The following is a 115,343-nucleotide window of genomic DNA, read 5'->3' as shown; positions in this document are numbered from 1 at the left end:
GTAAAGCTCATCAAATTGTTCGTTAAGCTTTAGTGCTTTCGACTGCATTTTGGTTAACAGTCGTTTAGGGCTATCACTGCCACCGCGCTCTTGGCTGATTAGGATTCTGCGCTTCACGTCCGCAAAGCGTACTTTGTAAAATTCATCTAAATTGTTGGAAAAGATCCCAAGAAAGCGAATACGTTCGATCAAAGGGACGGTTTTATCGGCAGCTTCTTGTAATACTCGTTCGTTGAAAGACAACCAACTCAGCTCTTTTTCTATATATAGTTTTTCTGCGCTCATAACCTTACCTAGCCAAAAGTGAAGTAATACGTACTCATCTTGGAAAAATGGATGAGTGAGAACATTATGAGATTTTCATTACAGATTTATTTCATACCACGCATTGCATAAGAGTTGTATTCTTTTCAGGTGTTTAATGTGATCTGTAATATAATTGTCATCTTAACGACATATTCTAGTACTAAGTCAAAAAAGGTAGAGATTTAAATGGCACAAGCCGAGTTTTCATTGCAGGAAAAAGATAAGAAACGACTGATAAAAGATCGTTTAGTTCGACTTGCAGTGACATCCGGTGGTGTCGGCGTACTCGCGGCGCTTATTTTGATCTTTGTCTACCTCGCTATGGTGATCATTCCGCTTTTTTCTGATGCGGAGATCAAAACCAACCAAGCCATTCGAGCCACTCATATTGAAACACCACTTGCGATTTCAGTGGATGATTACGCTCAGCTTGCGTTCGTCCTAACCCAAAGTGGTGAGATTCAATATTTGTCGATGGACGAGCCTACGAAACCTGCGGTGTATACACAGCAAATCGTCCAGAAACCCGTCGCTTTCTCTCAATCTGCTCCTGGGCTAGGTTGGTATGGATTTGTTGATGGGCAGGGTAAAGCGAACCTTTTCAAGCCAGAATTTAATGCCACGTTGAGAGAAAATACACGTCCTCCGGAAGTGATTGAGCTAGACACCAGCATGGATCTGACACTAAGTACGCCTCAAGATCCTGTGACTCAGTTTGTATTCGCAGCTTCGACGCCCTTACCAACGGTTGTTTGGCAGACACAAAGCGGTGAAGTGAAAGCTCGCTGGCAAGTGGCTTCGTCTTTGGGTACGCCTCCTACAACGATTGATTTTACGTTCTCTTCAGGTTTTGATACGCCTCAGCAAGTGTTATTGACACCTGACGGTGAAACGCTTTATTTGCGCGATGGCTCTGAGTTGATCGTGTTAAAGAAAACCGCACGTAAATTTGCTGTGCGAGAGGTGGTCGATCTCACTCAAGGTGATAAGAAGCATTCCGTTCGTACGATAGACTTATTGGCTGGTGCTTACTCGCTTTTGGTGACGCACAACGATGGTCGGGTGTCGCAATGGTTTGATACGCTGCAAGAAGAAAAACGCACGTTAACGCATATTCGTGATTTTAAATTGGCGTCAGAGCTTAAGTATTTGTTGCCGGATTCTCATCGAAAAGGATTTTATAGCTTTTACACCAACGGCACGTTGCAAAGCCATTATACAACCAGTGAAAAACTGGTGTTGTTTAAGCGTGCGTACAATCAAGCGCCCGCAATCGCAGCAATGTCTAACAATGAACGCTACTTAATCACTTGGCAAAATAATGCGTTAAATGTTGCGGAAGTGGACAGTGCCTATCCGGAAATTTCATTGTCTTCATTATGGCAAGAAGTGTGGTACGAAGGGTATCCTGAGCCTGAATTTGTGTGGCAATCGACTTCGGCGAGCGATAACTTTGAGGCTAAGTTCAGCCTAGTACCTATTGCGTTTGGAACGATAAAAGCGGCGATGTTTGCGATGCTGTTTTCAGTACCGCTCGCAGTGCTAGGTGCTATTTATACGGCTTACTTTATGTCGCCACGCATGCGTCGTGTAGTAAAACCGTCGATTGAGCTAATGGAAGCACTGCCGACGGTGATCATAGGTTTCCTCGCGGGATTGTGGTTCGCGCCTATTGTCGAAGATCATTTGATTACGATCGTCGTTATGCTGTTTGTTTTGCCCTTGAGCACCATGATTATGGGCGGGCTATGGGCATTAATACCGCAACCTTTGCGGAATCGTCTGCCTAATGGTTGGCATGCTTTAGTGCTCATGCCTGTCATATTGGTACTGATTGGGCTTGGAGTGTGGATTTCGCCTACGATTGAGCAGACGTTCTTTGGTGGCGATATGCGCTTATTCTTAACCGAGCATGGTATTGGTTACGATCAACGCAATGCATTGGTGGTGGGGTTAGCGATGGGGTTTGCTGTTATCCCGACGATTTTTACCATTGCCGAAGATGCCATTTTCTCTGTACCGAAGCATTTATCGGATGGCTCTTTGGCATTAGGGGCCACGCCTTGGCAAACTTTAATCTATGTTGTCTTGCTTACTGCAAGTCCAGGTATTTTTTCTGCCATTATGATGGGCCTGGGACGCGCTGTTGGCGAAACCATGATTGTGTTAATGGCAACGGGCAATACGCCATTAATGGATTGGAATGTTTTGGAAGGATTGCGCAGCTTATCGGCAACCATCGCCGTTGAGTTGCCAGAGTCGGAAGTTGGAAGTTCGCATTATCGCCTGCTGTTCCTAGCTGCATTGATTTTGTTTGTGTTTACGTTTGCAGTAAACGCGCTTGCGGAGTGGGTTCGTCAGAGACTGAGAGATAAGTACCGTGCGTTGTAATAATGGTTTGAATAAAGAGCGAGTAATAACGTGTTAAATTGGATTCGTTCTGGCGCACCGTGGATATGGCTAACAGGCGGTGCAGTCAGCATCAGTTTGTTGTCGGTATTAGGGTTGTTACTCCTTATCGGCTGGAAAGGCCTGACTTACTTTTGGCCAGCGCCCTTGTATCAGTGGAATGTTGCAGCGCTGACTCCTGTACAAGGCGAAGTGCTACATGAAAATACTATTCTGATTGGTCAAGTGTATGAGCGCAGCTTTGTACCGAAGAGTTATTTGCCTGAAAGCGCAGCACAACAGTTAGAAGACGATGAAGATTTTGCCACGCGACTCAACATCAAAATCGCTAACCGAGAGTTGTATCCCGCCGATTTTATCTCCGTATTGCAAATGCAGTTGGATGAGCCCACGACGCCAAAAGAGTGGGCGGTGATAGAGCGCAGTAGTGGTGGTTACTTCTTTGGTAAGCTGGTGGCGTTTCAAGATGGCGATAATATATACACCAGTGATATTCAATCGGTACTAAATAAAAAGCTTGATGATGCAGAAACTCTGCGCCATGAGATTGATTCTTTGGTGGTCGATCAGCTTAAAGAGCTTGGTTGGAAGCTAGAGCAGTTGCGATTAGAAAAGCGCAAGCATGAATTGAATGACACGCTGACAGAAAGCTTCTTAAAGGAAAATCAGACGAAAAAAGAGCAGATAGAAAAAGCGCTTGCGACGTTAGATTTGCAACTTGATGGTTTACGACTTCAGCTCTCTGACTATGCCTTGATTGCCGAGGATATGACGGGGTCACAAGTATCGATTCCGCTCGAAGATATTTTGGACTACTGGTATCCAAACCAAATGTCACTGCCTGATAAAGTCATGCATTGGGGAAAACAGGTTTGGAAGTTTTTATCTGAAGATCCAAGAGAGTCTAACTCCGAAGGAGGCGTGTTCCCTGCGATATTTGGTACGGTTTTCTTAGTACTCATCATGTCGATCATTGTGATGCCACTCGGGGTGATCGCCGCTATCTATCTACATGAATATGCTAAGAATAACGCTCTAACCAGAGTTATTCGTATTGCGGTTATAAACCTAGCGGGTGTTCCATCGATTGTTTATGGCGTGTTTGGTTTAGGTTTCTTCGTTTATACGATTGGTGCCTCTATCGACAACGTATTCTATGCGGAGAAGCTACCGGCACCAACCTTTGGTACGCCGGGTTTGTTATGGTCAGCACTAACTCTTGCTGTGCTGACGCTTCCAGTTGTGATTGTGACGACAGAAGAAGGTTTAACTCGAATTCCGAGCTCCGTACGACATGGCTCTCTGGCACTTGGTGCAACTCAGTTCGAAACGCTATGGCGCGTGGTTTTGCCTATGGCGACGCCAGCTATTATCACAGGTTTGATCCTTGCGATTGCGCGTGCAGCTGGCGAAGTAGCGCCACTGATGCTGGTGGGGGTCGTGAAATTGGCATCCAGTTTACCGGTTGACGGACAATTCCCTTATGTGCATTTGGATAGAAAGTTCATGCATTTAGGTTTTCACATTTACGATGTTGGCTTTCAAACCTCCAACATCGAAGCGGCGCGACCATTAGTTTATGCTACCTCTTTCTTACTCGTGACAGTGATTGTCGGGCTAAACTTAACAGCAATCAGTATTCGCAATAATTTACGAGAAAAATACAGAACGTTAGGACAAGATTAAGTATGTTTAATTTTGATAGTACATTAGGTTATGAGCCACCATTGGATGTTCATAATTTAACGGATGAACAAACAGCCATCTCAATCGAGAACCTTAATCTGTTCTATGGTCAAACTCAGGCGCTGCATGATATTTCGATGCGAATTCCCAAAGGGCGAGTCACCGCTTTTATCGGTCCTTCAGGGTGTGGAAAGTCGACGTTATTACGTTGCATCAATCGCATGAACGACTTAGTGGAAGGGTGTCGAGTCACAGGTAAAGTGCGTCTCCATGGCAAGAATGTTTATCATCCTAATGTCGATGTTGCGACACTTCGACGCCGAGTGGGGATGGTGTTTCAAAGACCCAATCCATTTCCTAAGTCTATTTATGAAAACGTAGTTTATGGCTTACGCTTACAAGGTGTAAAAAACAGCCGCAGTTTAGATGACGCAGTGGAGCGATCCTTGCGCTCGGCGGCGTTGTGGGATGAGGTAAAAGACCGCTTGCATGAGAACGCATTTGGCTTATCTGGTGGTCAGCAACAGCGCTTGGTCATTGCGCGGGCGGTGGCGATTGAGCCGGAAGTCCTGTTATTGGACGAGCCAACATCAGCGTTGGATCCAATCTCAACTTTAACCATTGAAGAGCTTATCAATGAGCTGAAGACTCAATATACTGTTGTTATCGTTACCCATAACATGCAACAAGCGGCGCGAGTGAGTGATCATACTGCATTCATTCATATGGGTAAGTTAATTGAATACTCTGACGCGGACTCGATCTTCACCTCGCCAATGAAGAAGCAGACCGAAGATTACATTACGGGTCGCTACGGTTAAGTCGCGACTCTATACGGAATAAGGAACATCATGCACTTTGGACGTCATATTTCAGGACAATTTAACGTAGAGCTAGAATCGATTCGTACTCATGTATTAACCATGGGGGGCTTGGTAGAACAGCAGCTTTCGTATGCTATTCAAGCCTTGCATAAAGAAGACATCGAACTGGCGCGTAAGGTTGTGCGTGACGATCATAAAGTGAATGCGATGGAAGTCTCGATCGATGACGCCTGTACACGCATTATTGCTAAGCGTCAGCCAACGGCAAAAGACTTGCGCTTAATCATGGCTATCATCAAAACGATCACTGATTTAGAACGCATCGGTGATGTGGCGACACGCATTGCTTACGTTGCCATCGAAAGCCCATCATCAAAAGAACGACAATTCCAAGTGTCGTTAGAGCCTCTCTGCCGTCAGGCAATTAATATGCTGCATCAGGTTTTAGATGCGTTTGCCCGCATGGATGTAGAAGCGGCAGCAGAGGTGCATAAACAAGATGACAAACTAGACGCCGAGTATGAAGCGGTGATTCGTCAGTTGATGACTTACATGATGGAAGATCCAAAAAATATCCCTAACATTCTGCAAGTGATGTGGTCGGCACGCGCGATTGAACGCGTGGGGGACCGCTGCCAGAACATCTGTGAATACATTATTTACTTCGTGAAAGGGAAAGATGTACGCCATCTAGGTGATCAAAGTATTGATGACGTACTGAAGTAACTGACTTCAATAAATAGACCAGCTTTTAGGCTGGTCTATTTATTAGAGAGAAGGAAAGCACATCAATATTTATCAGGAACGAAGGTCTGATCATCAATGGGCGCTCTGACGTAACCTTCTTTATTGAGTTCAGGTAATTCGATGGGTGAGTACTCAAGTGCTTTGTAATCAATCTGGCTTAGTAAATGACTGATACAGTTCAAGCGCGCTTTCTTTTTGTCATCAGAAGGGACGACCCACCAAGGGCAGTTTTTCGTGTCTGTATAGGCAAACATCTTATCTTTTGCTTCCGAATACTCCGCCCAGCGATGACGTGACTCTAAATCCATTGGGCTGAATTTCCAACGTTTGATCGGCGTATTAATTCGACCTAGAAAACGTTTTTCCTGCTCTTCGTCTGAAACCGAAAACCAATACTTAATCAGAATAATCCCAGAGCGTTGCAACATTCTCTCGAATTCAGGGCAAGAGCGTAAAAACTCCTCGTATTCGTCTGGAGTACAGAACCCCATGACTTTTTCGACACCTGCTCGGTTATACCAACTTCGGTCAAATAAAACGATTTCACCAGCAGATGGTAAATGAGCGACGTAACGTTGGAAGTACCATTGCGTTTTTTCTTTTTCTGTCGGTGCAGGCAGAGCCACTACGCGACAAACACGCGGGTTTAGCTTTTCTGTAATTCGCTTTATCACCCCGCCTTTGCCCGCAGCATCACGGCCTTCAAACAGAACCACCACTTTTAACCCTTTGTGTTTGACCCACTCTTGAAGTTTTACGAGCTCAACTTGAAGGTTTTTGAGCTCCTTTTCGTATTCCTTTTTCTTCAATTTAGACATACACCTTTCCTCACTCCTTGATAAACAATATGTTAGCACTCAAAAGCTATGCGCGTGAGGTTACGGTGGTCTATTTGAGAGCTGCTACGACATCGGTAATGGCTTGTGTACTTGTGATGGGGATTAAAAAATCATCGACATCGGATGCGCCCATTTTGCTTTGTTCGGCAACAAAGGTCATTTGGCTAGGGCGTGTGGTTTTGCCTGACAGATGGATTTCAGGAACTTGAGTGTCTTCTACTAACGCACGTACGTTACTCGCATTAACGCCAGCCCCCGCCATGATTGCTATGCGCCCTTGGGCTTGATTAACCAAAGCTCTAAGCACATCGATCCCTTGTGGTGCTGAAGGCGCAAGACCGGAGGTTAAAATACGTTCACAACCTAAGCTGATCACTTCTTCCAAAGTTTTTTCAGCGTCACGACACTGGTCAAAGGCACGATGGAAGGTTACGCCTAAGCCAATCGCTTGAGCAAATTCACACAGCGCAGCCGAGTAAGGCATGTGGATATCCCCCTCTTGGGTGAGTACACCGAGAACCACACCATCCAAGCCCGATTGGTGAGCCGCTTCAATATCCCAACGCATCATTTCGATCTCTTCTTCACTGTAGAAGAAGTCACCTTGGCGTGGGCGGATCATGGCATAAACAGGAATGGTCGAAAGCTTAGCGGCTTGGTGCATAAAGCCATAACTGGGTGTTAGTCCGCCTAAAGCCAAAGAGGAGCAAAGCTCAATCCGAGTGGCGCCGCCAGCAATGGCGTAGTGCAGAGATTCAATATTATCGATACAGACTTCTAGATGAGTAACCACGTTCATTCATCCTGCTAACGTTACAAATAGGTGTTGTGGCTAAGATATTAACAGGGCAAGTAAGCAGAATCTGTATGGAGGGGATGATAAATAGAGGTAAAGTTTACGCTGAAGCGTTACCTCATTTTTGCGGTTTATCTGAAGGAAAAAGAAAGCCCAGAGCAGAGGCTCTGGGCTTTGATAGGACTTTACTTAGACTGATTGGCGTTTGCGGTTTTCCGCATTAGCTTTTTGCTTTATATACATCCAACCATCACACCCGTTGAGCTAGGGTGAAGGTCTATTATTTTTTGCCTAGGTCAGCTGCGTGCTCAGATAGGAACGCTGCAACACCTTTTGGAGATGCGTCCATACCTGCTTTACCTTCTTCCCATTGTGCAGGACATACTTCGCCGTGCTTCTGGTGGAAGTTAAGAGCGTCAACCATGCGTAGCATTTCGTCGATGTTACGGCCTAGTGGTAGGTCGTTAACTACTTGGTGACGTACAACGCCTTCTTCGTCGATTAGGAAAGAACCACGGAAAGCAACGCCTGCTTCTGGGTGCTCAACGTCGTAAGCTTTACAGATTTCGTGCTTAACGTCAGCAACTAGTGGGTACTTAACTTGACCGATACCGCCATCTTCGATAGCAGTGTTACGCCATGCGTTGTGAGAGAACTGAGAATCGATAGAAACACCGATTACTTCAACACCTTTAGCTTGGAAGTCAGCTAGACGGTTGTCGAATGCGATTAGCTCAGATGGGCAAACGAAAGTGAAATCTAGTGGGTAGAAGAATACTACTGCTTTCTTACCTTTAGTGAACTCTGCAAAGTTGAAGTTTTCAACGATTTCACCGTTACCTAGAACAGCTGCTGCAGTAAAATCAGGGGCTTGACGACCTACTAGTACCATTTTTTTGCTCCTAAAAAGTATGGTTAGCTCCAAACCGAATTCAGTTGTGTCGGTTTGGTTCGTGTTTGTACGAGACAAACTATAGTACAGATTGTAGTATTGAAAAAAGCGAAATAAATAGATTGAGTTAATCGAAAAAAACGATAATAACAAAACTCTTAACTCGATCACTGGAACGGCGGTAGATACAAATACAATTATGAATAAATGGCCCAGTTTGAAGCAGTTACACTATTTAGTCACACTGCATGAAACAAGACATTTTAGTGACGCTGCAGAGCGTTGTTTTGTCAGTCAGTCGACTTTAAGTAAGGGTATTCAAAACTTAGAGGAATTGATTGGTTGTCCCTTATATGAAAAGAAAGATAAGAAAAGTCCACTGGTTTTTACCCAAACAGGAGAAATGGTAGTAAAGCAGGGGCGAGAGCTGTTAGCAAAAGGGCAAGATTTGGTCGAGCTTGGACGTATGTGCCAAGGCGACGATATGCAAGGCCAGCTAAAAGTAGGATGCATACCAACAATTGCTCCGTTTTTACTGTGTGATTTGGTACAAGAGGTGAACTACCGTTTCCCACAACTGACCCTTTTATTAAGAGAAGACACGACGACAAACTTACTCCAAGCGCTCAGACATGGTGAGCTGGATGTGCTTATTTTAGCGTTACCAGTCGAAATTGATGGGATGGAAAGCCGAGTAGTGGGTAAGGATCCGTTTCGAATGGTTATAAGCGCTAATCAAGCCCAATCGGTCCCTGTGCCGATTCGTTACGCGGATTTACCTGACGAATCCGTCTTTCTACTAGAGAAAGAACATTGCTTAACGGAACATGCGGTATCAGCGTGTAAATTAACAGACAAAGAAAAAATCAATCCGTTTACGGCAACCAGCCTCCATACACTGGTGCAAATGGTTGCGAATGGTTTGGGAACAACGTTCATTCCTCAAATGGCTATCGACCATGGCTTGCTGCATAACCAGAATTTAGTCGTGATCGATCCTCCTGGTAAACAAGCTTATCGCGAAATCGGCTTAGTTTGGCGTCCGAGCTCGTCAAGAACGAAAACATTTAATCAACTTGCAGAAGTCGTTTCAGAGCTGCTTTAGCTATTAGTATTAGCCCTTACTTCTCCATTATTTATCTAAAAGCGCACTGGAAACAGTGCGCTTTCTAGTATTTTATTCTGTTGGTAAACTTTGACTTGTAAAATTTTACAGCTCTTCTTTGATGAAGCTTTCATAAAATAGTGAAATTTCACAATGTTAATTTTACACAAAGCCCTGCATACCTTGTTTGACCCCTGTTTAAATCCATCTCTTCAGCCCTTGTGAATACAAGGTGTTTGTTTACCAGTCTATATTCATACGCTTGTTTGAAATGATAAAACGACTTTAAATTTAATGTAATTTTATTACGTAATAACTTACAAAATAAGGCGCTTGATAGATGGTTTTTACCTTGCGGAATAAAACTTTGAATTTTCTGTTTTGTTTATATTGGGGGTTTCACTAAACCCTTTGTTGATATAGCTTATTTAAAGGCCGATACGACTTATGTCTAGATTGAAAATACACGTAGCATTACGCAATCTATCGGCATGGCTAGACGAGTTGAACACAAAGTTAAAGGATGTAATTTGTTGTTCATAACTTACAAATGTAGCTTTACGCTGACTGCCCAAGATTGATAAAGCACGTTAAGGATGAATGATTATGCTTGCTCAGACAGAACAAAAAACACAACAACTAAAGCAAACCCAAGGCATGCTTGAGGTGAATGGAGTCGTTGCTCCAGAACATCAAGCAATTTTCCCTGTTGAAGCCCAAACCTTTTTATCTCTACTGTGTGAAAAATTTGCCGGACGTGTTGAACAGTTGCTGGAAGCAAGAGAAGAGAAGCAAGCACGTATTGATGCTGGTGAGCTACCAGATTTTCTACCAGAGACACAAGACATCCGTGAAGGAAGTTGGAAGATCCTAGGAATCCCACAAGATCTGCAAGATCGCCGTGTGGAGATTACCGGACCAACTGACCGCAAGATGGTGATTAACGCACTGAATGCGAATGTAAAAGTGTTCATGGCAGACTTCGAAGATTCAATGTCTCCTGCATGGAGTAAAGTGCTGGATGGTCAAATTAACTTGCGCGATGCTGTTAATGGCACCATCAGTTACACCAATCCTGGCAATGGCAAACATTATCAGCTGGAAGATGACCCAGCGGTGTTGATCTGCCGTGTTCGCGGCCTTCATTTAAAAGAAAAACACGTTACGTGGCACGGTCAGATCATTCCAGGTGCGCTATTCGATTTCGCTCTGTATTTCTATAACAACTACAAAGCGTTACTTCAAAAAGGCAGTGGCCCTTATTTCTACCTTCCAAAACTGCAATCGCATCACGAAGCGAAGTGGTGGAGCGAAGTGTTCCATTTCACGGAAGACTACTTCGGTTTGGATACAGGCACCATCAAAGCGACTGTGCTGATTGAAACCTTACCAGCGGTATTCGAAATGGACGAGATTCTGTTCTCGCTTAAAGAACACATCGTTGGTTTGAACTGTGGTCGCTGGGATTACATCTTTAGCTATATCAAAACATTGAAAAAACACTCAGACCGAGTACTGCCAGATCGCCAAGTGGTAACGATGGACAAGCCATTCTTAAACGCTTACTCGCGATTATTGGTACGTACTTGCCATAAACGAGGTGCTTTCGCGATGGGAGGAATGGCCGCATTTATCCCAGCTAAAGACCCGAAAGAGAATCAAAAAGTATTAGACAAGATCCAGACTGACAAATCGTTAGAAGCTAACAACGGCCACGACGGTACTTGGGTGGCTCATCCAGGTTTGGCTGACACTGCTATGGAAGTCTTTAGTGCTGTGCTGGGTGAACGCACCAACCAGTTGGATGTGAGCCGTGCAGAGGATGCGCCTATTACAGCAGCTGAACTGCTTGAGCCTTGTGAAGGCGAGCGCACTGAAGGCGGAATGCGCCACAATATTCGCGTTGCGCTGCAATACATCGAAGCTTGGATTTCTGGCAATGGTTGTGTGCCGATTTACGGACTGATGGAAGACGCAGCAACGGCAGAAATCTCACGCGCCTCTATCTGGCAATGGATTCAACACGGCAAGTCGCTAGACAACGGATTAAAGGTCACTAAAGAGCTGTTCGAGCTCTATCTCAAAGAGGAGATTGAAGTCGTGAAGCAAGAAATTGGCGAACAGCGCTACCATGCGGGTCGATTTGAAGAAGCAGCAGACTTAATGGCAAGGCTCACGACGAGCGATGAACTGACCAACTTTTTGACAGTTCCTGGTTATGACTACCTGGATTAATAAAGAATAACTGTAACACCAATAACGTGAAGGATTTTCAAGGCAGATAGGGAAGTACTGCCTGAGAACGGAAACTCAACGCACACGCATAAAGTGCAAATTATAAAGAGGGATAGACCAATGACTAACTTAACTCGCCGCCAACAAATTGAAGCTCTGGAAAAAGACTGGGCAACTAATCCACGCTGGAAAAATGTGAAGCGTACTTACACTGCCGAGGAAGTGGTGGAACTGCGTGGCTCTATGGTGCCTGCAAACACAATTGCACAACGTGGTGCAGACAAACTTTGGTCACTGGTCAACGGTAGTGCAAAAAAAGGTTACGTAAACTGTCTTGGTGCGCTAACGGGTGGTCAAGCGGTTCAACAAGCTAAAGCAGGTATTGAAGCGATTTACTTGTCAGGCTGGCAGGTAGCGGCGGATAACAACACCGCCTCGACGATGTATCCAGACCAATCTCTTTACCCAGTAGATTCTGTACCGTCAGTAGTAAAGCGTATCAACAACTCATTCCGTCGTGCAGACCAAATTCAGTGGGCTGCTGGTAAGACGCCTGAAGATGAAGGTGGTATTGATTACTTCCTACCTATCGTAGCGGATGCTGAAGCGGGCTTTGGTGGTGTGCTTAACGCTTACGAACTAATGAAATCGATGATCGAAGCCGGTGCCGCGGGCGTTCACTTTGAAGACCAGTTAGCATCGGTGAAAAAGTGTGGTCATATGGGTGGTAAGGTATTAGTTCCTACGCAAGAAGCGGTACAAAAGCTCGTTGCAGCTCGTTTGGCTGCTGACGTAGCGGGAACAACAACATTAGTTATTGCTCGTACTGATGCGAATGCGGCGGATCTCATTACTTCAGATTGCGACCCATATGATAAAGACTTTATTGAAGGTGAGCGCACTCAAGAAGGTTTCTACCGCGTTCGCGCTGGTATCGACCAAGCGATTTCTCGCGGCCTGGCTTACGCACCATATGCAGACTTGATTTGGTGTGAAACGGCTACGCCATGTTTGGAAGAAGCACGTAAGTTTGCAGAAGCAATTCACGCTGAATACCCAGATCAATTGTTGGCGTACAACTGCTCGCCTTCATTCAACTGGGAGAAAAACCTAGATGCAGAAACCATTGCTAAGTTCCAACAAGAGCTGGCTAACATGGGCTACAAGTACCAATTCATCACGCTAGCAGGCATTCACAACATGTGGTTCAACATGTTTGAACTGGCGCACGCTTACGCTCAAGGTGAAGGTATGCGTCATTATGTTGAGAAAGTTCAGCGTCCTGAATTCCAAGCAGCTGAAAAAGGCTATACGTTTGTTGCGCACCAACAAGAAGTAGGTACAGGTTACTTCGATAGAATGACCAATACTATCCAAGGTGGTAACTCTTCAGTGACAGCATTGACAGGTTCGACCGAAGAAGACCAATTCTAATTGGCAGAGAAACACTTCCTTAATCAGCGTCAGTAATGGCATTTTGAGCGGCAACCCTGCCGCTCTTTTTTCGTTTAACCGGTGTAAAAACGAAACTTACAACAAAGAGAATACGCTTGCGTACTACTCTTCCTGCACGATTTCTTCAGGTTCCACTTCTTCTTGCAGTTCCAATAAGTTAATCGCAATGGTCACAAAGTCACTGTCAGTAATGATGCCGACCAATCGACCTTTGGTGACAACAGGTAGACAGCCAACTTTATGCTTTTGCATATAGATAGCGCTCTCTTTGAGCCCCGCGATAGGCTCTGCCGTCATGATATTGGTGTGCATCATTTCGTAGAGCGGTGTGTCTAAAGTAAAAGATTGTTCAGCCTCATCTGGGTGCAAGCTCGATTCTTGAGCAGCAAGAATGTCGCGTTGAGTCACCAAGCCTTGTAAGTGGTTATTGGCATCAACAACCGGAATGTGTCGAATATCAAGCGCATCCATCATGCTTTTTGCATCACGCAAGGTGTGCGTGCGCAGTAAGGTATGAGGATTACGAGTCATCATGTCTTCAACCTTGATCATAGAGACCTCCAGCGGCATTGTCCTTCTCTTAAATATAGAGAATATTTTTCTGTATATCTGGGAGCTAACTCGTTTTTCATCAATTAAATAGCACAATGCTGATGGGCTGCGTAATCTGTGTTTTATTGGTGTTTTTATTAATTTGAATAAGTCGGTTTGTGTGCGAGTCAGTTGGCATTTTTAGTTGATATTGAATGTGTTCCCAAGGTAATCCAATGAATTGAATCGCACATTTTTATTCGCTGGATTTTCCAAGATTCTTCTCTCGAAGAAGATACGTCCAGGCTTACCAAATTGAAGACAGCAACCTAGATGAAACGAACAACGTGTAACAAACTTATTGCGCTGGCAGTGGCGGCATTCAGTGTGCCATCAACACAGGCGATTGTGTTAGGAGATGAACAAACCGATCCTGTTGACCGCGTTACTTTGCGAGCAAGTAATATGGCAGAGTTTCCGCTGTGTGGTGGAACGATGCTGACAGAGCAATGGGTACTGACTGCGGCGCACTGTGTGGTGATGGGACAAGGAACCAATGAAGCAACCTACTATGTGACCCCGCCGGGTGAGCTGTCGGTGAATGCGAATGTGTATGAACTTAATTCTGCAGGGCTTGATAACTTCTATCCGGTGTCTCACGTTGTGGTTCATCCGGATTACACTCGGATTTCAAAAGCTGAGACCGACAGTAATGGCAACGTGAAACCTATCCAAACCGGTTTAGATTCAGACATCGCGTTGCTGTATCTCACGCGCCCAGTGGCAAACGCGAGCTTTGCTGACCTAGCGAGTAAAGTTGACATGGAGAGTATCGAAGCACGTTTGGTGGCGGATTGGAACGATAATTACCTGACCAATCAACGTGTCGAAAATGTGCAAGTTTTTGGATGGGGGGCTACTCAGCCGGATGCTTCTGAACCTTCTAATACGCTCAAAACCACCATTAGCACATTTTTACCCATCGACAAATGTTATGAGCGTTTAGAAATTGGCAGCAGTTTTCCGGGGATCATTGATTCAAGAGACAACCAAACCAAAATTTGTACGCTACCAACACAAAACCATGTATTGGAGCCGGATAGCCATACCCAATATGGCAACTCAGCATGTAAAGGTGACAGTGGTGGCCCGTTGGTCGATGTGGCGACCGGTAAACAAATTGGTATTGTTAGTGGCGGCCCTCTTATTCTACCAACGTGTGGCTCTTTGACGCTCCCAAGTTTCTATACCAAGGTGAGCCACTATTACGACTGGGTACAGTCTTACATCACTGCCGATGCGCCACCAAGTCGTTACATCATTGCGCCGAATTTTATCAAAAGTGCTAACAATGAAAGTGGTGACAATAAAGAGTGTCACGATGGCATTGCGACCAATAACTGTGATTTCAAAGGCTCAGATGATGAAGGTGGCAGTCTAGGGTTTTGGTTATTGGGTTTATTCGTGCCGTTATTCTTGTGGCGAAAGCGTGAGGTTTGATAGGGCGATTGGAATGCCAAACTAATAAGCAGCGGTATACGCTGCTTTGCTTTTTTCATGTTCTCTCTTTTGGGCTCAAATTAAAAATAGTGCCAAGTAATCGAGGCTTTTCACGTTTTATTACACTCTTCACCATGGCTTTTACTGCTATATTCTGGTGATTTGCTTGCTATTGCAGCATGTAAACATATACTAGTCTGCTGCGAAAAACTCGTCGCAATTTTATCGTCGCCTAGACGTGATTTGACCAATAGATAAGACAAGTAACATGCAAGTATCAGATTTCCATTTCGACCTTCCAGATGAACTCATCGCTCGCTACCCTCAACCAGAGCGTACCGCTAGCCGACTGCTGCAAATGGACGGCAATACCGGAGAGCTCATTGATGGCACATTTACTGATGTATTGGGCCAAGTTCAACCCGGTGACTTAGTGGTGTTTAATAATACTCGTGTTATTCCTGCTCGTCTTTTTGGCCGCAAGGAATCGGGTGGTAAATTAGAAGTGCTGGTGGAGCGCATGTTGGATGAGAAAAGCATCCTCGCGCACGTTCGTTGCTCTAAATCACCAAAACCAGGTACAACCATTATTGTTGGCGAGAATGATGAATATTCAGCAGAAATGGTGGCACGCCATGATGCTTTATTTGAACTGAAATTTAGTTCTGATAAGACGGTACTAGAAATTCTGGAAGAAATCGGCCATATGCCGCTTCCTCCTTACATCGACCGTCCAGACGAAGATGCAGATAAAGAGCGTTACCAAACGGTATATAATCAAAAGCCAGGTGCGGTTGCGGCACCGACAGCGGGCCTTCACTTTGATGATGTTCTCTTGGAGAAAATCAAAGCGAAAGGTGCAGAGTTTGCTTACGTTACTTTGCACGTTGGGGCGGGTACATTCCAGCCGGTAAAAGTGGAAAATATCAACGATCACCACATGCATGCCGAGTACGTAGAAGTACCACAAGAAGTCGTCGAAGCAATTAAAGCGACGAAAGCGCGCGGCGGACGAATTATTGCTGTTGGTACCACATCTGTGCGTTCACTTGAAAGTGCAGCGCAAGACGCATTGCAAAAAGGAACTGAGCTGGCCCCATTCTTTGGCGATACTGAAATATTTATTTTCCCTGGTTACGAATATCAGCTGGTGGATTGCTTGATCACCAACTTCCACTTGCCTGAATCAACACTGATCATGTTGGTGAGTGCATTTGCTGGATACGAGAACACCATGAATGCTTACAAACATGCGGTGGAAAACAAATACCGTTTCTTCTCGTATGGCGATTCAATGTTCATCAAGAAGAAAACGGCGTAGTTAAAAGTAGATTTACGAGTGCTAGCAGTAAGCTAGGAAATAAAGCATCCATTGCTTTGTCTCTCGCAAGGAAAAGCGACCGCTCCTTAAAGTAGGGTAGAGCCCTAAACACTCAGTCAGACTGTTTCTCTGACACCCGGAGGCATCGTGAAATTAAAATTCGATCTTAAGAAGAAAAACGGCAATGCACGTCGTGGTCAACTGACTTTCGAACGCGGCACTGTTCAAACTCCTGCGTTCATGCCAGTAGGTACTTACGGTACCGTTAAAGGTATGACACCAGAAGAAGTAAAAGATACTGGTGCAGAAATTCTGCTAGGTAATACGTTCCACCTGTGGCTACGTCCTGGTCAAGAAGTGATGAAAATGCACGGTGACCTGCACGATTTTATGAACTGGCACGGTCCTATTCTTACTGATTCAGGCGGCTTCCAAGTATTCAGCCTTGGTAAGATGCGTACGATCACTGAAGAGGGTGTTCACTTTCGTAACCCAGTAAACGGTGACAAGATTTTCATGGACGCAGAAAAGTCGATGGAAATTCAAAAAGACCTGGGCTCTGACATCGTTATGATTTTTGACGAGTGTACGCCTTACCCAGCGACACGCGATGAAGCGAAGAAATCGATGGAAATGTCATTACGCTGGGCACAGCGTTCACGTGACCATTTCGAGAAGCTAGAAAACCCGAACAACCTATTTGGTATTGTTCAAGGTGGTGTTTACGAAGATTTACGTGATGTGTCGGTAAAAGGTCTAACGGAAATCGGTTTTGACGGTTACGCGGTTGGTGGTTTGGCAGTAGGTGAGCCTAAAGAAGACATGCACCGTATTCTTGAGCATACTTGTCCTCAACTTCCTGAAGACAAACCTCGCTACTTGATGGGCGTAGGTAAGCCAGAAGACTTGGTTGAAGGTGTTCGTCGTGGTATCGACATGTTTGACTGTGTAATGCCAACGCGTAACGCACGTAATGGTCACTTATTTGTGACTGGTGGTGTGATCAAGATCCGTAATGCGAAACATAAAACGGATACAACACCATTGGATCCGCATTGTGACTGTTACACTTGTCAAAACTACAGCAAGTCGTACCTTCACCATTTAGAGCGTTGTAATGAAATCTTAGGCGCTCGCTTGAATACAATCCATAACCTGCGTTACTACCAGCGTCTGATGGAAAGCATTCGTAAAGCAATTGATGAAGATCGCTTCGATGAATTTGTTACTGAGTTCTATGAGCGTCGTGGCCGTGAAGTGCCACCACTAGCAAAAGAGCAGTAATTGAAAGACTAAAAGAATTAAAGCCTTTGGCATGTCGCCAGAGGCTTTTGCTAATAAAGTAGGCTAACGCACGTTATTTTTGAGAGAGCGATCTCTATTAGTTACTCTCAGACTTGAATCTAAAATGCGAAAGCCCAATTTGTTTGATTATCAATAAAATATAATGAGGATGTTTTAATGTTTATTTCTCAGGCTCACGCAGCAGCAGAAGGCGCGCCAGCAGGCGGTGGTTTTGAAATGCTAATCATGCTTGGCATGTTCGCAGTGATCTTTTACTTCATGATTTACCGCCCACAAGCGAAACGCGTAAAAGAACACAAAAACCTAATGGCTTCTATGGGCAAAGGCGACGAAGTTTTAACTAGCGGTGGCCTAGTGGGTAAAATCACTAAGATTGCTGAAGACAATGACTACATTTCAATTGAGCTTAACGCGAACAATGAAGTAGTAATCAAGAAAGACTTCATCACTGCAGTGCTACCAAAAGGTACGCTTAAGTCTCTATAAAACAGCTAAAGGATCCTCGCTGTGCTAAACCGTTATCCATTATGGAAGTACTTGATGGTGCTTTTTGCCATCATCACCGCTGCGTTATACGCACTTCCAAATATCTACGGTGAAGATCCGGCTATTCAAGTTACAGGGGCGCGTGGCGCCTCTGTAGATATGTCAACGCTGGATGCTGTCACTACTGCTCTTAACAAAGAGCAACTTTCTCATAAATCCATTGCTCTCGAAGATGGATCAATTCTTGTTCGTTTTAACGACACTGACACACAAATTAGTGCTCGTGATGTCATCAGCGAAGCGCTAGGCAAAGACACAATTGTTGCACTTAACCTTGCACCTTCTACACCCGATTGGCTAGAAGCGATTGGCGCGTCACCATTGAAGCTAGGTCTTGACCTTCGCGGTGGTGTTCACTTCTTAATGGAAGTGGATATGGATGCAGCGATGGAAAAGCTTGTTGGTCAACAAGAAGAAGCTTTCCGTAGCGAACTTCGTGACGCCAAGATTCGTTACCGTGCAATCCGCCCTTCTGGAAAAGAAGCGGTAGAAGTGTTGTTGCGTAACGAAGAGCAATTAGCAGAAGCGAAAGCAACGCTAGAAAAGAATCACCCGGACATGATTTTTGTCGATTCTGATTCAAATGGCCGTTACGCTCTTACTGCAACCTTTACTGAGCAACGTTTACAAGAGATCCGTAACTATGCTGTTGAGCAAAACATTACGATTTTACGTAATCGTGTCAACGAACTAGGTGTTGCGGAACCATTGGTTCAACGTCAAGGTGCTAGTCGCATTGTAGTTGAACTGCCTGGTGTTCAAGACACTGCTCGTGCAAAAGAAATTCTCGGAGCTACGGCAACGCTTGAATTCCGTGAAGTTGATGATAAAGCTGACCTATCGGCAGCGGCAAATGGTCGTGCGCCAGCAGGTAGTGAAATCAAGATGGACCGTGATGGTCGCCCAGTTGTGCTTAAGAAGCGCGTTATTCTTGGCGGTCAAAGCATCACAGATGCAAGCTCAAGTGTTGATGAATATGGTCGTCCACAAGTTAACATCTCGCTAGACAGCGAAGGTGGTAATAAGATGTCTGCGTTCTCTAAGAAGAACATTGGTAAGCTAATGGCTACCGTGTTTGCAGAATACAAAGACAGTGGCCGTCGTACGCCTGAAGGCAAAGTTATTCTGGATAAGCATGAAGAAGTCATCAACCAAGCAACGATTCAATCGGCTCTTGGTCGTAACTTCCGTATTACAGGTATCGACTCTGCTGCAGAAGCACACAACCTAGCACTTCTACTACGTGCTGGTGCACTGATTGCACCTATCTCTATCGTTGAAGAACGTACCATTGGTCCATCAATGGGCCAGCAAAACATCGATATGGGTATCCAAGCATGTATCTGGGGTATGGTTGCCGTAATGCTATTTACGCTGCTTTACTACCGCGGCTTTGGTTTGATTGCAAACATCGCTCTAATGGCAAACTTGGTGCTTATCATTGGTGTTATGTCGATGATTCCAGGCGCTACCATGACGCTTCCGGGGATAGCCGGTATCGTGTTAACAGTCGGTATGGCGGTTGATGCGAACGTACTGATCTTCGAGCGTATCCGTGAAGAAATTCGTGATGGACGTAGTCCACAACAAGCGATTCACCAAGGTTACGCGAATGCATTCAGCACGATTGCTGATGCGAACATCACAACACTAATTACTGCAATCATTCTATTTGCGGTCGGTACAGGTGCGGTGAAAGGTTTCGCAGTTACTCTATCTATCGGTATCTTAACTTCAATGTTCACCGCCATTATTGGTACACGTTGTATCGTGAACCTGATCTACGGTGGCAAACGCGTTGATAAATTGTCGATCTAAGGCTGGGAATTAATATGTTTCAAATTCTAAAAGCAGAGAAGACGATCGGCTTTATGCGTTGGTCGAAAGTAGCATTCGTTTTTTCAATTATAATGATTGCTGCTTCTATCTTCACTTTGTCAACCAAGTGGCTTAATTGGGGTCTAGATTTCACTGGCGGTACGCTTATCGAGGTAGGTTTTGAACAGCCAGCAAACCTTGAAGAGATTCGTGCAGCACTAGATTCAAAAGGCTTTGGCGATGCGACAGTACAAAACTTCGGTAGTGCTCGTGAAGTCATGGTCCGTCTTCGTCCACGTGATGACGTTTCTGGTGAAACGCTAGGTAACCAAATCATTGGTGCTATCAAAGATGGTACTGGCGAAAGCGTAGAAATGCGTCGTATTGAGTTCGTAGGTCCCAACGTTGGTGATGAGCTAACAGAAGCTGGTGGTCTAGCGATCTTGGTATCGCTGATCTGTATCCTGCTTTATGTATCGATGCGATTTGAATGGCGTCTAGCGGCTGGTGCGGTAATGGCATTGGCTCACGATATAATTATCACGCTAGGTGTCTTCTCGTTTCTACAAATTGAAGTTGACCTGACCATCGTAGCTGCGCTACTGACAGTTGTGGGCTACTCACTCAACGATACCATCGTTGTATTTGACCGGATTCGTGAAAACTTCCGTAAGATGCGTAAGGGTGAACCTTCAGACATTATGGACGCCTCAATCACTCAAACGTTGAGCCGTACATTGATTACATCTGGTACGACGTTGTTCGTGGTAATTGCACTGTTCATGCAGGGTGGTGCTATGATTCACGGCTTTGCAACCGCACTTTTACTCGGTATCACTGTAGGTACTTACTCTTCTATCTACGTAGCATCAGCACTGGCTCTAAAGCTGGGTATCCAGAAAGAGCACTTGATGCCACCTCAAGTAGAAAAAGAAGGTGCAGAGTTCGACGAGATGCCATAAGGCAGGTTGAGAATCGAAAACAAAAACCGCTGAGCAATCAGCGGTTTTTTTATGCCTGATAGATTTGAAAGTTTCATTTTTTTTTGAGGTACTTCCAGCTTGAATTGTAGTTTTTTGCTTGAGTTGAATATCGGAAGTATGTTCAACAATTTCGGGAGGAAATAATGTCAAGGCAAGCTGAAATAAAAGTACAGTTACTGAAGTTTGTAGAGATTTCTTACAAGCACAATAAAGGCGTTACCACCAAGCTAGTTACTGGAGGGAAAAGGTTCAAGTTAGCAGTTGATGAGTCAGGTAAAGTAACTTTATCTGGTGAGCTTGGATTTACTAAGTTTGAAGTTTCAAAAGAAATGGTTGAAGAGCTGGGCATAAAATTAAAAGCCGTTTCTGTTACTTTTAAAACTACTCGTGATGGTGTTTTGACATACAGTGGGAGTGTTTCTCTTTTTGGTGTTGTTTCCTTTGGTGTTACTGGGCAGGTAAATGTCCGAGAGCTTTTAGAGCAGTGCGAGTGGGGGCTTTGTAAGTACAGATTTAAGCCGAGTAAAATTGATCAAGCGCTCCGTGAAGCTGGGGTTTAGTTGGTTATGCTAAATAGAATTCTACCTATTCCGGTTTTACTAAGTGTTTCAACGCCCTGCATCGCGAGTCCACTCCACGATACTTACCTTGATATACGTAATAATTTATACAAGATGCAGTATATAGAGGTGGTAGAAGCTATGGCAGGACCAAATCTATCGATTGAAGAGCTGAACAGTATTAAGTCTCACCCAATAAAATTTGGTCATCAATTTCCATTTTTATCATCTATCCCATCAAGTTTGGTTACAGAGCTGTCTTACTTTGAAGAGTACAGTGAGGATGGAGGAGTTGGATGTCTTTCTGTAAACGGCTTTGGTGATGTATACCAGCCAGTCACGGTTTCGCTGCAGTTTTTAATGAAGGAACAAATATGGAAGGTTAAGCACGTAAAAATAGACCACTTATCTGACTACGACCGTTTCTACAAACAGGCTGATTGTTCGAAATAAAAAAGCCCCGCTCAATGAGCGGGGCTTTCTAAAGTCATCAGCGTGACGGGCTATATATGACTTTCAAATCTTACTTAAGGATCGCGCTGTTACCGTTTTCGCGGATGTGCTTAAGGATAGATTTTACGCCACGAGCGCTTGAAGCAACGATGTTACCAGACTTCATGTAGTCAGTGCCGCCAGCAAAGTCTGTTAGGATTGCGCCAGCTTCACGAGCAATAAGCTCACCTGCTGCCATATCCCAAGGTTTTAGGCCTAGCTCGAAGTAACCATCAACACGGCCAGCAGCCACGTAACAAAGGTCAAGAGCAGCAGAGCCGCTACGACGGAAATCAGCACATTCAGTGAATAGCGCACCAACGATCTTGATGTAAGACTCAGCGTGTTGTTTCTGCTTGAATGGGAAGCCTGTTGCTAGAACAGTACCTTGAAGGTCTTTTAGTTGAGCAACACGAATACGTGCACTGTTTAGTTGAGCGCCGGCACCGCGTTGTGCAGTGAATAGCTCGTTTTGCATTGGATCGTAAACACAAGCAACTTCAGTTTTGCCCTTAATACGAACAGCGATAGAAACCGCGAAAGTTGGGTAACCTTTTACAAAGTTAGTGGTGCCATCCAGTGGGTCGATGATCCATTGTACGTCTTTATCTTTACCTTCGATAAGACCTTGTTCTTCAGCAACGATACAGTGCTCAGGGTAAGACTGCTTGATAGTATCGATGATGATGTATTCTGCTTCTTTGTCTACGTTAGTGACAAAGTCATTAGTGCCTTTAAGAGTAGATTCTACTTTATCAGTGTTTTCTAATGATTTAGCAATATGATTGCCTGCCTTTCGCGCAGCGCGAATAGCAATGTTTAGCATTGGATGCATACGAATTTCCCAACGGATGTTAAAGAACAAATGAAAGCGGCGGCGAGTATACCAGAGATAATCAAAAAGGGAAGTGGTTATTTTTTACTCTAATTGCGGACGACTGAGTGTACAGATCATACTGCGGACGAGAACAATAACCAAGAATGAGAAGAGAGGTCTGCTTGCCTCTAGGGTGTCTTAAAAAACTATGATAACATTCTGCGGTTTTAATTTAGGTAGCAAACACAGATGTTGGATCAAGTAAAAATTGTACTCGTAGGTACCTCTCATTCAGGCAATATTGGCTCAGCAGCTCGAGCAATGAAAGTGATGGGTTTAAACCAACTAGTATTAGTCGATCCACAATGTGAAGTGGATGAACAAACTCTTGCTTTAGCTGCGGGTGCTGGTGATATTGCTCAAAATGCAAAGATTGTCGGCACATTAGAAGAAGCGGTTGAAGATTGTGGCCTTGTTGTGGGTTCTAGCGCCCGCTCTCGTACATTAGAATGGCCAATGCTCGAGCCACGTGAATGCGGTGAGAAATTTGCAGTTGAAGGCCGAAAGCATCCGGTTGCGCTCGTGTTTGGCCGAGAAAGAACTGGTTTGACAAACGAAGAGTTACAAAAGTGCCACTACCATGTTTGTATTCCCGCTAATCCTGAGTACAGCTCGCTTAACCTAGCGATGGCTGTACAAACTCTCAGTTACGAAGTGCGAGTTGCACACTTGAACTTAGAGCAAAGCCAGTTTTCCCCAAATGAATCGGAAGAATACCCGCGTCATCGAGAACTCGAAATGTTCTTCGAGCATCTTGAAAAGGTGATGGTTGAGACCCAGTTTATTAACAAAGAGCAACCTGGACAGGTGATGAATAAGTTGCGCCGTTTGTTCTCTCGTGCTCGACCAGAAACCCAAGAACTTAATATTCTACGAGGCGTTTTGACTTCGATAGAAAAGAAGTTCTGAGTGAATAATAACCACTTTAGGTGTGAGGATGAATACCTGAGTAAAATGGTCAAATAAATACTTGACCAAATTACTCAGGTATGGAAAAATCTTAACCATTACAAACCATGTGGATACGGTGTGGTATGAAACTTACATCTAAAGGAAGATATGCGGTGACAGCCATGCTGGATGTGGCACTGCATTCGCAACAAAACCCTGTACCTCTGGCTGATATTTCAGAGCGTCAAGGGATCTCGCTCTCTTACTTAGAGCAGCTATTTTCAAAATTGCGTAAAGCAGGTCTCGTTGCCAGCGTTCGTGGTCCTGGTGGTGGTTACCGGCTTGGTGCCGACGCTCACAGTATCGCTATTGGTACCGTGATTGCTGCCGTTGATGAGTCAGTAGATGCAACCAAATGCCAAGGTAAAGGAGATTGCCAAGGTGGAACACGTTGCCTTACTCACACGCTGTGGCGTGACCTAAGCTCTCGCATTAGTGACTTTTTGAATAACATCACTCTTGGTGAGTTGATGACAGACAATGAAGTACTCGAAATTTCTGATCGTCAGGACATTGATCTGGCGGTAACCCATGGGCTATCAAACAAAAATACAACCGCCGCGCCCATCGGTGTAAACGTCCGCTCTTAGCGGTCAGCTTTTTACATTGGAGTAGAGAATGAAACTGCCGATTTATCTTGATTATTCCGCTACATGTCCAGTTGATCCACGTGTTGCTGAAAAAATGGTTCAGTACATGACAATGGATGGCACATTTGGCAACCCAGCGTCACGTTCGCACCGTTACGGCTGGCAGGCAGAAGAAGCGGTCGATACTGCTCGTGAGCAAATTGCTGACCTTCTAAATGCAGATCCTCGCGAAATCGTATTTACATCTGGTGCGACAGAATCAGACAACCTTGCGATTAAAGGTGCAGCGCACTTTTACTCGAAGAAAGGCAAGCACGTAATCACTTGTAAAACAGAGCACAAAGCCGTTCTTGACCCATGTCGTCAACTTGAGCGTGAAGGCTTTGAAGTGACTTACCTTGAGCCAGAATCAAATGGCTTGATCGATCTAGAGAAGCTTAGAGCAGCCATGCGTGATGACACCGTGCTTGTGTCTATTATGCATGTAAACAACGAGATTGGTGTGGTTCAAGACATTACAGCGATCGGCGAACTGTGCCGTGAGCGTAAAATTGTTTTCCACGTGGACGCTGCGCAATCTGCAGGTAAATTACCAATCGACGTTCAAGAGATGAAAGTTGATCTAATTTCACTTTCTGCTCACAAAGTATACGGCCCTAAAGGTATCGGTGCACTTTACGTACGTCGTAAGCCTCGTATTCGTCTTGAAGCGCAAATGCACGGTGGCGGTCATGAGCGTGGTTTCCGCTCTGGTACACTACCTACTCACCAAATCGTAGGTATGGGTGAAGCATTCCGCATTGCAAAAGAAGACATGCAAAAAGATTACGATCATGCTTTAGCGCTTCGTAACCGTCTTTTTGATGGCGTGAAAGACTTAGAAGCAGTGACGGTAAACGGTGACTTTGAGCAGCGTGTACCACACAACCTAAACATCAGTTTCGCATTCGTAGAAGGTGAATCACTATTAATGTCGCTTAAAGATCTAGCGGTATCTTCTGGTAGTGCTTGTACGTCTGCAAGCCTTGAGCCTTCTTACGTTCTTCGTGCCCTAGGCATGGATGACGAATTGGCTCACAGCTCGGTTCGTTTCTCGTTTGGTCGTTTCACGACTGAAGAAGAAATTGATTACGCAATTGAACAAATCCGCGTTGCAGTGACTAAGCTACGCGACATGTCTCCTCTATGGGATATGTACAAAGAAGGGATTGATTTGAGCACTGTTGAATGGGCTCACCATTAATCTCAGGGATTGAAATAGAGGATTCGAGGTAATTTATCATGGCATACAGCGAAAAAGTAATTGATCACTACGAGAACCCACGTAACGTTGGTTCATTCGATAAAGAAGATCCATCAGTAGGTAGCGGCATGGTTGGCGCTCCTGCGTGTGGTGACGTAATGAAGCTTCAAATCAAAGTGACACCTGAAGGTATCATCGAAGATGCGAAGTTCAAAACATACGGTTGTGGTAGTGCAATCGCATCAAGCTCACTAGTAACTGAGTGGGTAAAAGGTAAGTCAGTTGATGAAGCGGCAGCAATTAAAAACTCTGAGATTGCTGAAGAGCTAGAGCTTCCACCAGTGAAAGTTCACTGTTCTATTCTTGCTGAAGATGCAATCAAAGCAGCGGTTGCTGACTACAAGAAAAAACACCAAGAATAATTATTCCGTAATATAATGGGAGCTTTGACGCTCCCATTCCAATCGAAATTTAGACAGACTAAGGTGCAGTATGGCCATCACAATGACAGAATCAGCGGCAAGTCGCGTAAGAGCATTCCTAGATAACCGAGGCAAAGGTATCGGTTTACGTCTTGGAGTGAAGACGACTGGTTGTTCCGGCATGGCATACGTACTTGAGTTTGTTGATGAACTCAATGAAGAAGACGAAGTATTTGAACTCTCTGGAGTGAAAATTATCATCGATCAAAAGAGCTTAGTGTACCTAGATGGTACTGAATTGGATTACGTGAAAGAAGGGTTGAATGAAGGTTTTGAATTCAACAACCCTAACGCGAAAAGTGAATGTGGTTGTGGTGAAAGCTTCAACGTCTAATTGATTGTCCTTCTGGGCAAACGAGTCCGGAAGGCTTTACTAGGACCCGAACTTAATGAATCACTTTGAATTATTTGGGCTACCAAGTCAGTTTAAGCTGGATGGTAGCCTTCTTTCTTCTCAGTTCCGAGAACTACAAAAACGCTTCCACCCGGATAACTTTGCAACGGGCTCAGAACGTGACCGTTTGATGGCGGTGCAAAAGGCGGCGCAAATCAACGATGCCTATCAAGTTCTGAAAAATCCTATTTCTCGCGCCGAGTATATCCTCGCAGAGCAAGGTGTTGAGATCCTAGGTGAACAGCAAACAATGCAAGATCCGATGTTCTTAATGGAGCAAATGGAACTGCGCGAAGAACTGGAAGAGATTGCTGACAAGTCCGATCCTGAATCGGCGCTTTTTGACTTCGACTCTAAGGTCAGCAAAATGTACAAACAGCATCTGGCAAGCGTCGAGCAAGAGCTTGATGATGGTCTATGGGCTGAAGCCGCAGACCGAGTTCGTAAGCTAAAATTCATTGCCAAACTAAAGAACGAAATTGAGCTAGTCGAAGACAAACTCCTCGGCTAGTAAGCGTGACAAGGACCTATCATGGCACTACTTCAAATCGCAGAACCGGGCCAAAGCTCGGCACCTCATGAGCATAAGTTAGCAGCGGGTATCGACTTAGGTACTACCAACTCTTTGGTTGCTTCTGTACGTAGCGGCGATGCAACTCCACTTGCGGACGAGCACGGCCGTACTATTTTACCTTCAGTCGTTAATTACGCTGAGGAAACGTTAACGGTCGGCCACGAAGCCAAAGCCAAAGCAGAGTTTGAACCAGAGAACACGATTATCTCTGTAAAACGTTTGATCGGTCGTTCATTAAAGGACATTCAGTCCCGTTACTCTTCACTTCCTTATCGTTTTAAAGAGAGTGAAAACGGCCTGCCAATTCTGCAAACACCTCAAGGTGACAAAAACCCGATTGAAGTATCTGCGGACATCCTAAAAGTATTGGGTAAGCGAGCTGAAGATACGTTAGGTGGTGAGTTAGCTGGTGTAGTTATTACCGTTCCTGCTTACTTTGATGACGCGCAACGTGCAGGTACAAAAGATGCGGCGAAATTAGCTGGTCTTCATGTTCTCCGTCTACTTAACGAACCAACCGCTGCGGCAATTGCTTATGGCCTAGACTCTGGTCAAGAAGGTGTGATTGCGGTTTACGATCTAGGTGGCGGTACTTTTGATATCTCTATCCTACGTTTATCGAAAGGCGTATTTGAAGTATTAGCAACAGGTGGCGATTCTGCATTAGGCGGTGACGACTTCGACCATCTATTTGCCGATTATTTAATGGAGCAAGCGGGTCTAGAAGCGCCGCTTTCTGCAGAAAAGAACCGTACACTGTTGAACATTGCTACTGAAGCTAAGATTGCTTTCTCTGAGCAAGACAGTGTTGACGTTGACGTTTTTGGTTGGAAAGGCACCGTGACTCGCGAGCAGTTCGAAGATCTGATTCGTCCGCTAGTGAAGAAAACCCTGATGTCTTGTCGTCGCGCATTAAAAGATGCGGATGTCGACGCAGATGAAGTACTCGAGGTCGTCATGGTTGGCGGCTCAACCCGTACATTGTTGGTTCGTGAAATGGTAGGCGAGTTTTTTGGTCGCACACCTCTGACAAGCATTAACCCAGATGAAGTTGTTGCAATCGGTGCGGGTATTCAAGCTGATATCCTAGCGGGTAACAAACCTGACTCTGAAATGTTGCTTCTTGATGTGATTCCACTGTCGCTCGGTATTGAAACCATGGGTGGTTTGGCCGAGAAGATCATCCCCCGCAACACTACGATTCCCGTTGCGCGTGCGCAAGAATTTACCACATTCAAAGATGGCCAAACGGCGATGAGTGTTCATGTGGTACAAGGTGAACGTGAAATGGTTGATGACTGTCGTTCACTTGCTCGCTTCTCGTTAAAAGGTATTCCTCCGATGGCAGCGGGTGCGGCACATATTCGCGTGACTTACCAAGTTGACGCTGATGGCCTTCTTTCTGTTACGGCAATGGAGAAGAGCACTGGTGTTCAATCAGAGATTCAAGTAAAACCTTCTTACGGCTTAAGTGACAATGAAGTGGCGGATATGTTGCGTGATTCAATGACGCACGCAAAAGAAGACATGCAAGCTCGTGCCTTAGCTGAGCAGCGTGTTGAAGCCGACCGAGTGATAGAAGGTTTGATTGCAGCGATGCAAGCTGATGGTGATGACTTACTATCAGAACAAGAGAAACAAAACTTGATTAAAGCCATCGAAGCCTTGATTGAGCTGCGTAATGGTGATGATGCAGATGCGATAGAGCAGGGCATTAAAGATACCGATAAAGCGAGCCAAGATTTCGCATCACGCCGTATGGATAAATCGATTCGAGCTGCGTTGTCAGGTCAATCAGTAGACGATATATAAGAGATAAGTAGTTATGCCTAAGATTATTGTATTACCACACGACGATTTGTGCCCAGAAGGTGCAGTGTTGGAAGCAAACTCTGGTGACACCGTTCTAGACGTAGCGCTAAAAAACGGTATCGGTATTGAACATGCGTGTGAGAAGTCATGTGCGTGTACTACCTGCCACGTAATCATCCGTGAAGGTTTTGATTCACTAGAAGAAAGTGAAGAACTAGAAGACGACATGCTAGATAAAGCGTGGGGTCTAGAGCCTGAGTCACGCCTAGGGTGTCAGGCGAAAATTGCTGATGAAGACTTGGTGGTAGAAATTCCTAAATACACACTAAACCACGCTTCAGAAGATCACTAAAACTATCTTCCCAATATAGGGAAGAAGCAAAAGGAAGATGAGCAATGAAATGGACAGATTCTCGCGATATCGCGATTGAACTTTGTGACAAGTTTCCAGATGTCGATCCAAAAACAGTGCGTTTTACCGATCTTCATCAATGGATCATGGAGTTAGATGAGTTTGACGATGAGCCAAACCGTTCTAATGAAAAGATTCTAGAAGCCGTTATCATGTGCTGGATGGACGAAGCGGACTAAGTCTGTAAAACACAGCCTAGTTAACAATTCTTACTAAAAAAAGCGGACCTTTAGGTCCGTTTTTTTATCCAATTGACATTTTTGCCCTACATAATGCTAACATCCGTGAGTTATTAAAAAGAAGCAGCGTAGGCAACGCTGCTATAAGACAAGGAGAAACCATGTCTACACAGATGTCTGTATTTTTAAGTCAAGAGTCGGCAGCACCACATTGGGGTGAAAAAGCACTGCTTTCATTCGCTGAAAACGGCGCAACTATTCACTTAGGTGAAGGTCATGATCTCGGCGCAATTCAACGTGCAGCTCGTCAGCTAGATGGCCAAGGAATTCGTTCTATTTTTCTTTCTGGTGATAACTGGGATCTAGAGAGCGTATGGGCTTTCCACCAAGGGTTCCGTAACCCTAAAAAACATGGCTCAGTTGAGTGGGCAGCATTGTCTGATGAAGATCAAGCAGAGCTTCAAGCTCGTATTACTTCGACTGATTTTACCCGCGATATTATCAACAAAACGGCAGAAGAAGTTGCTCCTCGTCAGCTAGCGACAATGGCTGCTGAATTCATCAAATCTGTTGCGCCGAAAGGCACTGTGACAGCACGTATCGTCAAAGACAAAGACTTGTTGGCAGAAGGTTGGGAAGGTATTTACGCAGTAGGCCGTGGTTCTGAGCGTACTTCTGCGATGCTTCAGTTAGACTACAACCCAACTGGTGACGAAAACGCACCTGTATTCGCATGTCTTGTGGGTAAAGGCATCACCTTTGATTCCGGTGGTTACAGCTTGAAGCCTTCTAACTTCATGAGTGCAATGAAAGCAGATATGGGTGGCTCGGGTACTATCACTGGTGGCCTAGGGTTAGCTATCTTACGCGGTTTGAACAAGCGCGTAAAACTGATCTTGTGTTGTGCTGAGAACATGGTTTCTGGCCGTGCCCTTAAGCTTGGCGACATCATCACTTACAAAAACGGCAAAACCGTTGAGATTATGAATACCGACGCGGAAGGTCGCTTGGTGCTTGCAGACGGTCTTATCTACGCTAGTGAGCAAAAGCCTGAGTTAATTATTGACTGCGCGACGCTAACAGGCGCAGCGAAGAATGCGTTAGGTAACGATTACCATGCGCTAATGAGCTTTGATGATGAGCTATCGCATCAAGCGCTTACGGCGGCAAACCAGGAAAAAGAAGGCTTGTGGCCGCTACCACTTGCTGATTTCCATCGAGAAATGCTGCCATCTAATTTTGCCGATTTATCGAATATCAGCTCTGGTGATTATTCTCCGGGTGCAAGTACTGCAGCTGCATTCTTGTCTTACTTCGTTGAGGACTACAAAAAAGGCTGGTTACATTTCGACTGTGCGGGTACGTATCGTAAAGCCGCTTCTGATAAATGGGCTGCGGGAGCAACGGGTATGGGTGTTCGTACACTTGCTCGTTTCCTCAATGAGCAAGCTGGAAAATAAGATTGATTGCAGCACTCTCTTGTTTGAGTGCTGCTCTTACCCAGTAAGTTACTTTAAAAGCACAACTATTATTACAAGTACAGAAAGGAAATTTTATGGCTCTAGAAAGAACATTTTCAATCATTAAGCCTGATGCTGTAGAGCGAAACCTAATTGGTGAAATCTACAATCGTATTGAAAAGGCTGGCCTACGTATCATCGCTGCCAAAATGGTTCACCTGACAGAAGATCAGGCAAGCGGCTTTTATGCAGAGCATGAAGGTAAAGAGTTTTTCCCTCCTCTAAAAGAGTTCATGACATCTGGTCCTATTATGGTTCAGGTATTGGAAGGCGAAAATGCGATTGCACGTTACCGCGAGCTAATGGGTAAAACCAACCCAAAGGACGCGGCATGTGGCACTTTGCGTGCTGATTACGCACTCAGCATGCGTCACAATTCAGTTCATGGTTCAGATAGCCCTGAGTCTGCCGCTCGTGAAATTGAGTTTTTCTTCCCTGAATCAGAAGTTTTCTCTCGCTAACTCGTTCATGCATCACTTTTGCGTGATGATCTAGTTCGTAATAACCTCGGAATTGTCCGAGGTTTTTTATTCCGCATTCTCCATTTCACCGGCGAGTTCATTCGTAATTATTCGCGAAGATGTTGGCTAATCTGAGCATCTTACAGGGGTGAAAGCTTAGTTACGTGTGTTTGTTCTCACTGTTTTCTCTGTACCACTTCTACGCTTTTGTTGTCGGTTGTCTAATCATTATTCTCACCGTAAAGTCTGATTAAAATTTAATCGTTTTTATTTTAATGCCTTAGCAAACTCAGGGTCTTACACCCCTTGTTGTAGCTGCATAAAGGCTGTACAATTCGCGCCCTTATTCTTGTTTCAGTCATTGAGAGGCAACATGACCACTGAAAAAATCAATCTACTCGACTTTGATCGCAAAGGCATGCGTCAGTTTTTCGCGGAAGAACTTGGCGAGAAAGCGTTTCGTGCCGATCAGGTTATGAAGTGGATCTACCATTTCGGTGTAGATGACTTCGAAAAAATGACAAACATCAACAAGAAGCTGCGCGAAAAGCTTTTACACAAGTGTGAAATTAAAGCACCAACTGTAGCAGAAGCTCAGCATTCTTCAGACGGCACGATCAAGTGGGCAATGAAGGTTGGTGATCAGGATGTAGAAACGGTTTACATTCCAGAAGATGATCGCGCAACGCTTTGTGTATCTTCTCAAGTAGGTTGTGCATTGGAATGTAAGTTCTGCTCAACAGCACAGCAGGGTTTTAACCGTAACTTGAAAGTTTCAGAGATCATCGGTCAGGTTTGGCGTGCTGCACGTGAAATTGGTCTTGAGAAAGAAACAGGCCGTCGCCCAATTACGAACGTCGTGATGATGGGTATGGGTGAGCCGCTTCTTAATATGAAGAACTTGATTCCAGCACTGGAGTTAATGTTGGATGACCTTGGCTTTGGTTTGTCGAAGCGTCGCGTAACCGTATCAACATCAGGTGTGGTTTCTGGTCTTGATCAGATGACGGGCAAAATCGACGTTGCGTTGGCGATCTCTCTTCATGCGCCAAACGATAAGCTGCGTAGTGAAATCATGCCAATTAACGATCGTTGGGATATTCAAGATTTCCTAGCATCCGTTCGTCGTTACATTGCTTCATCTAATGCAAACCGTGGCAAAGTAACAGTCGAGTACGTGTTGCTTGATCATGTGAACGATGACATGGACCATGCACGCGAGCTGGCTGAATTGATGAAAGACACACCATGTAAGATTAACTTGATTCCGTTTAACCCGTACCCAGGTTCACCTTACAAGAAACCAAGTAACTCACGTATTGATCGCTTCCAAAAAACATTGATGCAATACGAGCACACAGTTACGGTTCGTAAAACGCGCGGTGATGACATTGATGCCGCATGTGGTCAGTTGGTCGGTGATGTAATTGACCGAACTAAACGTACGGCAATGCTGAAAGCGTCACGCGGTGCCGATACCATTGAAGTGAAAGCTGTATAAACGACCGGAATTCAAAAATAGCCAGAGCCATTCGCTCTGGCTATTTTGTTTATTGTTTAGGACATTTTCGCCAAGATTTGGGACTATCACTCTTCAACTTAAGGTTATTTGGGTATAATTTCGAATTCCTTTGTCAAAGTTTGGACAAAAGCTTGAGCTATCTGTTAGTTTGAGTGTAAAGAGTTTTTGTCTTCGTTGCGCATTCGCTTATCATGATATGTAACACTAACGATGACACCGATAATTCTCAGCACTTTCTCACATACGTTTTGCTGATTTTTGCAAAACGGGTATTCGCACTCAGATCGCTGAGAGTTTCTTAAAATTATTATTTTTGGTTAACGCGTTTAGGCTAGCTATCTTTAAAGAGGCTTAAGAACAATAACGAAAATACATGACCACGTTAGCCACTAAAACAGATTAAATACCGCCATTATGACAGAACACGAAAATACGAATGAAGTGCCACTCTCTATTGAAGCTGGCACATTACTGAAAAACAAACGTGAATCCTTGGGAATGAGCCAAAAGCAAGTTGCCGATCGCCTGAGGCTTCGCATTTCTGTGATTGAAGATATTGAAAATAACCGATTTGAATCTCAACAAGTCGCGACATTTACGCGTGGTTACTTACGCTCTTACGCTAAATTCGTAGGTCTTGATGAGAAGGTGGTTTTGACGGCGTTAGAGCAGACTGCAGATGCTCAGCCTCAAGAGCAAGAAATTGAAATGCAAAGCTTCTCTCGTAAAACAAAAGACGAGAAGCACAATAGCCGTATTATGCTCCTTACTTGGGTTATCGGGCTGGTCATTATTGGCATTTCAGCGGCATGGTGGTGGCAAAACCAACAAGAGAATAGCCTAACTAAGGAAGTAACGGATTCGAGTGTTGAAGCGCCGCAGCCCACTGCTCAAGAATTAGCTGATATCGATTTGATGACGGCTGAAGAGTTAATCGCAAGCACTCCTGAAGAAGTTGCTTCAACTAATGAAGGTGTTGCTGAATTGACTGAAGCACCCGTTGAGCAAGGGGCGGATCCTTTGCTGACTGAAACTGAAAATACAACAAGCGTAGATTCTGAAGAACCTGTTGCCGTGATTGAAGCGGCGGAAGAGGAACAGCCTGCGCCAGTAGTACCTGAAGGCATGACACTTCTTACTATGAAGTTTAAAGCGGACTGTTGGATTCAAGTAAAAGACACCAATGGTAAAACGCTGGTAAGTGGTACTCATAAGCCAGGACAAGATGTAGAACTTACCGGAAAAGCGCCATTTAAAGTGATATTGGGCGCACCGGAAGGGGTTACAATGACATTTGCAAGTGAACCTGTCGACCTTTCTGGGTATACTTCAGGCAAAGTAGCTAGATTCACTCTACCGTTATAAAAAATTATGCAACACGAATCTCCAATTATTCGTCGTAAATCGACGCGTATTTATGTGGGTGATGTGCCAATTGGTGATGGTGCGCCAATTGCAGTACAGTCAATGACTAACACTCGCACGACTGACGTAGAAGCGACAGTCGCTCAAATCCGAGCACTAGAAAAAGTCGGCGCAGATATCGTTCGAGTTTCTGTACCTACGATGGACGCAGCAGAAGCTTTCAAACTGATTAAACAGCAAGTTTCTGTACCATTAGTGGCTGATATTCATTTCGACTATCGTATCGCGCTGAAAGTTGCGGAGTACGGAGTTGACTGTTTACGTATCAACCCAGGTAACATCGGCAATGAAGAGCGTATTCGCGCTGTTGTTGATTGCGCTCGCGATAAAAACATCCCGATCCGTATTGGCGTCAATGGTGGATCTTTGGAAAAAGATTTACAGATGAAATACGGTGAACCAACGCCAGAAGCCTTGGTTGAATCGGCGATGCGTCACGTAGATCATCTCGATCGTCTTAACTTTGACCAATTTAAAGTTAGCGTGAAAGCTTCAGACGTTTTTCTTGCTGTGGATTCATATCGTCTGCTGGCGAAGAAAATCGATCAGCCTCTTCATTTAGGTATCACAGAGGCGGGTGGTGCTCGAGCTGGCGCTGTTAAGTCATCTGTTGGCTTAGGTATGCTGTTATCTGAAGGGATAGGCGATACGCTGCGTATCTCTTTGGCGGCCGATCCAGTTGAAGAAATCAAAGTCGGTTTCGACATCCTTAAATCTCTGCGCATTCGCTCTCGAGGCATCAACTTTATTGCGTGCCCCAGCTGCTCACGCCAAGAATTCGATGTGATTGGTACGGTGAATGCACTGGAGCAACGTTTAGAAGACATCATCACGCCAATGGATGTGTCTATCATCGGTTGTGTGGTAAACGGCCCTGGTGAAGCAGAAGTTTCTCACTTAGGTCTAGCAGGTAGTAACAAGAAGAGCGCATTCTACGAAGATGGTAAACGCCAGAAAGAGCGCTTTGATAACGATGACCTTGTGAATAAGCTAGAAGCTAAGATCCGTGCGAAAGCAGCTATGATGAATGGCGAAAACCGCATCGAAGTTAAAGTACAAGATTAATCTCAACGAGAATTACGGTAAGTATTGTGGCAAAAACAATTCAAGCAATTCGAGGCATGAACGATTGCCTCCCAACTCAGTCGCCACTGTGGCAAAAACTAGAAAACACAGTGAAAAATGTAATTAGCGCATACGGTTATAACGAAGTGCGCATGCCAATCGTTGAAGAAACAAACCTATTCAGCCGCGCTGTTGGTGAAGAAACAGACGTCGTTTCAAAAGAAATGTACACCTTTGATGACCGTAACGGCGACAGCCTAACACTTCGCCCTGAAGGTACGGCGGGTTGTGTACGTTCATGTATCCAAAACAGCCTGATCAACCGTGATGAACAGCGTCTGTGGTACATGGGACCTATGTTCCGCCATGAACGTCCGCAGAAAGGTCGTTACCGTCAATTCCACCAGTGTGGTGTTGAAGTGTTTGGTCTAAATGGTCCAGATGTTGATGCAGAGCTTATCATGATGACGGCGCGTTTATGGCGTGAGCTAGGTATCAATGAACATGTCCGTCTTGAACTGAACTCTATCGGTTCTCAAGAAGACCGCGCAGACTACCGTACTGCACTGGTTGCATTCCTTGAGCAACATATTGATGTGCTAGATGAAGATTGTAAGCGTCGCATGCACACGAACCCACTGCGTGTTCTGGATACGAAGAACCCAGACGTTCAAGCTATTTTAGGTGATGCGCCTCGCCTTTCAGATTACTTGGGTGAAGAATCTAAAGCACACTTCGCAGGTCTATGTGAACTTTTAGACGCCGCAGGTATCAAATACACAGTTAACGAACGTCTAGTTCGTGGTCTGGATTACTACAATCGCACGGTATTTGAGTGGATCACTGAGAGCCTAGGTGCTCAAGGCACTGTATGTGGCGGTGGTCGTTACGATGGCCTTGTAGAGCAATTAGGTGGTAAACCAACACCAGCGGTTGGCTTTGCAATGGGCCTAGAGCGTCTAGTACTGATGCTAGAAACGTTGGAACTGACAGACGTTCGTCGCAGTGTTGACGTGTACGTAGTCACAGCGGGTGAAGGCACCATGATGGCAGGAATGAAGCTAGCAGAACAGCTTCGCGAGTCTGTTCCAGGCGTTCGTGTGATGAATCACTTCGGTGGCGGTAACTTCAAGAAACAGTTTAAACGCGCAGACAAAGTTGGTGCTGTTGTAGCATTGGTTCTGGGCGAAAACGAAGTTGCGGATAATACCGTAGTACTGAAAGACTTAGCTGGTGGTGAGCAAGAGACTTACAACCAAGCAGAAGTTGCAGAAAAGATCGCAGCACTGATTTAAGTCTTTTAGTAATCTAACAAAATTACATCCTAGTTCGTAAGCTAAGGCTCCCAAATGTGGAGCCTTTAAACGAAATAGGAACAATGGCAGCTAAGCTGCCATTTACATGTTTTAAGAGGACAGGAAGTGGAACTTTACGATACTGAAGAACAACAAGTTGAAGCCATTAAAGACTGGTGGAAGGAAAACGGCAAAGCCGTCATCATCGGTGCGGTTGTTGGTTTAGGTGGTCTATTTGGCTGGCGTTACTACCAGGATTCTGTGATTCAGGCGAGTGAAGCAGCTTCTCAAAGCTACACGACAGCAATGAATGCTTTGCAAGACAAAGGCACTGATGCTCAAGCTGACGTGAAAGCTTTCATTGAGTCAAATGAAGTAAAAGAATATTCAGTATTGGCTGCACTACAACTTGCTAAAGCACAAGTTGAAGCTCAAGACCTTTCTGCTGCATTGGAGCAACTGAAGTGGGCGCAAAGCAGCACTCAAGATGCTGCGTTGTTACCATTGATTAGTTACCGCATTGCGCGTATTGAGACGGAAATGGGTAACTTCGACGCTGCAACGGCAGAGCTAAGTAACGTCACTGATACAGCATGGACAGGTCGTATTGCTGAACTTCGTGGCGATATTGCGATTCGCCAAGGTGACAAAGATGCTGCGTACGCTGCGTATACTGAAGCTCAGCAAGCGGCAGATGCAAGCCCGACACTACAAATGAAATTGGACGATCTGGCGAAATAAGGACCGCATTGGATGAAAAGAGTCTTTAAGAAAGCCTTGCTAGGGGCGTTAACAATGGGAGTACTTGCCGGTTGTGCAGGTGAGAAAGACACCATTGTAATGGCGCCACTACCTCAGGTAGACAGTCAGTTTACAACCAGTAGTGAGTGGAGCACATCGGTTGGCGATGGTGTTGGTCATTACTTTTCAAAACTATCCCCTGTATTTGCGAATGATACATTGTTCGTGGCAAGTCGTGATGGCTTAGTAAAAGCGCTGGATCCTGACAACGGTAAACAACGTTGGCAAACGGACCTAGAAGAAGATGTCATTGCTCGTCTCTCTGGTGGTATCACAGCGGCATACGGAAACCTTTACATTGGCTCTGAGAATGGTGAAGTCATCTCTCTTGACCAAGAAACAGGTGAAATTGTTTGGCGTGTAAAAGTTGGTGGTGAGGTACTGGCGAAGCCAGTTGCAGATTCAGGCCTTATTATCATCAATACTAGCCGAGGCATGTTGATTGCCCTTAATGAGAGTACAGGTGAGCAACGCTGGGCATTGAGTACAGAAGTGCCGAACTTAACTTTACGTGGCGACAGTACTCCGACTGCAATTGGCGGCGGTGTATTTTGGGGAACGGCAAATGGCCGACTCGCAGCTGCTATCGTTGAGCGTGGTCAGTTGATTTGGCAACAGCCTGTTGGTACGCCAAAAGGCGCGACAGAAATTGATCGTTTGGTTGACGTTGATTCATCGCCAATTGTGCTAGGCGGTACTCTTTTCACCATTGGATACAATGGTCAACTTATCGCCATTGACTTGCGTTCAGCGAACCCGATTTGGAAGCGTAATTACTCATCTGCGACAGACATTTCTACAGATGGTAGTCGCATCTTTGTGATAACGGAAAAAGATCATGTTGTTGCCGTTGATTCACGAAGCGGGACTGAGTTGTGGGAAAACAGCTTGCTTGAGCACCGACAACTTACAGCGCCAGTTATTGTTGGCAATTATCTCGTTGTCGGTGACACGCTTGGTTACCTTCACTGGATGGATCGTTCAACGGGCGAATTTGTTGCGCAGCAGTTTGTCGATGATAGTGGCTTGGCTGTTGGCCCGACGTTATTGTCGGATGGTTATGTGATTACAACTCGCAACGGCGATGTAAAGAAACTAACCATTAACGAATAATATCGTGATATAATTCACATTCGGCTCCTGGCTGGTGACAGCTAGGAGCCGTTTTGTTGTTTGAATTTATTAACCCTGACGTGGTTATAGGTAAAAAGCTGGTTTGATTTGGCATCGAGCAAGTCGTTACCTATAACTACAGAAGAAAGATTATTGTAGAGGTTGTTATGGTACCTGTTGTAGCTCTAGTAGGGCGTCCGAACGTAGGTAAATCTACACTATTTAACCGATTGACTCGCACTCGTGACGCGTTGGTTGCGGACTTTCCAGGCCTAACGCGAGACCGTAAATATGGCCAGGCGAGACTTGGTGAAGAGCACGAATTCATTGTGATTGATACTGGTGGTATCGATGGCACAGAAGAAGGCGTGGAAACAAAGATGGCAGAACAGTCATTAGCCGCGATTGATGAGGCTGATGTTGTATTGTTCCTTGTTGACGGTCGTGCTGGTCTGACACCTTCAGATGAAGCAATTGCTGCGCATCTGCGTAAAATTGAAAAGCCAGCGATGCTGGTAGTAAACAAAATCGATGGTATTGATGCCGATGCGGCGTGTGCTGATTTTTGGCAGCTCGGCGTGGATGATATGTACCAGATTGCGGCTGCTCATGGCCGTGGTGTGACCGCTTTGCTTGAGCGTGCTTTATCTCCATTCTTTGATGATCTATTAACAAGTGAATCTGAAGAAGGTGAGATTGAAGACCTGACTGGATTCGAAGACGAAGAGCCTCTTGTTGAAGATTACACTGAAGAAGACGCAGAAGCTGAATTCAAGCGCCTTCAAGAGCAGCCGATTAAGTTGGCGATCATCGGTCGTCCGAATGTAGGTAAATCGACACTGACTAACCGTATTCTGGGTGAAGAACGTGTAGTTGTATACGATATGCCAGGTACAACGCGCGACTCTATCTACATCCCGATGGAACGTGATGGACGCGAATACGTACTGATTGACACTGCAGGTGTTCGTCGTCGTGGTCGTATCAATGAAACGGTTGAAAAGTTCTCTGTTGTTAAGACGCTGAAAGCGGTAGAAGATGCAAACGTCGTTCTACTGGTGATTGATGCTCGTGAAAATATTTCAGACCAAGACCTAAGCTTGCTTGGTTTTGCACTGAATGCTGGCCGCTCAATTGTCATCGCCGTTAACAAGTGGGATGGTCTAGACAGTGACGTGAAAGAAAGCGTGAAGAAAGAACTGGACCGCCGTCTAGGATTCGTCGACTTCGCGCGTATCCACTTTATCTCTGCGCTGCACGGTACTGGCGTTGGTCACTTGTTTGAATCTATCCAAGAAGCATATAACTCGGCGACAACGCGTGTGGGTACGTCAGTACTGACGCGTATCATGAAGATGGCTGTGGATGATCACCAACCGCCAATGGTTCGTGGTCGTCGTATCAAACTCAAATACGCACACGCAGGTGGTTACAACCCACCGATCGTTGTTATCCACGGTAACATGGTTCGTGAATTGCCAGATTCGTATAAACGTTATCTGATGAACTACTTCCGTAAGTCTCTGGAAATTATGGGAACACCGATTCGCATTAACTTCCACAACAGTGATAACCCATACGAGAACCGTACGAATAAGCTTACGCTATCACAAGAGCGTAAACGTAAACGTATGATGTCGATGGTGAAAAACCGCAATAAATAATGAAATTCGAATACCCAAGTTTCTACTTGGGTATTTTTTTATCAAAAGTAATCGTAAAAATGACTATCACAGCAACAAAGACTCGTTTTTGTCATCAAACATGGCAATTAGAAGCACAAATACAGCTCGTTCAATCTACGGAAGAAGTGACTTACGTTATTACAGATGTCACGCCGTTCCATCCCGTTAGTCACATATGGCCGGATCACCCTGCAGATAAAGGAACGTTGAAGGTGAATGGGTCTGAGCATGACGTAGTAGATTGCCAAGTTGGAGCAGTGGAGCAGGAAAGTGGTGCACTGTATGTGGGTAGTGACATCCCTGTAAAGCGTGATGCTGAAGGTTGGGTGTTTGTCGTCGTGCATGTTTTATCACGTACGGAATCACTTGTTACTGATGATTTGGTGACATTGGCGGTAGATAAGGATTACCAACGCGCTTTGAGTCGAGGCCACACTGCAGGACACTTAGCGTATTTGGCGTTGAATAAAGTACTAGCGGAAGACTATTGGCGAAAAGACGCAGACCGCAAAGACCCACATGGTTATTATGACTTTAATAGCTATGCACAAGTTACGAGTTATGTTACTCCAGACAAGTGCCTCGATACGTACCGTTTAGGCAAAACACTCCGTAAAAGAGGATTAAACAGTGCAGATATGCTGAATGACCTCCAGGCGATTGCAAAAAAAGTGAATAGCCAACTTGTGGAATGGCTTCGACGAGATGCGATGATCACCATGGAATGCCACGGTGACAGATTAACGGATTCTCGCTATTGGAAGTGCGATTTAGGGGAAGGTCAATTAGCGGTAATCCCTTGTGGTGGAACGCATGCGAGCCATTTAAATGAGTTTGCTTTTATCCAAGTTAAACTCGTTGAGCTCGACGCTCAAACTATCGAAATGCACACCAATGTAAACACTGCTTTCTGAATAAGATCTTTTTATTAAATTCTAATTTTACGTTTAATTAAATTGCTATAAGGTTTTTTATTCTGCCTTAAATTGGAATGCAGAATATGTAACTTATGCTTTCGGTGTGTGGTTATATAAATATTCTTTTAAGGGGTGATCGCTGATCAAGGAGTAAATATCAGACGATCAGTATAAGATCCTACGTATCAAGTATGGTTAACGCCTCGTGAAACTTGTTGGGGCGGTGATGAAGATCAACACACTTGTTCGTTATTTTGAGTAGCATGCGTTACTCGAAATTGCTTAGTTTAGAGAGAGGAACGGGATATGCAGCAGAACATTTGCCCGACTTGCAATGTCGAACTGGAATGGACAGGACAATACCATTGTGCACAGTGTGAATCGGATTTTAAAAAGGTAGGTTTTTGCCCTGATTGTGAGGCGGAGCTGGAGAAGCTGCAAGCATGCGGTGCTGCGAGTTACTTTTGTAATGTGTGTAATGAACTCAAATCAAAATCACGTGTCCGATTTGAGTTCCAGAAAGTCAGTTAACCAGAGTTTGTATTCAGTTAACGGTAGAACGAACGTCACCTTCGGCTAACCGGGTAATCAATACATCTCCCGACTTTACATCTGAAGATTGCGTAATTACTTTACCTTGCTCAGTTTGAGTAATTGAGTAACCTCGTTTCAATGTCGCTAGTGGGCTGACGGTGTCCAACTTTTCTGCAGCAATCGCGAGTTGATGGCGCATAGTCAGTAATTTGCGATCCATTGCATCCATGAGCTTTTGCTCAACACGTTCTAGCTTCGACTTCTGCTCGGCAAGGCGTGTTACAGGAGAATTTAATTGCAGCCGATAATGTTGACGCTCGATTCGCTGTTGACGCAAGGCAATAAAACGACTCATCGCTCGCTGTAAGCGCATGTCCAACTCATCTAACTGTTGCGTCTGACGTTGCAAGCGATAGCTTGGGTGCTGTCTCTCTAGACGGTGCACTAATTGAGCAGATTGCTGCTTTTGTTGTGCTAGGTAGTAACGCATCGCGCTCGCTAACTTATGCTGGCGGGTAACTAAAGCTTGATCTTTGTGGCTGTTATCACGGCTTACTAGCTCAGCGGCTGCTGATGGAGTAGGCGCGCGTACGTCGGCGACAAAATCAGCTATTGTCACGTCAACTTCATGTCCAACGGCGCTAATAATAGGAATTTGGCTTGCTGCAATCGTGCGAGCTAATATCTCGTTGTTAAAGCACCATAAGTCTTCTAATGAACCACCACCTCGGCCCACAATTAGTACATCACATTCATCACGGCTGTTAGCGCGACCAATGGCTTGTGCAATTTGAATGGCTGCGTCCTCACCTTGTACCACTGTCGGATAAATCACAACAGGTAGGGAAGGATCACGACGTTTCAATACGTCTAAGATATCGTAAAGCGCGGCACCAGTTTTCGATGTGATGACGCCAACACGTTTAGGGTGCTCAGGCAAAGATTGCTTATTGATTTGCGCGAACAACCCTTCTGCTGCAAGCTTCATTTTCAGCTCTTCAAACTCTTGTTGAAGACGGCCATCACCTTCCGGTTGCATGCTTTCGATGATCAATTGGTAGTCACCGCGAGGCTCATAAAGAGACAGACGAGCTTTTACTAGGACTTGATTACCGTTAGCGGGTTTGAAAGTAACGCGGCGATTGTTACCACGAAACATGGCACATTTAACTTGAGCGCGAGAGTCTTTAAGAGTGAGGTACCAGTGACCAGAGACAGGAGCTGAAAAGTTGGATATCTCTCCGACGAGCCAAACGATCCCCATTTCGTTTTCAAGGAGTAAACGAACTTCTGCGTTGAGACGAGAAACAGTAAAGATGTTTTGATTGGTCTTGGAGAGCACAGCTAATCTCTTAGACGTGAGTATGGAAATTAGCGGCAATATAATACATAGCAAGGGGGTAATTGCAAGAAAAAAATTAAAAAATTTGTGGTCAAGCGATTGCGTTAACCGTATAATCCCTCCGCAATATCTAATCCAAATGTAGCTAGTTGCTAACGCAGGTTACCCTCATTATGCGAAACGATGAGATTGGATTGTTCTTTTTACTCCTCTAATTGTGAGATATTGCAAATGCTAAGAATTGCCAAAGAAGCGCTGACATTCGATGACGTACTACTTGTGCCAGCACACTCCACCGTTCTCCCAAACACAGCTGATCTTCGCACTCAGCTAACTAAGAACATCACCCTAAACATCCCAATGATTTCAGCGTCTATGGACACTGTTACTGAAGCTCGTCTAGCAATTGCGCTAGCGCAAGAGGGTGGCATTGGCTTTATCCACAAGAACATGTCTATTGAGCAGCAGGCAGCCGAAGTTCGTAAAGTTAAGAAGTTCGAAGCTGGTATGGTAACTGACGCGGTTACTGTAAACCCTGACGCGACCATCGCTGATGTTGTTGCACTCACTGAAAAGCATGGTTTTGCAGGTTTCCCTGTTGTCACTGAGAGCAATGAGCTTGTTGGTATTATCACTGGTCGTGACGTTCGTTTTGTGACGGACCTTTCTAAGAAAGTATCTTCAGTAATGACGCCAAAAGAGAAGTTGGCAGCAGTTAAAGAAGGTGCAACACGAGAAGAAGTGCAAGAGAAAATGCACGAAGCTCGTGTAGAGAAAGTATTGGTTGTGAATGATGAGTTCCAACTAACCGGTATGATTACTGCGAAAGACTTCCACAAAGCAGAACGTAAACCAAACGCATGTAAAGATGAGCGTGGTCGCCTACGTGTTGGCGCAGCCGTTGGTGCTGGCGCTGGTAACGAAGAGCGTGTTGCTGCTCTAGTTGAAGCAGGCGTTGACATTCTACTTATCGACTCTTCACACGGACATTCTGAAGGTGTACTAAACCGCATCCGCGAAACTCGCGCTGCTTACCCAGATCTAGACATCATCGGTGGTAACGTAGCAACAGGTGCTGGTGCTAAAGCACTAATCGAAGCTGGCGTAAGCGCAGTGAAAGTGGGTATCGGCCCTGGTTCTATCTGTACAACTCGTATTGTAACGGGTGTGGGAGTTCCACAAATCACTGCAATCGCAGATGCGGCAGAAGTGGCTAATGATTATGGTATTCCGGTTATTGCTGACGGTGGTATCCGTTTCTCAGGTGATATCTGTAAAGCAATCGTAGCTGGCGCATCATGTGTGATGGTTGGTTCTATGTTTGCAGGTACTGAAGAAGCGCCGGGTGAAGTGATTCTATACAACGGCCGTTCTTACAAGTCTTACCGTGGCATGGGTTCTCTTGGTGCTATGTCTCAAGGTTCTTCTGACCGTTACTTCCAGTCTGACAACGCAGCGGACAAGCTAGTACCAGAAGGTATCGAAGGTCGTATCGCATACAAAGGCCGTCTAAAAGAGATCGTACACCAACAAATGGGTGGTCTACGTTCAAGCATGGGTCTAACTGGTTCTGCAACTATCGAAGATATGCGTACGAAAGCTGAATTTGTACGTATCTCTGGTGCTGGTATGCAAGAGTCTCATGTACACGATGTTCAAATTACTAAGGAAGCACCGAACTACCGTCTAGGGAACTAATTACCTAACGGAAACGTTTGCTTTTTCCTTGAAGCATTAAGAAGAGGCGAGTACACTCGCCTCGGTTTTAATCACTTAGCCTTAAAAAGACTGCTCAAAATGACTAAAAATATCCATGACCAACGTATTCTGATCTTGGACTTCGGTTCTCAGTACACTCAATTAGTAGCACGCCGCGTACGTGAAATCGGCGTTTACTGTGAACTATGGAGCTGGGATGTAGAAGAAGCGGATATTCGCGAATTCAACCCAGATGGCATTATCCTATCTGGCGGTCCAGAAAGCGTAACGGAAGAGAACTCTCCACGCGCGCCTCAATATGTGTTTGATTCTGGTGTTCCTTTGCTTGGCGTATGTTACGGCATGCAAACCATGGCGGAACAGCTAGGAGGCAAAGTGGCGGGCTCTAACGAACGTGAGTTTGGCTACGCTCAGGTTAAAGTTTCTGGTGAATGTGCTCTATTTAAAGACCTTGAAGCAACTCAAGACGTTTGGATGAGCCATGGCGACAAAGTAGTAGAGATCCCAGCCGATTTCGTAAAAGTTGGTGAGACAGACACTTGTCCTTACGCTGCGATGGCGAATGAAGAGAAGAAATACTACGGCGTTCAGTTCCACCCAGAAGTGACACACACAAAAGGTGGCCTACAAATGCTTGAGAACTTTGTTCTTGGCGTATGTGGCTGTGAACGTCTATGGACTTCTGAATCTATCATCGAAGACGCGGTTGCTCGTATTAAAGAGCAAGTGGGTGACGACGAAGTTATCCTAGGTCTATCTGGTGGTGTTGATTCATCGGTAGTCGCGATGCTAGTTCACCGTGCAATCGGCGACAAGCTAACGTGTGTATTTGTTGATAACGGTTTACTTCGTCTAAACGAAGGTCAACAAGTAATGGATATGTTCGGCGACCAATTTGGTTTGAACATCATCAAAGTTGACGCTGAAGAACGCTTCCTAAAAGCACTTGAAGGCAAGTCTGACCCAGAAGAGAAGCGTAAGACTATCGGTCACGTATTCGTAGATGTATTTGATGAAGAGTCTAAGAAGCTGAAAAACGCGAAATGGCTAGCTCAAGGTACGATTTACCCTGATGTAATCGAGTCAGCTGCATCTAAGACTGGTAAAGCGCACGTGATCAAATCGCACCACAACGTGGGCGGTCTTCCAGATGACATGGAAATGGGTCTTGTTGAGCCACTACGTGAGCTGTTCAAAGATGAAGTTCGTAAGATTGGTCTAGAATTAGGCCTGCCTTACAACATGCTTTACCGCCACCCATTCCCGGGTCCAGGTCTAGGTGTTCGTGTTCTTGGTGAAATCAAGAAAGAGTACTGTGACTTGCTACGCCGTGCTGATGCTATCTTTATTGAAGAGCTTCACGCAGCTGATCTATACAACAAAGTATCTCAAGCGTTCACGGTATTCCTACCAGTACGTTCTGTTGGTGTAATGGGCGATGGCCGTAAGTACGATTGGGTTGTGTCTCTACGTGCGGTAGAAACTATCGACTTCATGACTGCTCATTGGGCACACCTACCATACGACTTCCTAGGTAAGGTTTCTAACCGTATTATCAACGAAGTTGATGGCATTTCTCGTGTTGTTTACGACATTTCAGGTAAGCCACCAGCGACTATCGAGTGGGAATAATTTTCCTCTAGACAGTTGAGTTTATAAGAACCAGCCTTCGGGCTGGTTTTTTTGTACTTCAAGTTTGTGAAGAGGTGGCTCAACTTTTTTGTGAGAGATATATACATGCGGTTAAATTAAATATATATTCATTTTAATTGTTTAATTATCATAAATGGTATTGCTATGGAACAGGCTGACGTTACCTCTCTCATTCCCATCCTTATAACTCTTTTCCTCGCGCTGACCACAAGAAATGTCGTTGTTGGTTTATTCGCGGGTGTGGTGAGTGGTGTCGCTATGCTCGAAGGGACATTTGTCGAAAAAGGGCCACTAGACTCGTTTAGTGCATTGATGAAAAGCTATCTACTGCCGCAATTAACTGACAGCTACAATGCGGGCGTCATTTTGCTCTTGGTCTTTATTGGTGGCTTTGTTGCCTTGATGGAGAAATCTGGCGGTGGTGTGGCGTTTGCTAAAAAGCTTACTCAATGGGTTGCGAGTAAATGCCAAGCTCAACTGTCCGCATGGTTCGGTGGTGTGGTTATTTTCTTCTCAGACCTTGGTACACCACTGATTGTTGGCCCTGTTTTTCGCCCTTTATTTGATAAGTTAAAAGTATCACGCCAAAAATTAGCTTTTATTATCGACTCTACTTCCTCTCCCGTCGCAATCTTGATCCCTTTTATCGGATGGGGCGTTTACATCATGGGATTGATTCAAAAAGAGTTTACTGCCCTGAATGTCAGTATGAGTGATTGGGATGCTTTCATTGGTGCGATCCCGTATCAGTTTTACGCCTTTCTTGCGATCGCGATTGTGCCGATTGTCTCTTTCTTCAAATTAGATTTCGGACCGATGGCGAAGGCTGAACAACTAGCAGAGCAGGGCTCCGACTTTGGGAAAGTGCAGGAGTCCATGAATGTGTTTACGCATAAAAATGCAAAATCTAGTTTTGTATGGGCACCTTTGCTCGTTATGCTGGTGGTTCTATGTACCATCCTCGTGCCACACGGTTTTCCATTTCAAAAAGTAGCAGGCTCAACGTTCAGGGCTGCACTTTCTTCGGCATATTTCTTCGCAGCCTTTACTTTGATTGCGCTGATGGCGTTTTATGGCGTAAGAAAACTCTCTGATGGCATTCAGGTTTACCTAAAAGGGATGTCGAACATGATGTCTGTAGCCGTGATTTTGGTATTGGCTTGGGCACTTAGCTCGGTTGGGAAAGAATTAGGTGCAGCTGCATACATTGCTGAACAAGCTCAAGCCGGTTTCCCGTACTGGCTATTGCCAGCAGTCGCCTTTTTGCTTGCTGGTGTTATCTCATTCGCTACGGGATCATCTTGGGGGACGTTCGCCATCATGATGCCATTAGTGATCCCAACTGCCGTTGCGATTGATGCACCACTGTTGGTTTGTATTGGTGCGGTATTATCTGGTGGCTTGTTTGGCGATCACTGTTCTCCCATCTCTGAAACTACGATTTTGTCGTCGACAGGAGCGGGGTGTGAACAGTATGAGCACTTCCGTACACAATTGCCTTACGCATTACTCAATGGAATGATCGCATTGGGGTGTTTTCTTTTAGCTGGAATCAACGCCTCACCAGTGATTGTGCTTGCCGCAATTATTTCTCAGTGTGTGGTTTATTTTGTGCTGTCTAAACAAAAGTCAATCGCGAAGCTAGAGGTGGTTTCGGCAGAACAATAAAGAGAGAAACATCACAAAGCGGAGGCTCACAGGGTCTCCGCTTTTCTTTTGAGTCAAGGTAACATTTTTCTTGTGACAAAATGTGTGTGAGGACCTATTTATTCATTTTGTCTCGCAGAATCAACGTACTTGGCTCGGTGTTTCGTATATATGATCCACTATATGTCTAGTTATTCCTCGTATATTGTATTGTTGAAATCCGGAGACTAGACATGTTTGCACTCAAACATCTTCCTCTTGCATTGAGTTGTGTCTTAGCAGCACAAGTGAATGCGAGTATGAATATTCAGCCCGATCCGCAAAATCCGAATGGTTATGTTATTGCTCGTGGTGACGTTCAAGCCGTAGAGCAAAGCAAAACTTCTGATCCTATGTATGCCATTTGGTCACAAGCATTAGAGACACGCCCGAACTCAGTGGTTGAAGCGATTGTTCCAGGGGCGACAACCAACCCAGAAAACGTGAAGCGTGTAGAGCGTGTATTCCCCGAAAGTGAGTGGGACTTCCTGACTCAAATGGCGGCACCTGAATACACTTACACGCGTTTCCTACGTGCAATTGGCAAGTTCCCAGCATTCTGTGGTGAGTACACAGACGGTCGTGATTCGGATGCGATTTGTAAAAAATCGATCGTGACAGCGTTTGCTCACTTTGCACAGGAAACCGGTGGCCATATTTCGATCGATAACGTATCGGATAATCCGCTAGGGTTGGAAGAGTGGCAGCAAGCTTTGGTTCATGTGCGAGAAATGGGATGGTCTGAAGGGCAAGAAGGTTACACAACAGGTTGTGGTCAAAATGACTGGCAAAACAAACGCTGGCCATGTGAACCTGGACAAGGTTACTTTGGACGTGGTGCAAAACAGCTTTCTTACCATTTTAACTATGGCGCGTTCTCTGAAGTGATGTTTGATGGCGATGCATCTGTATTGTTGAAAAATCCAGGCTTGGTTGCGGATTCGTGGCTGAACTTAGCATCGGCTATCTGGTTCTTCCTAACCCCACAAGCACCGAAACCAGCAATGCTACATGTGATTGACCGTACTTGGGTGCCTTCACAGCGTGAGCTTGATGCTGGCATTGGTTACGGCTTTGGTACGACCATCAACGTGATCAATGGTGGTATTGAGTGTGGGGAGCAAAACAAAGATAAAGGTCAACCTGTTAACCGTATTCGCTATTGGGAAGGACTTGCCGCTCATTATCAAATTCCAATTGAAGCCGATGAGACCAATACCTGTTGGCAGCAGACGCCTTACGGCAGCTTAAATCTAAATGGTGCGACAGACGTGCTTTACACCAACTGGGATGGTAACTGGAAATACTACTCAGATCGTCCTGGAGGTCACTCATTTGAATGTGAGCTTGTTGGTTTCCAAACGGCTTACTCTGCGCTAGTTGCGGGTGATTATGAGAAATGTGTAACTAACTTCTACCAATCTCATGCGGGTTGGCCAGAAGTTCGTGTAGTTGACAAGTTAGACCCAGTGGATCCGGTCGATCCGCCTGTAGGTGGTGTGGCAGCTTGGGATTCTGGCAAAGTATATAACACGGGTGATCAAGTTTCTTACCAAGGTGCTGTTTACGAAGCGAAATGGTGGTCACAAGGTAATGAGCCAACGAAAGGAGACCCTTGGAAGCTGGTTTCAGGCACTCCTACGGAGCCGCCTACAACGGAACCTGAACCACCGGTGATTGAGCCAGAGCCGCCAGTAACCGAGCCAGAACCACCAGTGACAGGCAATTTTATTCAGTGGGAGCCGGGTGTAACGCAAGTCGCTAACGGCGATAAAGTGACGTACCAAAACAAATGTTTTGTCGCAAAAAATGGCCCTGGAGTATGGGAAAGCCCAACGCAAAGCAACTGGTTCTGGGACGAGATTTCTTGTCAGTGATCGAGTAAAAAACAACCTAACCATCTATAAAGACTCTGCTTTTTTGCAGGGTCTTTTTTTATATATGTAGTGGTTTATTTATGGAATCTAAGTTTTCAATAACAGCTTTTCTCTTTTGTTCTGCAGCCCATTAAAATTCGCGCGCATTTTTTATCAACATTTTTGAAAAAAGGTATTTGTACATGTCGACAAAACTGGCTAACCCAGCACCGCTAGGTCTAATGGGTTTCGGTATGACCACTATTCTGCTCAATATTCATAATGCAGGATTTTTCCCAATTGACTCTATGATCCTAGCGATGGGCATCTTTTACGGTGGCCTTAGCCAAGTAATCGTTGGCATCATGTGCTTTAAACGCGGTGATACGTTCGGCACAACTGCGTTTACTTCTTACGGTCTATTTTGGCTAACATTGGTTGGTCTAATCGTAATGCCTCACATGGGTCTTCCTGCAAGCCCTGCAAGCTTTATGGGTTGGTACCTAGCGCTTTGGGGCATCTTCACTGGTTTCATGTTCATTGGTTCTCTATGTTACCCAACAGCGAAGCAAGTGGTATTTGGCTCTCTAACTATCCTATTCTTCTTGCTTGCTGCTCGTGATTTCACTGGTAGCGAAGTGATCGGTGCTATCGCTGGCTTCGAGGGTATCTTCTGTGGCGCAAGTGCAATTTACTTCGCAATGGCACAAGTACTGAACAACGAATTTGGTCGTGAAGTGTTACCTGTAGGTAAAGCAAAAATCGCTCGTAAAGTTGAAGCGGTTATCGCCTAAGCTGTTACTCATAATGAAGAAAGGAGGATTAACCATTGGTTAATCCCCCTTTTTTATGTCCTCAATCGGACCACTGCTTTTTCTTATTTATGTGATAACGCTATGTTGATGGTTGCTCAACAGTTTCTGCGCTATTGCTGTCTGCCGTTGGTGCTTTACCCGTTTTACGTCGGTACTTATCTTCCCAGTAATCTGCGCCTTTAATGCCCAGTGCAACAGGGTTAAATGTAAAATCGGTCACACCACGTTTTTGTTGCTCTTCGTAGTCGTTCAGTGCTTTGAGTGCAGGCTTCGACATAAAGAAGATGATCAAAATACCGATGATGTTTAGCCACGCCATCAGTCCTACGCCTACATCACCCATCGCCCATGCTAAGTTGGCGGTTTTCACGGTTCCGTAGAACACGGATGAAATAATGATGACTTTCAGAATAAACATCAGTCCATTTACTTTGAACGTACGACGAATGTAAGCAATGTTCGTTTCTGCAATGTAGTAGTAAGCCAGAATGGTCGTAAACGCGAAGAAGAATAGAGCGATCGCGATGAATGGTTTACCCACGCCAGGTAGTGCGCTTTCGATCGCCATCTGTGTAAACACAGGACCATTTGCACCAATATCCGCTGGTAGGTTTTGAACCAGGAATGTACCTTCAATCGCACCATTTACGTTGTACGCGCCAGTGATAAGAATCATGAACGCGGTTGCTGAACACACAAGTAGTGTATCGATGTAAATAGAGAAAGATTGAACAAGACCTTGCTGAGCTGGGTGATCAACACTCGCTGCTGCTGCTGCGTGAGGACCAGTACCTTGACCTGCTTCGTTGGAGTAGACACCACGTTTTACACCCCAGCCGATTGCTGCACCAACGCCTGCCATTGGTGTGAACGCGTCACCAATAATCATGCCGAAAATGCGCGGAACCTCACCAATGTTTAGAAGGATGATGACAAACGCAGTAATGATGTAAGCTAACGCCATAAATGGTACAACGACTTGGGTAAAGTTCGCGATACGCTTTACGCCACCAAAAATGATGAAAGCCAAAATGACACAAACAACCGTACCAGTGAAAATTTTAGCAAAACTGAAGGTACCAATAGCGGTTTCAATCATGTCACCTGAGCCAAATGCGGCTTCTACTGCGTTACCGATACTGTTCGATTGAACGCCAGGAAGTAGAACACCACAAGCAAAGATGGTCGCGATAGCAAAGATCCAAGCGTACCATTTTTGTCCCATTGCTTTCTCAATATAGTAAGCAGGGCCACCACGGAACTCGCCTTCGTCTTCTTCTTTATAAATTTGTGCAAGTGTTGATTCTGCGTATGCGGTTGCAGCGCCAAAGAAGGCAACGACCCACATCCAGAATACGGCGCCTGGGCCACCGAAACCGATAGCAGCGGCAACACCAGCAATGTTACCTGTACCTACACGGCCAGATAGTGAAACGGCAAGTGCCTGAAATGATGATATCCCTTTTGTTGAACTCTTCCCTGAAAGTAATAAGCGCCACATCTCAAAGAAGTGACGAATTTGTACAAAACGCGTCATGATTGAATAGAACAAACCTGCGCCAAGGCACAAATAGATCAGTACCGGGCTCCAAATAATTCCATTCAGAAAATCAACTAATGACTGCATGAGTATTTTCCCTGTTAGTTGTGTTTGTGGTTGTTTTTCACACAATACATTACCCTTTATGTAATGCAATTGTTAACTTTTTTAGCTACAAATCCTTTGTAGCGTGATGATGAACACAGAATGGAGAGTAGTTGTTAAAATTTGGTTCTTGTTGCTTATTTGCTCCTTTTAGGTAGAAGATTTGCCTGATGATTAATTATGCAGCACATTGTCATTTAAATGTGCTGCGATTTTGATGAGTTAAAAATGCCAGTGGTTATGCATTTTGTGGAGTAAGTGTCTGCCTGTTTTTTGTTCAGTCATGTCCTCAGGCGTAACGACAAAGGTTAAGCTCCGCATTATCCATCACTTTTGTTTTTTCACCTTTCATTACGCTTGCTAGCAATTGACCTGAACCACAAGCCATCGTCCAGCCCAGAGTTCCGTGTCCGGTGTTAGTAAAAAGGTTATCGTATTTAGTCGCGCCGATAATTGGTGTGCCATCAGGCGTCATTGGCCTAAAGCCGCTCCAAAACTCAGCTTGGCTGAAGTCACCACAACGAGGAAAAAGATCACGGATGACCATTTCGATGGTGTTTTTGCGCTTTTGTGGAAGGGAAGCATCAAACCCTGCTAATTCTGCGGTGCCAGCTACGCGAATTCGGTCATCAAATCGAGTCATAGCGACTTTATAGGTTTCATCCATCACAGTAGATCGAGGAGAGAAGTGTTCATCTTCCATCGGGATGGTGAGTGAATAGCCTTTGACAGGGTAGACCGGAATATCAATATCGAGTTGCTTGAGTAGCGCTGTAGAGTAGCTGCCAGAGGCCACCACATATTGGTCTGCTTTAAATTGTCCTCGGTTCGTTTGGACACCTATGATCTTTTTGCCTACTGTAACCCAATTGCTTACTTCAGTATCGAACTCAAATCGGACACCGTGTGCCTTAGCAAGCTCCGTTAGTTGTTGGCAAAATTGATGGCAATCGCCCGTTTCGTCATCAGGTAGATGCAAGCCACCAATCAGTTTGTCTTTCACAAGTGCAAGCCCTGGCTCTTGTTCAATACATTGTTCGACGTCCATTAGCTTAAATCGGGTTCCGCTTTGTTCAAGGAGCTGCATGTCCTTTTCAATGGCTTGCAGCTGTTGATGTGTTCGGAATACTTGCAAGGTCCCAAACTGACGTCCTTGATACTCAATGGCGTGTTCTTGGCGTAACTGTTCTAAGCAAATACGGCTGTGGTTGGCGATCGAAAGCATGCGAGCCTTGTTAACTTGATAGCGAGGTAGGGTGCAGTTCGCGACCATTTTACTTGCCCAGCGGATCATGTCGGCATTCAGAGTGGGTTTGATTTTAAGTGGAGCATGCTCCTCCATTAACCACTTAATGGCTTTAACAGGAACACCAGGCGCAGCCCAAGGCGAAGAATAGCCATATGAGATCTGCCCGGCATTGGCGAAGCTCGTTTCCATGGCACTGCTTGCTTGGCGGTCAATGACGGTAACTTGATAGCCTGCTTGAGATAAATACCAAGCAGAGGTTAAGCCGATAACGCCGCTGCCTAATACGATGACTTCCATTGATGCACTCCACACATTTATCAGAGTGCTCAGTTTCTTTTCTTTACCTTTTGTTAACAATCGATATAAATTACACACAGCGTTTAGAAAAACTATAGGCTCAAGGATGAAAAGTAATCTGATAAGTGGCTTGTGTCTATTTAGCCAAGTCGCGGAGTACAACAGCTTTACTGGTGCTGCAAGACATTTACACCTCACCACTGGTGCCATAAGCCAACAAATTATTCATTTGGAAGCGTTATTAGGTTTTACTTTATTTGAACGCCACTCTCGCGGTATTCGTTTAACCGTAAAAGGCACTCAGTTACACCAAGCGACGCAGTTTCACTTTTCGGAACTGAGCAAATTGCTTGATGAGCTCAAAGTAGAAAAGCAAACCAATGAAATTCGTTTGAAGTTGACGCCTTCTTTTGCTTTCAAATGGTTAGTCCCAAAGCTCGAAAGCTTCCATCATGATAATCCGGATATCCAAGTACAAATCTTTGCGGAAGGTGCGCTGGTAAATAGTGAGATAAAAGACTATGACGTCGCAATTGACTATGGTCTTCATCCTTATAGAAATGCTAACGCGGAGCTGATTTTGGATGAGCATCTGCTACCGGTGATGAGTCCAAAATACCTTGAGGATCATGGCTGGCTAAAAACGTTGTTTGGTGAGCAAAAAAACTCAATGCCAGTGAAGCAATGGCAAGAGGCGACGCTACTACACGATGCGATGCCATGGGAAAACGCGACGCGTGACTATGAGTGGCTATATTGGGCGTCAGCGATGGGGTTGGATTTTAAAACCGATATCGGACACTTTTTTAATCGAACGGATATGGCGATGTCTGCAGCCGAAGCAGGCGTTGGGATTGCGATGGCACGAATGGCACTGATTGAGGATGAATTGACGACAGAGCGTTTGGTTTCTCCATTCAAACCGATTCCTGCCAATGCAGGGTATTACTTGATCATGAACACACGTACGAATGCGACAGAAACGTTTCGTCACTGGTTACTTGGACAGTTGAATTAGCGTTTTATCTCTGTGATTCATCCCTACGTTATTTGTTGAAAAATTGGGCAAGATAAGTTTTAAGCAAGGTAAGTGCTTTGCTTGCCGCTATTTGAGTGATGAAAGACAGGGAAGAACATGAAAGACGAAACGCTATCCATCCATTTTGGTTACGAAACTGACCCTACCACTAAATCTGTCGCGACGCCGATTTATCAAACAGTCGCGTACGAGTTTGACAACGCGCAGCACGGCGCTGATCTGTTTAACTTGGAAGTGCCGGGGAATATCTACACTCGCATCATGAATCCGACTAACGATGTTCTGGAAAAACGCATGGCGGCGTTAGAAGGCGGCATTGCTGGATTGGTCGTGAGTGCGGGGAGTGCAGCGATTAACTATGCAATTCTGACCTTAGCGCAAGCGGGCGATAACATCGTTTCTACGCCGCAACTTTATGGCGGTACTTATACCTTGTTTGCGCACATGCTCCCAAATCAAGGTATTCAGGTGAAGTTTGCTAAAGATGACAAGCCAGAAAGTTTGGCCGAATTAATTGATGAAAATACCAAAGCGGTGTACTGCGAGAGCATTGGTAACCCTGCGGGTAATATCATCGATTTAGAACGTGTGGCGGAGCTTGCTCATGCACAAGGCGTACCTGTGATTGTGGATAACACCGTTGCGACGCCAGTGCTTTGCAAACCCATCGAATTTGGTGCGGATATCGTAGTTCACTCTCTCACTAAATACGTTGGTGGGCATGGCACCACATTAGGTGGCGTGATTGTGGATTCAGGTAAATTCCCTTGGGCGCAGCACAAAGACCGCTTTCCTGTTTTCAACCAACCAGAACCTTCTTACCACGGCGTGGTGTATACCGAAGCGTTTGGTGAAGCGGCATTTATCGGGCGTGCGCGTACCGTACCACTGCGTAATACCGGAGCCGCATTATCACCGATGAATGCATTTATGCTTATGCAAGGGCTAGAAACGTTACCGCTGCGCATGGAGCGCCATACCGAGAACACACTCAAAGTGGCTGAATTCTTGGAACAGAATGACAAAGTCAGTTGGGTAAGTTATGCCGGATTGCCAAGTTCTGAACACTTCCATCTCGCCGAAAAATACATGAAAGGTAAGCCTTCTGCGATTTTGTCGTTTGGTTTAAAAGATGGTTATGACGCTGGTGTGCGTTTTTATGATGCTTTGAAAATCTTTAAGCGTTTGGTGAACATTGGCGATGCAAAATCATTGGCTTGCCATCCTGCATCGACGACTCATCGTCAATTGAGCGAAGCAGAACAAAAACAAGCTGGTGTGTCTCCAGAGATGATTCGTTTATCGGTGGGTATTGAACATATTGACGATATTCTAGCCGATTTAGAACAGGCACTAAACGCGTAAAACGATTCTGTTTTTAGCTTTGGGTTACCCATAGGCCAGCCTTTAAAAAAGCTGGCCTATTTTTATTTTATTGTTTAAATATCAAGGGTTTTAGTGTTTTTGGGTTGTGGTATTCCAAAAGCTCATGGTGGGTGAAATTTATTCCCTTGTCGCATTTGGGGTTGTTCCTGATGATGTGTGCAAATCTTACACATTGGAAGGGACTCAAATGTCTTACGTATTTCACCGTCATTGCCATGCCACGTTGCCAATCATCGATAAAGGTGAAGGTGTTTATCTATTCGATAAACAAGGGAAACAGTATCTCGATGCTTGTGGCGGCGCTGCGGTATCAAACCTTGGCCACAGTCATCAAGCCGTTAAAAAAGCTATGTTGGAACAGCTCGAGCGAGTGCCGTTTGCTCATACTGGATTTTTTACTAGTGACAGCAGTGAGCGACTAGCGGAATTGATTTGTCAGCATATGCCTGAGCAGTTCAACCATGTGTATTTAGTCAGTGGCGGATCAGAAGCGGTGGAGTCGGCACTAAAAATGGCGCGGCAGTATTTTGTGGAATCAGGTAAGCCAGAGAAGAAGCAATTCATTGCGCGTCAGCAAAGTTATCACGGCAATACGTTGGGAGCTCTGGCGGTCGGTGGTAATGAATGGCGACGTGAACCGTTCAAACCTATCTTGCATCCGAGTCATCACATTGCCCCTTGCTATGCTTATCGTTGTCAGCAGAGTCATGAGTCGGAATTGGATTACTCATTGCGAGCGGCGAATGAACTAGAGGCAAAAATTCTTGAGTTGGGGGCTGAGAATGTCATGGCTTTTGTCGCTGAGCCCATTGTGGGAGCCACCGCTGGAGCTGTGCCTGCGACTCAAGGTTACTTCAAACGTATTCGCGAAATATGCGACCAATACGATGTGTTATTGATCTTGGATGAAGTCATGTGTGGCGTTGGGCGAAGTGGCAGTTTTTTTGCGTTTGAGCAAGAAGAGGCAGAGCCCGATCTGGTTTGTATGGCTAAAGGGCTTGGTGCGGGTTATCAACCTATTGGCGCGGTGGTTGCGAATGATCGAGTCTATCAAGCTATTGCTGATGGAAGCGGTTTTTTCCAACATGGTCATACCTTTATGGCGCACCCTGTAGCGTGCGCTGCTGCCGTGGCGACCATTCAAACCATCTTCCAAGATGATTTATTAACGGCGGTGAATCGGCAAAGTGCTTTGCTGCGTAATGAGCTTACTTCTGCATTGGCACATTTACCGTACATTGGCGACATTCGTGGTAAAGGCTTGTTTGTTGGCATTGAGCTGGTGGCGGATAAAGAAAGCAAGGCGCCTCTGAGTAAAGCCACATTGGCAGACAAACGCATCAAACAGCGAGCAATGGAAAATGGCTTAATGTGCTATCCAATGGGCGGAACGATTGATGGCGTTAATGGGCACCATATCTTGCTTGCGCCGCCATTCATTATTCAGCCTCACCATATTGATGAGCTAGTTGGCAAACTCTCATTAACGCTAAAAGAGGTAGCGAAGGAATGGAATTAGAAAATCGATGTATACGAGAGCCTATCGCTATTATCGTGGCCCCAAACGGTGCAAGAAAAACTAAGCACGATCACGCCAGCTTACCCATGACAACAGACGAACTGGTTGCAGAGGCTATCGCTTGTCAAACGGCAGGGGCTGCCATGATCCATTTGCATGCTAGAGACGCCAACGGACGTCATTCATTAGACATCGACGACAACATGGCAATTTACCATGCCGTGAAAGAAGCGGTGGGAGAAACCATGATGGTTCAGCTCACCACAGAAGCGGTGGGTTTATATTCTCCGCCACAACAGAGGGCGTTAGTCAAAGCTGTGAAACCTGAAGCGGCTTCTTTCGCATTAAGGGAGTTAATACCCGATCGCGCAAGTGAGAAAGAAGGGCATGCCTTTTTCCATTGGGTGGCAGAACACAACATCGTGAGCCAAATTATTCTCTACGATGCAACCGACATTGAACGTTATTTCCAACTGCGTGATGCGGGCGTGTTACCTAAAACGCATCAGCATGCATTAGTGGTGTTAGGGCGTTATCACCAAGCTCAACAGTCTTCGCCATGGGATTTACGAGGTTTGAATTTGGCGCGTTTTGTCGAGGAAGAAATTCGATGTGCCATTTGTGCTTTTGGCGCGCGAGAGCAAGACTGTTTAGCGAGTGCGATGTTACTTGGATTCGATGTGAGAGTGGGGTTTGAGAATAACCACGTCGATGTGGCAGGCGAATTAGCAATCAGTAACGCGGCTCAGGTGGAAGCTCTACGCGATGTGGCGCATCGTTTTGCTATTCCTTTACACAGTGCGCAAAGTTTGCGTTCAGCTTTGAAGTAAATCTGCTCGCGGAAAAGAAAAAAAGAAGAAAGGAAAGTAAAAAGGCTCCATCGGAGCCTTTTCGGTATTTGTCGTTAGTTCTCAGTTTGCGCTACAGGTTGACGAGCGGGATGTTTGATAAACACCGCGACAACAGCCGCTATCGCTAATGCAAAACAGTAGTAAGAATTGGCAACTACTTCAAGTGGCGATAGGTTGAATACGGAACCTAGCAGCAGTACTTGAGCACCGTAAGGCAACACGCCTTGCACCACGCATGAGAAAATGTCTAACAAGCTTGCTGAGCGGCGAGGAGATACATTATTCTCTTCCGCCAGTTGGCGAGCAACGCTGCCCGATACAATGATGGCTACGGTGTTGTTTGCCGTACAGCCATTGACCATTGATACCAAACCTGCAATACCCAGCTCGCTTGCACGACTGTTCGCATGCTTAGAGTGACTAGAGCCAAACGCGTGGATAAGGCTACTAACGAAATTTGTTAGAAAAGCAAGACCACCTTGGCGACGCATCAGTTCACTCAAACCACCAATCAGCATGGATAACAAGAAGATCTCTTGCATGTTACCAAAGCCTTTGTATACGTCTTGGGCTAGATTAGTTAGTCCGTAATTGTCAATCGATGCCAAGCTCACGCCGCCAGCCAAAAGAATGCCAATCGACAGAACCACAAACACATTCACACCAGATACCGCTAGGATCAAAATAGTGATGTACGGCAAGACTTTTAGCCACTCAATATCGCCAGTTTCAGGCACTTGAGTCGCGGTACTGTTGAAAGCGAACACTGCAATCGCGATCAACGCCGCAGGTAAAGCAATACGAATGTTCTCTTTAAACTTGTCTTTCATCTCACAACCTTGAGAGCGTGTCGCCGCGATGGTGGTGTCAGAGATGATAGAAAGGTTATCACCAAACATAGCGCCGCTCAGCACAACGCCTGCGGTTAACGGTAAGCTCATTCCTGCTGATTCAGCAATCCCCAACGCTACGGGGGCAACGGCTGCGATGGTACCCATCGAAGTCCCCATTGCTGTTGCGATAAAAGCAGAAATCAGAAAAATGCCCGGTAAAATCATGCTGGTTGGAATAGCGGATAAACCAAGGTTCACTGTTGCATCAACACCACCAGAGGCTTTTGCTACCGCAGCAAAGGCACCTGCAAGCAGATAGATCATACACATTGCGATGATGTCTGGGTGGCCAACACCACGCATGAAGTGTTCGATTGAGCGGTTAAGTTTCTCTTTACTTAAAAGAAACGCAATGATGATGGCTGGTAATACCGCGATGGGTGCAGGCAGCTGGTAGAAGGCAAATTCCACGCCTTGCAAAGATAAGTAAGTGCCTACGCCAATAAATAGCGCAAGGAATACAATTAATGGGATCAGTGCGACCGCAGACGGTGCAACTGTTTTAGTAGTTTGTTGGGAACCGGACATGTAAACGACAATGTTAATGATAAGAGAGAAGAGCAGACTAATATCACATTTCTACATTGTCAACGTCTAGACGTCTAAATGGCTGTTTAAATTTTACACGTAAAGAAAAAGATAAAAGCTCGTGTTGCGTATCTCACTGATACCACGAGCTTTAGTTATGCGCTAATGAAGAGACTGTTGTTATTGCATTGATTTGGCTTTTTTGCGTTTAACAATACCTAAAACCATCCACGTAAATAAGACAGCAGCAAATGCCCATACCAGATATTTGTATTCGGTGTACAGGTTGCTCAACACGCTTAAATGTTCAAATGCAAAGTGAGTTAACAAGCTGAATACCAATACCCAAACCGTCGCCGCGAGGGCGTTACCGAGCAAAAACTCTCTACGTGGCATTTTCGCGATACCGCATGCAAGAGGCATAAATTGCTTCATTCCTTCAATAAAGCGGCTGACCACCAAGCACGTAGGGCCGTATTTCTGGATAGTCAATTGAAGCGTTTGCATCTTCGGGCCGGAAATGTAGCCTTTTTTATCTAACCACCCCTCAAAGTAATAACCGATTAAGTAGCCACAGGTATTACCAAAAAAGCAGCTCAGCCACGATACCATCATTACCATACTTAGGTTCATGACTTGTTCTGACGAGAGCAAAGATGCCGCGATCATCAGTGATTGACCAGGCATCGGGATACCTATCCCTTCTAGAAATATACTGACAATCAGCGCAACGTAGCCGTATTGCTCAAGCAAAGGCTTCATTGACATGAGAAGTTCGTTAATATGTTCCAAAAGCTTTCCCCTAATAAAAGCGGAACGAAGTTGGAGTGATACTCCGAATGTCCTATTGGGTCAATTCTTGTTTCTCACCGTTGAGAAAAACTGACATGCCTCTGATAATTGCGCAGAATCAACCTGCAGCTGGCTTTACTCGCCGCCACGCTCTTTGGTAGCGGCGAACTAGGGAGATCCTTATGACTCTTTGGCTTTGGTGAATGCGCCATACAAATCAAGGCGGCGATGACGTAAGTTGGTGACAGAGCCTTCGGTATTAAGCTGTTTCAACTTAGTCAAATCAACATCAGCGAAGATTATCATTTCGGTGTTGGCGCTTGCTTCTGTCAAGGTCGCATCGTGTGGGAAATAGATATCCGACGGTGAGAATACGGCAGATTGTGCGTACTGGATATCGACATTATCAACACGAGGTAAGTTGCCGACACTGCCCCCAATTGCAACGTAGCATTCGTTTTCGATGGCTCGTGATTGGGAACAGATTCGTACTCGTTGGTAGCCATTTTTTGTGTCTGTCCAGAAAGGAACGAACACAATTTGTGCGCCTTGCTCGGCGAGCATTCTTCCCAACTCTGGGAACTCGCTGTCATAACAAATCAGTATGCCGACTTTGCCTGCATCGGTTTCGAACACCTGAACATTGTCACCACCGTCGATCACCCAGTCTTTTTGCTCATGGGGCGTGATGTGAATCTTATATTGAGCGTTTATTTCACCATCTCGTTGCAGTAAGTAGGCCACATTATACAACTTGCCATCTTCGATGACGGGCATACTGCCAGCAATAATGTTGATGTTGTAGGTGACTGCCATCTGCGAGAAGCGGTTTTTGATCTCTTCTGTAAAACTAGCCAAAAAGCGAATTGCTTCGACGGAATTTTGGTCGTTTTGCAAGCCCATCAGCGGCGCGTTAAAGAATTCAGGGAATAGGGCGAAATCGGCTTTGTAGTTCGCAAGAGAAGAAATGAAGAACTCAGCCTGATCGAGCAAGTCCTCTAAGTCATTCATGGCGCGCATTTGCCACTGCACAACACCAATACGAATCAGCGTTTTTTCTACATCATGTACGGATTGAATATCCTCTTCGTAGAAGAAGTTATCCCACTCCAGCAGAGTTGCGTAGCCTTTAGAAGCACTATCCTCTGGCAAGTAACCACGCATAATACGTTTGACATCGAAGTCGTTTGCAAGCTGAAAAGACAAAATAGGATCGTGAAGCTCACGGCGTTTTATCTTGTCGATGTATTCAGCCACGCTCAGTTCGTCAGCATATTTGTGGTAATTCGGGATGCGACCACCGGCTAAAATTGCTTTGAAATTCTTACTCCGGCAAAGTTCTTTACGCGCATCATACAGACGGCGACCTAAACGCAGCCCACGGTAGTCCGGGTGAACAAATACATCGAGACCATACATGGCGTCACCGGTCACTTGGTTTTGGATGACGTTGTTCTCGGTGATGATGTCGGTGTATAGGTGAGGAAGTGAAAATCGGTTGTAGTCCACTTTGATTGTTAGCGCTGCGCCGACAATTTTTCCGTTATCCTCAATACAGATTTGTCCATCAGGAAACTGATGAATGAGATCCATGATGGTCAGCCGTGGCCATGAGCCACCAACATCAGGAAAAACAAGGTCCATTAATTCCGCGAGCTCTGGGTAATCGGTCGGCTCAATGGTGCGTAAAGAGAGTCTTGGCGTGTTGCTGTCCATATCCTACTATCCATTTATCCTTTTTAAATAGTATGGATGAGAATGCCATAAATTTGAGCAGACAGATACCGAAGTCTTTGAGTTGTTTGGTTTACCTAAACGAGTTTAAAGAAACAACATTAACTTAGCTTGCTCTTCAGCCATTCGTGAAATGCCACTACTTTTTTAGCTGAAAGTCGATAATTTGGAATCATCACGTAATAACCATAACCGCTCTGTAAAGAGAGGTTGAGAACATGCTGAATGTCCCCTCTTAAAATCGAATACTGCGCCATAAAATCAGGAAGCAAGGCGAGCCCTTTTCCCATTCTGACAGCTTCGCAAGCTAGGTAAAAATGTTCGACGCCTACAGGTTGATAGGTAACGGGAGATTCTACAGTGTAGACAGTTTTAAATTGCTCCCATAGCTGAGGGCGAGTGATTTGAGGTATAAACGGATAATTACTAACAGCGTGCACACTCTCAATTGCAGGAGCATTTGTGCAACCGACTAATAACAATGTTTCTTCGCACAGTAAGTGGCTGTATTCATAATGTGTGGATAATGGAAGGCAGCGAATATGTAAGTCACTTTCGTTGCTCGAATCTTTGACGTTCCCATCCCCGGTACAGACTCTTACTCGGATGTTAGGATGTTGCTGGTGGAAGTCATCAATATTAGGTATCAACCAAAGGCTGGCAAAAGAAGGGGTTACGTCCACGGTGAGTAATTCTTGCTTTGAATCTGACTGGATTAAGTTGGCAGTTGCATGCTGAATAAGCTCCAAAGCTTCTGTGACTTGCGGCAGATAACGCTTGCCTTCTTCGGTTAACTCAATACCACTCGCCCTTCTTTGTATTAAAGGTAAACCCACCAATTGCTCCAGCGATGCGATTTGTTTGCTTACTGCGCTTTGCGTAATACATAGGGCATCCGCTGCTTTAGAGAAACTGAGGTAATTAGAGACCGCGACAAACGTCCTTAATGCTCGAATAGAAGGGTATTCACTGCCTTTTAACATACTTCAGTTCCATTAAACTCTGCTTAGGCAAAGAGTAGAGTATTCACGGCTTGAAGCAAAGTAAGATGCAACGTATGTGTGATTAGCTTCCTTTCTTATAAAAACTAGCTAAGCGTTTTTTGACTGATTAATCTACAAGAGTATTTTAGATGTTTATTTAATTTCTTTGAAAAATCTACAAATTAACAAGAATCTTTTTCACATCATCGATTAACCTCAATTTAGTATTGTTTATATAAAGTAAACAGACAGCTCTTTTTTCTATTTTTGTTCGGCGACCTTTAGAGGATTGTCAGTATTCTATAAAATTAAATATATTTTTCATTAATTTAAAGTTGGCATTGCATTTGCCCTTTACTATTCGAACCTTCAATGGAACTTATATTAGGAGAACGAAATGAAAAGCAATGTTGTTACTTTGATTAGCCTTTTTTCTTTAGCAACGTTTAGTACTTTATCACATGCTGCGGACTCCAACGATCATGGTGTATATGTTGGCGCCAACTACGGTTACTTAAAAGTTGATGGACAAGATGACTTTGATGATGACAGCGATGTTATTCAAGGTTTAGTTGGTTACCGTTTTAATCCTTACTTAGCGTTGGAAGGTGGTTACATTGATTTCGGTAGCTATGGTAATAACCTAGCAAATGCCGAAACGGACGGCTATACAGCGGCTCTAAAAGTTACCGCTCCCATTGCTGATCGTGTCGACCTTTACGCAAAAGGCGGTCAAATGTGGTACTCGACGGATTACAACGTTGCGGGCTTCCAAGGCAACAAAGATGATGAAGGTGTATTCGCTGGTGCCGGTGTTGGTTTTAAAGTTACTGATAACTTCTTAGTTAACGCAGAATATATGTGGTACGACGTAGAACTCAATGCGGAGAATGTCGCGAACGGTGCAAACACGGAAACAGACTTTAACCAAGCATCACTAGGTGTAGAGTATCGCTTCTAATATAGTTAGCCGTGCTGAACTCAATAAAAGTGCGAAGCAAAATAGCTTCGCACTTTTATTATTTATGATTCAAATAATTTAAGACCGATGAAGCGTATATATAAAACGATGGCTAATTTATTTTATTGTTACTCCAGGGTATTTAATACGTTACTAGCATGACTGTCTAGCCTTTTTACTAACCTTGAAAAACAAAGCTTTATTGCTCTACAAGTAATATTAGATAGGTTAATTTCCGCATTGCCTGACATTACATTTATGTGGCCTATAATACCGCGTACGTGTTCGTTACGTTCATTTTTTAGCTCTGAAATTAGCTAATTGAACCCAAGTAGCAAGGCCTACGGTCGCATCTGTTGTATTATATGACCCAGACCTGAAATTCTTAGTAAAGTCAAAGTTGAAGAGACTATTTTACTTACCCAACCATCAGTCATCCGAGCGTTATATCTATTGTTGAAGTCAAGAAATACGTTGTGTTCTAGATAAGTTTAAGGCTTAGATTGTAGTGCCGATCACTCATTACTTGTAGCGTTATTGACATAACCCGGAACAGATTTTTTCCTAGTCCATGAGCGTGGAAGTCGATACCAGAACCTCCTTCTAACCGATACTCAATATCCTCCGTAAATAAATGGCCAAAGAGGAGACATAGGAACTGGAGTTGTATCATGAGTGCATTGTTTAATTTCCATACAAGTCAGAGTCTATATAACCAAATAAATTACATTGGCTGTTTACGTAGTAGTCATCGTTTTCTTCATCATCAATTGAAAAAGCAAAGTACTTAAGAGGGTTCTCAGTGTCACAAGCAAGGTTAGCCATGTTATTTTTTACGTAATCCTCTATTTTATAACCATCAAAGCTTCCTTCCCAAATAATAGTACTTTCATCATTGCTGAGTTCTGCGACTAAAACAATAGTTACATAGTGTTCAATAAGAGGAGTGCTTATGATGTTTTTATTTTCATAGACTGGAGAAAACTCAAAGCGACCAGTACTGTCTGTGAATGTTGATAAGTCTATTGATTTCCCTGACGTGCTTAAACCAATACTAAGGCTAACCTTCAGGCTACTAAGGGGTTTTCCTTTCTTTGTTAACACACCATTGACTTGCGGTGTGTATTGATTAACGTGTTCGTCATTCAATTTACTTTCTTCAAAATTCATTACAATGCTCACTAATATGACTGTAATAATTCCAGCAACTTAATTTTTCACAACAATATTTTCATTTTGAAATTTAAAAATCTATATATGTTGTGTTTCTGTTCAATATCTAAGGTTAACTTTGTGATTAGAGTTACATTATTTTTTGTAACTACTGTTTGTAGTCATTACATCTATAGAGTTGTAATGAAACAAGCGAGTAGGGACTAACAATGAATGCATCAATCAATTCATCGAGGGAGATGAGTATAGACTTTAGACTTAGATCTAGTTATCTCTTAGAAAGGATAGGTAAGCAGAAGACTTTTAAGTTGCAGGGCTTTTAGTACCATGCTCTCTGCCTTTTTGATTAGTACTTATGAACTTCTTGTTTACTGATTAATACTCAACGAGTTTGTAAACCTACATGGGCCAAAGGTATGCGGTAATCTATGTAGTAAGATTTCAGAAAGCATGAATGTTTGAAAAAAGAGACTATTTTAGTTGATACAAAAAAGGCCACCCGAAGGTGGCCTTTTCCAAACGTTTGGTGGAGCTGGCGGGATTCGAGAGTTCGTCGCCTTTTTCTCTGTAAGTCTCTGATATACAAGGAAGGTACACCAGTGGTTTACTCGAAATGTAGCACACCTTGTAGAACACTGCTAGTTCGGTTCAGTTCCCACTTTGGGAGTTGAATTGAAGCTGTGGGAGTGGCTCAGCGTTTACCTTGCTACTAGCGACGAGACAGTTTGCTGTTTAACGTCGGAGTGTCTTCTTGTCAAATATATATTAGTTATCCCCCCTCAAAAAAAACAACAGTAAGCCCACAAGCAAGACTCGCTCTCTTGGTTCTCATTAATGGAATTGTCGCAGCCGTTAATGCCACAACTCACTAACTCTCACAGTATGTTTTTTACGCCTTCTCTCATATTTCACTTAGCAGAGCACTATGACTCTTAATGGTATCGGTTAGTTAGTAAGCCTTATGAGGCCGAAGTTGTCGTATTGATTCAGGTTATAGGATGAATGTCATGATGGTTCCATAGAGAAGGAGTAAGGCATGATGGTGTATCGTGCGCAGCAAGGAAGAACAAGTAAGCATACCTGTAGAACCACAGCTCGGGTCGCTAAGGAGGTTGGCGAGAGCTGTCGGTAATGATGAGGAAAAAGCTAGAACGTTAAGGAGTAAGGTGGGGAGAATTATCATGAGTCTATTGATGCATAATGATGATATGATGAATTGATGAGGTAAGCGAAAGGAATGGTTATTAATGGCAATCTACGAACTCTACTCTACCAGAAACAAAGCGAAGTACCCGGAAGTCTACCAGTATACCGAGGTGAGCGATAAGCTAAGAACTCAAGTGGCACAGATTCTGGTTGCGGCGATAGGTACTCGAAGTAATTGTGGATACCAAACTCCATCGGATGAGGCATATGCTGTAATTTTCAACGTTTTAAAGAGGGAGTATGGTGAGTCTAGCTTAGGAGGATGCTACATGGGGAGTGCTTCTTGGTTGGAGAAATACTTAGTAGACCATACGCCGACAGAGGAATTTATCGATGTTTTAGAGTTATCTTGTCGCTTGATTGATAAGCACGTTCGACAAAACTGGGCAAATTTTACTTGCAATGATAATGTCTCTCAAAAGCCTGATGATGCTCTAGAAGAATTAAATGAGCGTATGAAGCGCGCAGGGTTTGGCTATGAGTACACTGATGGCGTCATCGTTAGAATTGATGAGCAGTACATTCATGCGGAAGTTGTAAAACCAGCACTGCTTATACTACAAGATTTTAAAGGCGCTCAAGAAGAGTTCCTTTCTGCACATGAGCATTATCGACATGGTAACTTTGAAGAGTGTATTACGGATTGCTGTAAATCATTTGAGAGCTTAATGAAGTCGATCTGCCACGAAAGGGGGTGGATTGATGACAGGGAGCACGACCAACTACCAGCGGCTAAGTTGATTCAGAAGTGTATTGAGAATGAGCTTGTGCCACTGTACATGCAGAACCAGTTCGCCTCATTTAGGCAGCTACTTGAGTCAGGTGTGCCGACTATACGTAATAAGTCAGGTGGTCATGGTGCTGGTAAAGAGGTTAGAAATATACCGCAAGGACTAGTCAGTTACACGCTACATTTGACGGCAACTAACATTGTGTTTCTGGGTAAGTGTTACCACGAAACTAAATGACCCTAGTGAGTGCTATGCTATGACAACTTAGTATGGCACTCATACAATACTGACAAATCCTAGATATTAGGGGAAAATTAGTTTAAAAAAATCAAAGCCCTTTTCTTTTAAACTTGTACTGGACAATCCCCCCATCCCCCCAGAGATGTTTGGCTACTAACTGCCGAAAAGTTCTTACCTTAACTTTACAATTGGATGCAATAGATTATGCCCAAATGCATACACTCTAAGGGTGTTATTTTTGTATGCTTTAGGTGTTGACTTGTCGATATGCATACAGCAAGTTAAGCATACAGTAACCTAAAGCACTCGTTCGAGGTATGACAATGACAACTCAATCCAATGACAGCAACTCAATGGTCTTTGCTTATGTCCGTGTGTCGACTAAGGAGCAGAACGTAGATAGCCAATTGAGTGACATCTCAAAGCTCTACCCTGATGCGGAGATTACGACAGAGAAAGTGTCGGGTACTGTGCCAGCTAAAGAGAGGGCAGGGCTATCGGTTCTTCTTGGTAAGCTACGTAAAGGAGATACTCTAGTCGTATGGTGGGTTGACCGTTTAGGGCGTGACTATCGAGACGCTGAATCGACTATACGTGAGCTTCTCGACAGGGGTGTGTGCATTAAGACTATCAACCAAGGTCTGACGTTCTCATACTCAAGCAAAGATGATGAAATGCAGAACATGGTCACTGACATCCAGATTACCATGCTCACGGCTATGGCTGCGGCAGAGCGTAAGAATCGCTTAGCGTCGGCTGAGGCTGGAAGACAAGCGCTTAAAGCTAACCCTGCGAAGTGGGCTGAGAAGTTCCAAGGACGCAAAGCTAATACCAAGCAGCATCAGCGTATCATTGAGTTGTTACTTGAGGGAAAGTCTATCCGTGGTGTCGCTCAGGAGCTTGGCTGTAATGCAAGTACCGTACAGAGAGTGAAGAAGAAGGCGGTTGAAGCTGGCACCGTGTTCTAAGTGTCGGCTGTTTGAACAATAAGTACTCACTTAGCAAGCTCTTGCGTGACCATATTCAAGTTATTGCACTCACTAGTGACTACACATAACACAACCAAGTTGAGTTTCGGTATCTTTAGCTCACCTTAAGCACAAAGGAGCATTGATATGAACGACGTCTTAACTATTAAAGCCTCTAATCATCTTGATACTCAAACGCTGCTTACAACGCAAGACTCGCAGCTTCACCAAGAGGTGTGGGGGCATGTTAAAGCGTTAGTAGAGCTTGGTGTCTTTGAGGACGCTACAAATGGCATTGAGAATGTCTTAGCGCCTTACATGGCGGAGGTTAACGCCGAGCTTATCTAGGTCACTTGGGCGGGTGCAACGCCTGCTCTTGTCTGTCTTAGTTGGGTCAAACCATCGAGGTATCAACGCTCTCCTCCCCTGCCTTTACGCTCTCTTTGAGTCTCAACGCAATGCCAATCGAATTACGACTGCCTATAGGGCGCAGCCCGATACGGTGAGTCTGACAGGATGTTAATAACCTGTAATTACGACTGCCTATAAGAACAAACCCAATGCGGACTGTAGCCGCCAAACCACAGCAAGAAGTCACACATCAGAGTCACGCACTGAGTGGGCTTCAAGGCCATCACCTCGTTACCTCTCGGCTTCATAGAGAGTGAGTCTTAATGCCTTGGGCAAGCAGAGAGACAAAGAGCAATACATGCACCAGACGCAAAGCTTAAGAGTTCTCTTTATCTTTAAGGGAAGCTTTAAGCTTGTAAGACGTGCTGGTGTAGGGCGTGGATACTTAAAGTCTGTCTTTAAGATGTGATTGTAATTATTAACAATAACAATCACTTACTTAGAGCTTAACTTAAAGTAGTTCTTAGAGAGACTTTAAGCTCTGCGCCTTCCTATCAATCATCGTCCTTTCTACCCAACCCTAAGTAACTACTCAATGCCTTTCTTATATATGTTGCAGTCTTGCAGGATTGTTCTGTAATTTATTGTTTTTAAAGGACTTGATATGACGTATGTAAACAACTCAAAGCTGAAAGCTAAGCTTGCTTGTGCACTTGAGTACTCAGACCTTAGTCGTCGCCAGATGGCCGTCTTTGATAACGCCTGTCGTTTGTCTGGGGTAGGTCGAGGGCTGTCTAGAAGCCGAATCTTTCGATTGCTTCAGACGCTCGATACACTTACCTATGACAGTCTTGAAAGGCGTCTTAATGTCAGTCTCAAAGCACTAAGCCGCGAGTCGTATTCAAAGCGCACCATTGCGTTGTACTTATCTGTTTGCCGTAAGGTAGCGTCTCAGTTAGCACAAATGTATGGGATACCTCGTCATGAGACAACAATCCCTGAAAGTGAGTCTCAGTACTGGCTCAGTGTTAGCGACAAGCGAGTCTTTACTGTTGCTGAACGAATGCTACCGAAAGGGGCAAAGTATCTTATCGTGTCGATGTCGACGCTTGAAGAAGCTCTAAGGCTCAAGCCTCGTACTATTCGAGAGTCGCTAAAGCGGCTTGACCACCACGGCTATATCGTGTGTTTAGGTGGTGATGAAGGTGCGAACTACAGCATTACCTTTAAACGCTCGATACATGCCACATCAGCGCTATCACTCCAAGCAGCCTGATTAACCCTCAGATCTCCACAACCCACAATAGGCCACCACAAGGTCTACTTCACTTCAAACCCAACGCTTAACCGCAAAGCCATGCTGTCAGCTAGTCACTACGAGTCTTTCGTTGGTGTAGTTGGCTATGTGGGGCTTTCGGTGTGGCTTTACGATTAAGGACTCAATATGAATACACAGCTTCAAACGATACATCTATTACACAACGCTCAGCACCCACTAAGTATCTATTGCGATGGTTCAGCACCAGACAATCAGCACGGGTGTCTTCAAGGGGGTGTTGGTGTCGCTGTTTACGACGCTCTTGGACATTGCATTCAGGAGTACTCATCCTCCGTTCGCAGGGCTGGTGGTGTCACCAGTCAAAGGGCTGAGCTTCTGGCTCTCATCATTGCCTTACTTGTAGCTGGTGAGGGGGACAATGTCTTTAGTGACAGTCAGTACTGTGTGCGGGGCTTCAATGAATGGCTTGATAGCTGGAAGCGTAACGCTTGGCGCAACTCAAGCAAGAAGCCTGTCGCTAATCAGGACTTATGGATGCTGATAGATGAGCTTAAAGCTATTCGTCCACGTGTTAGCGTTGAGCACGTAGCTGGTCACTCTGGCGTCAAAGGTAATGAGCATTCAGACTGCTTAGCGAGACAAGCAGCCGAAGGTAAAATGTAAAATGAAAGGTAACACTTGGGTAGACGTCAGGTGTTACCTTTTAATTTGTACTAGTTAGGTAGTACATAGGGCTTTATGTCGAAGTCGAACGTAATGTTGTCCAATATAGGAGCTAATGCTGATGCGACATAAGCTTTACCATACCGTCCAAACGTTTCACCTCCGTCCCCATGACCCACATAGGCTGCTGCATGACTGCGGGATACGCCTGATTGCTTCAGGGCGTTGATGAAAGTGTGCCTGAAAGAATGGTAAGCCTTATGTTCGTTCTTGGCGTTAGGCAGCACTTTGTCACGGAAGCGAGCAAACCATTTGGATGGTGCTTGTCCATACCCATCTCTTCCTCTCTTAAGCTCAGGAAAGACGCGCTCATGAGTGAGGTTCTGTACGTAGTCAACGAACCCTAGTTCAATTAATTTAGGGTGCAGTGGAATAGTGCGAATTGAACTCATATTCTTGGTTTTCTGGTCTTCTTGAGTATTGGTGATGGTCATAGTCCAAAGTCCGCTCTCATCATCTCTACGAACGTCACATACATGCAACTGACACAACTCGTTGAGACGAGCACCTGTATAAAGCCCTAGTACAGGTAGCCAGTAATAGTGTGGGTGTTTACTCTCACCTCCTTGGAAGTATGGATGCTGAAATAGGGTCTTTAAGTCAGACTCAGTGAACGCGCTACGCTCATCAGATGCCTTTTTCTTGGTCTTTACTTTGAGTCCTTTAAAGGCATTCTTGGACGCGTACTCATTCAACACGCACCAGTCGAAGAATGAGCTAACACCAGTCATTGTGTCATTTGCTGTGCTCACTGCCATCGGTGTCGGTTTGAGAGCAATGACATCATCAACAGATAATCCCTTAAAGCTCGACACTTTGTTGAGGTTCGCTGGTAACTGCAAGAGTTTATCCTTGAACATCAAAGCATCAGCACGCTTGAGAGAGTCAATAGGACGGTCGCCCAAGATGTATAGCATGAGTCGCATACGAGCCTTGTAGCTTTCAAAGGTCTTGGGTTGCATGTTGTCTTTTTCTCTATCCTTGAGGTAAAGCTCTACGCATTCAGATAACAGCAAGCTTTGATGTTCGCTCTGCGTAGGAGCTTGCGTTCCCCTTAGCTCATGAAGGTAGGCATCAGACGCATTAGGTAACCCAAGACGCTCTGCCATCACATCTGTGAGCTGAGTAGTTAATGAGGATAATCCTTGTATCGACTTTCTACAGCTCTCGATGACAAGTTGTCTTTGAGTTTCAAATGGCTGCTCTACAAAGTACTCGTAGTGCTCTGACTCCATCGCACCCTCAATGATACGCCATGAGCGCGAAAGCTTGGCGTCATACTCACTCAATCTACTTTCGGCAAGGTCGCACATTAGTTCGCATAAATCATCTCTCATTGCCTCAATACCCGTAAAGACGCTCTCACGCTCCTTTAGTGGCGCAGTAAAAACTTGTGCGTGTAGTAAGCTCTGAGTTCCTACTAGGTTGCCAGACGTCGCTTGAGTGATTTCTTTGTGTTGAGCTTGGCTAGCTTTGACGTCAACGAGCACCTCAAGTGGGTTACTTGCGTAGCCTTTAGGTTTGCTTGTCGTTGTTGCGAGAGTCTCATACTGCGCAAATAGGACGTCATGCTCTACAGATAGCTGACGCGCTCTAACACGAGCTTCTGCGACAGACTTGGTGCGCAGTGAGATTTTGATGGACTTTTTGTTGCCAAAGAATGGCTGAGAGTGGGTTGGGATACGGCGTTGATAGTACCAGTTACCGTTTGCCCGTTGTGTCATGTGCAAAGTGTCATCTCCGTCCATATGTAGAACAGGATGTACCTCAATTTCTCTTTTCATAGGCATATATAAAAAGAAAGCCCCTGAAAAATCAGAGGCTTACATGATGTTTGGTGGAGCTGGCGGGAGTTGAACCCGCGTCCGAAAACCGTTCATCATTGGTACTACATGCTTAGTCGATCTTTAATTTCGCCACCCACCTGCGAACCGACACGCTAATGAATGACTAGCCTGAATTAAAATTCGCCGTTCATCTCTCAGGCGGGAGAATCCGGGCTAGCGCGTTTGGGTTTGATCCCTCGTTGTTCCCCGTCTTACGTGCGGAAGCTAGGGCGAGAGAGCTCTTAGCAGGTTATTAAGCTGCTAGTGCGTAGTTTTCGTCGTTTGCGACTATTTTTTTGCGGTTTGTTAACGAGGCCTACCGCACCTCGGCATGCACCTCAGACTTCTGAATTCCCGTCGAATCCTAAATCAGCCCCAGGTAATATTCGCATAGTAACAGAAAAGCATTGGCTGTCCAGTACTATGCGTTTAAGTGGTCAAGATTAACGCAGCGCGCTCTTCATTACGCGTGCTTTTTCTCTTGCCCAGTCTTTTTCTTTTAGATCCGTACGTTTATCGTGCAGCTTTTTACCTTTTGCTACGCCAATTTTTAGTTTCACCCAAGAGCGAGACCAGTACAGTGAGAGGGCCGTTAATGTCATACCTTCACGGTTTACACGTCCGAATAGGTTATCCAGCTCACGACGACTCATTAGTAGTTTACGCACACGTGTAGGGTTCGCCACAACGTGTGTCGATGCCTGATTTAAAGGAGTGATTGTCATGCCACTCACAAAGGCTTCACCGTCACGCATAAATACGTAACTTTCAGAAATATTGGCTTTACCTTGGCGAAGGGCTTTCACTTCCCAACCTTGGAGCTCCAAGCCAGCTTCGATTTCATCATCGATGAAATACTCGTGGCGAGCTTTTTTATTCAGCGCGATAGTATTGCTACCCGCTTTTTGTTTCGTTTTTTTCTTTGCCATAATAGCGTCATTATACGGGTTGGATATCGGATAGGAAATCCTTTTATTTGCGCAATCGTGGAATAAAAGTAAAATTGGCGAGTAGCTTTAAATCTGTACATGTATCGATAGGAGTATGTATGAAGCAAGTCAGCCGTTCTGCGCTTGTGTCTTTTAGCGCCGAACAGATGTTCAATCTGGTTAATGATGTTGCTAAATACCCTGAATTTCTGCCTGGTTGCTCGGGCTCTAGAATCATTGAGTCTTCGGGGAATGGTATGGTGGCTTCTGTCGATGTGGCGAAGGCTGGAATCAGCAAAACGTTTACGACTTCAAATGAGTTGATCCCCGGTCAGGCAATTATGATGAACTTGGTGGATGGCCCGTTTAAGACGTTGCGTGGTGGTTGGATTTTTACCGCGCTAGATGAACAAGCTTGCAAGGTTGAACTAAAGCTTGAGTTTGAATTCTCAAGTAAAATGATTGAGATGGCCTTCGGTAAGATTTTTAACGAGCTTACTAGTAATATGGTAAATGCATTTACTAAACGCGCAAAACAGGTCTACGAGTGTTATGAGTATTGAGTCAGATATGATTCACGTTGAGGTTGTCTATGCTCTTCCTCATGAACAGCGTGTATTTAACTTAGTGGTAAATAATCACGCAACGGTAGAAGAGATCATTCGACAATCCGGTGTATTGGAGTTGTACCCTGAAATTGATTTGTCCAAGAACAAAGTGGGTGTGTTTAGTCGTAACGTGAAGTTGGATGCGACCGTTCGAGATAGAGATCGAATAGAGATTTATCGTCCGTTACTTGCCGATCCGAAAGAGATTCGCCGTAAGCGGGCGGAGCAGGCTAAAACCGAGGGGAGTGCAGACCCAGTCACCGGTGGCAAGCCTAGTTCTGTACGTAAAAATAAGCAGGATTAATATTAACCCAATAGCTCATGTGAGTTACTCAAAGTTTTACTAACATGATTTCTATATAATAAAAAACCTCCCAAACGGGAGGTTTTTTTGCAAAAGTCAGTTTACTGAATTTGCTCGTAAAATGCGTCACTTTTTGGAAAGTCACCACTGATATCTGCGAGTGTGCCTTGGTCGTTAAAGTTAACGATCAGGTCTTTTTGCACTGGATCACCGTGACCAGGAGTATGGTGATAAATGTAGTACCAAGTGTTTGGGTAGCCGTTTTCAATAAGCATTGGCGACCCTAGTACGAAGCGAACCTGTGCTTTAGTCATCCCAAACTTTAATTTATCTACCGCACTTTGTTCTACATAGTTGCCTTGGTTGATATCAATGCGATAAACCAGTTTTTCCAATACCGAACATCCTGTCAGCAATGTCATTGCTAATGGTACGGCAACTAACCACTTCTTTAATTGCATAATAATTTCTTAGTAACCTTTAAAATACTGCGCTGATAATAAACAAGCTCGACGCAGATGTAAAAAGCTATGCGTCGTATGATAGGAAATCAGACAACGAATTTTGAGTTGAGTTGCATTTATTGATTCTCTCACATGTATGTTTATGTCGATGAGCGGTTTTCTATCCAGTTTAAGCGGTAACTAATGACAAATAGCCAAGTTATTGAGCTATGGGGTGGCACTGACCATTATTTCGAAAGGGAATCAGCACCCAAGCACTTTGATATGGTGATGGGGGAGGTAGAGTCACGGAGCAGTGTTCGTGACTCTATCTTTGGAAGAGCATGGCTAAGCGGCGATGAGGAGCTCTTTGGCGTTTGCAAGGGTAGAATCTGTAATTTGGCTACCTCCAAGTAGGCGAGCTAATTCTGCCACACGTTGTTGTTCATCTAATGCGTGCATTTGTGTTTCGGTTTGGCCAGCTTTTGTTTGTTTAGCCACGAACATTTGTTGATGGCCGCATCCGGCAACTTGAGGGAGGTGAGTGACACACAATACTTGAGTAGATTCGCCAAGCTTGCGTAGCATTTTGCCCACTACGGCAGCTGTTGGGCCACTAATACCTACGTCCACTTCATCGAAGATTAAACTTGGTGTATCTACTTTCTGAGCGGTGATCACTTGGATCGCTAGAGAGATACGTGATAGCTCACCGCCTGACGCAACTTTTGCTATAGGTTGCAATGGTTGTCCCGGGTTGGTCGATACTAAGAAGCACACGCTGTCCATGCCAAGCGGCGATGGGTGCGTGTTGTCATTGCTAACTTCGATACTGAATACTGCTTTCTCCATGCTCAATTCGTGCATGCTTTGTGTGATCAGTTTGTTCAGTTCTTTTGCGTAACGGCTGCGTGATTTGTGCAGTTTTTCTGCTTGTGTTAGAAAGCTTTGGTACTTGTGTTCTACTTCTTGAGCAAGTTCATCTAAACGTTCATCGGAGCAATCTAACGCTTCTACTTGGGCCAGAAGATCTTGATGATGCTGGTAGAGTTCTTCTGGCATTACGTGGTGTTTACGAGCTACAGACATCACTTTAGAAAAACGTTCTTCTACATAAGCCATACGAGCTGGATCAACATCGATGCCATCTAAGTAGCTGCGTAATTCATTCTTCGTTTCTTCAAGTTGAATCATCGCTTCTGACAGCATGTTAGGTAGCTCAGATAGCTTTTCATCTAATTCGGCTAATTGAATTAGGGAGTGATTGGCCGATTGCAAAATACCAAGCGCATTGACTTCTTCACCTTCGTAAATAAGTTCGATGGCTTGCTGACAGGTAGTGGCGAGTTCACCACTGTTGGATAGTCGTTTATGCTCTTGCTCGAGCTCTGCAAATTCTTCTTCACCTAGCGATAACTCATTCAGTTCTTTGATTTGGTATTCAAGCAACTGTTTTTGCGCCTGGTTTTGCTGGCTATTTTCTTTTAGCTGCTTGAGGTTATTATCCGCCTGACGCCAATGCTGGTAAGCACTTCGTGTGCTTTTTAGTAGGTTTAAATGCCCAGCATATTGGTCGAGCATGGCCATTTGGTGCTCACTTTTCATCAATTGATGATGAGCGTGCTGCCCATGGATATTGATAAGTAGCTGCCCTAGAGATTTGAGTTGTGATAGTGGAACAGGGCTGCCATTAATGAAGGCTCTTGAGCGGCCTTCTTTTGTGATAATACGACGCAAAATACACTCACTGCCATCTAGCAGATCGTTATCTTCTAACCAACGTGTTGCATGTAAGTTGTTGTCCAATAAAAAAGCGGCGCTAACTTCGGTTTTCTCTTCACCTTGTCGCACCATGCCGGCATCGGCTCGTCCGCCTAAGCAGAGCCCTAAAGCATCGATAGCAATGGATTTACCCGCGCCTGTTTCACCTGTAATGGTGGTCATGCCCTTAGAAAGCTCGAGTTGTAAAGACTTAACAATCGCAAAATTATTAACACTTAGATGAGCCAGCATTTTATTTACCTGTATAACTGAACAATACTGTATAAGAGAACAGTATATACTGTTTCTTTATACAGTAAAGTCAGGTGAGGAAAATTTTCTTTGTAGGCTGTTTTTTTGTGATGAAGTGGGAAAAATGAGCCGATGTGATTACAACGACTCATTAAAATTGAACAGGTTACGGACGAGTTGGGTTAATCGTTAGTGGTTCTAGCGTGACGACTGCATTCACACCCGCACCTGGGTGATCCACGTATGAAGTGTCTTGCATTAGAGTGTAGTATACGTCGACGAAGTCATCATCATTCGTGAGTACACCATCGGGGATAGTGTCGATGATCTTGTTCGTGATTTGCGGAATAACCGCGTAAGCCTGAACTTCTGGATCTGGAATCGCTTTCAATACTTCTTCGGCAACTTGAACAAGGAGTTTTGCCAATTGTTTATAGTCTGTGCCGTCATCTTGCTCCATGAGCACAATGTCTGCCGCACCCCAGCGGTAACGAGACCAGTGAATAATGATCTGATTTGGATAGTAATCTTGGTTATCGTAGTCTAAGTATGGAAGCTCCACCAAATCGAGAGTAGGTTCATCACGACTTGGATTGACGCCCGTTACGATAGCGTAGATTTCTGCCTTGCCAGAGATCCAAGGTTCTTTGTCATCGGCTAGACGGATCTTTTTCAACTGCGTGGTTTGAATTGGAGCCGCTTCGCCCACTGCGCTACTTGACAATAACGGTGTATTTTGGCGTTGTTCATCAGCAATATATGGTTGAACTAAAGCTGGTTGACCGAGTTTTTTCATCTCAGCTTGCATAGCTTGCAAGCCTGCTTTTAGCTCTGCAGAGCTATTGTTATCAACGACAAGTACAGGTACCTCAGGGAGCTGGTAAACATCGAGTTGATGGATGTTGCCATAAACATCAAATGCTTCGATGTATTGCCAATTCTCATCATCACCACTTGGTTCAAACGCAAATAATGGCTCGACCTCGCCACTTTGCCATGCTGTTATCATGGCTTCATTTGCCAAGCGAACTTCTAACAACTGATCTGAGTATTCAGAAATACCTTTCCAGCTACGAATTTGAGTGTCAGCTTGTACAAGCTGGCGGCTGAACTCTGAGTTAGGGTTTTGCTTAACAAATGCTGATACAGACACGTTAGTCTGTTGCGGAGTAATATCTCTTCTCAACATGGGTTCAATGGCAGCATAGTTCTCACTCAATTGTTGAGCTAGGGCACGCTTCGTCTTAGTGATATCTTCCGCTTTTGCGTTGGATACACTGTTGACTTGCGTTTCCTCTGATTGGCAGCCAATAAGTGCTAATGTACTGAGAACAGACAGAATGATGGTTTTCTTCATAATATGTCCTTTATTGATTGTATGAAATAGAGTTAATACTCTATTCATGGTGAGAATATCACCGGACATAGATCATTGAATTTGCTTTTCTATCTTTTGTGTAAAGTTTGCCCACAGGATCAAAATTTATAAGCTTCTCTTTAATGATGACAAATATCGTGTCGCCTCACTACTTTGTGTCTATTTCTTGTCTAAGAAAGCCAAAAGCCAGTAGCAATTAAGCTGCTGGCTTTTTTATTGAAGTTATTGCCCTGAGTAACAAGTGTTAGAACAATTTACTAGACCAGCCAAGCTTATTCCGTAAGACGTGATAGTAGCTGTAGTCTTTTGGATGGATGAGCTTTAGTACATTTGGACTTTGATAGATGTGAATTTCGTCGCCAGGGGTAACTGGAAGTGAGACTTGTCCATCACAGCTAACTTCTTGTGTTCCACGGTTTTCTGGTGATACCACCAATTTAATTCGACGTTTTCCATCAACCACCAAAGGTCGACTCGACAATGTATGCGGGAACATTGGCACGAGTGAAATGGCATTCAAGCTAGGAGAAAGAATTGGGCCGCCGCCAGAAAGTGAATATGCCGTCGAGCCAGTCGGAGTGGAGACAATCAAACCGTCGGCCCGTAAAGAGAAGGCGAAGCTTTCATCAATATACACTTCAAATTCAATCATATGAGCAATTTGCCCTGGGTGAAGTACGGCTTCGTTTAGCGCAGCGTTATGGCTCTTTATTTGTCCGTGGCGGTGTACTTCCGCCTCTAAAAGAAAACGCTCCTCTTCAATATACTCACCGTCGAGTACCGCTTGCAGAGACGCTTGGAAGTCGTCTGGGTTCAAGTCAGTTAAGAAGCCCAAATTTCCGCGGTTCACGCCTATAACTGGTACATCAAATCGGGATAAAATTCTTGCTGCACCTAGCATGTTGCCATCGCCACCAACCACAATGGCTAGATCGGCATTTTTTCCTAGTTCAACTAAGCTAGCAAACTGACTCTGTGGGATATCATCCAGTATTGCGGCAAGGCGATCGTCAATGAATACTTTATAGCCCTCAGAGGTCAACCATTGGTACAACTCTTTATGAGTTTGAATTGCTTGTTGATCTCTTGGTTTTCCGATAATCGCGATCACGTTACATGGATTTTTCATAGCATTTCCGCATTAAAGAGGCTTGAATCAGGAATCTTCATCCCCATAATAATGGCAAGTCACCTAAATATGCGAATTTTTATGTGGTTAAAGCCCGCAAAAACGCGCATGGCTTTAAGGGCATTATGTTGAATTCTGGAGATATCATGAGCAACGAAGAAAACAAAGTTACAGAAGAAGAGCTTGATCAAATCATCGAAGAGGCTGAAAAAGTAGAAGCTGAAGCACAAGAAGTTGAAGCTGAGCTTGAAGAGCTTGGTGATGAGACAGACGCTAAGATTGCTCAACTAGAAGCGGCACTATTGTCTAGCGAGGCAAAAGTAAAAGAGCAACAAGATGCGGTGTTGCGTTCTAAAGCTGAAGTAGAAAACATGCGTCGTCGCACTGAGCAAGAGATCGATAAAGCACGTAAGTTTGCGTTGAACAAGTTTGCAGAAGAGCTGCTTCCTGTTATTGATAACCTAGAGCGTGCAATTCAAGCGGCAGATACAGAGAATGAAACTGTGAAGCCGTTCCTAGAAGGCGTTGAACTAACCCATAAAACGTTTGTAGACGTTGTAGCGAAATTTGGCTTGAAAGCAATCAACCCTGAAGGTGAAGCATTCAATCCAGAGTTCCATCAAGCGATGTCGATTCAGGAGAGCCCTGATCATGAATCAAACACTGTTATGTTTGTTATGCAAAAAGGTTACGAACTAAACGGCCGTGTGATTCGTCCGGCAATGGTAATGGTTGCTAAGTAACTTTAACTACCTGTTTTTTTAAATATAAAAGCGCCCATCATTTTTGATGGGCGCTTTTTTGTTTTAAACATAAATGACTGCATCGAACTTCGTTGTATATCGATAAATGAAAATTTGATCCCCTTCATATTTTTTCCTATTGGTTAATTATTTTCCTATAGGAGATTTTCTCTCATCTCGCTGCGTGTTTATTAACGGAAAGGGCTATAAGTGATTGTAATCATTCGCTGTATGAATGTTTGTTCTGCATAGGAATGTAAATATAGTCATTTTTTCTAAAATAATTTCGTTAACAAAAATGTAAATTATCACTTTATTTTGTAACTTTGGTGTGTATGATTTGCGAATAATGCTTTAAAAGTAAGCATATATAACTACAAAAATGTAAATATCAAACACAACATATCGGAGATTTATAATGGATAAATCGCTTTCTAGTAAGATTTTTATAGGCTTGTTTGCCGGCCTTGTGCTGGGGACAGCAATTCAGTACTTATTTAGCGGTATTGCGATTTTTGATACATACCTACTTGGAGCAGCAGAAGGTGTTGGCGGCATGTTCGTCTCACTGATCAAATTGCTTGTTGTTCCTTTAGTTTACGTTTCAATCGTATGCGGCATTGTTGACTTGAAAGACATCAGTGCATTTGGTCGTCTTGGTGGAAAAACTTTTACCCTTTACATTCTTAACACCATCATTGCGATTACGGCGGCTTTGACTGTCGGCTTGATCTTCCAGCCAGGAGCGGGCGCTAATCTAGCAGGAACGGTATCTGAGGCTGTACAGCTGACAACGACAGATACGCCGGACATTTTCTCTTTAGTTGTTAACATTGTTCCTAGCAACCCTGTACAAGCGTTTGCTAGCGGTGACATGCTGCAAATCATCTTTATGGCAATTTTGACGGGGCTTGCAATTCAAGCTTTGGATTCTCGTGGTGGCCCAGCTATTCGCACATTCAAAATGGCAAATGAGATCATGATGAAATTGGTTGGATTAGTGATGAGTCTTGCACCATATGGTGTGTTCGCACTAATGATTCAACTAGGTGCAACGCTAAATGCCAATACATTAATGTCCGTTGCCGGTTACGTGGCTTTGGTGGTTGCGATGTTGGTGTTCTGGATCTTCTTCTTCTACCCAATGGCAGTGAGTATTGCGACAGGAACTTCTCCAAAGACTTTCCTACGTGCAACTCGTGAGCAGATTCTTTTCTCTCTATCTACCGCGAGCTCAAATGCTACTATCCCGGTAACGATGCGCACACTGACAGAAAAGCTTCAGGTCTCTAAATCGGTTGCTGGCTTCGGTGTACCACTGGGCGCAACGATGAATATGTCTGGTGTGTCTATCTATATTGCTCTAGCAACGATGTTTGTTGCGAACGCTTTTGGCCAGCCAATTAACACCGCAGACATCTTCACACTTGGCTTAACTATTCTTCTGTTATCTATTGGTGCTGGCGGCGTTCCTGGGGGCGGCGTGGTAATGGTAGGCGTTTTGCTTCACCAACTAGGTTTACCACCTGAAGGTTTAGCAATCATTGCTGCGGTCGACCGTATCAATGATATGTTCTGTACATCATCTAACGTTGTCGGCGATACGGCAGTGAACACCATTGTTGCAAAAACAGAAGGTGAGATAGGTAAAGAAGAAGGTGTTGATGCTGAGCCTGCTCAAGCGAACGCCTAATACCTTGAATAATTTATTTTAACCCTAATATTGAAGCGAGCTCTTATGAGCTCGTTTTTTATTTAGGAAGAGTCGGGCATAAATAAATTTATCTGGGAAATGACGTTTTGTTGCGCTACAGCAGTGTGACGAGTTCCCAACTAATCAGAAAGAAACACATAAATTTCGAAAAAAGACGCTTTTTTTTAATTCTGCCCTTGAAAAGCATTTTGCCGCCCTTATCTATGTGGCATAGAGAAGCAAACATTGATTATTTTTGTTTGTGAGCAAGGGTTGAAACCCGATTCTCCTCCCCCCACATTGGGGTTATAACCAAACGAAAATAGAATTTATTCGGAGATAGCCAGATGGGTAAAATCATTGGTATTGACTTAGGTACTACTAACTCATGTGTTGCTGTATTAGACGGCGACAAACCACGTGTAATTGAAAACGCAGAGGGCGAACGTACTACTGCATCGGTTATTGCTTACACTGACGGTGAGACGCTAGTAGGTCAACCAGCGAAACGTCAAGCAGTAACTAACCCAGAAAACACGCTATTTGCAATTAAGCGTCTAATCGGTCGTCGTTTTGAAGACGAAGAAGTTCAGCGTGACATCGAAATCATGCCTTACAAAATCGTTAAGGCTGACAACGGTGATGCTTGGGTAGAAGCGAAAGGCCAAAAAATGGCAGCTCCTCAGGTTTCTGCTGAAGTTCTTAAGAAAATGAAGAAAACTGCTGAAGACTTCCTTGGTGAGGAAGTAACTGGCGCAGTTATCACAGTACCTGCTTACTTTAACGATGCTCAGCGTCAAGCGACAAAAGATGCTGGCCGTATCGCAGGTCTAGAAGTTAAACGTATCATCAACGAACCAACGGCAGCTGCACTAGCTTACGGTCTAGATAAGAAAGGCGGCGATCGCACTATCGCGGTATACGACCTTGGTGGTGGTACATTCGATATTTCAATCATCGAAATTGATGAAGTTGAAGGCGAGAAAACATTCGAAGTTCTGGCAACTAACGGTGATACTCACCTAGGTGGTGAAGACTTTGATAACCGTCTAATCAACTACTTGGTTGATGAGTTCAACAAAGAGCAAGGCATCAACCTTAAGAACGACCCACTAGCAATGCAGCGTGTTAAAGAAGCAGCAGAGAAAGCGAAAATCGAGCTTTCTTCTACTTCTCAAACAGACGTAAACCTACCTTACGTTACTGCAGATGCAACTGGTCCTAAGCACATGAACATTAAAGTGACTCGTGCAAAACTAGAATCTCTAGTTGAAGACCTAGTACAACGCTCTCTTGAGCCATTAAAAGTAGCTCTAGCTGACGCTGACCTATCAGTAAACGACATCACTGACGTAATCCTAGTTGGTGGTCAGACTCGTATGCCAATGGTTCAAGCGAAAGTTGCTGAGTTCTTTGGTAAAGAAGCGCGCCGTGACGTAAACCCTGACGAAGCAGTAGCAATGGGTGCTGCAGTTCAAGGTGGTGTACTTGCTGGTGACGTTAAAGACGTACTACTACTAGACGTAACTCCACTGTCTCTAGGTATCGAGACAATGGGTGGCGTGATGACTAAGTTAGTTGAGAAGAACACAACTATCCCAACTAAAGCGAACCAAGTTTTCTCTACAGCGGAAGACAACCAGAGCGCGGTAACTATCCACGTTCTACAAGGTGAGCGTAAGCAAGCGATGTACAATAAGTCTCTAGGCCAATTTAACCTAGAAGGCATCCAGCCTGCACCACGTGGCATGCCACAAATCGAGGTTACTTTTGACCTTGATGCGGATGGTATCCTACATGTGTCTGCGAAAGACAAGCAGACTGGTAAAGAGCAGAAGATCACTATCCAAGCTTCTGGCGGTCTAAGCGATGAAGACATCGAGAAAATGGTTCAAGAAGCAGAAGCTAACAAAGAAGCGGACAAGAAGTTCGAAGAGCTAGCGACTGCACGTAACCAAGCTGACCAAATGATTCACGGTACTCGTAAGCAAGTAGAAGAAGCTGGTGAAGCGCTACCTGCAGAAGAGAAAGAGAAGATTGAAGCAGCAATTTCTGAGCTAGAAACAGCACGTAAAGGCGAAGACAAAGAAGCTATCGATGCTAAAGTTCAAGCACTAATGACTGCTTCTCAAAAGCTGATGGAAATCGCTCAACAACAAGCTCAAGCGCAGCAAGCACAAGGTGCTGACGCAGGTGCACAGTCTAAAGAAGACGACGTTGTAGATGCTGAGTTCGAAGAAGTTAAAGACGACAAGAAATAATATTTCTTAACCAGATGGCTGCATAGCCATCTGGGGTCGATAAGACTTCGTGTGCGGGCGTTTGGGGCAACTCTTACGCCCGTCTGTTTGTAAACGCTGTCTTTCTAGTTAAGTATGTTGCAGACAAGTGCACTTACCTAGAACGATACAAACACCAAGCGGTGAATCGATGCCGTTTGTAGTAATTAACTGGTGACGAAGAACATGTCAAAACGTGATTTTTACGAAGTATTAGGCGTAAGCCGTGATGCCTCAGAGCGCGATATCAAAAAGGCGTATAAGCGTCTAGCGATGAAATTCCACCCAGACCGAAACCAGGGTGATGATTCTGCGGCGGACAAGTTTAAAGAAGTAAAAGAAGCGTACGAAGTTCTGACCGACCCTCAAAAGAAAGCGGCGTACGACCAATACGGTCATGCAGCTTTTGAACAAGGCGGCGGTGGTTTCGGTGGCGGCGGCTTTGGCGGCGGCGGTGCTGATTTCGGCGACATCTTTGGCGATGTATTCGGTGACATCTTTGGTGGTGGTCGTCGTGGCGGTGGTGGCCACCGTGCCCAGCGAGGTGCTGACCTACGTTACAACATGGAATTGACGCTAGAAGAAGCGGTTCGTGGTGTAACGAAAGAGATCGAAGTACCGACACTAGTACACTGTGATACCTGTGATGGTAGTGGCGCGAAGAAAGGTTCATCTGCTGAAACATGTGGTACCTGTCATGGTCATGGTCAAGTACAGATGCGCCAGGGCTTCTTCGCAGTGCAACAAACCTGTCCTACCTGTCACGGCAAAGGTAAAATCATTAAAGACCCTTGTAATGAGTGTCATGGTCAAGGTCGTAAGCAGAAAACAAAAACACTTAACGTTAAGATCCCAGCAGGTGTTGATACTGGCGACCGTATTCGTCTATCTGGCGAAGGTGAAGCGGGAGAAATGGGAGCACCAGCGGGTGACTTGTATGTACAAGTGCACGTGAAAGAGCACCATATCTTCGAGCGTGATGGCAACAACCTATACTGTGAAGTGCCAGTAAGCTTTGCGATGGCAGCTCTAGGTGGTGAAGTTGAAGTACCAACTCTAGATGGTCGCGTAAGCCTAAAAGTACCTTCAGAAACGCAAACAGGTCGTATGTTCCGCATGCGTGGTAAAGGTGTGAAAGGCGTTCGCGGTGGCGGTGTTGGTGATCTTATTGTGAAGTTGGTTGTCGAAACACCAGTAAATCTAAGCTCACGCCAAAAAGAACTGCTCAAAGAGTTTGAAGAGTCTTGTGGTGGTGAAGCGGCGACAAAGCACAAGCCTAAATCAGAAGGCTTTTTCAACGGTGTGAAAAAGTTCTTTGACGATTTAACCAGCTAAGACGTTAGTGAAAAGCACAAATACAAAGGCCTGCTAAAATGCAGGCCTTTTTGCATCTCGGTGTTCTTGCTAGTTCCAGCAATCACTAGGTTCTTCGACATTTGTTGACGTTAAAGTAATCGTTTTAGAACCAGTCAAGCACTCGTCGTCGTCTTGTCCCAGAGCCGATTTTGCTGTTGCTGTAATGGTATAGGCCGTACTTGCAGAGCTCGCAATATTGAAAGAAAATCTATCTGTGTCTGAATCGCATAGAGTGCATATGCCTCCAGAGATAATATGACTCCAGTCGTACCCACCATCATAAGATGTCTCTAGCTCTAGCTGAATTCGACTAAGATCGCTCAAGGCAACCGTCCTATGAGACTTGAGCACATGATTGGTGTAAGAAGGGTAGGCGATCGCAGCAATGATCCCGACAATCGCGACAGCTATCAGTAATTCGATCAATGTCATCCCTCTCAATCCTTTTTTGTAGCCGTTACAACGAGAAATTCGAATCATCACGAGTAGTTTCCTTTTCACTTTTCCGCCTATTTTTGGCAGGTGATAGCATCTGTGCAAGATGAATTACGGCCCTTTTGCCGTTTACATAGGAATTTGGGAAATGCCTCGCGGGTTTACGTTGTTGGAGCTTCTTATTACTGTTGCTGTACTGAGTATTGTATTGGCGTTTGCAGCTCCAAGCTTTAGCCGTGTTTCACAAACTGTGCAAATGCAGCGATTAGCAACTGAATTAGCTGGTTTTCTAAGCCAAAGTAAGTCCGAGGCGGTAATGAGAAATCAAAAATTATATATTCATTTCTCTATGGCTAAAAACGTCGTTGTCAGTCAAGGTGCATGGTCTCTACAGTTAACTAACTCGTCTAGCGGCTCTGGGGGCGTAATTTTAAGCCTTTCCGGCTCTGCCTACTCTGAATTATCTTTGAAGCACAGCTACGAGAATCAAAAAATAAGCTTCGATGAGGTCCGTGGACGACCCCAAGGAGGAAATATAGAGTTTTTCCCAACTAATGCTCAAAACATAAAACTACAAGCAAAGCTCTCCAACCCTCCCGGAAGGATTAAAATTTGTAGTAACTCTGGAACTAAGTTATATGATTACCGTCAGTGCTAACAAACGCTATCAAATAGGTAGCTCTTTAATCGAATTGATGATTAGTTCTTTAATTGGGTTAATTGTCCTTAGTGTAGTGGGCTCTATATTCTTAAGTTTACAAAAAACAGCAAAGGAAAAAAGCTTAGAGCTAAATTTATTGCAAGGTCTGAATATCACTTTATCTGTTATGAAAGAAGATATTCAAAGAGCAGGTTATGATGGTGGGAACGGTAGTTCACTCAAATTATCCGGAGCTACAGGAACCATAATGCTGAGTGGCGCCTCTTCTGTAGGGCTTGTGTATTTTAAAGAGGACTCAGCTGCCAATGAAGACTATCGAAATATTAAGTATGAGAAGAGAGATACTCGGTTTTTTATATGTGAGAAAGGCGTTGTGTCTCAAACACAAATATTATCTTTTGATGGTATAGATTTTTGTCGTTCTCTATTTGATGATGATATTTTCCAAGTTACCCAATTCACCGTTAGTTCAGAAACAGTGACTAATGGAGGAAATGTAAGTTCGGTCACGAGCGTTAAGTTAGGTTTGAAAACAATTGATGGAGTCTTTAGTGAAGTTGCGGAGTTTTCTATCAAACAAAGGAATTGGCAATGACATCTAAATATAGCTATTCCGGTTATACCACTTTGCTTGTGACTTCTATACTTTTATTACTTGCTTTAATTGCATCATTAGCATCATCCAAAGGTGTATTTTTTCAAATAAAAGTTGCGCAAAACGAAATAAAAACTCGACAAGCACATTGGTTAGCGGAAGGAGGTGTTGAATGTGCATGGGCGCAATTTAGAGTTAATAATATTGTACCTGACGTAATAACAGATTGTGGCTCAGGACTTTGGACGATTCCGAATTTTACGAGTACTTCCAATGGGTATTTGGTTACTTCTAATGTTGGATTTACAAGCATTAGTAAGGAGATTATTTTGGGAGGTAACTTGAGTTATGGTGCAATGCAGTCTAATGCCGACATTTATTTTCATTCTAGTGCAACGTTCTCTACTCCAGACCCAGGGGAATTGAGCAGCGATGGGTGGGAGTGTATTGCGTTAAGGTATAAAAAGCGCTTTTACTCCTCTTCAGTTGATAATAAAGGCGTAATTCATGGAGAGTCTCCCTATGCCGATTTTAACAACCCTACAAATAAAGATTGTGCAAACACGACGGCAAACCGTCATCTCTCATCTAGTGTTGGCGGGGTTGGTGCTGGTGATGATTTTACTCAAGATACAGATTTAAAGCCATTTGAATCCTTCTTTGGAGTAAAGGCTGAAGAGCATAACGATGTCCGAGATAATGGTGTATTTCATGTTATGACGGGCTCAGTGGCTGATGGTATACCTAATTGTGGTGCTGCTTTAACAGCAGAAATTCAGTCAGGGAAGCATCATTTATGGGTGGAAGGGAGCTGTGAAATCAAGCAATCGGAATACAATGATTTAGTGAATGCTACATCATCGACCAATGGCGTAACAGTGCTCATTCATGATGGTCTTTTCTCCGTGATGGGACCACCGAGCTCCGGCGCTACATCAAATAAGTTTAAAGGGGTCTTGTTTCATTTCAATCATGATTATACCCCGACAACAGCGGATTGGGTTGGGTTCGAAGCCAATGCTCACCTAAATCATGTGCCAAGTGTTGTAGAAGACTCATACAGGACAATAGCTTCTTATTATCAGCATGGTTCTTTTACGGTATCTGGTGGTCAATATTTTGATAGTGAAGATCAGGCAGCGGTTTTCTTCGATTCTTTGGACTTTAGATACAATAAAGATGTGATAGACAATTCAAGGAATGCGCATGCAATTCCGAGATGGAAAAAAGGCTCCTGGAATGATCTCTAAACAAAAAGGTTTTAACCTTCTTGAAGTTCTAATTTCTTTTCTACTTATCGGTGTTGGGGCACTAGGTTTAACTAAGCTAAACGTGTATTTAGAACGCGAATCCGAATATGCCATAAAAAGTATTGAAGCACTTCGTCTAGCAGAAAACCAGCTCGAATGGTTCCGGACGCGTGGTGCTTCTGCGGCGATGTCTACCATCACACCTGCAAATTTTGCTTCTATTGCAACAGGCTCTTCTGTTACTGGATCTTATGTCGTCGAGTGGGAAGTTCCAGCTGCCACGGTTTCAGGAACACTGAAAACTATCACCATTACCTCTAGCTGGAAGGATAGAATCGGCGAGACGCGATCAGTTCAGCTTAAAACGATGATCTCACAATACAGTGAATTCGAAAACTAAGTTCAATTGCATACATGGGCTGGGACAAATGCGGGTGTAATTCCTGTTTAATACCGGATTTGTCACGGTTAATAAATAGTTTTTGAACTGTTAATTGAGTTGATGTGCTACTGTTTTTATTATGTTTAATTGAAGTGGTGTTTTTGCAAAATATGTCTCCAATTATGAAAAAAAATCTAGAACCTTGTGCTTTCCCCATTAGTGTTTACTAGAATACTCGTTGGATAGTAGGTCGTTATAATTATTCAAATAGGCCTTGGCACCAACATCATTCACTATGGAGTTACCATGAGTAACCAAGCTGTAAATAAGGCACCATCATCGAAGCCGAGCGGGATGGAGCGCTTTTTAAACTTTATCGAGAGGACAGGTAACAAAATTCCTGATCCTGCGATTTTGTTCTTCTGGGCATTGATCATTACTTGGGCGGCGTCAGCACTTTTGTCGAATGTATCATTCGATCTTCCAAACCCTCGAACGGGCGAAGCTCTTACTATCACCAACTTACTTACGGGCGAAGCGCTAGCAAGTTTCCTTGCTAACATGGTGACGACGTTTACTGGCTTTGCGCCACTGGGTATCGTACTTGTCGCAATGCTAGGTGTGGGTGTTGCAGATTCTTCGGGCTTTATTACGACGGGTCTTAAGAAGATGCTGAACTTCACGCCAGCTAAGCTTCTTACTCCAATGCTTATTTTGGTTGCCATTGTATCGCATACTGCGGCAGATGCAGGCTATGTTCTGGTTATTCCTCTTGGCGGTATTATCTTCCATGCGGCAGGTCGTCACCCTTTAGCAGGTATTGCGGCAGCATTTGCAGGTGTATCTGGTGGCTTCTCTGCAAACTTTATCCCTTCAGGTATCGATCCGCTATTGGCTGGCTTTACGCAAACTGCGGCGCAGGTTCTTGATCCTGAATATGTGGTTAACCCATTAGCGAACATCTTCTTCACTGGCCTATCCTCTATCATTATTGTGGGGATTGGTTGGTACGTGACAGAGAAAATCATCGAGCCTCGTTTATCAAAAATGCCAATTGATGATGATGCGGAAACCGCGCCAAACCTAGGTTCATTTACTGAACTGGAATCAAAAGCATTCCGTTATGCAGGTTGGGCAATGATGGCGGGTATTGCTTTACTTGTTGCAGCGTTAATTCCAGAAACATCAGCACTTCGCTCGCCTGAAGGTGAAATTACTGCCTTCTCAGCACCGATAATGAAGTCTATCGTGCCGTTGATCTTTATTCTGTTTATCATTCCTGGTTACGTTTACGGTAAAGTGTCTGGAACGTTCAAGACCAGCAACGACATTATCAAAGCGATGGCTGATACTATGTCAACCATGGGCGCATACATTGTTATGTCGTTCTTCTGTGCTCAGTTCCTATCTGCATTTGCTCAGTCAAACATCGGTACGATGCTAGCGTTGTATGGCGCAGAAGGCTTAAAAGCGATGAACCTACCAGGTGAAGTGACCATCATCGGTATGATACTTCTAACCGCGTCTGTAAACCTACTTATTGGTTCGGCATCGGCAAAATGGGCTTTAATTGGTCCAATCCTAGTGCCAATGCTAATGGCGGTTGGTATCTCGCCTGAGCTGTCTCAGGCGGCTTACCGTGTGGGGGACTCTGTATCGAACATCATTTCGCCTCTAATGGTATTTTTCCCTCTTGTAGTGGTTTACTGTCAGCGTTATGTGAAGTCGGCTGGTATCGGTACGCTTGCGTCACTAATGATGCCATTCTCGATCGCAATGCTGATCGGTTGGTCTATCTTCCTAGTTGCTTATTGGATGGTAGGTATCCCGCTAGGCATTCAAGCTCCTTACACTTACACAATGTAAAAACGTGTAGGGTGTGAAAGCCGCTAATTGGCAGCCAAAAAGCGCAGGTCTTCGATCTGCGTTTTTTTGTTCTCGTAAAACGAACATCGATAGGCCTTGTAACTAGTTTTTTTGGAGTTGCAGACTTTGTCCCGTGATGTGTTGCTGTAGTGAAACCGAAGTTGGTGATAAAATTCCTGACTTCAATCGTTTTTTGTTTCTTTGGAGCCTCCTTTGTCTAACCATCCGTTTTCCCCTCAAGATGAATTGTTTATGCGCAGAGCGATGGAGCTTGCTGAGCAAGCAGAAGCTGAGGGGGAAGTACCTGTTGGCGCAGTGCTTGTCAAAGATGGTGAAATTATCGCTGAGGGGTGGAATCGCTCTATTGGTACTAATGACGCTACCGCACATGCTGAGATCCAAACGCTGCGTAAAGCAGGCCAAAAGCTAGAAAATTACCGCCTTCTGGATACGACGTTATATGTAACACTTGAGCCATGCCCAATGTGTGCCGGAGCCTTATTGCATAGCCGCGTTAAGCGGGTTGTTTTTGGAGCGCCAGATTTAAAAGCTGGAGCAGCAGGAACAGTGCTTAATTTGTTTGAAAGTCAAGCCGCTTACCATTACGCCTTAGTTGAAAAGGGGCTGCTAGAAGATGAGTGCCGCACTCAGCTACAAGCGTTTTTTAAGCGTCGCCGAAAGGAAATTAAAGCGAAGAAGCAAGCACAAAAAGCATTAGAAAATGGAGAGAGCGAACAAGGTAGTAGGAGTAGTGAGGGCTAGCAAACACCTACAACGTGGTAGATGTTTGCTTGGACGCACTAGTGATTGACTAAATGTACAAAAACACGATTACGTGAACTTACTTTCTTTTTCATACATGTCAGTTTACGTTTACGTCGGATAGCAGCTACTGTGTTATTTAAACGCTTTGACTGCACTCTACGTCTTCTCATATTCAAAACCTCCTGCAGACAAGACTTTTACCAGTAAAGTGCGGCTCATCGATGCTTGGCAATAGGCTCGATAATCGCACTAAACATTGTTGTATGGTTTAAACGTTCTTCATTTGACTTCTGCATTGCACAGAGCCAGCAAACAATTTCAATACGATGCTTAATAATAGGAGTGACGTTATTTCGGCAGAGTGTAGCCGAAAGCGCCGCTTCATCAAGTGAGCTAAACCATGTGGTTGTAAAGTAATCTGTTACAAAGCAATCAGTTTTACTAACGATGAAGAAAAGGCGACCAACCAAAGGAATGGTTGAGTGTGGTTGGTGTCACTCAGAATATTGGAGTCTAGATAAGTTTTCGTTAGGACTCAACAAAAATGACGAGCTTCATAGGCTCGTCATTTTTTAGTTTACCGCGGGTTTATTCTTCAATGCTTTCTTGTTCGGTGTCTTCTTCAACCGTGACGTCATAAGCGCCAGAGACTTGTTCTACGACGGTCTCTACTGCGCCCGATATCAAAATGTCGGGGTTGAGCGGCGGAATCACTTGCAAGTCATCGCTATTCTCATCAATCGCTGGCTGTTGGCTGACATGACCAATGATGGATTGGTAGTAACGTCGAATATTTTCTACGTAATTACGCGCTTCATCGCCTCTGGCGTACCCATAGCGAGTTTGGCTGTAATAGCGCTTCTGACGAAGTAAAGGCAGCCTGTCTTTTACATCGGCCCAAGCGTTCGGATCGCCACCTTGTGCTTTGGTGAGTCGTCGTGCGTCCATCATGTGGCCGTAACCAATATTGTATGAAGCTAACGCAAACCATATTTTTTCATGCTCGTTAATGCTATCAGGCACGCGACTTACAATACGACGTAAGTACTCGACACCACCACGAACAGATTGCTCAGGGTCTAAACGGTTTGTTACCCCGACGCTTTTCGCTGTTGGCAGAGTCAGCATCATCATCCCCCTAACACCCGTTGGCGATTTTGCTGTTGGTTTCCAGTGTGACTCTTGATAAGCCAATGCTGCAATTAATCGCCAGTCGAACTCTTCGCTGTATTTTTGGAATAAAGGTGCCCATTTAGGCAATTTGTCATCCAGAGCTCGAATGAATGCGCGAGTATCAACGTAGTCAAATGCTTCAATATGACCAATGTACTTTTCTTCGAGGGTGGACAGTTCTCCTGATTGTTTGATGTTACCGAAAAACTCTATCAGCATTGCATACAAGCTTTCGTCTTCAGAACGTCGAGTAAACCAAGACACAGGTTGATCTTCTGTAAGTTCGAACGCGAGCGCAAGATCGGGGTAAAGGCGTTGAGCTAGGGAAAGTTCCACCGAATCAGTCACAGTAAAACGTAACTCACCCTTCGATACGTATTTGAGTAAGTCTCTCGTGTCAGCATCACCAACAATTTCAAACTGAAGTTCTGGATACTGCTTCTTTAACGCTGTTAGGGTCGGAACATATTGCGATTGTTCAACGATCTTTAATGTTTGAGCGCCTGCATTTGTATCTTCGTCGGACTCGTCGTCTTTCGAGGCTTGGTATTCAATGAGTTGTTCGATATCACGTGGTCGAAGTTGCCCTTTTTTATATACCACTTGTTGGCTTACATAATAATAGGCAGGGCCTGGTCTAAATCGTTTGACTGCTTGTGACGTTTGATTTAAACCCGTAGCGATGATATCGATATCTCCTTTCTTAAGAGCAGGAAAAAGCTCAGCTTGGCGAAAGGCTGGTTTAATCTCGAGTTTGACGCCGAGCTGCTCCGCAAACTGACGCGCCAATTCGTAATCCAACCCTGCGGGACCATCGGGACCTATGTAGTAGGAAAGCTGATTGTTTAGCGTGCCAACACGAAGCACACCACGTTCTTGAATTTTTTCAAATTCACTTTTGGGCTCCGACTCAATCTGGCAAGCAGAGAGTAAAAGAACAGAAACTAAAATTAGAGCACTGCGCTTGAGCCGGTTGAAGTGACTTATTTGCATTAATAGGTACATCTTGGAAAATTTCTATTTGCCTTTATATCAAAGCGAGCTCATGGGGCAAAGTGAATCACACACTTATAACGTGACATTGTGTGTTTTATCGACATTTTAGTTGTAATTCAAATTTGACAAAAAAAATGACGCAAACGGTTGCTTTTGGTGTTACATCACAAAAACAATTACTATATAATGCGCTCGCAATGACGAGGTGGAATCGGCATAGGTTCGACAGGGCTTATTTTAAGTGTCTGAATTTATTCCAATATCACCTTAATCAATTGCATAAGAGACCTAAGCACATGAGAATTTTGCGTGGCTCCCCAGCTCTTTCTGAGTTTCGTGTTAATAAACTACTGGAACTTTGTCGTGAACAAGATCTGCCTGTAACTGGCATTTATGCCGAGTTTATGCACTTTGCCGATCTAAAGTCAGACCTTGATGACCAAGAGTTAGAAAAACTTGAAAAGTTACTAACTTACGGTCCAACCATCGAAGAGCATGAGCCTGAAGGTCTTCTACTTCTTGTCACGCCTCGTCCTGGCACTATCTCGCCTTGGTCTTCTAAATCTACCGATATCGCTGTTAACTGTGGTCTGGATAAAGTGAAACGTCTAGAGCGTGGTACGGCTTATTATGTCGAATCTTCAGTTGTTCTATCAGAAGCTCAAGCTGACGCTGTTAAAGCGTTAATTCACGACCGCATGATGGAAACAGTATTCACAGAATTTGAAGCCGCATCAGCATTATTTACTGTTGCAGAGCCTAAGCCTGTAGCACATGTTGATATCTTAGCTGGCGGTCGTCTGGCGCTTGAAGAGGCAAACGTTTCCCTTGGCTTGGCACTCGCAGAAGATGAAATTGATTACTTGGTAGAGAACTTTACTAAGCTTGGGCGTAACCCAAACGACATTGAATTGATGATGTTTGCTCAGGCGAACTCAGAGCATTGTCGCCACAAAATTTTTAACGCAGATTGGACTATCGACGGGGTAGATCAACCTAAGTCTTTGTTCAAAATGATCAAAAACACTTTTGAAACGACACCTGACTATGTGCTGTCTGCATACAAAGACAACGCAGCCGTTATGACAGGTTCTAAAGCGGGGCGTTTCTTCCCTGACCCTAAATCTCGTCAATACACGTACCACCATGAAGATACGCACATCTTGATGAAGGTAGAAACGCACAACCACCCAACGGCAATCTCTCCGTGGCCGGGCGCATCGACTGGCTCAGGCGGTGAAATTCGTGACGAAGGCGCGACGGGTATCGGCGGTAAGCCAAAAGCGGGTCTGGTTGGTTTTACAACTTCTAACTTACGTATTCCTGGTTTTGAACAGCCATGGGAAACCGACTTCGGCAAGCCGGGTCGTATTGTGAATGCGTTAGACATCATGCTTGAAGGCCCTCTTGGCGGCGCGGCATTCAACAACGAATTTGGTCGTCCAAATCTATTGGGTTACTTCCGTACTTACGAAGAAAAAGTCACTTCTCATGCGGGTGAAGAAATTCGTGGTTACCACAAACCAATCATGATTGCTGGTGGTATGGGTAACATCCGCGATGAACACGTACAGAAGAAAGAGATCCCTGTGGGTGCGAGCCTAATCGTACTTGGTGGTCCGGCAATGAACATCGGTCTTGGTGGTGGTGCGGCATCTTCCATGGCATCTGGTCAGTCAGCAGAAGATCTGGACTTCGCTTCAGTACAGCGTGAAAACCCAGAGATGGAACGTCGCTGTCAGGAAGTGATCGACCGTTGTTGGCAGTTAGGCGACGACAACCCAATCGCATTTATCCACGATGTGGGTGCAGGCGGTATCTCTAACGCATTGCCTGAACTTGTCGACGACGGTGAGCGTGGCGGTAAGTTCCAATTACGCGATGTACCAAACGATGAGCCGGGCATGAGCCCACTGGAAATCTGGTGTAACGAATCACAGGAACGTTACGTTCTAGCGGTAGCGCCAGAAGACATGGAAGCATTCGACGCCATCTGTAAGCGTGAACGCGCACCGTATGCAGTGGTGGGTGTGGCGACAGAAGAGCGTCATCTAACGCTAGAAGATTCTCACTTCGACAATACGCCGATCGATATGCCAATGGATATCCTGCTTGGTAAGCCACCGAAGATGCACCGTGACGCAACCACACTAAAAGTGGAAAGCCCTGCCATTGTTCGTGATGGTATTGAGCTTAATGAAGCGGTGGATCGCGTACTTCGTCTTCCTGCTGTTGCAGAAAAAACATTCCTAATTACTATCGGTGACCGAACAGTAACGGGTCTGGTTGCTCGTGATCAAATGGTTGGTCCTTGGCAGGTACCAGTAGCAAACTGCGCAGTAACAGCGGCAAGCTACGACACTTACCATGGCGAAGCAATGTCGATGGGTGAGCGCACGCCAGTGGCATTACTAGACTTTGGAGCATCGGCTCGCCTAGCCGTTGGTGAGTCACTAACTAACATTGCGGCAACAGACATCGGTGATATTAAACACACTAAACTGTCTGCGAACTGGATGTCTCCAGCGGGTCACCCAGGTGAAGATGCGGGTCTTTACGAAGCAGTGAAAGCGGTTGGTGAAGAATTGTGTCCTGCTTTAGGTTTGACTATCCCAGTTGGTAAAGACTCCATGTCGATGAAAACCAAGTGGGAAGAAAACGGCGAGAGCAAAGAAGTCACATCTCCACTGTCGCTAGTTATCACGGCATTTGGTCGTGTGGAAGACGTACGTAAGACCGTGACTCCACAACTACGCACTGACAAAGGAAATACTTCTCTAGTTCTTGTTGACTTGGGTAACGGCAAAAACCGCTTAGGTGCGACAGCATTGGCACAAGTATACAAACAGCTGGGTGACAAACCTGCTGACGTAGATAATGCAGAGCAGCTAAAAGGCTTCTTTGATGCAATGCAAGCGTTAGTACGTGATGACAAGTTAGTGGCCTACCACGATAAAGGCGACGGCGGTCTGTTTGTTACACTGGCTGAGATGGCGTTCGCGGGTCACTGTGGCGTAAAAGCGAACATCGCAGAGCTGGGTGACGATGCGCTAGCCGTTCTATTTAACGAAGAGCTAGGTGCGGTTGTTCAAGTTAAGAATGATGATCTAGATTCAGTTCTATCTACTCTGGCGGCAAACGGCTTAGAGGCATGCTCACATGTGATTGGTTCTGTTGAAGCTTCAGACGACTTTGTTATCACTTCTGGTGATGCAGTTGTGCTTGAACGTTCACGTACCGAACTACGCGTTATCTGGGCTGAAACAACGCATAAGATGCAAGGTCTACGTGATAACCCAGCGTGTGCAGACCAAGAGCACGAAGCTAAGAAAGACAACTCTGACCCTGGTCTAAACGTTAAGCTCAGCTTCGACGTAAATGAAGACGTAGCAGCACCGTACATTGCGAAAGGTGCTAAACCTAAGATGGCAATTCTACGTGAGCAGGGCGTTAACTCCCACGTCGAAATGGCAGCAGCGTTTGACCGAGCTGGTTTTGAAGCAACCGACATCCATATGAGCGATATCCTAACAGGCCAAGCGGTACTGGATGAATACCATGGCCTAGTAGCTTGTGGTGGCTTCTCTTACGGCGACGTACTAGGTGCGGGTGAAGGTTGGGCTAAGTCTATCCTGTTTAACGCACAAGCTCGTGAACAGTTCCAAGCCTTCTTCAACCGTGAAGAGACGTTCTCTTTAGGTGTATGTAACGGTTGTCAGATGCTATCAAACCTGAAAGAGCTGATCCCAGGTGCAGACTTGTGGCCACGTTTTGTGCGCAACGAATCTGAGCGTTTTGAAGCGCGCTTTAGTCTAGTTGAAGTTCAGAAATCTGACTCTGTATTCTTCGACGGCATGGTTGGTTCGCGTATGCCAATCGCGGTTTCCCACGGAGAAGGGCGTGTAGAAGTACGTGATGCAGAGCACCTAGCAGCGATTGAAGCATCAGGTACGGTTGCGGTTCGTTACGTGGATAACCTCGGTAACCCAACACAACAATACCCGAACAACCCGAATGGTTCGCCAAACGCGATTACCGGTTTAACAACAGCAGATGGTCGCGTAACTATCATGATGCCTCACCCAGAGCGCGTATTCCGCACAGTTGCAAATTCTTGGGCTCCGGAAGGTTGGGGTGAAAATGGCGCTTGGATGCGTATGTTCCAAAATGCCCGTAAGAATATCGGTTAATTAACCAAAGGTTAATCTAGCTTAAGTAAAGCGTTGGTTGAGAGACCAGCGCTTTCTTTTTTCTTATCACTCTTTTTTCTTCGTCGCTCTTTCTAGTGACTTGGCGAAACGTTGCTTTGTTCTGCCTCTTCTTTGTCATCTATTATCTAGCGTAAAAAACTTGCAGCGTTTAGATTACTTTTATGCTCTAATACCGCGCTTACCAAGGGATGGTGTTAAACAGCTCAGCTTAGATGGAGTTATCAAGTTGACCGAATCCCTGATTGATCCCTAAATCCCTTAGGAAATGAAAGAAATGTCTAAGAATCCAAAATTTGCTATCCGCGTCACTGAAAAACGTAACGGCTGGAGCGCAGAAATCACTCGCCAAGTGACATCTCGTAAGACTGTAGTATCAAAGCGTGAAACAGGCTTTGACAGCGAAGAGAAAGCACAAGCTTGGGCTGAACAAGAACTGGCTGGATTTATCCAAAACCAAGTGGTTCGTAACGAGCGTAAAGCAGCGCAACGTCAAGAGCGTGAAGCAGAACAACTAGCGGCAAAAGTTCGTAAAGAAGAAGCCCGCAAAGCACGTGAAATCGAAGTAGACACTGACGAAGAATAAGTTTAAATCGGTGAGATGGTGACGTTACCCATCAAACAAATAGTGAAAATGCCCTGAGTTTTGTCTCAGGGCATTTTTTATTTATATCGGCTAAAAACAATCCGACGATACGGACAAGCTAAACGTGCCGTCTTCAGGGGCTGCAAATTGTTTATTGCCAGGAAGAAGGTGAGGGTTATTAGCATAAGTGCGATGTGTCGATTTGACCTTTGCAGAATGTCTTTCCGGTAAATCAAAGTGTTGTAAGCCGTCAGATAGATCGTTTGCTTCACCGTAGTCGAAATGTGTTGCGACGTCTTTGGGCTGCTTGGCGTAACGACAGTGATCCGGCTTACCATCTTCGTGCCAAGTTAAAGAGTTAGTTTTTGCATCTAGATTCAGGTTATTTGCTGTTGGCTGTGCGTAAAAATCTTCTGAAACTTGGTGCTTGCTTTGTTCTTGTAAGTAGTCTGCAATGTTCTCAGAAGCTTGCGCTAGGCTACCTACAGGGAAGAAGCAAATCAGAAGAAGCCGTGTTTTTAGATTGTTCATAATGTGTATGCAAGCAAAAGGAAATGATAATACTGATAAATAAAACGGCGTGCAATTATGGCCATTGGATACGATATAACAGGGCAGTTAATGTCTGCCCTGCATCTTTTAGGTATGGTTAGTATTGATAAGTGAGGTGCAGTTTGACTTCGCGACCAGGCGAAGGCACGCCATTAGATAGGTATGCTTCGTAGTAACGATCGGTTAAGTTTTTCACAACCGCGCCAACGCTCAAGCCTTCGACTTGTTGTATTTCCCAAACCACGTAAGCGTTTTGTAGCGTGTATTGCTCACTTGGCGATTTCACTTTTAAATTGTTACCGCTTGCCTTGGTTTTGGTTTGCGCATCATACCAACGGACTTCCCAGCCCGTACGTAAACCAGGAATCCATTCGTAACCTAAACCCAGATTAATGTTTAATGGCGGTACATCAGGATGATCATCATCTGAACCTGTAGAGTCAGATAGGCTACCTTTGTTTTTGCCGCGAATGTAACTTGCTGAGAAATTACTGTAGAAATCTTCAATCCGGTATTGTGAAATTAGCTCAAAGCCATAGTTTTTAAAGCCATCTAGGTTTGTATTCCAGCTTTGTAACTCAGTAGTATTTTTGTCGAGGTTTTCGCCCGTTCGTATATCAACTGTGTCGCTAACATCGTTATAGAACATAGTTAACTCTGTTGCGAGGTTATCGCGAGAGTTCACCAGCCCTTCCGTTAAGTTGATAACGCTTGCTTGATAAGCATGGATACGAGACACGTCCAGATTCAAAGCAGTAGCCGTAGCGGTAGCTCGCGCATATTGCACTGAGTAGATGTTATCAACGGTTGGTGCTTTTAAAGCGTAGGCGTAGGAGGCGTTTAAACGCGTATTATTGCTCGCATCAAAGTCGATATCCAAACGTGGGCTAAAGCCTTTATGCGTCGTTTCACCGTAGTTATGTCCGGCAGCTGGATCATTATAATCCGGCGCAGCGTTCCCTTTTCCTTCACTCTTGATGTATTCGTAACGCAGAGAAGGTGTGATTGTTAGGCGCTCTGTTGCTTGATAGTGATCAGCAATGTAAGCGGCATAAATTGACTGCGTGCCAGATGGTTCGTAGTAAGGGGTGTACCAACCGTAGTTTTTCGCTTCATTACTGTCGTATGATGCGTTGAATACTAACGAGTCTCTATCGGTTTTTTGATATTGAAGCCCAGTGACTAGAGTGTGGTCTCCGAATTGCGCTTGGTTAAACACATCAACGTAATCACGCTCGTAACTCAGCCATGACTCATGACCGTAACTGCCAACAGAAACGAACATTTTCTCGAATGCTACGTCAGGGCGAACCCAATGACGATCGTTTTCGGAACGTGCCATTTTGATATTGAAATCAATATACGGGTTAGTCGGCATGTAGTGGTAAGAGATGGTCGTGGTGTTGTCCGTGTATTTGTTATCGACGGTGTAAGCGTATTGGGCTTTTTCTAATGAGCCGTATTTCTTGATATTGTATTCGGTGATGTTAGGCATTTTTCCGCGGCGGTTAGCCCAAGGTTTACGACCTTCATCTTTGTAGCGAGTGTGGCTAATTTCAAACTCGTGATCGTTGTTTTCATAACCGACCTTTACGAGCATGTTTTCTTGCTCATAACCTGAGTAATCCAGCGTTTCACCACCTCCGACTTTAATGTCATCAGAATCTTTTACCGAGCCATTCGCTAGAAAATAAAAACCAGTATCGTTTTTACCATAGAGTGTTAGCGTGTAGGCGTTCTCATCGCCGTTGGTGTTGTATGCACTTGAGATGCGGGCACCAAAGTTTCTTTCGCCGTACAGGAGATCATCGACACTTTTGGTTTTAATGCGAATGGAGCCACCAAACTTCCCGTTGAGTGCTCGATAGTCGTGCGCGCCCTTGATAATTTCTGCTTCGCCAATTAAGAACGGATCAAAAAAGAAGGTACCGTAGCGGTATTGTTGAAAGCCAATTGGAGCGCCATCGACAAAGACGGCGATATCGCTTGGATCATCAAAACCACGAATGTTAATACGTTCGCCACCAGAACGACCGCCACCATCTATTGATGCACCGGGAACGGCATCGATCATTGAGGCAAAATTAGAGTACTGTTGCTCTTCAATCTCTGACCAATTAATGGTGGTTTGCGCAGGCTCAGCAATGGTAATAGGTTTGGCATAACGAACGCCTATGACTTCAAGCTCTTCATTTGGCGTTGTCTCAGCATATGAATAAAGAGGGAAGAGCAAAGCCAGTGAAATGAGATTTACTTTGAATGGATGACTTATTAATCGTTTCATATTGATGATTTATAGTGTTTTTATGAAGCTCGGATTATAAGAACATTATTACGATTAATAAATGATAATGAGATTAATTATCAAATGTGTTTTTGCGATGGATTGTAAAGTTTTTTATCCATTCGTGGAAACTACGATAAGTATCGTTAGCGTACATAAAACAAAAAGCTCAGCATCATGGACGCTGAGCTTATTGGCTTTAAACAAGATAGTGCGAGCACTGTTGCTCCTTTTGAGCTAATCAGGCGCCTACTTGGTAGGAATTACTGAGTTTCTAACGGTATCTGTCCGGTTGTCAGCGGCTCGGCATCGAATTCAGTGAGGCCTTCAATATAGCTTTCGACTGCTTGCTCTAAAGCATTATCACCTTGGTTAAAATAGGCAAGGTGGAAAATTGCATCGCCTTCGTTCACCAATGGTAATGTTTGTTGACCGATAACCAAACCACGCTTCGGGGCTTTTAGTTCTATCTCATCATGACCAAGAGGAGAGCTAATATAAGCGAGCGTTTCACCCTGTTCTACTTTGTCTCCCAGATTAACGACAGTACGCAAAATGCCGTTACCTGACGCGCGAACCCAGCTGGTGGACTTCGCTATGATAGGCTCAGGCAGCTTTTTCCTGCTCGCACGCAACATACCAATGGCTTGCATTACGCGCCGAACCCCGAGTACACCAGCGCTGATCGAAAGTGGATCAAAACGCAATGCTTCGCCAGCTTCGTAGGTGAGCACTGGAATATCGCATTTTTCTGCTTCACTGCGTAAAGAGCCATCACGCAATGCTGAATCAACAATCACTGGCGTTGCAAATGCTTGAGCAATACGCAGAGTTTCTGGGTTGCTTAAGTTTGCGCGGATCTGTGGCAAGTTCGTGCGATGAATTGCCCCTGTGTGTAGATCCAAAATGTAGTCACAACGCTTGGCAATGTTGTTAAAGAACCCGTGTGCCATACGAGATGCAAGTGCGCCTTTTTCACTGCCAGGAAAGCAACGGTTGAGATCTCGTCGGTCGGGCAAGTAACGAGATTTATGGATGAAACCAAAAACGTTAACGATAGGTACTGCAATGACAGTGCCTTTCAGTTTTTGTGGATCCAGTTGGTTAATGATCTGACGAACGATTTCTACGCCATTAAGCTCATCACCATGGATAGCGGCATTCACCATTAACACTGGTCCTTCTTGTTTCCCATGGATGATTTCCACAGGAATAGATAAAGGCGAATGTGTATATAGCTTCGCTGCTTCAAATTCGATCTCTAATCGTTGTCCTGGTTGTATTTGATGTCCTAAGAGCTCAAACACTTTGCTTTTTTTACTTCTGGCCATAAACCATCTCTGTCAAATGCGTCATCAGCAATGTAACAATTGCTGCAAAATCGCACTAATCATTCTCATTAAGGACACGACAAATTACTTTAATCGTCATGCGTGAAATTTTGGTATGTGTGAAGTTTTTGTTTTCAATATGATCTTTTCTATCAGTTTAATACATAACAAGACATAGAGAAGAGTGCGCAATAATAGCCTTAAAAAATGTGACTGTATTAAAAATAATACTGTTCATGGAGGACAAAAAAACGGACTTTTAACCCTACTTTTTATCCGATAATATCCGCGCCGAATTTGAGGTTTCACACTTTCTAACTAGAGGTTTTGATGAAAAAGGCAATTGCTAAAATTGGTGCATTGACTGCGGTAGCAGTTTCACTTTCAGGTTGCGTAGGTAGTAATGCCGTGACAGGTTATGTTATGGGGTTTAACTTGAAAGCTGTTGACAACCGTTACGCTCGAGGTGGTCTAAATATGCTTTTAGCGCCTGTTTATGGTGTCGCGATCGCAGCGGATTATATCGTGTTTAACTCTCTAGAATTTTGGACGGGTAAGAACCCGTTAAATGGTAAGCCACATATCTTCGATACAAAGGTAGATACTTACATTGATGTAAACCACCAATTAGATAAATCGTTAACGACGGCACCAATCGCACCATTAGCGGATAACCGTGTCATTGAGCAGGGGCGAATGCAGCAAATCGATGAGAACACTGTTCAAATGGATATTACTTACAGTAACGGTGAAAAGGCGACACTCATGGGTGTACGCGATGGTGAGTTTGTTACTTACTACATTGATGGTGAAGTTGTTGCACAAACCTCAATGGATGAATTAGCCGCTTACGCGCAAAACCGTGTGTAGTTGGGTTCAACTAAACCAAAAAAAGGGTGCCGTATGGCACCCTTTGTCGTTTTTCGTGATTGAATTATGCTTTCTCTGGAATCGCTTCTAAAAGCGCGACCATCTGTTCCCAGTACAACTGAACAGTATCAATCTTCACTTTCTCATCTGGAGAGTGAGGGAATTTTATTGTTGGACCGAAAGAAACCATATCCATGTGTGGGTATGGTTCTTTAAATAGGCCACACTCAAGACCAGCATGGATGACCATGATGTTCGGCTTATGACCGTAAATGCCTTCATACATATCACGGAAAATTGCCATGATCTCGGAATCTGCATCTGGCTTCCAGCCAGGGTAAGCGCCTGAGAACTGAATTTGTGCGCCTGCTAGCTCAGTAATCGAGCGCAGCATGCTTTCCACTTGGCTACGGCCAGAGTCAATGAGAGAACGAATCAAGCAAAGCACGGTGACTTTATTTTCTTCTGTGCTGATCACACCAACGTTTAGAGAAGTTTCAACAACGCCTTCCACCTCATCACTCATACGGATTACACCGTTTGGACAAGCGTTAAGTGCCGCAATGAATCGTTGCTGATCGGCGATTGAAAATACTTGCGCGTCAGTCGTGATCACTTCATTAAAGGTTACGATACCTGTTTCGATTTTACCCAATTCAGTTTTAAGCAGCTCAGTGTAGTGGTTGAACAGCTCAGCAAGCTTGTCTTGGTTTTCGACAGGAAGCGCGACAGTAACAAACGCTTCGCGAGGGATTGCATTACGTAAGCTACCGCCACGGAATTCGACTAAACGTAAATCAAGCTCTTGAGCATGACCGGCAAGGAAACGACCAAGTAATTTGTTGGCATTACCGCGACCTGTGTGAATGTCACAACCTGAGTGACCACCTTTTAGGCCTTTCAGCGTCAGTTGGCGTGTTACAAAACCTGCAGGCGTTGATTCTCGAGAAATATCGAAAGTCATGGTGCCATCAACGCCACCTGCACAACCCATGTAGACTTCGCCTTCTTGCTCAGAGTCTGTATTTAGAAGAATCTCACCCTCTAACCAACCAGCTTCAAGGCCAAATGCGCCAGTCATGCCTGCTTCTTCATCAATCGTCAGCAGAACTTCGAGTGGACCGTGCTTAATATCTTTAGATGCCAATACAGCAAGGCAAGAAGCCATACCAATACCGTTATCTGCACCAAGCGTCGTGCCTTTCGCAGTTACCCATTCGCCATCGATGTAAGGTTGGATTGGATCTTTGGTGAAGTCGTGTTCAGTGTCTTCGTTTTTCTGCGGCACCATGTCGATGTGTGCTTGAAGTACAACAGCCTTCTTATTTTCCATTCCTGGTGTCGCGGGCTTTTTGATGAACACGTTACCGGTTGGATCACGGCGAACGTCAAAGCCTTGCTCTGTTGCCCAGTTGATAATGTACTGTGCTAATGCTTCTTCATGTTTCGATGGATGAGGGATAGAACAAATCTTATCGAAAAACTGCCAAAGTGGAGCAGGTGATAAGGTACTGATCTCAGAATGGAACTCAGACACGGAGGACTCCTTTTGATGTGCTTTGCCAAATATATACCGTAAAAATGTTGTCAAGGTAGCATTAAATGCTAGACGATTTGGCCTTCAAATTGCCGTTAGCATACCACCAGATATGGAGTACGAGTAGTCGCGATCACAAGGATTTCTCTCAGAACTGTCACAGTTTGTGAATACAATAACAAGCACTATGTGTTCTCTATCATACATTCTGAAAGTGGCTTTATTTTTTAATTCATAAAATTGTAATTTAATTACATATAAACTTTGATAAAGGTCAATTTATGTATTTTTTGTGATTCCAATCACTAAAATGCTTGTAATTAAATTTCTTGGTGGTATATTTGTAACCAGCTTCTGAGAGAAGAATGAAATGCTCAAAGGATGAGTCCGTTTTATCGCCTCCAAGGAACCGAGAAATCAACGAATGTTTAATTGATTTAAAAGGTGATAGTTATGAAAGGTTTACCAAGTACAATGTTCTGGAATAGCAAGTCTGTTTACACCGGTAACTTTGTATACCCAACAAGCTTTGGCTACTAAGTGAAGTCAACGCATGTGACTCGAACAGTTTGTTCACCCCTATAAATTGGAATTTTTTTTCAGTGATAGTGCTGACATGATTCACCGCCACCCAAATTGGGTGGCGTTTTTTTATCTCTATTTTCTTTTCCTGACTCACTTATTGCCATCAAAGCCTTCTTCTATTCCCCATTCTTCGGTTTTATCGACTTTTCCATCAAATCTGTTAGATACCATGTTTAAAATGGGCCTTTTTCATCTGAAAGTTTAGTACATTGCTCAGTTTTTATTCTCTTTTAGAGAACTGTGTTATCTGGGTTACCTATTGTTTTATAAGAATATATTTCTTTACTTGCTTTGATGGGTTAGAGAATGTGTTTCATATCCAAAGAAAAAAAACGCATTAGAGTGAAGATTCTATCTAGAATTTGCTATTTGATAACTTTATAATTCCCGCCAATCGATTACGCAACCGTTTACTTTTTACCTTTACAGGATTCGATCATGCTTGAGAGGCTTTTTAAACTCAGTGAAAATGGCACAAATGTGCGCACTGAGATCATTGCAGGTGTTACGACCTTCCTAACTATGGCTTACATTATTTTTGTAAACCCAGCGATCCTGTCGGATACCGGTATGGACCGTGGCGCCATTTTTGTCGCGACTTGTCTTGCTGCCGCAATCGGCTGTTTTATCATGGGATTTGTTGCCAATTACCCAATCGCACAGGCACCAGGAATGGGCCTGAACGCATTTTTTACTTACTCTGTTGTATTGGGAATGGGTTATACGTGGCAAGTTGCGTTGGCGGCTGTATTTGTTTCTGGCCTTCTGTTCATTCTTTTAAGCGTATTTAAGATCCGTGAGTGGATTATTAACTCGATCCCGCATTCTCTACGAACAGGTATTTCAGCTGGTATTGGTCTTTTCTTAGCGTTTATCGCATTAAAAAATGCAGGTATCGTCGTTGATAACCCAGCGACATTAGTTTCTATGGGAGAGATCACATCATTGCCATCTGTATTGGCCGCGATTGGCTTCTTTCTTACGATTGCACTGGTTCACCGTGGTGTGAAAGGTGCGGTGATGATCGCCATTCTTGGCGTTACAGCGCTTGGTCTTCTATTTGGTGATGTGCAGTGGGGCGGTATTATGTCAACGCCACCAAGCATTGCGCCAACTTTCATGCAACTGGATTTCTCTGGTTTGTTTGAAGTAGGCATGATTTCCGTCGTATTTGCTTTCCTATTTGTCGATTTATTTGACACCGCAGGTACGCTCGTTGGCGTTTCTCAAAAAGCAGGTCTAACTGATGAGAATGGCAACATCCCTCGTTTAAACAAAGCGTTACTTGCAGACTCAACAGCAACGTCAGTAGGTGCATTACTTGGTACCTCTAACACGACATCTTATATTGAAAGCGTTTCTGGTGTGGCTGCGGGTGGGCGTACTGGTCTAACAGCCGTGGTTGTTGGTGTACTCTTCCTACTTGCTCTATTGTTCTCACCACTTGCGGGTATGATCCCTGCTTATGCAACGTCAGGTGCGCTATTCTATGTGGCGATCTTGATGCTGTCTGGGCTAGTAAGCATTGATTGGCGTGACTTAACTGAAGCGTCGCCAGTTGTTGTGACTTGTTTGGTGATGCCGCTAACATTCTCGATTGCAGAAGGTATCACGTTAGGCTTTATCGCATACGCGGCGATCAAATTATTTAGCGGCAAGGGCCGTGAAGTGTCGATGAGTGTATGGGTGATGTCAGCCATCTTCATCGTTAAATACCTCGTCGGTTAATTTCTCGAGCAAAAAGCCAGTGTGGATTTATTCACGCTGGCTTTTTCTTTTTTACGTTGTTCACAGAAGACGGTTTTTCTGCGGAATAGGCAGAGAATTTTGATATCACCGTTGGTATTAGCGGTGTGTTTCGGTAGAATAATCGTTTGCGCAGCTTGAAATCCTCGTCTCCAAACATTTTGGAGAAGTTAGTGAGCATTCCGCTTTTGAGTGACTTCGCTAGATTTTGAGGATGCATATTTTCAAATTATTAGGTTATTACAATGAGTAAAAAATTCATTATCACTTGGGATGCAATGCAGACTTACTGCCGTGAACTGGCTGAAAAACAAATGCCAGCTGAGCAATGGAAAGGAATTTGGGCGGTAAGCCGCGGCGGTTTGGTTCCTGGCGCTATTTTGGCTCGTGAACTGGGTATTCGTTACGTTGATACAATCTGTATTTCAAGCTACGACCATGATCATCAGCGCGACATGACGGTACTAAAAGCACCTGAAGGTGATGGCGAAGGTTACCTAATCGTTGAAGACCTAGTAGACAGTGGTGATACAGCGCGCAAACTACGTGAGATGTATCCAAAAGCGAAAATGATCGCTGTGTGTGCGAAGCCATCAGGCAAAGAGCTGCTGGATGATTATGTTGTAGATATTGCTCAAGACACTTGGATCGAGCAGCCTTGGGATATGTCAATCCAGTATGCTGAGCCAGTAAACCGCAAGCAAAAATAAGCGCGGTTAAAGAATATTGAGAAATGCCCCTTTATAGGGGCATTTTTTTTATTATGATATTAAATCATGCTAATAGCCTAGGGTTCTTCCTATGTCTGAAGACGTCAGTAAAAATCTTTCCGAAACTTTGTTCGTGAAACATAAGCAAGCAAAAGAAACCTCCGCGCTTACCCAGTACATGCCGACCAGTAAAAAAATACTTGATGAACGAGAAGCGCAAGGTGATCGTGCTTGGTATCGTCATTTGCGTCGCTTGCAATGGGCTTGGCAAGGATTGTCTCCGATCGAAATGGAAGGTGTACTGTCCAAAATTGCTTCATCTTCTCACTCGCGAACCAATGATGATTGGTTAGACACTGTAATGGGTTATCACAGTGGTAACTGGACATTTGAGTGGATCAAGCTTGGTATGGATCATCAGAAGCGAGCAAATGAAATGCAAGGAGAAGAGGCAGCGGATGAACTCTTTACTGCTTCTTTGTGTTTTAGTATTGCAGGCTACCCACATTTAAAAAATGATAACTTGGCATCGCAGGCTCAAGTACTGGCAAACAAGGCGTATTCTGACGGCGCAGAAAAAACTAAGTACACCATCAAGCAAATTGAAGTGCCTTACCAAAATCGCAAAATCATCGCGAACCTCCATTTACCAAGAACGGATAAACAGTTGCCTGTGGTCATGGTGAGCGCTGGTTTGGATACTCTACAAACCGACATGTGGCGTTTGTTCCGTAATCGTCTTGCACCGCGAGATATTGCGATGTTAACCGTAGACATGCCTTCAGTAGGGCATAGCTCTCATTGGCCCTTGACCGAGAATTCAAGTTGCCTACATCAAGCGGTATTGAATGAGCTTTACTCGCTACCTTGGGTTGATCATCACAAAGTGGGGTTAGTTGGGTTTCGTTTTGGTGGTAATGCCATGATCAGACTCTCTTTTGTCGAGCAAGAAAAGATCAAAGCTTGTGTCGCTCTAGGCGCACCCGTACATGATATTTTTACTTCCCCTCAGAAGTTACAAAAAATGCCGAAGATGTACCTAGATCTTTTGGCTTCCCGTTTGGGGAAAAATGCGGTTGATATTAATAGCATGGCTGGTCAGATGATGGCGTGGTCATTGAAGGTTCAGGGCTTCCTGAGCAGTCGAAAAACCAAAGTGCCTATTTTGGCTTTGAGTCTTGAAGGCGATCCAGTGTCGCCACACAGTGATAATCAACTTGTTGCTCTATTTAGCCAGTATGGTAGAGCGAAAAAAATCAGTTCCAAAACAATTACAAAAGGATATGAGCAATCCCTCGATTTAGCCATAAAGTGGCTAGAAGATGAATTATTAGGGTGACAATTCTCCTAAATTAGTTAAGAGTGATATATCTGAGCAAAAAATAAGCTCATGATAATTAAAAATAATAATCATTCTTGGGTGTTTACTTTTAACTATGAAAACGGAGATTCATATGTCAGAGACGACTCAGGGCCCGACTCACTTTCGCTTGATGTCAAAGTTGAAGGCGATAGGGCCTTACCTGCGCGAACCACAATCGCAAGAAGGGCGCTATTATTTTGATTGTTTATCTGTATGTGTAGACGACAAAAAATCGCCTGAGAAGCGTGAATTTTGGGGCTGGTGGATGGATTTGGAATCCATCGAGGGAGGCTTTACTGCTAAATATCATATTGGCAAGTACAACAAAGAAGGGCAATGGGTATCTGAAGCCCTTCCCAAAAAAGTGGTAGAGGAAGTGTATCTCACGCAGAGCACATTCCATCAAAAGCTGGTTGATACTTTAGAAGAACACTTCAAATTAGAAGTCGAATATCACACGGAGTCTTTCGATTTCGCTTAATTTGGTTGTTTTCATTTAATACCAAACAAAAAGGTGCGAAAACGCACCTTTTCTCTTGTTAATTCCCTATTTGATTGTTAAAACATCCTCTCTTTATTTGTTTTTCACTTCAGAAGACATCATGACAACGAATCAACAAAATGCAGTTGTTTCACAACCACAAACTGTCGTTGTGAAACTGGGTACAAGTGTGCTGACAGGCGGCACTCTGGCACTCGACCGTGCACACATGGTTGAGTTAGCACGCCAGTGTGCTGAGCTTAAAAAACAAGGCCATTCAATCGTAATGGTTTCGTCTGGTGCTATTGCAGCAGGCCGTGAGCATCTTGGTTACCCCGCATTGCCCAACGAGATGGCGAGTAAGCAGTTACTTGCCGCGGTGGGGCAGAGTCGCTTGATTCAAACATGGGAGTCTTTGTTTGGTATTTATGGTATCAAGATCGGCCAAATGTTACTAACCCGTGCCGATTTAGAAGATCGTGAGCGATTCCTTAACGCGCGTGACACTATTAATGCGCTCGTTGCGAACGATATTGTTCCTATCGTAAACGAAAATGATGCCGTTGCGACTAGCGAGATTAAAGTTGGCGATAACGACAACCTTTCCGCTTTGGTAGGCATTTTATGTGGTGCAGATAAGCTCTTGCTTTTAACGGACCAAAAAGGTCTGTTTACTGCTGACCCTCGTAAAGATCCGAACGCAGAGCTTATCAAGGAAGTAAAAACCATCGACGATACGCTGCGTAAAATCGCAGGTGGAAGCGGTACAACATTGGGTACTGGTGGTATGGCAACGAAGCTGCAAGCCGCAGACATCGCTCGCCGCGCAGGTATCGAGGTTATTATTGCTGCTGGTAGTGCGCCGAATGTTATCTTTGACTCTTTAAGTGCTGAACCTCAGGGCACGCGCTTCCTACCTTGCGCTGAAGCCTTAGAGAACCGTAAACGCTGGATTCTAGCGGGACCTGCGGCATCGGGCGACATCGTTATTGATGATGGTGCAGTCAATGCTGTGGTTGGCAAGGGCAGTAGCCTACTTGCTAAAGGGGTCATCAAAGTTAGTGGTGACTTCGCACGAGGCGAAGTGGCGCGTGTAACAAACACTCACGGTAAGTTGGTGGCTCGTGGCATCAGCGCCTACTCAAGTGATGACCTAACTAAAATTACGGGTAAGCACAGTAAAGATATCATCTCTATTTTGGGTCATGATTATGGCTCTGAGGTGATTCACCGCGATGATTTGGTCGTCATTCAGGAATAGAATTAGAGGGAAGCAAAGTGGATTTAACGAATATGGGTAAAGCTGCTAAAGATGCAGCTTTCGAATTAGCGACAGCGTCAACTGCGCAAAAGAACCAAGCATTAGCCATCATTGCTGATGAGCTAGAAGCAAACTCTGCTGCTATTTTGGCGGCAAACGCTAAAGACATCGAACTTGGCCGTGAAGCGGGTTTAACCGATGCGCTGCTCGATCGCCTTTTGCTTAATGAAGAACGATTGACTGCAATTGCGAATGATGTTCGCAACGTCATTAGCTTGAACGATCCTGTAGGCAGCGAAATAGACAGTAAGGTACTGGAAAATGGGATGTCACTGTCTCGTCGTCGTGTGCCGCTTGGTGTCGTGGGCGTAATTTATGAAGCGCGTCCAAACGTAACCATTGATATTGCAGCGTTGTGCTTGAAAACCGGCAACGCAAGTATTTTACGTGGTGGCAAAGAGACATTTTTCTCGAATATGGAATTAGTGAAGGTTATTCAGTCTGCGCTCGCAAAGGCGAACCTTCCAGCCGCTTCTGTGCAGTACATTGAAAAACCAGATCGTGAGCTTGTTTCTCAATTGCTTAAGTTGGACGATTACGTCGACATGATCATTCCACGCGGTGGTGCTGGCCTACACAAAATGTGTAAAGAAAACAGCACGATTCCGGTGATTATTGGTGGCTTTGGTATCAGCCATATCTTTGTCGACGAATCCGCTGATCTAAAGAAATCCCTGAATGTGGTTGAGAACTCTAAAGTTCAACGTCCATCTGCGTGTAACTCATTAGATACGCTGCTCGTGCATGAAAAAATTGCAGCGCAATTCCTACCAATGATCGTAGAGCGCATGAACGATAAAGTGACCTTCGTGACAGAGCCTAAGGCAAAAGCACTGATGGCTCAAGCAACACAAATTCGCGATGCTGTTGAAGGTGACTTTGATACGGAATGGCTGAGCTACACTCTTGGTGTAAAAGTTGTGTCTGATGTGAAAGATGCCATTGATCATATGCGTGTCCATAACGCGAGCCACTCAGATGCGATCATGACCAATAGCTTGGAAAACTCAGAACTGTTCATCAATTCTGTCGGTTCGGCGGCTGTTTATGTGAATGCTTCAACGCGCTTTACAGACGGTGCGCAATTTGGCCTTGGCGCAGAAGTCGCAGTATCTACGCAAAAGCTACATGCACGCGGTCCGATGGGCTTAGAAGAGCTAACTAGCTACAAGTGGGTTGGTAAAGCGAACTACTTAGCACGCAGTTAACACATTCGACGAGATCTTGAGTGAAAAAGGGGCCTTTGCGCCCCTTTTTGTTTTGTCTAACATACCAATTCCGCTACACTACATGAGCTTTTATTTCGGTTTGAAAGCGTTATACCCAAATAGCTTTAATAGAGTCCGTATAACCATGAACGCGTGGTTATCCGTGATTGCTCATGAGGTTATTTTGGTATAGATATGGAGGTGATATGCATTGTCCTTTTTGTTCCGAGAACGATACCAAAGTTATTGATTCCCGCTTAGTGGCTGATGGCCATCAAGTTCGACGTCGCCGTCAGTGCTTGGCGTGTAGCGAGCGTTTCACTACGTTTGAAAGCGCAGAGTTAGTGATGCCTAAAGTGATCAAATCGAATGGCAACCGTGAACCATTTGATGAAGATAAAATGGTTGGCGGTATTCAACGCGCTTTAGAGAAACGCCCAGTGAGTGCCGATTCTATAGAGTTAGCGATCAGTATGATCAAATCACAACTGCGTGCGACGGGTGAGCGAGAGGTTCCGAGTGAAATGATTGGTAATTTAGTCATGGACCAGCTCAAAGAGCTCGATAAGGTGGCTTACATTCGTTTCGCTTCCGTTTACCGCAGCTTTGAAGATATTCGCGAGTTTGGCGAAGAGATTGCCCGCCTAGAAGACTGAGTAGCTCATGACTCAACACACTCTTGAAAGAGCGTTTTCTGATTTAGATTTCGCCATGATGTCACGAGCTATTAAGTTAGCGAAACGTGGCATTTATACCACCGCCCCTAATCCAAATGTAGGGTGTGTCATCGTTCGTGATGAAGAAATTGTCGGTGAAGGCTATCACCATCGTGCTGGTGAGCCGCATGCCGAAGTGCACGCGATGCGCATGGCGGGTGAAAAAGCAGTTGGTGCAACCGCTTATGTGACGCTAGAACCTTGCTCTCATTACGGCCGTACACCGCCATGTGCCGAAGGGCTGATTAAAGCCAAAGTGGCACGTGTGGTTTGCGCCATGGTAGACCCAAACCCGAAAGTTGCAGGTCGCGGCATCCAGATGTTACGTGATGCCGGAATTGAAGTACAAATCGGCTTGTTAGAGCAAGATGCCCTTGCCCTTAACCCTGGTTTTATAAAGTACATGCGTACAGGCATGCCGTTTGTTCAATTAAAAATGGCAGCCAGTTTGGATGGGCAAAGCGCACTCAGTAATGGTCAGAGCCAATGGATCACCTCCCCAGCGGCCCGCCAAGATGTGCAGCGTTATCGAGCGATAAGTGGTGGCATTCTTTCTACTAGCAAAACGGTGATTGATGATAATGCATCACTCAATGTGCGCTGGGATGACTTACCTAATAGTGTTCAAGCGCAGTATTTACAAGAAGAGCTTCGTCAACCAGTACGTGTAATCTTAGACCGTCAGAACCATTTAACTGATGCGCTCAAGCTGTTCCATACCGATGGAGAACGAGTTATTGTTCGCTCTGATGGAGACTGTATCCCTCTATTGGACAGCGCTGACCAAATTGACTTATCAACGACATTAAAACGTATCTCGGATGAGCACCACATCAATCACTTATGGGTTGAAGCTGGAGCTACGCTAGCGAGTGCGATGATAAAGGCTAATCTTGTAGATGAGCTCATTGTTTACCTTGCGCCAAAACTCATGGGCAGCGATGGTCGGGGGCTTATCGGTGCTTTAGGGTTAAGCGCTATGGCTGACGTCATAGATTTAAACATTACAGACGTTCGTATGGTTGGGGTAGACATTCGCATCACCGCCACCATAAAACGTAATGAAATTAGATAAGAAATAGTATGTTTACAGGAATAGTAGAAGCAGTTGGCAAGTTAGCTGCGATTACGCCGAAGGGCGAAGACATCACCGTCACGGTTGAAACGGGTACGCTTGATATGTCAGACGTTAAGTTAGGC

100 protein-coding genes and 1 other RNA gene (2 of these 101 cut by a window edge) are annotated in these 115,343 nt (G+C 44.6%); 74 read left to right on the top strand and 27 right to left on the bottom strand.

Translation table 11 applies throughout. The features are described 5' to 3' along the window. Nucleotides 1–285: the beginning of a polyphosphate kinase 1 gene (gene ppk1, locus R7P64_RS18490; RefSeq protein WP_005381748.1), read on the bottom strand. 1,806 nt of this gene lie to the left of the window's left edge; only the first 285 of its 2,091 coding nucleotides appear in the window; its start codon is at nucleotides 283–285; its stop codon lies off the left edge, out of view. Nucleotides 286–492: 207 nt separating this feature from the next. On the opposite strand from ppk1, the gene R7P64_RS18485 reads away from it, so the two are divergent. Genes R7P64_RS18485 through phoU form a run of 4 tightly spaced genes read left to right on the top strand, consistent with a single transcriptional unit; the run spans nucleotide 493 to nucleotide 5,951 of the window. Further along, nucleotides 493–2,697, top strand: a complete 2,205-nt coding sequence (locus R7P64_RS18485; protein WP_318123806.1) for an ABC transporter permease subunit — start codon at nucleotides 493–495, stop codon at nucleotides 2,695–2,697. Nucleotides 2,698–2,727: 30 nt separating this feature from the next. Beyond that, nucleotides 2,728–4,401, top strand: coding sequence for a phosphate ABC transporter permease PstA (gene pstA, locus R7P64_RS18480; RefSeq protein WP_151514535.1), 1,674 nt, complete (start codon nucleotides 2,728–2,730; stop codon nucleotides 4,399–4,401). Between the two features lie 2 nt (nucleotides 4,402–4,403). Next, complete coding sequence (pstB, locus tag R7P64_RS18475; RefSeq protein ID WP_005381745.1) at nucleotides 4,404–5,222, top strand: phosphate ABC transporter ATP-binding protein PstB; 819 nt, start codon at nucleotides 4,404–4,406, stop codon at nucleotides 5,220–5,222. 30 nt (nucleotides 5,223–5,252) lie between these two features. Beyond that, on the top strand, nucleotides 5,253–5,951 hold the full coding sequence (phoU, locus tag R7P64_RS18470) for a phosphate signaling complex protein PhoU (protein WP_005381744.1): 699 nt from the start codon (nucleotides 5,253–5,255) through the stop codon (nucleotides 5,949–5,951). A 62-nt stretch (nucleotides 5,952–6,013) separates the two neighbouring features. Here phoU and ppk2 read toward each other — a convergent pair whose 3' ends face one another. The 3 genes from ppk2 to R7P64_RS18455 form a co-directional block, all read right to left on the bottom strand. Beyond that, nucleotides 6,014–6,790 carry a polyphosphate kinase 2 gene (ppk2, locus tag R7P64_RS18465; protein WP_005381743.1) on the bottom strand — a complete coding sequence of 259 codons (777 nt, stop codon included), beginning with the start codon at nucleotides 6,788–6,790 and terminating at the stop codon, nucleotides 6,014–6,016. A 70-nt stretch (nucleotides 6,791–6,860) separates the two neighbouring features. Next, nucleotides 6,861–7,604 carry a copper homeostasis protein CutC gene (locus R7P64_RS18460; RefSeq protein ID WP_372052165.1) on the bottom strand — a complete coding sequence of 248 codons (744 nt, stop codon included), beginning with the start codon at nucleotides 7,602–7,604 and terminating at the stop codon, nucleotides 6,861–6,863. A gap of 283 nt (nucleotides 7,605–7,887) precedes the next feature. Further along, nucleotides 7,888–8,499, bottom strand: coding sequence for a peroxiredoxin C (locus tag R7P64_RS18455; RefSeq protein ID WP_005381738.1), 612 nt, complete (start codon nucleotides 8,497–8,499; stop codon nucleotides 7,888–7,890). Nucleotides 8,500–8,698: 199 nt separating this feature from the next. On the opposite strand from R7P64_RS18455, the gene R7P64_RS18450 reads away from it, so the two are divergent. The 3 genes from R7P64_RS18450 to aceA all read left to right on the top strand — a co-directional run bounded on the left by R7P64_RS18450 (nucleotide 8,699) and on the right by aceA (nucleotide 13,273). After that, a complete protein-coding gene (locus R7P64_RS18450; protein ID WP_005381736.1) occupies nucleotides 8,699–9,604 on the top strand; it encodes a hydrogen peroxide-inducible genes activator in 906 nt (301 codons plus the stop codon). 606 nt (nucleotides 9,605–10,210) lie between these two features. Further along, entirely contained in the window at nucleotides 10,211–11,839 is a 1,629-nt protein-coding gene (gene aceB / locus R7P64_RS18445; protein ID WP_017820561.1) for a malate synthase A, read from the top strand. Nucleotides 11,840–11,959: 120 nt separating this feature from the next. Further along, nucleotides 11,960–13,273: an isocitrate lyase gene (aceA, locus tag R7P64_RS18440; protein ID WP_317387963.1), complete on the top strand. Its 1,314-nt coding sequence runs from the start codon at nucleotides 11,960–11,962 to the stop codon at nucleotides 13,271–13,273. A 123-nt stretch (nucleotides 13,274–13,396) separates the two neighbouring features. On the opposite strand, the gene R7P64_RS18435 is transcribed toward aceA, so the two are convergent. Continuing rightward, entirely contained in the window at nucleotides 13,397–13,846 is a 450-nt protein-coding gene (locus R7P64_RS18435) for a CBS domain-containing protein (protein ID WP_318123803.1), read from the bottom strand. Nucleotides 13,847–14,158: 312 nt separating this feature from the next. Here R7P64_RS18435 and R7P64_RS18430 point away from each other — a divergent pair, with 312 nt between their 5' ends. The 8 genes from R7P64_RS18430 (at nucleotide 14,159) to R7P64_RS18395 (ending at nucleotide 22,311) form a co-directional block, all read left to right on the top strand. Then, nucleotides 14,159–15,325, top strand: a complete 1,167-nt coding sequence (locus R7P64_RS18430) for a trypsin-like serine protease (RefSeq protein WP_318123801.1) — start codon at nucleotides 14,159–14,161, stop codon at nucleotides 15,323–15,325. 268 nt (nucleotides 15,326–15,593) lie between these two features. After that, a complete protein-coding gene (queA, locus tag R7P64_RS18425; protein WP_005381728.1) occupies nucleotides 15,594–16,646 on the top strand; it encodes a tRNA preQ1(34) S-adenosylmethionine ribosyltransferase-isomerase QueA in 1,053 nt (350 codons plus the stop codon). Between the two features lie 147 nt (nucleotides 16,647–16,793). Beyond that, nucleotides 16,794–17,930 (top strand): tRNA guanosine(34) transglycosylase Tgt, encoded by a 1,137-nt coding sequence (gene tgt / locus R7P64_RS18420; protein WP_318123799.1) that lies wholly within the window; start codon nucleotides 16,794–16,796, stop codon nucleotides 17,928–17,930. A 177-nt stretch (nucleotides 17,931–18,107) separates the two neighbouring features. After that, on the top strand, nucleotides 18,108–18,437 hold the full coding sequence (gene yajC, locus R7P64_RS18415) for a preprotein translocase subunit YajC (RefSeq protein ID WP_005381725.1): 330 nt from the start codon (nucleotides 18,108–18,110) through the stop codon (nucleotides 18,435–18,437). Nucleotides 18,438–18,458: 21 nt separating this feature from the next. Next, a complete protein-coding gene (secD, locus tag R7P64_RS18410) occupies nucleotides 18,459–20,315 on the top strand; it encodes a protein translocase subunit SecD (RefSeq protein WP_005381724.1) in 1,857 nt (618 codons plus the stop codon). A 14-nt stretch (nucleotides 20,316–20,329) separates the two neighbouring features. After that, on the top strand, nucleotides 20,330–21,277 hold the full coding sequence (gene secF / locus R7P64_RS18405; RefSeq protein WP_005383689.1) for a protein translocase subunit SecF: 948 nt from the start codon (nucleotides 20,330–20,332) through the stop codon (nucleotides 21,275–21,277). Nucleotides 21,278–21,441: 164 nt separating this feature from the next. Then, entirely contained in the window at nucleotides 21,442–21,858 is a 417-nt protein-coding gene (locus R7P64_RS18400; RefSeq protein ID WP_017633921.1) for a hypothetical protein, read from the top strand. A gap of 141 nt (nucleotides 21,859–21,999) precedes the next feature. After that, nucleotides 22,000–22,311 carry a hypothetical protein gene (locus R7P64_RS18395; protein ID WP_017633920.1) on the top strand — a complete coding sequence of 104 codons (312 nt, stop codon included), beginning with the start codon at nucleotides 22,000–22,002 and terminating at the stop codon, nucleotides 22,309–22,311. 70 nt (nucleotides 22,312–22,381) lie between these two features. On the opposite strand, the gene suhB is transcribed toward R7P64_RS18395, so the two are convergent. Further along, entirely contained in the window at nucleotides 22,382–23,185 is an 804-nt protein-coding gene (gene suhB, locus R7P64_RS18390; RefSeq protein ID WP_005381722.1) for an inositol-1-monophosphatase, read from the bottom strand. Between the two features lie 231 nt (nucleotides 23,186–23,416). On the opposite strand from suhB, the gene trmJ reads away from it, so the two are divergent. The 20 genes from trmJ to R7P64_RS18290 all read left to right on the top strand — a co-directional run bounded on the left by trmJ (nucleotide 23,417) and on the right by R7P64_RS18290 (nucleotide 42,199). Next, nucleotides 23,417–24,136, top strand: coding sequence for a tRNA (cytosine(32)/uridine(32)-2'-O)-methyltransferase TrmJ (gene trmJ, locus R7P64_RS18385; protein WP_005383693.1), 720 nt, complete (start codon nucleotides 23,417–23,419; stop codon nucleotides 24,134–24,136). A gap of 125 nt (nucleotides 24,137–24,261) precedes the next feature. Next, entirely contained in the window at nucleotides 24,262–24,768 is a 507-nt protein-coding gene (gene iscR / locus R7P64_RS18380; protein WP_005381720.1) for a Fe-S cluster assembly transcriptional regulator IscR, read from the top strand. 28 nt (nucleotides 24,769–24,796) lie between these two features. Then, nucleotides 24,797–26,011 carry an IscS subfamily cysteine desulfurase gene (locus R7P64_RS18375; protein ID WP_005381719.1) on the top strand — a complete coding sequence of 405 codons (1,215 nt, stop codon included), beginning with the start codon at nucleotides 24,797–24,799 and terminating at the stop codon, nucleotides 26,009–26,011. A gap of 38 nt (nucleotides 26,012–26,049) precedes the next feature. Further along, nucleotides 26,050–26,433 (top strand): Fe-S cluster assembly scaffold IscU, encoded by a 384-nt coding sequence (gene iscU / locus R7P64_RS18370; protein WP_005381718.1) that lies wholly within the window; start codon nucleotides 26,050–26,052, stop codon nucleotides 26,431–26,433. Between the two features lie 70 nt (nucleotides 26,434–26,503). Continuing rightward, a complete protein-coding gene (gene iscA / locus R7P64_RS18365) occupies nucleotides 26,504–26,827 on the top strand; it encodes an iron-sulfur cluster assembly protein IscA (protein ID WP_005381717.1) in 324 nt (107 codons plus the stop codon). Between the two features lie 55 nt (nucleotides 26,828–26,882). Continuing rightward, a complete protein-coding gene (gene hscB, locus R7P64_RS18360) occupies nucleotides 26,883–27,398 on the top strand; it encodes a co-chaperone HscB (protein ID WP_213909948.1) in 516 nt (171 codons plus the stop codon). A 21-nt stretch (nucleotides 27,399–27,419) separates the two neighbouring features. Beyond that, on the top strand, nucleotides 27,420–29,273 hold the full coding sequence (hscA, locus tag R7P64_RS18355; RefSeq protein WP_318119014.1) for a Fe-S protein assembly chaperone HscA: 1,854 nt from the start codon (nucleotides 27,420–27,422) through the stop codon (nucleotides 29,271–29,273). Between the two features lie 13 nt (nucleotides 29,274–29,286). Further along, nucleotides 29,287–29,625 (top strand): ISC system 2Fe-2S type ferredoxin, encoded by a 339-nt coding sequence (gene fdx, locus R7P64_RS18350; protein WP_161445844.1) that lies wholly within the window; start codon nucleotides 29,287–29,289, stop codon nucleotides 29,623–29,625. A gap of 44 nt (nucleotides 29,626–29,669) precedes the next feature. Beyond that, nucleotides 29,670–29,864 carry a Fe-S cluster assembly protein IscX gene (gene iscX / locus R7P64_RS18345; RefSeq protein WP_005381711.1) on the top strand — a complete coding sequence of 65 codons (195 nt, stop codon included), beginning with the start codon at nucleotides 29,670–29,672 and terminating at the stop codon, nucleotides 29,862–29,864. A 161-nt stretch (nucleotides 29,865–30,025) separates the two neighbouring features. Continuing rightward, entirely contained in the window at nucleotides 30,026–31,324 is a 1,299-nt protein-coding gene (pepB, locus tag R7P64_RS18340) for an aminopeptidase PepB (RefSeq protein ID WP_206954192.1), read from the top strand. Between the two features lie 95 nt (nucleotides 31,325–31,419). After that, the gene (gene ndk / locus R7P64_RS18335) at nucleotides 31,420–31,845 is read left to right on the top strand and encodes a nucleoside-diphosphate kinase (protein WP_318119015.1); all 426 of its coding nucleotides are present in this window, start codon (nucleotides 31,420–31,422) and stop codon (nucleotides 31,843–31,845) included. A gap of 373 nt (nucleotides 31,846–32,218) precedes the next feature. After that, nucleotides 32,219–33,346: a bifunctional tRNA (adenosine(37)-C2)-methyltransferase TrmG/ribosomal RNA large subunit methyltransferase RlmN gene (locus R7P64_RS18330; RefSeq protein WP_017633913.1), complete on the top strand. Its 1,128-nt coding sequence runs from the start codon at nucleotides 32,219–32,221 to the stop codon at nucleotides 33,344–33,346. 435 nt (nucleotides 33,347–33,781) lie between these two features. Continuing rightward, nucleotides 33,782–34,732 carry a cytoskeleton protein RodZ gene (rodZ, locus tag R7P64_RS18325; protein WP_005383707.1) on the top strand — a complete coding sequence of 317 codons (951 nt, stop codon included), beginning with the start codon at nucleotides 33,782–33,784 and terminating at the stop codon, nucleotides 34,730–34,732. 6 nt (nucleotides 34,733–34,738) lie between these two features. After that, nucleotides 34,739–35,857, top strand: coding sequence for a flavodoxin-dependent (E)-4-hydroxy-3-methylbut-2-enyl-diphosphate synthase (ispG, locus tag R7P64_RS18320; RefSeq protein WP_005381699.1), 1,119 nt, complete (start codon nucleotides 34,739–34,741; stop codon nucleotides 35,855–35,857). Nucleotides 35,858–35,883: 26 nt separating this feature from the next. Beyond that, nucleotides 35,884–37,152 (top strand): histidine--tRNA ligase, encoded by a 1,269-nt coding sequence (hisS, locus tag R7P64_RS18315; RefSeq protein ID WP_005381698.1) that lies wholly within the window; start codon nucleotides 35,884–35,886, stop codon nucleotides 37,150–37,152. 126 nt (nucleotides 37,153–37,278) lie between these two features. Next, nucleotides 37,279–37,893 carry a YfgM family protein gene (locus R7P64_RS18310; protein ID WP_213915298.1) on the top strand — a complete coding sequence of 205 codons (615 nt, stop codon included), beginning with the start codon at nucleotides 37,279–37,281 and terminating at the stop codon, nucleotides 37,891–37,893. Between the two features lie 12 nt (nucleotides 37,894–37,905). Next, entirely contained in the window at nucleotides 37,906–39,066 is a 1,161-nt protein-coding gene (gene bamB, locus R7P64_RS18305; protein WP_318119016.1) for an outer membrane protein assembly factor BamB, read from the top strand. 167 nt (nucleotides 39,067–39,233) lie between these two features. Next, nucleotides 39,234–40,730: a ribosome biogenesis GTPase Der gene (gene der / locus R7P64_RS18300; RefSeq protein ID WP_017820569.1), complete on the top strand. Its 1,497-nt coding sequence runs from the start codon at nucleotides 39,234–39,236 to the stop codon at nucleotides 40,728–40,730. Nucleotides 40,731–40,789: 59 nt separating this feature from the next. Beyond that, nucleotides 40,790–41,665, top strand: coding sequence for an alanyl-tRNA editing protein (locus R7P64_RS18295; RefSeq protein WP_318119017.1), 876 nt, complete (start codon nucleotides 40,790–40,792; stop codon nucleotides 41,663–41,665). A 309-nt stretch (nucleotides 41,666–41,974) separates the two neighbouring features. Further along, a complete protein-coding gene (locus tag R7P64_RS18290; protein ID WP_005381691.1) occupies nucleotides 41,975–42,199 on the top strand; it encodes a zinc ribbon domain-containing protein in 225 nt (74 codons plus the stop codon). Nucleotides 42,200–42,212: 13 nt separating this feature from the next. On the opposite strand, the gene xseA is transcribed toward R7P64_RS18290, so the two are convergent. Continuing rightward, the gene (gene xseA / locus R7P64_RS18285) at nucleotides 42,213–43,544 is read right to left on the bottom strand and encodes an exodeoxyribonuclease VII large subunit (protein WP_017633909.1); all 1,332 of its coding nucleotides are present in this window, start codon (nucleotides 43,542–43,544) and stop codon (nucleotides 42,213–42,215) included. 231 nt (nucleotides 43,545–43,775) lie between these two features. Between xseA and guaB the strand changes: the two genes are divergently transcribed. The 5 genes from guaB (at nucleotide 43,776) to R7P64_RS18260 (ending at nucleotide 51,252) form a co-directional block, all read left to right on the top strand. Beyond that, nucleotides 43,776–45,242 carry an IMP dehydrogenase gene (gene guaB / locus R7P64_RS18280; protein WP_017633908.1) on the top strand — a complete coding sequence of 489 codons (1,467 nt, stop codon included), beginning with the start codon at nucleotides 43,776–43,778 and terminating at the stop codon, nucleotides 45,240–45,242. Nucleotides 45,243–45,341: 99 nt separating this feature from the next. Further along, a complete protein-coding gene (gene guaA, locus R7P64_RS18275; protein ID WP_005381685.1) occupies nucleotides 45,342–46,895 on the top strand; it encodes a glutamine-hydrolyzing GMP synthase in 1,554 nt (517 codons plus the stop codon). Between the two features lie 165 nt (nucleotides 46,896–47,060). Next, a complete protein-coding gene (locus R7P64_RS18270) occupies nucleotides 47,061–48,584 on the top strand; it encodes a Na+/H+ antiporter NhaC family protein (protein WP_318123797.1) in 1,524 nt (507 codons plus the stop codon). Nucleotides 48,585–48,796: 212 nt separating this feature from the next. After that, the gene (locus R7P64_RS18265) at nucleotides 48,797–50,479 is read left to right on the top strand and encodes a chitinase (protein WP_137281743.1); all 1,683 of its coding nucleotides are present in this window, start codon (nucleotides 48,797–48,799) and stop codon (nucleotides 50,477–50,479) included. Nucleotides 50,480–50,661: 182 nt separating this feature from the next. After that, nucleotides 50,662–51,252, top strand: coding sequence for an acetate uptake transporter (locus R7P64_RS18260; RefSeq protein WP_005381682.1), 591 nt, complete (start codon nucleotides 50,662–50,664; stop codon nucleotides 51,250–51,252). Between the two features lie 100 nt (nucleotides 51,253–51,352). Here R7P64_RS18260 and R7P64_RS18255 read toward each other — a convergent pair whose 3' ends face one another. Further along, nucleotides 51,353–52,900, bottom strand: a complete 1,548-nt coding sequence (locus R7P64_RS18255) for an alanine/glycine:cation symporter family protein (protein ID WP_005381681.1) — start codon at nucleotides 52,898–52,900, stop codon at nucleotides 51,353–51,355. Nucleotides 52,901–53,207: 307 nt separating this feature from the next. Beyond that, nucleotides 53,208–54,464 carry a D-amino acid dehydrogenase gene (locus R7P64_RS18250; protein ID WP_318119020.1) on the bottom strand — a complete coding sequence of 419 codons (1,257 nt, stop codon included), beginning with the start codon at nucleotides 54,462–54,464 and terminating at the stop codon, nucleotides 53,208–53,210. A 106-nt stretch (nucleotides 54,465–54,570) separates the two neighbouring features. Here R7P64_RS18250 and R7P64_RS18245 point away from each other — a divergent pair, with 106 nt between their 5' ends. The 4 genes from R7P64_RS18245 to R7P64_RS18230 all read left to right on the top strand — a co-directional run bounded on the left by R7P64_RS18245 (nucleotide 54,571) and on the right by R7P64_RS18230 (nucleotide 59,238). Then, nucleotides 54,571–55,482, top strand: a complete 912-nt coding sequence (locus tag R7P64_RS18245; RefSeq protein WP_132937057.1) for a LysR substrate-binding domain-containing protein — start codon at nucleotides 54,571–54,573, stop codon at nucleotides 55,480–55,482. Between the two features lie 117 nt (nucleotides 55,483–55,599). After that, on the top strand, nucleotides 55,600–56,868 hold the full coding sequence (locus R7P64_RS18240; protein ID WP_005381677.1) for an O-acetylhomoserine aminocarboxypropyltransferase/cysteine synthase family protein: 1,269 nt from the start codon (nucleotides 55,600–55,602) through the stop codon (nucleotides 56,866–56,868). Nucleotides 56,869–57,076: 208 nt separating this feature from the next. Then, the gene (locus R7P64_RS18235) at nucleotides 57,077–58,408 is read left to right on the top strand and encodes an aspartate aminotransferase family protein (protein WP_318119021.1); all 1,332 of its coding nucleotides are present in this window, start codon (nucleotides 57,077–57,079) and stop codon (nucleotides 58,406–58,408) included. Further along, a complete protein-coding gene (locus R7P64_RS18230; protein ID WP_213898598.1) occupies nucleotides 58,399–59,238 on the top strand; it encodes a 3-keto-5-aminohexanoate cleavage protein in 840 nt (279 codons plus the stop codon). The genes R7P64_RS18235 and R7P64_RS18230 overlap by 10 nt, the downstream gene beginning before the upstream one ends. Before the next feature lie 74 nt (nucleotides 59,239–59,312). On the opposite strand, the gene R7P64_RS18225 is transcribed toward R7P64_RS18230, so the two are convergent. The 4 genes from R7P64_RS18225 to R7P64_RS18210 all read right to left on the bottom strand — a co-directional run bounded on the left by R7P64_RS18225 (nucleotide 59,313) and on the right by R7P64_RS18210 (nucleotide 64,189). Further along, a complete protein-coding gene (locus R7P64_RS18225; protein ID WP_017635705.1) occupies nucleotides 59,313–60,680 on the bottom strand; it encodes a Na+/H+ antiporter NhaC family protein in 1,368 nt (455 codons plus the stop codon). A 180-nt stretch (nucleotides 60,681–60,860) separates the two neighbouring features. After that, nucleotides 60,861–61,448 carry a DedA family protein gene (locus R7P64_RS18220; protein WP_005383738.1) on the bottom strand — a complete coding sequence of 196 codons (588 nt, stop codon included), beginning with the start codon at nucleotides 61,446–61,448 and terminating at the stop codon, nucleotides 60,861–60,863. Between the two features lie 204 nt (nucleotides 61,449–61,652). Beyond that, entirely contained in the window at nucleotides 61,653–63,188 is a 1,536-nt protein-coding gene (locus R7P64_RS18215; protein ID WP_005381670.1) for a bifunctional GNAT family N-acetyltransferase/carbon-nitrogen hydrolase family protein, read from the bottom strand. A 119-nt stretch (nucleotides 63,189–63,307) separates the two neighbouring features. Further along, complete coding sequence (locus R7P64_RS18210) at nucleotides 63,308–64,189, bottom strand: LysR family transcriptional regulator (protein ID WP_005381669.1); 882 nt, start codon at nucleotides 64,187–64,189, stop codon at nucleotides 63,308–63,310. Between the two features lie 397 nt (nucleotides 64,190–64,586). On the opposite strand from R7P64_RS18210, the gene R7P64_RS18205 reads away from it, so the two are divergent. Continuing rightward, entirely contained in the window at nucleotides 64,587–65,150 is a 564-nt protein-coding gene (locus R7P64_RS18205) for a porin family protein (protein WP_005381668.1), read from the top strand. A gap of 684 nt (nucleotides 65,151–65,834) precedes the next feature. On the opposite strand, the gene R7P64_RS18200 is transcribed toward R7P64_RS18205, so the two are convergent. Beyond that, nucleotides 65,835–66,320: a DUF6795 domain-containing protein gene (locus R7P64_RS18200; protein ID WP_318119022.1), complete on the bottom strand. Its 486-nt coding sequence runs from the start codon at nucleotides 66,318–66,320 to the stop codon at nucleotides 65,835–65,837. Between the two features lie 1,250 nt (nucleotides 66,321–67,570). Between R7P64_RS18200 and R7P64_RS18195 the strand changes: the two genes are divergently transcribed. The 5 genes from R7P64_RS18195 to R7P64_RS18175 all read left to right on the top strand — a co-directional run bounded on the left by R7P64_RS18195 (nucleotide 67,571) and on the right by R7P64_RS18175 (nucleotide 71,761). After that, nucleotides 67,571–68,497, top strand: coding sequence for an STM4504/CBY_0614 family protein (locus R7P64_RS18195; protein ID WP_025562107.1), 927 nt, complete (start codon nucleotides 67,571–67,573; stop codon nucleotides 68,495–68,497). Nucleotides 68,498–68,823: 326 nt separating this feature from the next. Beyond that, nucleotides 68,824–69,468, top strand: a complete 645-nt coding sequence (locus R7P64_RS18190; protein WP_198556790.1) for a recombinase family protein — start codon at nucleotides 68,824–68,826, stop codon at nucleotides 69,466–69,468. Between the two features lie 147 nt (nucleotides 69,469–69,615). Beyond that, a complete protein-coding gene (locus R7P64_RS18185) occupies nucleotides 69,616–69,816 on the top strand; it encodes a hypothetical protein (RefSeq protein WP_005479249.1) in 201 nt (66 codons plus the stop codon). A 667-nt stretch (nucleotides 69,817–70,483) separates the two neighbouring features. Next, complete coding sequence (locus R7P64_RS18180; RefSeq protein ID WP_029838792.1) at nucleotides 70,484–71,095, top strand: hypothetical protein; 612 nt, start codon at nucleotides 70,484–70,486, stop codon at nucleotides 71,093–71,095. Between the two features lie 168 nt (nucleotides 71,096–71,263). Continuing rightward, complete coding sequence (locus tag R7P64_RS18175; RefSeq protein ID WP_151514555.1) at nucleotides 71,264–71,761, top strand: RNase H family protein; 498 nt, start codon at nucleotides 71,264–71,266, stop codon at nucleotides 71,759–71,761. 50 nt (nucleotides 71,762–71,811) lie between these two features. On the opposite strand, the gene R7P64_RS18170 is transcribed toward R7P64_RS18175, so the two are convergent. The 3 genes from R7P64_RS18170 to smpB all read right to left on the bottom strand — a co-directional run bounded on the left by R7P64_RS18170 (nucleotide 71,812) and on the right by smpB (nucleotide 74,576). Beyond that, complete coding sequence (locus R7P64_RS18170; protein ID WP_318123793.1) at nucleotides 71,812–73,545, bottom strand: DUF6538 domain-containing protein; 1,734 nt, start codon at nucleotides 73,543–73,545, stop codon at nucleotides 71,812–71,814. 111 nt (nucleotides 73,546–73,656) lie between these two features. Continuing rightward, nucleotides 73,657–74,024: a transfer-messenger RNA gene (ssrA, locus tag R7P64_RS18165) on the bottom strand. Between the two features lie 66 nt (nucleotides 74,025–74,090). Next, nucleotides 74,091–74,576 carry an SsrA-binding protein SmpB gene (smpB, locus tag R7P64_RS18160; RefSeq protein WP_005381642.1) on the bottom strand — a complete coding sequence of 162 codons (486 nt, stop codon included), beginning with the start codon at nucleotides 74,574–74,576 and terminating at the stop codon, nucleotides 74,091–74,093. A 119-nt stretch (nucleotides 74,577–74,695) separates the two neighbouring features. Between smpB and R7P64_RS18155 the strand changes: the two genes are divergently transcribed. Beyond that, nucleotides 74,696–75,139: an SRPBCC family protein gene (locus R7P64_RS18155; protein WP_005381641.1), complete on the top strand. Its 444-nt coding sequence runs from the start codon at nucleotides 74,696–74,698 to the stop codon at nucleotides 75,137–75,139. Further along, nucleotides 75,129–75,488, top strand: coding sequence for an RnfH family protein (locus R7P64_RS18150; RefSeq protein WP_025768875.1), 360 nt, complete (start codon nucleotides 75,129–75,131; stop codon nucleotides 75,486–75,488). Before R7P64_RS18155 ends, R7P64_RS18150 begins: the two co-directional genes overlap by 11 nt. Nucleotides 75,489–75,589: 101 nt before the next feature. Here the strand turns inward: R7P64_RS18150 and bamE are convergent, their stop codons facing one another. From bamE to nadK, 4 genes are all read right to left on the bottom strand, one after another. Continuing rightward, a complete protein-coding gene (gene bamE, locus R7P64_RS18145) occupies nucleotides 75,590–75,949 on the bottom strand; it encodes an outer membrane protein assembly factor BamE (protein WP_005391468.1) in 360 nt (119 codons plus the stop codon). Between the two features lie 330 nt (nucleotides 75,950–76,279). Further along, the gene (gene recN / locus R7P64_RS18140; RefSeq protein WP_005383750.1) at nucleotides 76,280–77,944 is read right to left on the bottom strand and encodes a DNA repair protein RecN; all 1,665 of its coding nucleotides are present in this window, start codon (nucleotides 77,942–77,944) and stop codon (nucleotides 76,280–76,282) included. A gap of 166 nt (nucleotides 77,945–78,110) precedes the next feature. Then, entirely contained in the window at nucleotides 78,111–79,301 is a 1,191-nt protein-coding gene (locus R7P64_RS18135; RefSeq protein ID WP_318119024.1) for a DUF3103 domain-containing protein, read from the bottom strand. 265 nt (nucleotides 79,302–79,566) lie between these two features. After that, nucleotides 79,567–80,451 (bottom strand): NAD(+) kinase, encoded by an 885-nt coding sequence (gene nadK / locus R7P64_RS18130; protein WP_005381631.1) that lies wholly within the window; start codon nucleotides 80,449–80,451, stop codon nucleotides 79,567–79,569. Nucleotides 80,452–80,597: 146 nt separating this feature from the next. Between nadK and grpE the strand changes: the two genes are divergently transcribed. The 4 genes from grpE to dnaJ all read left to right on the top strand — a co-directional run bounded on the left by grpE (nucleotide 80,598) and on the right by dnaJ (nucleotide 86,501). Next, complete coding sequence (gene grpE / locus R7P64_RS18125; RefSeq protein WP_021034134.1) at nucleotides 80,598–81,194, top strand: nucleotide exchange factor GrpE; 597 nt, start codon at nucleotides 80,598–80,600, stop codon at nucleotides 81,192–81,194. 418 nt (nucleotides 81,195–81,612) lie between these two features. Continuing rightward, a complete protein-coding gene (locus tag R7P64_RS18120) occupies nucleotides 81,613–82,887 on the top strand; it encodes a dicarboxylate/amino acid:cation symporter (protein ID WP_053302985.1) in 1,275 nt (424 codons plus the stop codon). A 347-nt stretch (nucleotides 82,888–83,234) separates the two neighbouring features. Further along, the gene (gene dnaK / locus R7P64_RS18115; protein WP_005381623.1) at nucleotides 83,235–85,148 is read left to right on the top strand and encodes a molecular chaperone DnaK; all 1,914 of its coding nucleotides are present in this window, start codon (nucleotides 83,235–83,237) and stop codon (nucleotides 85,146–85,148) included. A gap of 204 nt (nucleotides 85,149–85,352) precedes the next feature. Beyond that, nucleotides 85,353–86,501 (top strand): molecular chaperone DnaJ, encoded by a 1,149-nt coding sequence (gene dnaJ, locus R7P64_RS18110; protein WP_005381620.1) that lies wholly within the window; start codon nucleotides 85,353–85,355, stop codon nucleotides 86,499–86,501. Nucleotides 86,502–86,570: 69 nt separating this feature from the next. Here dnaJ and R7P64_RS18105 read toward each other — a convergent pair whose 3' ends face one another. Then, nucleotides 86,571–87,002 (bottom strand): type IV pilin protein, encoded by a 432-nt coding sequence (locus tag R7P64_RS18105; protein WP_222712440.1) that lies wholly within the window; start codon nucleotides 87,000–87,002, stop codon nucleotides 86,571–86,573. A gap of 103 nt (nucleotides 87,003–87,105) precedes the next feature. Between R7P64_RS18105 and R7P64_RS18100 the strand changes: the two genes are divergently transcribed. The 6 genes from R7P64_RS18100 (at nucleotide 87,106) to tadA (ending at nucleotide 92,473) form a co-directional block, all read left to right on the top strand. Continuing rightward, on the top strand, nucleotides 87,106–87,615 hold the full coding sequence (locus R7P64_RS18100; protein WP_213868819.1) for a GspH/FimT family pseudopilin: 510 nt from the start codon (nucleotides 87,106–87,108) through the stop codon (nucleotides 87,613–87,615). Beyond that, entirely contained in the window at nucleotides 87,596–88,213 is a 618-nt protein-coding gene (locus tag R7P64_RS18095; protein WP_005381615.1) for a PilW family protein, read from the top strand. The genes R7P64_RS18100 and R7P64_RS18095 overlap by 20 nt, the downstream gene beginning before the upstream one ends. Further along, on the top strand, nucleotides 88,210–89,463 hold the full coding sequence (locus R7P64_RS18090; RefSeq protein WP_213973438.1) for a hypothetical protein: 1,254 nt from the start codon (nucleotides 88,210–88,212) through the stop codon (nucleotides 89,461–89,463). Before R7P64_RS18095 ends, R7P64_RS18090 begins: the two co-directional genes overlap by 4 nt. Continuing rightward, on the top strand, nucleotides 89,453–89,863 hold the full coding sequence (locus R7P64_RS18085) for a prepilin-type N-terminal cleavage/methylation domain-containing protein (protein ID WP_005381606.1): 411 nt from the start codon (nucleotides 89,453–89,455) through the stop codon (nucleotides 89,861–89,863). The genes R7P64_RS18090 and R7P64_RS18085 overlap by 11 nt, the downstream gene beginning before the upstream one ends. 288 nt (nucleotides 89,864–90,151) lie before the next feature. Next, complete coding sequence (locus R7P64_RS18080) at nucleotides 90,152–91,711, top strand: AbgT family transporter (RefSeq protein ID WP_017635695.1); 1,560 nt, start codon at nucleotides 90,152–90,154, stop codon at nucleotides 91,709–91,711. Nucleotides 91,712–91,924: 213 nt separating this feature from the next. Next, nucleotides 91,925–92,473 (top strand): tRNA adenosine(34) deaminase TadA, encoded by a 549-nt coding sequence (tadA, locus tag R7P64_RS18075; protein WP_031780849.1) that lies wholly within the window; start codon nucleotides 91,925–91,927, stop codon nucleotides 92,471–92,473. 591 nt (nucleotides 92,474–93,064) lie between these two features. On the opposite strand, the gene mltF is transcribed toward tadA, so the two are convergent. Beyond that, the gene (gene mltF, locus R7P64_RS18070) at nucleotides 93,065–94,642 is read right to left on the bottom strand and encodes a membrane-bound lytic murein transglycosylase MltF (RefSeq protein WP_318123789.1); all 1,578 of its coding nucleotides are present in this window, start codon (nucleotides 94,640–94,642) and stop codon (nucleotides 93,065–93,067) included. 299 nt (nucleotides 94,643–94,941) lie between these two features. Between mltF and purL the strand changes: the two genes are divergently transcribed. After that, nucleotides 94,942–98,835 carry a phosphoribosylformylglycinamidine synthase gene (purL, locus tag R7P64_RS18065; RefSeq protein WP_318123787.1) on the top strand — a complete coding sequence of 1,298 codons (3,894 nt, stop codon included), beginning with the start codon at nucleotides 94,942–94,944 and terminating at the stop codon, nucleotides 98,833–98,835. 295 nt (nucleotides 98,836–99,130) lie between these two features. Next, entirely contained in the window at nucleotides 99,131–99,439 is a 309-nt protein-coding gene (locus R7P64_RS18060; protein WP_005381600.1) for a DUF3622 domain-containing protein, read from the top strand. A gap of 90 nt (nucleotides 99,440–99,529) precedes the next feature. On the opposite strand, the gene R7P64_RS18055 is transcribed toward R7P64_RS18060, so the two are convergent. From R7P64_RS18055 to R7P64_RS18045, 3 genes are all read right to left on the bottom strand, one after another. After that, nucleotides 99,530–99,970: a hypothetical protein gene (locus tag R7P64_RS18055; RefSeq protein WP_005381599.1), complete on the bottom strand. Its 441-nt coding sequence runs from the start codon at nucleotides 99,968–99,970 to the stop codon at nucleotides 99,530–99,532. A 118-nt stretch (nucleotides 99,971–100,088) separates the two neighbouring features. Continuing rightward, nucleotides 100,089–102,275, bottom strand: a complete 2,187-nt coding sequence (locus tag R7P64_RS18050; protein ID WP_318123785.1) for a TonB-dependent receptor domain-containing protein — start codon at nucleotides 102,273–102,275, stop codon at nucleotides 100,089–100,091. 263 nt (nucleotides 102,276–102,538) lie between these two features. Continuing rightward, entirely contained in the window at nucleotides 102,539–103,606 is a 1,068-nt protein-coding gene (locus tag R7P64_RS18045; protein WP_017820600.1) for a succinylglutamate desuccinylase/aspartoacylase family protein, read from the bottom strand. A 330-nt stretch (nucleotides 103,607–103,936) separates the two neighbouring features. Here R7P64_RS18045 and R7P64_RS18040 point away from each other — a divergent pair, with 330 nt between their 5' ends. Next, nucleotides 103,937–104,476, top strand: coding sequence for a DUF3332 domain-containing protein (locus R7P64_RS18040; RefSeq protein ID WP_005383765.1), 540 nt, complete (start codon nucleotides 103,937–103,939; stop codon nucleotides 104,474–104,476). A gap of 64 nt (nucleotides 104,477–104,540) precedes the next feature. Here R7P64_RS18040 and R7P64_RS18035 read toward each other — a convergent pair whose 3' ends face one another. Next, nucleotides 104,541–106,013 carry an aminoacyl-histidine dipeptidase gene (locus R7P64_RS18035; protein ID WP_053350265.1) on the bottom strand — a complete coding sequence of 491 codons (1,473 nt, stop codon included), beginning with the start codon at nucleotides 106,011–106,013 and terminating at the stop codon, nucleotides 104,541–104,543. Nucleotides 106,014–107,036: 1,023 nt separating this feature from the next. On the opposite strand from R7P64_RS18035, the gene R7P64_RS18030 reads away from it, so the two are divergent. From R7P64_RS18030 to R7P64_RS17990, 9 genes are all read left to right on the top strand, one after another. Beyond that, a complete protein-coding gene (locus R7P64_RS18030) occupies nucleotides 107,037–108,326 on the top strand; it encodes an NCS2 family permease (protein ID WP_005381592.1) in 1,290 nt (429 codons plus the stop codon). A 263-nt stretch (nucleotides 108,327–108,589) separates the two neighbouring features. Further along, nucleotides 108,590–109,054 (top strand): oxytetracycline resistance phosphoribosyltransferase domain-containing protein Tet(34), encoded by a 465-nt coding sequence (tet(34), locus tag R7P64_RS18025; protein ID WP_005381590.1) that lies wholly within the window; start codon nucleotides 108,590–108,592, stop codon nucleotides 109,052–109,054. Between the two features lie 91 nt (nucleotides 109,055–109,145). Beyond that, nucleotides 109,146–110,393: an esterase FrsA gene (frsA, locus tag R7P64_RS18020; protein WP_005381586.1), complete on the top strand. Its 1,248-nt coding sequence runs from the start codon at nucleotides 109,146–109,148 to the stop codon at nucleotides 110,391–110,393. A gap of 115 nt (nucleotides 110,394–110,508) precedes the next feature. Next, nucleotides 110,509–110,898 carry a sigma factor-binding protein Crl gene (gene crl / locus R7P64_RS18015; RefSeq protein ID WP_005381584.1) on the top strand — a complete coding sequence of 130 codons (390 nt, stop codon included), beginning with the start codon at nucleotides 110,509–110,511 and terminating at the stop codon, nucleotides 110,896–110,898. A 121-nt stretch (nucleotides 110,899–111,019) separates the two neighbouring features. After that, entirely contained in the window at nucleotides 111,020–112,159 is a 1,140-nt protein-coding gene (gene proB, locus R7P64_RS18010; protein ID WP_137281755.1) for a glutamate 5-kinase, read from the top strand. 17 nt (nucleotides 112,160–112,176) lie between these two features. Next, nucleotides 112,177–113,427, top strand: coding sequence for a glutamate-5-semialdehyde dehydrogenase (locus R7P64_RS18005; RefSeq protein ID WP_054579047.1), 1,251 nt, complete (start codon nucleotides 112,177–112,179; stop codon nucleotides 113,425–113,427). A 206-nt stretch (nucleotides 113,428–113,633) separates the two neighbouring features. Then, nucleotides 113,634–114,083 (top strand): transcriptional regulator NrdR, encoded by a 450-nt coding sequence (gene nrdR / locus R7P64_RS18000; RefSeq protein WP_005381578.1) that lies wholly within the window; start codon nucleotides 113,634–113,636, stop codon nucleotides 114,081–114,083. A gap of 7 nt (nucleotides 114,084–114,090) precedes the next feature. Beyond that, nucleotides 114,091–115,218 carry a bifunctional diaminohydroxyphosphoribosylaminopyrimidine deaminase/5-amino-6-(5-phosphoribosylamino)uracil reductase RibD gene (ribD, locus tag R7P64_RS17995; RefSeq protein WP_017635684.1) on the top strand — a complete coding sequence of 376 codons (1,128 nt, stop codon included), beginning with the start codon at nucleotides 114,091–114,093 and terminating at the stop codon, nucleotides 115,216–115,218. An 8-nt stretch (nucleotides 115,219–115,226) separates the two neighbouring features. Continuing rightward, nucleotides 115,227–115,343, top strand: partial view of a riboflavin synthase gene (locus tag R7P64_RS17990; protein ID WP_005381574.1) — the 5' portion only. It continues 537 nt past the right edge of the window; 117 of the gene's 654 nt are visible here — the first part of the coding sequence; the start codon lies at nucleotides 115,227–115,229; its stop codon lies off the right edge, out of view.

Source organism: Vibrio sp. 2304 (assembly GCF_033339475.1).
Taxonomy (GTDB): Bacteria; Pseudomonadota; Gammaproteobacteria; order Enterobacterales; family Vibrionaceae; genus Vibrio; species Vibrio alginolyticus.
Note: the sequence above shows the minus strand (reverse complement) of the source record. Positions and strands in the feature narration are given on the sequence as shown.

Coding starts and splice junctions, on each gene's coding strand:
- R7P64_RS18090 (WP_213973438.1), top strand. CDS start 88,210: ATGACATCTAAATATAGCTATTCCGGTTATACCACTTTGCTTGTGACT.
- R7P64_RS18150 (WP_025768875.1), top strand. CDS start 75,129: ATGAGTATTGAGTCAGATATGATTCACGTTGAGGTTGTCTATGCTCTT.
- nrdR (WP_005381578.1), top strand. CDS start 113,634: ATGCATTGTCCTTTTTGTTCCGAGAACGATACCAAAGTTATTGATTCC.
- suhB (WP_005381722.1), bottom strand. CDS start 23,185: ATGCATCCAATGCTAAACATTGCTATTCGCGCTGCGCGAAAGGCAGGC.
- R7P64_RS18180 (WP_029838792.1), top strand. CDS start 70,484: ATGACGTATGTAAACAACTCAAAGCTGAAAGCTAAGCTTGCTTGTGCA.
- frsA (WP_005381586.1), top strand. CDS start 109,146: ATGTCTGAAGACGTCAGTAAAAATCTTTCCGAAACTTTGTTCGTGAAA.
- R7P64_RS18085 (WP_005381606.1), top strand. CDS start 89,453: ATGATCTCTAAACAAAAAGGTTTTAACCTTCTTGAAGTTCTAATTTCT.
- R7P64_RS18215 (WP_005381670.1), bottom strand. CDS start 63,188: ATGGACAGCAACACGCCAAGACTCTCTTTACGCACCATTGAGCCGACC.
- R7P64_RS18080 (WP_017635695.1), top strand. CDS start 90,152: ATGAGTAACCAAGCTGTAAATAAGGCACCATCATCGAAGCCGAGCGGG.
- R7P64_RS18485 (WP_318123806.1), top strand. CDS start 493: ATGGCACAAGCCGAGTTTTCATTGCAGGAAAAAGATAAGAAACGACTG.
- R7P64_RS18055 (WP_005381599.1), bottom strand. CDS start 99,970: ATGAACAATCTAAAAACACGGCTTCTTCTGATTTGCTTCTTCCCTGTA.
- R7P64_RS18045 (WP_017820600.1), bottom strand. CDS start 103,606: ATGGCCAGAAGTAAAAAAAGCAAAGTGTTTGAGCTCTTAGGACATCAA.
- rodZ (WP_005383707.1), top strand. CDS start 33,782: ATGACAGAACACGAAAATACGAATGAAGTGCCACTCTCTATTGAAGCT.
- R7P64_RS18170 (WP_318123793.1), bottom strand. CDS start 73,545: ATGACACAACGGGCAAACGGTAACTGGTACTATCAACGCCGTATCCCA.
- R7P64_RS18225 (WP_017635705.1), bottom strand. CDS start 60,680: ATGTCCGGTTCCCAACAAACTACTAAAACAGTTGCACCGTCTGCGGTC.
- phoU (WP_005381744.1), top strand. CDS start 5,253: ATGCACTTTGGACGTCATATTTCAGGACAATTTAACGTAGAGCTAGAA.
- ispG (WP_005381699.1), top strand. CDS start 34,739: ATGCAACACGAATCTCCAATTATTCGTCGTAAATCGACGCGTATTTAT.
- guaB (WP_017633908.1), top strand. CDS start 43,776: ATGCTAAGAATTGCCAAAGAAGCGCTGACATTCGATGACGTACTACTT.
- R7P64_RS18155 (WP_005381641.1), top strand. CDS start 74,696: ATGAAGCAAGTCAGCCGTTCTGCGCTTGTGTCTTTTAGCGCCGAACAG.
- secF (WP_005383689.1), top strand. CDS start 20,330: ATGTTTCAAATTCTAAAAGCAGAGAAGACGATCGGCTTTATGCGTTGG.
- R7P64_RS18255 (WP_005381681.1), bottom strand. CDS start 52,900: ATGCAGTCATTAGTTGATTTTCTGAATGGAATTATTTGGAGCCCGGTA.
- R7P64_RS18220 (WP_005383738.1), bottom strand. CDS start 61,448: ATGTCAATGAAGCCTTTGCTTGAGCAATACGGCTACGTTGCGCTGATT.
- pepB (WP_206954192.1), top strand. CDS start 30,026: ATGTCTACACAGATGTCTGTATTTTTAAGTCAAGAGTCGGCAGCACCA.
- proB (WP_137281755.1), top strand. CDS start 111,020: ATGACAACGAATCAACAAAATGCAGTTGTTTCACAACCACAAACTGTC.
- R7P64_RS18245 (WP_132937057.1), top strand. CDS start 54,571: ATGAAAAGTAATCTGATAAGTGGCTTGTGTCTATTTAGCCAAGTCGCG.
- R7P64_RS18260 (WP_005381682.1), top strand. CDS start 50,662: ATGTCGACAAAACTGGCTAACCCAGCACCGCTAGGTCTAATGGGTTTC.
- grpE (WP_021034134.1), top strand. CDS start 80,598: ATGAGCAACGAAGAAAACAAAGTTACAGAAGAAGAGCTTGATCAAATC.
- R7P64_RS18270 (WP_318123797.1), top strand. CDS start 47,061: ATGGAACAGGCTGACGTTACCTCTCTCATTCCCATCCTTATAACTCTT.
- R7P64_RS18230 (WP_213898598.1), top strand. CDS start 58,399: ATGGAATTAGAAAATCGATGTATACGAGAGCCTATCGCTATTATCGTG.
- R7P64_RS18205 (WP_005381668.1), top strand. CDS start 64,587: ATGAAAAGCAATGTTGTTACTTTGATTAGCCTTTTTTCTTTAGCAACG.
- aceA (WP_317387963.1), top strand. CDS start 11,960: ATGACTAACTTAACTCGCCGCCAACAAATTGAAGCTCTGGAAAAAGAC.
- R7P64_RS18235 (WP_318119021.1), top strand. CDS start 57,077: ATGTCTTACGTATTTCACCGTCATTGCCATGCCACGTTGCCAATCATC.
- aceB (WP_017820561.1), top strand. CDS start 10,211: ATGCTTGCTCAGACAGAACAAAAAACACAACAACTAAAGCAAACCCAA.
- R7P64_RS18295 (WP_318119017.1), top strand. CDS start 40,790: ATGACTATCACAGCAACAAAGACTCGTTTTTGTCATCAAACATGGCAA.
- hscB (WP_213909948.1), top strand. CDS start 26,883: ATGAATCACTTTGAATTATTTGGGCTACCAAGTCAGTTTAAGCTGGAT.
- R7P64_RS18100 (WP_213868819.1), top strand. CDS start 87,106: ATGCCTCGCGGGTTTACGTTGTTGGAGCTTCTTATTACTGTTGCTGTA.
- iscA (WP_005381717.1), top strand. CDS start 26,504: ATGGCCATCACAATGACAGAATCAGCGGCAAGTCGCGTAAGAGCATTC.
- der (WP_017820569.1), top strand. CDS start 39,234: ATGGTACCTGTTGTAGCTCTAGTAGGGCGTCCGAACGTAGGTAAATCT.
- R7P64_RS18050 (WP_318123785.1), bottom strand. CDS start 102,275: ATGAAACGATTAATAAGTCATCCATTCAAAGTAAATCTCATTTCACTG.
- iscR (WP_005381720.1), top strand. CDS start 24,262: ATGAAACTTACATCTAAAGGAAGATATGCGGTGACAGCCATGCTGGAT.
- purL (WP_318123787.1), top strand. CDS start 94,942: ATGAGAATTTTGCGTGGCTCCCCAGCTCTTTCTGAGTTTCGTGTTAAT.
- R7P64_RS18265 (WP_137281743.1), top strand. CDS start 48,797: ATGTTTGCACTCAAACATCTTCCTCTTGCATTGAGTTGTGTCTTAGCA.
- R7P64_RS18030 (WP_005381592.1), top strand. CDS start 107,037: ATGCTTGAGAGGCTTTTTAAACTCAGTGAAAATGGCACAAATGTGCGC.
- R7P64_RS18175 (WP_151514555.1), top strand. CDS start 71,264: ATGAATACACAGCTTCAAACGATACATCTATTACACAACGCTCAGCAC.
- R7P64_RS18435 (WP_318123803.1), bottom strand. CDS start 13,846: ATGATCAAGGTTGAAGACATGATGACTCGTAATCCTCATACCTTACTG.
- R7P64_RS18450 (WP_005381736.1), top strand. CDS start 8,699: ATGAATAAATGGCCCAGTTTGAAGCAGTTACACTATTTAGTCACACTG.
- ndk (WP_318119015.1), top strand. CDS start 31,420: ATGGCTCTAGAAAGAACATTTTCAATCATTAAGCCTGATGCTGTAGAG.
- R7P64_RS18060 (WP_005381600.1), top strand. CDS start 99,131: ATGTCTAAGAATCCAAAATTTGCTATCCGCGTCACTGAAAAACGTAAC.
- R7P64_RS18240 (WP_005381677.1), top strand. CDS start 55,600: ATGAAAGACGAAACGCTATCCATCCATTTTGGTTACGAAACTGACCCT.
- fdx (WP_161445844.1), top strand. CDS start 29,287: ATGCCTAAGATTATTGTATTACCACACGACGATTTGTGCCCAGAAGGT.
- crl (WP_005381584.1), top strand. CDS start 110,509: ATGTCAGAGACGACTCAGGGCCCGACTCACTTTCGCTTGATGTCAAAG.
- R7P64_RS18195 (WP_025562107.1), top strand. CDS start 67,571: ATGGCAATCTACGAACTCTACTCTACCAGAAACAAAGCGAAGTACCCG.
- R7P64_RS18400 (WP_017633921.1), top strand. CDS start 21,442: ATGTCAAGGCAAGCTGAAATAAAAGTACAGTTACTGAAGTTTGTAGAG.
- ppk2 (WP_005381743.1), bottom strand. CDS start 6,790: ATGTCTAAATTGAAGAAAAAGGAATACGAAAAGGAGCTCAAAAACCTT.
- nadK (WP_005381631.1), bottom strand. CDS start 80,451: ATGAAAAATCCATGTAACGTGATCGCGATTATCGGAAAACCAAGAGAT.
- R7P64_RS18190 (WP_198556790.1), top strand. CDS start 68,824: ATGACAACTCAATCCAATGACAGCAACTCAATGGTCTTTGCTTATGTC.
- R7P64_RS18105 (WP_222712440.1), bottom strand. CDS start 87,002: ATGATTCGAATTTCTCGTTGTAACGGCTACAAAAAAGGATTGAGAGGG.
- ribD (WP_017635684.1), top strand. CDS start 114,091: ATGACTCAACACACTCTTGAAAGAGCGTTTTCTGATTTAGATTTCGCC.
- R7P64_RS18120 (WP_053302985.1), top strand. CDS start 81,613: ATGGATAAATCGCTTTCTAGTAAGATTTTTATAGGCTTGTTTGCCGGC.
- bamE (WP_005391468.1), bottom strand. CDS start 75,949: ATGCAATTAAAGAAGTGGTTAGTTGCCGTACCATTAGCAATGACATTG.
- R7P64_RS18250 (WP_318119020.1), bottom strand. CDS start 54,464: ATGGAAGTCATCGTATTAGGCAGCGGCGTTATCGGCTTAACCTCTGCT.
- queA (WP_005381728.1), top strand. CDS start 15,594: ATGCAAGTATCAGATTTCCATTTCGACCTTCCAGATGAACTCATCGCT.
- guaA (WP_005381685.1), top strand. CDS start 45,342: ATGACTAAAAATATCCATGACCAACGTATTCTGATCTTGGACTTCGGT.
- R7P64_RS18455 (WP_005381738.1), bottom strand. CDS start 8,499: ATGGTACTAGTAGGTCGTCAAGCCCCTGATTTTACTGCAGCAGCTGTT.
- bamB (WP_318119016.1), top strand. CDS start 37,906: ATGAAAAGAGTCTTTAAGAAAGCCTTGCTAGGGGCGTTAACAATGGGA.
- R7P64_RS18395 (WP_017633920.1), top strand. CDS start 22,000: ATGGCAGGACCAAATCTATCGATTGAAGAGCTGAACAGTATTAAGTCT.
- hscA (WP_318119014.1), top strand. CDS start 27,420: ATGGCACTACTTCAAATCGCAGAACCGGGCCAAAGCTCGGCACCTCAT.
- yajC (WP_005381725.1), top strand. CDS start 18,108: ATGTTTATTTCTCAGGCTCACGCAGCAGCAGAAGGCGCGCCAGCAGGC.
- R7P64_RS18200 (WP_318119022.1), bottom strand. CDS start 66,320: ATGAATTTTGAAGAAAGTAAATTGAATGACGAACACGTTAATCAATAC.
- dnaJ (WP_005381620.1), top strand. CDS start 85,353: ATGTCAAAACGTGATTTTTACGAAGTATTAGGCGTAAGCCGTGATGCC.
- R7P64_RS18135 (WP_318119024.1), bottom strand. CDS start 79,301: ATGAAGAAAACCATCATTCTGTCTGTTCTCAGTACATTAGCACTTATT.
- smpB (WP_005381642.1), bottom strand. CDS start 74,576: ATGGCAAAGAAAAAAACGAAACAAAAAGCGGGTAGCAATACTATCGCG.
- trmJ (WP_005383693.1), top strand. CDS start 23,417: ATGTTGGATCAAGTAAAAATTGTACTCGTAGGTACCTCTCATTCAGGC.
- R7P64_RS18095 (WP_005381615.1), top strand. CDS start 87,596: ATGATTACCGTCAGTGCTAACAAACGCTATCAAATAGGTAGCTCTTTA.
- dnaK (WP_005381623.1), top strand. CDS start 83,235: ATGGGTAAAATCATTGGTATTGACTTAGGTACTACTAACTCATGTGTT.
- pstB (WP_005381745.1), top strand. CDS start 4,404: ATGTTTAATTTTGATAGTACATTAGGTTATGAGCCACCATTGGATGTT.
- iscU (WP_005381718.1), top strand. CDS start 26,050: ATGGCATACAGCGAAAAAGTAATTGATCACTACGAGAACCCACGTAAC.
- iscX (WP_005381711.1), top strand. CDS start 29,670: ATGAAATGGACAGATTCTCGCGATATCGCGATTGAACTTTGTGACAAG.
- R7P64_RS18290 (WP_005381691.1), top strand. CDS start 41,975: ATGCAGCAGAACATTTGCCCGACTTGCAATGTCGAACTGGAATGGACA.
- R7P64_RS18185 (WP_005479249.1), top strand. CDS start 69,616: ATGAACGACGTCTTAACTATTAAAGCCTCTAATCATCTTGATACTCAA.
- R7P64_RS18430 (WP_318123801.1), top strand. CDS start 14,159: ATGAAACGAACAACGTGTAACAAACTTATTGCGCTGGCAGTGGCGGCA.
- R7P64_RS18040 (WP_005383765.1), top strand. CDS start 103,937: ATGAAAAAGGCAATTGCTAAAATTGGTGCATTGACTGCGGTAGCAGTT.
- R7P64_RS18330 (WP_017633913.1), top strand. CDS start 32,219: ATGACCACTGAAAAAATCAATCTACTCGACTTTGATCGCAAAGGCATG.
- mltF (WP_318123789.1), bottom strand. CDS start 94,642: ATGCAAATAAGTCACTTCAACCGGCTCAAGCGCAGTGCTCTAATTTTA.
- recN (WP_005383750.1), bottom strand. CDS start 77,944: ATGCTGGCTCATCTAAGTGTTAATAATTTTGCGATTGTTAAGTCTTTA.
- R7P64_RS18210 (WP_005381669.1), bottom strand. CDS start 64,189: ATGTTAAAAGGCAGTGAATACCCTTCTATTCGAGCATTAAGGACGTTT.
- R7P64_RS18375 (WP_005381719.1), top strand. CDS start 24,797: ATGAAACTGCCGATTTATCTTGATTATTCCGCTACATGTCCAGTTGAT.